This window comes from Rhizobium sp. AN5, assembly GCF_900215255.1.
GTDB lineage: Bacteria > Pseudomonadota > Alphaproteobacteria > Rhizobiales > Rhizobiaceae > Agrobacterium > Agrobacterium tumefaciens.
The window spans coordinates 2,616,939-2,707,500 of sequence record NZ_OCMJ01000004.1; the positions used below are offsets into that span (position 1 = coordinate 2,616,939).

At 58.0% G+C, this 90,562-nt stretch carries 83 protein-coding genes and 1 riboswitch (2 of these 84 only partly in view); of the genes, 32 read left to right on the top strand and 51 right to left on the bottom strand.

The window, feature by feature from the left end:
- The 3 genes in view from cobN to CRP02_RS25405 are tightly spaced (at most 5 nt apart) and all read right to left on the bottom strand, a layout consistent with a single transcriptional unit that may run on beyond the window.
- Positions 1-1,248: the 5' portion of a cobaltochelatase subunit CobN gene (gene cobN, locus CRP02_RS25395; protein ID WP_097172621.1), read on the bottom strand. The gene continues 2,103 nt to the left of window position 1, outside the view; the window shows 1,248 of its 3,351 coding nt (coding positions 1-1,248); its start codon is at positions 1,246-1,248; the stop codon falls past the left edge of the window.
- A gap of 5 nt (positions 1,249-1,253) precedes the next feature.
- Positions 1,254-2,291 carry a cobalamin biosynthesis protein CobW gene (cobW, locus tag CRP02_RS25400; protein WP_097172622.1) on the bottom strand — a complete coding sequence of 346 codons (1,038 nt, stop codon included), beginning with the start codon at positions 2,289-2,291 and terminating at the stop codon, positions 1,254-1,256.
- A complete protein-coding gene (locus CRP02_RS25405; RefSeq protein ID WP_179784129.1) occupies positions 2,288-2,674 on the bottom strand; it encodes a DUF1636 family protein in 387 nt (128 codons plus the stop codon). Before CRP02_RS25405 ends, cobW begins: the two co-directional genes overlap by 4 nt.
- 154 nt (positions 2,675-2,828) lie before the next feature.
- Positions 2,829-3,044, bottom strand: a riboswitch (cobalamin riboswitch).
- 127 nt (positions 3,045-3,171) lie between these two features.
- Here CRP02_RS25405 and cobO point away from each other — a divergent pair.
- Complete coding sequence (gene cobO, locus CRP02_RS25410) at positions 3,172-3,789, top strand: cob(I)yrinic acid a,c-diamide adenosyltransferase (RefSeq protein ID WP_097172928.1); 618 nt, start codon at positions 3,172-3,174, stop codon at positions 3,787-3,789.
- Between the two features lies 1 nt (position 3,790).
- A complete protein-coding gene (locus CRP02_RS25415) occupies positions 3,791-5,248 on the top strand; it encodes a cobyric acid synthase (RefSeq protein WP_097172624.1) in 1,458 nt (485 codons plus the stop codon).
- Here CRP02_RS25415 and cbiB read toward each other — a convergent pair.
- Positions 5,235-6,200 (bottom strand): adenosylcobinamide-phosphate synthase CbiB, encoded by a 966-nt coding sequence (gene cbiB / locus CRP02_RS25420; RefSeq protein ID WP_097172625.1) that lies wholly within the window; start codon positions 6,198-6,200, stop codon positions 5,235-5,237. The two genes, CRP02_RS25415 and cbiB, sit on opposite strands and share 14 nt — an antisense overlap.
- On the opposite strand from cbiB, the gene cobD reads away from it, so the two are divergent.
- A complete protein-coding gene (gene cobD, locus CRP02_RS25425; RefSeq protein ID WP_097172626.1) occupies positions 6,199-7,245 on the top strand; it encodes a threonine-phosphate decarboxylase CobD in 1,047 nt (348 codons plus the stop codon). The two genes, cbiB and cobD, sit on opposite strands and share 2 nt — an antisense overlap.
- Here cobD and CRP02_RS25430 read toward each other — a convergent pair.
- The 9 genes from CRP02_RS25430 to CRP02_RS25470 all read right to left on the bottom strand — a co-directional run bounded on the left by CRP02_RS25430 (position 7,227) and on the right by CRP02_RS25470 (position 16,598).
- The gene (locus CRP02_RS25430; RefSeq protein ID WP_003516405.1) at positions 7,227-8,504 is read right to left on the bottom strand and encodes an L-fuconate dehydratase; all 1,278 of its coding nucleotides are present in this window, start codon (positions 8,502-8,504) and stop codon (positions 7,227-7,229) included. The two genes, cobD and CRP02_RS25430, sit on opposite strands and share 19 nt — an antisense overlap.
- 36 nt (positions 8,505-8,540) lie before the next feature.
- Positions 8,541-8,870, bottom strand: a complete 330-nt coding sequence (locus tag CRP02_RS25435) for an L-rhamnose mutarotase (protein ID WP_003516404.1) — start codon at positions 8,868-8,870, stop codon at positions 8,541-8,543.
- An 11-nt stretch (positions 8,871-8,881) separates the two neighbouring features.
- On the bottom strand, positions 8,882-10,015 hold the full coding sequence (locus CRP02_RS25440; protein WP_097172627.1) for a mannitol dehydrogenase family protein: 1,134 nt from the start codon (positions 10,013-10,015) through the stop codon (positions 8,882-8,884).
- Positions 10,012-11,022: a zinc-binding alcohol dehydrogenase family protein gene (locus tag CRP02_RS25445; RefSeq protein WP_097172628.1), complete on the bottom strand. Its 1,011-nt coding sequence runs from the start codon at positions 11,020-11,022 to the stop codon at positions 10,012-10,014. The genes CRP02_RS25440 and CRP02_RS25445 overlap by 4 nt, the downstream gene beginning before the upstream one ends.
- Positions 11,023-11,025: 3 nt before the next feature.
- On the bottom strand, positions 11,026-11,847 hold the full coding sequence (locus tag CRP02_RS25450; protein ID WP_097172629.1) for an amidohydrolase family protein: 822 nt from the start codon (positions 11,845-11,847) through the stop codon (positions 11,026-11,028).
- A gap of 4 nt (positions 11,848-11,851) precedes the next feature.
- Positions 11,852-12,865 (bottom strand): aldo/keto reductase, encoded by a 1,014-nt coding sequence (locus CRP02_RS25455; protein ID WP_097172630.1) that lies wholly within the window; start codon positions 12,863-12,865, stop codon positions 11,852-11,854.
- A 120-nt stretch (positions 12,866-12,985) separates the two neighbouring features.
- A complete protein-coding gene (locus tag CRP02_RS25460) occupies positions 12,986-13,927 on the bottom strand; it encodes an ABC transporter substrate-binding protein (protein ID WP_097101026.1) in 942 nt (313 codons plus the stop codon).
- A gap of 74 nt (positions 13,928-14,001) precedes the next feature.
- The gene (locus CRP02_RS25465) at positions 14,002-15,024 is read right to left on the bottom strand and encodes an ABC transporter permease (RefSeq protein WP_003516396.1); all 1,023 of its coding nucleotides are present in this window, start codon (positions 15,022-15,024) and stop codon (positions 14,002-14,004) included.
- A gap of 8 nt (positions 15,025-15,032) precedes the next feature.
- Entirely contained in the window at positions 15,033-16,598 is a 1,566-nt protein-coding gene (locus CRP02_RS25470) for a sugar ABC transporter ATP-binding protein (protein WP_013637002.1), read from the bottom strand.
- A 255-nt stretch (positions 16,599-16,853) separates the two neighbouring features.
- Between CRP02_RS25470 and CRP02_RS25475 the strand changes: the two genes are divergently transcribed.
- Both CRP02_RS25475 and CRP02_RS25480 read left to right on the top strand, forming a co-directional pair.
- Positions 16,854-17,546 carry a FadR/GntR family transcriptional regulator gene (locus CRP02_RS25475; RefSeq protein WP_097101027.1) on the top strand — a complete coding sequence of 231 codons (693 nt, stop codon included), beginning with the start codon at positions 16,854-16,856 and terminating at the stop codon, positions 17,544-17,546.
- 43 nt (positions 17,547-17,589) lie between these two features.
- Positions 17,590-19,122 (top strand): UxaA family hydrolase, encoded by a 1,533-nt coding sequence (locus tag CRP02_RS25480; RefSeq protein ID WP_097172631.1) that lies wholly within the window; start codon positions 17,590-17,592, stop codon positions 19,120-19,122.
- 94 nt (positions 19,123-19,216) lie between these two features.
- Here CRP02_RS25480 and purH read toward each other — a convergent pair whose 3' ends face one another.
- From purH to htpX, 4 genes are all read right to left on the bottom strand, one after another.
- Positions 19,217-20,833, bottom strand: coding sequence for a bifunctional phosphoribosylaminoimidazolecarboxamide formyltransferase/IMP cyclohydrolase (gene purH / locus CRP02_RS25485; protein WP_097172632.1), 1,617 nt, complete (start codon positions 20,831-20,833; stop codon positions 19,217-19,219).
- Between the two features lie 153 nt (positions 20,834-20,986).
- A complete protein-coding gene (locus tag CRP02_RS25490; RefSeq protein ID WP_097172929.1) occupies positions 20,987-22,627 on the bottom strand; it encodes a heparinase II/III domain-containing protein in 1,641 nt (546 codons plus the stop codon).
- A gap of 151 nt (positions 22,628-22,778) precedes the next feature.
- Complete coding sequence (locus CRP02_RS25495; RefSeq protein WP_097172633.1) at positions 22,779-24,164, bottom strand: RsmB/NOP family class I SAM-dependent RNA methyltransferase; 1,386 nt, start codon at positions 24,162-24,164, stop codon at positions 22,779-22,781.
- Positions 24,161-25,126, bottom strand: a complete 966-nt coding sequence (gene htpX, locus CRP02_RS25500; RefSeq protein WP_097101030.1) for a zinc metalloprotease HtpX — start codon at positions 25,124-25,126, stop codon at positions 24,161-24,163. Before htpX ends, CRP02_RS25495 begins: the two co-directional genes overlap by 4 nt.
- Before the next feature lie 119 nt (positions 25,127-25,245).
- Between htpX and CRP02_RS25505 the strand changes: the two genes are divergently transcribed.
- The gene (locus CRP02_RS25505; RefSeq protein ID WP_097172634.1) at positions 25,246-25,446 is read left to right on the top strand and encodes a DUF1674 domain-containing protein; all 201 of its coding nucleotides are present in this window, start codon (positions 25,246-25,248) and stop codon (positions 25,444-25,446) included.
- A 62-nt stretch (positions 25,447-25,508) separates the two neighbouring features.
- Here the strand turns inward: CRP02_RS25505 and CRP02_RS25510 are convergent, their stop codons facing one another.
- From CRP02_RS25510 to hemE, 8 genes are all read right to left on the bottom strand, one after another.
- Positions 25,509-26,390, bottom strand: a complete 882-nt coding sequence (locus CRP02_RS25510; protein WP_097101031.1) for a ParB/RepB/Spo0J family partition protein — start codon at positions 26,388-26,390, stop codon at positions 25,509-25,511.
- A gap of 31 nt (positions 26,391-26,421) precedes the next feature.
- Complete coding sequence (locus CRP02_RS25515) at positions 26,422-27,216, bottom strand: ParA family protein (RefSeq protein WP_097172635.1); 795 nt, start codon at positions 27,214-27,216, stop codon at positions 26,422-26,424.
- A gap of 19 nt (positions 27,217-27,235) precedes the next feature.
- On the bottom strand, positions 27,236-27,853 hold the full coding sequence (gene rsmG, locus CRP02_RS25520; RefSeq protein WP_097172636.1) for a 16S rRNA (guanine(527)-N(7))-methyltransferase RsmG: 618 nt from the start codon (positions 27,851-27,853) through the stop codon (positions 27,236-27,238).
- Between the two features lie 11 nt (positions 27,854-27,864).
- Positions 27,865-29,748 (bottom strand): tRNA uridine-5-carboxymethylaminomethyl(34) synthesis enzyme MnmG, encoded by a 1,884-nt coding sequence (gene mnmG, locus CRP02_RS25525; RefSeq protein WP_097172637.1) that lies wholly within the window; start codon positions 29,746-29,748, stop codon positions 27,865-27,867.
- 62 nt (positions 29,749-29,810) lie between these two features.
- The gene (gene mnmE, locus CRP02_RS25530) at positions 29,811-31,142 is read right to left on the bottom strand and encodes a tRNA uridine-5-carboxymethylaminomethyl(34) synthesis GTPase MnmE (RefSeq protein WP_179784131.1); all 1,332 of its coding nucleotides are present in this window, start codon (positions 31,140-31,142) and stop codon (positions 29,811-29,813) included.
- An 85-nt stretch (positions 31,143-31,227) separates the two neighbouring features.
- On the bottom strand, positions 31,228-32,493 hold the full coding sequence (rho, locus tag CRP02_RS25535) for a transcription termination factor Rho (RefSeq protein WP_013637014.1): 1,266 nt from the start codon (positions 32,491-32,493) through the stop codon (positions 31,228-31,230).
- 185 nt (positions 32,494-32,678) lie between these two features.
- Positions 32,679-33,224, bottom strand: coding sequence for a protoporphyrinogen oxidase HemJ (gene hemJ / locus CRP02_RS25540; protein ID WP_097172639.1), 546 nt, complete (start codon positions 33,222-33,224; stop codon positions 32,679-32,681).
- Positions 33,221-34,255 carry a uroporphyrinogen decarboxylase gene (gene hemE, locus CRP02_RS25545; RefSeq protein ID WP_097172640.1) on the bottom strand — a complete coding sequence of 345 codons (1,035 nt, stop codon included), beginning with the start codon at positions 34,253-34,255 and terminating at the stop codon, positions 33,221-33,223. Before hemE ends, hemJ begins: the two co-directional genes overlap by 4 nt.
- A 407-nt stretch (positions 34,256-34,662) precedes the next feature.
- Here hemE and CRP02_RS25550 point away from each other — a divergent pair, with 407 nt between their 5' ends.
- From CRP02_RS25550 to dnaQ, 5 genes are read left to right on the top strand one after another with little or no spacing between them, the layout of a single operon-like run.
- Positions 34,663-35,484, top strand: coding sequence for a pyruvate, water dikinase regulatory protein (locus CRP02_RS25550; protein WP_097172641.1), 822 nt, complete (start codon positions 34,663-34,665; stop codon positions 35,482-35,484).
- A 31-nt stretch (positions 35,485-35,515) separates the two neighbouring features.
- Positions 35,516-36,115, top strand: coding sequence for a Maf-like protein (locus tag CRP02_RS25555; RefSeq protein WP_097172642.1), 600 nt, complete (start codon positions 35,516-35,518; stop codon positions 36,113-36,115).
- The gene (locus tag CRP02_RS25560) at positions 36,108-36,968 is read left to right on the top strand and encodes a shikimate dehydrogenase (protein ID WP_097172643.1); all 861 of its coding nucleotides are present in this window, start codon (positions 36,108-36,110) and stop codon (positions 36,966-36,968) included. The genes CRP02_RS25555 and CRP02_RS25560 overlap by 8 nt, the downstream gene beginning before the upstream one ends.
- A complete protein-coding gene (gene coaE, locus CRP02_RS25565; protein WP_097172644.1) occupies positions 36,968-37,576 on the top strand; it encodes a dephospho-CoA kinase in 609 nt (202 codons plus the stop codon). Before CRP02_RS25560 ends, coaE begins: the two co-directional genes overlap by 1 nt.
- Positions 37,569-38,270 (top strand): DNA polymerase III subunit epsilon, encoded by a 702-nt coding sequence (gene dnaQ, locus CRP02_RS25570; RefSeq protein ID WP_097172645.1) that lies wholly within the window; start codon positions 37,569-37,571, stop codon positions 38,268-38,270. Before coaE ends, dnaQ begins: the two co-directional genes overlap by 8 nt.
- 122 nt (positions 38,271-38,392) lie before the next feature.
- Here dnaQ and secB read toward each other — a convergent pair whose 3' ends face one another.
- Both secB and CRP02_RS25580 read right to left on the bottom strand, forming a co-directional pair.
- Complete coding sequence (gene secB, locus CRP02_RS25575) at positions 38,393-38,875, bottom strand: protein-export chaperone SecB (RefSeq protein WP_003516359.1); 483 nt, start codon at positions 38,873-38,875, stop codon at positions 38,393-38,395.
- 100 nt (positions 38,876-38,975) lie between these two features.
- Positions 38,976-39,533 (bottom strand): FxsA family protein, encoded by a 558-nt coding sequence (locus CRP02_RS25580; RefSeq protein WP_097172646.1) that lies wholly within the window; start codon positions 39,531-39,533, stop codon positions 38,976-38,978.
- 141 nt (positions 39,534-39,674) lie between these two features.
- Here CRP02_RS25580 and CRP02_RS25585 point away from each other — a divergent pair, with 141 nt between their 5' ends.
- The 5 genes from CRP02_RS25585 to gyrB all read left to right on the top strand — a co-directional run bounded on the left by CRP02_RS25585 (position 39,675) and on the right by gyrB (position 45,001).
- Positions 39,675-40,373 carry a Tim44/TimA family putative adaptor protein gene (locus tag CRP02_RS25585; protein ID WP_143539338.1) on the top strand — a complete coding sequence of 233 codons (699 nt, stop codon included), beginning with the start codon at positions 39,675-39,677 and terminating at the stop codon, positions 40,371-40,373.
- Positions 40,370-41,482: a murein transglycosylase A gene (locus CRP02_RS25590; RefSeq protein ID WP_097172647.1), complete on the top strand. Its 1,113-nt coding sequence runs from the start codon at positions 40,370-40,372 to the stop codon at positions 41,480-41,482. Before CRP02_RS25585 ends, CRP02_RS25590 begins: the two co-directional genes overlap by 4 nt.
- Positions 41,479-42,048 carry a Smr/MutS family protein gene (locus CRP02_RS25595; RefSeq protein ID WP_097101044.1) on the top strand — a complete coding sequence of 190 codons (570 nt, stop codon included), beginning with the start codon at positions 41,479-41,481 and terminating at the stop codon, positions 42,046-42,048. The genes CRP02_RS25590 and CRP02_RS25595 overlap by 4 nt, the downstream gene beginning before the upstream one ends.
- On the top strand, positions 42,045-42,410 hold the full coding sequence (locus CRP02_RS25600; protein WP_097101045.1) for a helix-turn-helix domain-containing protein: 366 nt from the start codon (positions 42,045-42,047) through the stop codon (positions 42,408-42,410). The genes CRP02_RS25595 and CRP02_RS25600 overlap by 4 nt, the downstream gene beginning before the upstream one ends.
- 155 nt (positions 42,411-42,565) lie before the next feature.
- Positions 42,566-45,001: a DNA topoisomerase (ATP-hydrolyzing) subunit B gene (gyrB, locus tag CRP02_RS25605; protein ID WP_097172648.1), complete on the top strand. Its 2,436-nt coding sequence runs from the start codon at positions 42,566-42,568 to the stop codon at positions 44,999-45,001.
- A gap of 103 nt (positions 45,002-45,104) precedes the next feature.
- On the opposite strand, the gene CRP02_RS25610 is transcribed toward gyrB, so the two are convergent.
- Positions 45,105-45,707: a nitroreductase family protein gene (locus CRP02_RS25610; RefSeq protein WP_097172931.1), complete on the bottom strand. Its 603-nt coding sequence runs from the start codon at positions 45,705-45,707 to the stop codon at positions 45,105-45,107.
- Between the two features lie 127 nt (positions 45,708-45,834).
- Between CRP02_RS25610 and CRP02_RS25615 the strand changes: the two genes are divergently transcribed.
- The 8 genes from CRP02_RS25615 to CRP02_RS25650 all read left to right on the top strand — a co-directional run bounded on the left by CRP02_RS25615 (position 45,835) and on the right by CRP02_RS25650 (position 54,088).
- Positions 45,835-46,677 (top strand): fumarylacetoacetate hydrolase family protein, encoded by an 843-nt coding sequence (locus CRP02_RS25615; RefSeq protein WP_097172649.1) that lies wholly within the window; start codon positions 45,835-45,837, stop codon positions 46,675-46,677.
- A gap of 125 nt (positions 46,678-46,802) precedes the next feature.
- A complete protein-coding gene (locus tag CRP02_RS25620; protein WP_097172650.1) occupies positions 46,803-48,035 on the top strand; it encodes a polyhydroxyalkanoate depolymerase in 1,233 nt (410 codons plus the stop codon).
- 68 nt (positions 48,036-48,103) lie between these two features.
- Complete coding sequence (locus CRP02_RS25625; protein ID WP_097172651.1) at positions 48,104-48,871, top strand: M48 family metallopeptidase; 768 nt, start codon at positions 48,104-48,106, stop codon at positions 48,869-48,871.
- 102 nt (positions 48,872-48,973) lie between these two features.
- Positions 48,974-49,636, top strand: coding sequence for a phosphoribosylanthranilate isomerase (locus CRP02_RS25630; RefSeq protein WP_097172652.1), 663 nt, complete (start codon positions 48,974-48,976; stop codon positions 49,634-49,636).
- A 1-nt stretch (position 49,637) separates the two neighbouring features.
- Positions 49,638-50,858 carry a tryptophan synthase subunit beta gene (trpB, locus tag CRP02_RS25635; protein WP_038489230.1) on the top strand — a complete coding sequence of 407 codons (1,221 nt, stop codon included), beginning with the start codon at positions 49,638-49,640 and terminating at the stop codon, positions 50,856-50,858.
- A 4-nt stretch (positions 50,859-50,862) separates the two neighbouring features.
- Positions 50,863-51,702, top strand: a complete 840-nt coding sequence (gene trpA, locus CRP02_RS25640; protein ID WP_003516338.1) for a tryptophan synthase subunit alpha — start codon at positions 50,863-50,865, stop codon at positions 51,700-51,702.
- Positions 51,703-51,729: 27 nt separating this feature from the next.
- On the top strand, positions 51,730-52,623 hold the full coding sequence (accD, locus tag CRP02_RS25645) for an acetyl-CoA carboxylase, carboxyltransferase subunit beta (RefSeq protein ID WP_013635186.1): 894 nt from the start codon (positions 51,730-51,732) through the stop codon (positions 52,621-52,623).
- A gap of 85 nt (positions 52,624-52,708) precedes the next feature.
- The gene (locus CRP02_RS25650) at positions 52,709-54,088 is read left to right on the top strand and encodes a bifunctional folylpolyglutamate synthase/dihydrofolate synthase (RefSeq protein WP_179784132.1); all 1,380 of its coding nucleotides are present in this window, start codon (positions 52,709-52,711) and stop codon (positions 54,086-54,088) included.
- A gap of 49 nt (positions 54,089-54,137) precedes the next feature.
- On the opposite strand, the gene trxA is transcribed toward CRP02_RS25650, so the two are convergent.
- The 12 genes from trxA to chvI all read right to left on the bottom strand — a co-directional run bounded on the left by trxA (position 54,138) and on the right by chvI (position 71,687).
- A complete protein-coding gene (gene trxA / locus CRP02_RS25655; RefSeq protein ID WP_003516334.1) occupies positions 54,138-54,458 on the bottom strand; it encodes a thioredoxin in 321 nt (106 codons plus the stop codon).
- Positions 54,459-54,535: 77 nt separating this feature from the next.
- Positions 54,536-58,093 (bottom strand): double-strand break repair helicase AddA, encoded by a 3,558-nt coding sequence (gene addA / locus CRP02_RS25660; protein WP_097172653.1) that lies wholly within the window; start codon positions 58,091-58,093, stop codon positions 54,536-54,538.
- The gene (addB, locus tag CRP02_RS25665; protein WP_097172654.1) at positions 58,083-61,268 is read right to left on the bottom strand and encodes a double-strand break repair protein AddB; all 3,186 of its coding nucleotides are present in this window, start codon (positions 61,266-61,268) and stop codon (positions 58,083-58,085) included. Before addB ends, addA begins: the two co-directional genes overlap by 11 nt.
- The gene (locus CRP02_RS25670) at positions 61,265-62,002 is read right to left on the bottom strand and encodes a nucleotidyltransferase family protein (RefSeq protein WP_097172655.1); all 738 of its coding nucleotides are present in this window, start codon (positions 62,000-62,002) and stop codon (positions 61,265-61,267) included. Before CRP02_RS25670 ends, addB begins: the two co-directional genes overlap by 4 nt.
- 23 nt (positions 62,003-62,025) lie before the next feature.
- Positions 62,026-63,531: a tRNA (adenosine(37)-N6)-threonylcarbamoyltransferase complex ATPase subunit type 1 TsaE gene (tsaE, locus tag CRP02_RS25675; RefSeq protein WP_097172656.1), complete on the bottom strand. Its 1,506-nt coding sequence runs from the start codon at positions 63,529-63,531 to the stop codon at positions 62,026-62,028.
- On the bottom strand, positions 63,528-66,110 hold the full coding sequence (locus CRP02_RS25680) for a sensor histidine kinase (RefSeq protein WP_097172657.1): 2,583 nt from the start codon (positions 66,108-66,110) through the stop codon (positions 63,528-63,530). Before CRP02_RS25680 ends, tsaE begins: the two co-directional genes overlap by 4 nt.
- Before the next feature lie 208 nt (positions 66,111-66,318).
- Positions 66,319-67,719, bottom strand: coding sequence for an adenosylhomocysteinase (ahcY, locus tag CRP02_RS25690; RefSeq protein WP_003516323.1), 1,401 nt, complete (start codon positions 67,717-67,719; stop codon positions 66,319-66,321).
- A 128-nt stretch (positions 67,720-67,847) separates the two neighbouring features.
- A complete protein-coding gene (locus CRP02_RS25695) occupies positions 67,848-68,123 on the bottom strand; it encodes an HPr family phosphocarrier protein (RefSeq protein WP_003516321.1) in 276 nt (91 codons plus the stop codon).
- An 11-nt stretch (positions 68,124-68,134) separates the two neighbouring features.
- Positions 68,135-68,536 carry a PTS sugar transporter subunit IIA gene (locus CRP02_RS25700; RefSeq protein WP_003516318.1) on the bottom strand — a complete coding sequence of 134 codons (402 nt, stop codon included), beginning with the start codon at positions 68,534-68,536 and terminating at the stop codon, positions 68,135-68,137.
- A 125-nt stretch (positions 68,537-68,661) separates the two neighbouring features.
- Positions 68,662-69,126 carry an HPr kinase/phosphorylase gene (locus tag CRP02_RS25705; protein WP_097172658.1) on the bottom strand — a complete coding sequence of 155 codons (465 nt, stop codon included), beginning with the start codon at positions 69,124-69,126 and terminating at the stop codon, positions 68,662-68,664.
- A complete protein-coding gene (gene chvG, locus CRP02_RS25710) occupies positions 69,116-70,906 on the bottom strand; it encodes a two-component system sensor histidine kinase ChvG (protein ID WP_013635194.1) in 1,791 nt (596 codons plus the stop codon). The genes CRP02_RS25705 and chvG overlap by 11 nt, the downstream gene beginning before the upstream one ends.
- 52 nt (positions 70,907-70,958) lie before the next feature.
- A complete protein-coding gene (gene chvI, locus CRP02_RS25715) occupies positions 70,959-71,687 on the bottom strand; it encodes a two-component system response regulator ChvI (protein ID WP_097172933.1) in 729 nt (242 codons plus the stop codon).
- A 339-nt stretch (positions 71,688-72,026) separates the two neighbouring features.
- Here chvI and CRP02_RS25720 point away from each other — a divergent pair, with 339 nt between their 5' ends.
- From CRP02_RS25720 to lysM, 3 genes are all read left to right on the top strand, one after another.
- Positions 72,027-73,637, top strand: coding sequence for a phosphoenolpyruvate carboxykinase (locus CRP02_RS25720; RefSeq protein WP_097172659.1), 1,611 nt, complete (start codon positions 72,027-72,029; stop codon positions 73,635-73,637).
- Positions 73,638-73,749: 112 nt separating this feature from the next.
- On the top strand, positions 73,750-74,184 hold the full coding sequence (arfB, locus tag CRP02_RS25725; protein WP_097172660.1) for an alternative ribosome rescue aminoacyl-tRNA hydrolase ArfB: 435 nt from the start codon (positions 73,750-73,752) through the stop codon (positions 74,182-74,184).
- A gap of 86 nt (positions 74,185-74,270) precedes the next feature.
- A complete protein-coding gene (gene lysM / locus CRP02_RS25730) occupies positions 74,271-74,720 on the top strand; it encodes a peptidoglycan-binding protein LysM (protein WP_003516300.1) in 450 nt (149 codons plus the stop codon).
- Between the two features lie 48 nt (positions 74,721-74,768).
- On the opposite strand, the gene coaA is transcribed toward lysM, so the two are convergent.
- Genes coaA through hisB form a run of 7 tightly spaced genes read right to left on the bottom strand, consistent with a single transcriptional unit; the run spans position 74,769 to position 79,391 of the window.
- Positions 74,769-75,770 carry a type I pantothenate kinase gene (coaA, locus tag CRP02_RS25735; protein ID WP_019565929.1) on the bottom strand — a complete coding sequence of 334 codons (1,002 nt, stop codon included), beginning with the start codon at positions 75,768-75,770 and terminating at the stop codon, positions 74,769-74,771.
- Entirely contained in the window at positions 75,767-76,090 is a 324-nt protein-coding gene (locus tag CRP02_RS25740; RefSeq protein WP_003516295.1) for a phosphoribosyl-ATP diphosphatase, read from the bottom strand. Before CRP02_RS25740 ends, coaA begins: the two co-directional genes overlap by 4 nt.
- A gap of 16 nt (positions 76,091-76,106) precedes the next feature.
- A complete protein-coding gene (gene hisF, locus CRP02_RS25745; RefSeq protein ID WP_003516294.1) occupies positions 76,107-76,883 on the bottom strand; it encodes an imidazole glycerol phosphate synthase subunit HisF in 777 nt (258 codons plus the stop codon).
- Positions 76,880-77,623, bottom strand: coding sequence for a 1-(5-phosphoribosyl)-5-[(5-phosphoribosylamino)methylideneamino]imidazole-4-carboxamide isomerase (gene hisA / locus CRP02_RS25750; protein ID WP_097172661.1), 744 nt, complete (start codon positions 77,621-77,623; stop codon positions 76,880-76,882). The genes hisF and hisA overlap by 4 nt, the downstream gene beginning before the upstream one ends.
- 1 nt (position 77,624) lies before the next feature.
- Positions 77,625-78,275 carry an imidazole glycerol phosphate synthase subunit HisH gene (gene hisH / locus CRP02_RS25755; RefSeq protein ID WP_003516289.1) on the bottom strand — a complete coding sequence of 217 codons (651 nt, stop codon included), beginning with the start codon at positions 78,273-78,275 and terminating at the stop codon, positions 77,625-77,627.
- Position 78,276: 1 nt separating this feature from the next.
- Complete coding sequence (locus CRP02_RS25760) at positions 78,277-78,771, bottom strand: DUF2628 domain-containing protein (RefSeq protein WP_097172662.1); 495 nt, start codon at positions 78,769-78,771, stop codon at positions 78,277-78,279.
- A gap of 23 nt (positions 78,772-78,794) precedes the next feature.
- The gene (gene hisB / locus CRP02_RS25765; protein ID WP_003516285.1) at positions 78,795-79,391 is read right to left on the bottom strand and encodes an imidazoleglycerol-phosphate dehydratase HisB; all 597 of its coding nucleotides are present in this window, start codon (positions 79,389-79,391) and stop codon (positions 78,795-78,797) included.
- A gap of 203 nt (positions 79,392-79,594) precedes the next feature.
- On the opposite strand from hisB, the gene hslV reads away from it, so the two are divergent.
- The 4 genes from hslV to CRP02_RS25785 all read left to right on the top strand — a co-directional run bounded on the left by hslV (position 79,595) and on the right by CRP02_RS25785 (position 84,958).
- Positions 79,595-80,119 (top strand): ATP-dependent protease subunit HslV, encoded by a 525-nt coding sequence (gene hslV / locus CRP02_RS25770; protein ID WP_003516283.1) that lies wholly within the window; start codon positions 79,595-79,597, stop codon positions 80,117-80,119.
- A gap of 87 nt (positions 80,120-80,206) precedes the next feature.
- The gene (gene hslU, locus CRP02_RS25775; protein ID WP_003516274.1) at positions 80,207-81,514 is read left to right on the top strand and encodes an ATP-dependent protease ATPase subunit HslU; all 1,308 of its coding nucleotides are present in this window, start codon (positions 80,207-80,209) and stop codon (positions 81,512-81,514) included.
- 188 nt (positions 81,515-81,702) lie between these two features.
- On the top strand, positions 81,703-82,668 hold the full coding sequence (locus CRP02_RS25780) for a DUF1402 family protein (protein WP_003516272.1): 966 nt from the start codon (positions 81,703-81,705) through the stop codon (positions 82,666-82,668).
- 121 nt (positions 82,669-82,789) lie between these two features.
- Positions 82,790-84,958 (top strand): malate synthase G, encoded by a 2,169-nt coding sequence (locus CRP02_RS25785; protein ID WP_097172663.1) that lies wholly within the window; start codon positions 82,790-82,792, stop codon positions 84,956-84,958.
- 153 nt (positions 84,959-85,111) lie between these two features.
- Here the strand turns inward: CRP02_RS25785 and CRP02_RS25790 are convergent, their stop codons facing one another.
- Complete coding sequence (locus CRP02_RS25790; RefSeq protein WP_003516268.1) at positions 85,112-85,813, bottom strand: L,D-transpeptidase; 702 nt, start codon at positions 85,811-85,813, stop codon at positions 85,112-85,114.
- A 183-nt stretch (positions 85,814-85,996) separates the two neighbouring features.
- Here CRP02_RS25790 and CRP02_RS25795 point away from each other — a divergent pair, with 183 nt between their 5' ends.
- On the top strand, positions 85,997-86,482 hold the full coding sequence (locus CRP02_RS25795) for an MmcB family DNA repair protein (protein ID WP_097172664.1): 486 nt from the start codon (positions 85,997-85,999) through the stop codon (positions 86,480-86,482).
- Positions 86,483-86,541: 59 nt separating this feature from the next.
- Here CRP02_RS25795 and CRP02_RS25800 read toward each other — a convergent pair whose 3' ends face one another.
- The 3 genes from CRP02_RS25800 to hrpB form a co-directional block, all read right to left on the bottom strand.
- Positions 86,542-87,126 carry an ActR/PrrA/RegA family redox response regulator transcription factor gene (locus CRP02_RS25800; protein ID WP_003516258.1) on the bottom strand — a complete coding sequence of 195 codons (585 nt, stop codon included), beginning with the start codon at positions 87,124-87,126 and terminating at the stop codon, positions 86,542-86,544.
- A gap of 67 nt (positions 87,127-87,193) precedes the next feature.
- On the bottom strand, positions 87,194-88,501 hold the full coding sequence (locus CRP02_RS25805; RefSeq protein WP_075807707.1) for an ActS/PrrB/RegB family redox-sensitive histidine kinase: 1,308 nt from the start codon (positions 88,499-88,501) through the stop codon (positions 87,194-87,196).
- A gap of 29 nt (positions 88,502-88,530) precedes the next feature.
- Positions 88,531-90,562 carry the 3' portion of an ATP-dependent helicase HrpB gene (hrpB, locus tag CRP02_RS25810; protein WP_097172665.1) on the bottom strand. Its footprint extends 455 nt past the window's final position, so 2,032 of the gene's 2,487 nt are visible here — the last part of the coding sequence; its start codon lies beyond the right edge, outside the window; the stop codon is at positions 88,531-88,533.

Sequence of the window (90,562 nt, forward strand, 5' to 3'; positions counted from 1 at the left end):
ATATCCTGCCGCGGCCAGATCGCGCAGCATTTCAAGCACGCTTTGCGGCACATCGAGACCAACGGCATAACCCGTGCGCCCCGGCGCAGCACCGGGATAGTCCGGCATCAGAATGACGATCCGCCGTTCCTGTGGCGTGGACTGTTTCGACCGCAGAAAGGCAGCGATGCGGTTTGCCACCTGCTCGACGCGATCAGCCTCCGGTACATTGATGAGGCTGATACCGCCATCAGTCCGCACCTGCTTGAATGAGATCGCGCCAGCAAGAATCCGGCCATCGAGTTCCGGCAGGACCACATGCATGGCAAGATCGGAAGGGTTGAGACCGCGCGCATTTTCCGCCCAGCCGTCCCGTCGCGTCGTCGCCATAACCACCTGAAACACCGGCACGCCTAGGCGGTCAAACAGGGTTTTACCGCTGTCGTCCATCTGACTGGCAAAAGCCGTGGCGGCAACGATGGCGGCGGGCTGGAGTTCGGGCAGTACGGTTTCGAGAAAGCAGATCGCCTCCCCATCCTTGAGGCCGCTGACGAAAATCGGCAACGGCGCAAAACCGCGCTGAGAGAGCGCGTGAAAAAGCGCATCCACGGGCGCCGCATCGGCCGCAAGAAGCATGGAGCGGTAAAAGAAAATGGGAAGGACAGCTGCATCGGCGGGAAAACCGGCGCAGGCTTCTGCCTGATCCACGACGCCTTTACCGGGCCGGTAAAAGCCGGCTTTCGGCAGCGGCTGAGCCTGGATATCTGGCCATGCGCCACCACTTACAAAGGCAGCAAGACCAGTGGCAAGCCGGTCCATATTTTCCCGCCCACCCTCGCGGAAGAAGGCGAGGACCGACGCCAACGTCTGGCGATCAACGGTCGAGGCCGCTTCGAGCTTTTCGTCTCTCTCACTGCATTCACCCGGCAGGAGCATAAGTTTTATGCCACGTCGCCGCGCCATAGTACTGAGCTGATCGACGCCATAGCGCCAGCGCTCCGCGCCGCCGAGAATCCGGATAAGGATGACACGGGCATGTTCGGCCGTCTTTTCGATCCACAGATCGACCGACATCGGATGCCGAAGCTCGGAGAGGTTGGCGGCAGAAAGGGACGGAAGTGCGCGCCCTGCCTGCCGCCATGCCTGTTCCAGCCCGGCAAGATCGCTTGCCGAAAAAGACAGCATCACCACATCCGATCGCGGTTGGTTGAGATCAACCGGCTCGATCAGGTCGTCCAGAGACGAGGATGTGGTGGCGAGAATGTGCATGTCTATCAGGCGGCCAGCATCTGTTCGATCTTTTCGCGGTTGAGGCCCTTTTCGCCTATGACGACGAGGCGGCTGCGGCGCTCTTCACCGGCCGCCCAGGGACGGTCGTAATAATGGTTGACGCGGCTACCGACTGCCTGCACCTGCAGGCGCATCGGCTTGGTGGATACTTCGACGAAACCTTTGATGCGCAGAACATTTTCTGCAGCCGCCGTCTCGGCGATACGAGCCGCCAACGCTTCCGGATCGGTCACGGCCGGGAGGTCGATGACGAAGCTGTCGAAATCGTCATGTTCATGGTCGAGTTCACCATCGTGATGGGTGCGGCGGTTTTCGATATCCTCTTCAACCGCAAGACCAAGGCCGATCAGCACGGCCGGATCGATGGCGCCATTCGAGGCGACGACGATCTTTGCGGCTCGCGGCAAATGCTCGAGAATATGAGCCTTCGCCTTGTCCAGACCGGCGCTATCGAGCAGATCCGCCTTGGTCAGCACGATAAGATCGGCACAGGCGATCTGGTCCTCGAAAACCTCTTCGACCGGATCGTCGTGATCGAGCGCTTCGTCATTTGCGCGCTGGGCGGCAAGTGCTTCCATGTCATGCGCCACCTGACCCTCGGCAAGGGCAGCGCCATCCACGACAGCTACCACAGCGTCAACCGTCACGCGGCTCTTGATGGCCGGCCATTGAAATGCCTGCACCAGCGGCTTGGGCAGGGCAAGGCCGGAGGTCTCGATGAGGATATGCTCCACCTTCGGCTGGCGGCTCAGAATCTGTTCGATTGCTGGCTGGAAATCATCCGCCACCGTGCAGCAGATGCAGCCATTGGCCAGCTCAACGATGTTTTCCTCTGGGCAGCTTTCAATGCCGCATCCCTTGAGGATATCGCCATCGATGCCGATATCACCGAATTCGTTGACGATGATGGCAAGCCGCTTGCCATCAAGCTTTTCGAGGAGACCGCGCAGCAGCGTGGTTTTTCCAGCCCCCAGAAAGCCGGTGACGATGGTGCAGGGAACGCGGTCCAGAAGGGTGCTCATGATCTCTCCTCGGTAAAATCGAATGGGGGAATGCGCGCCACCATGCCGCGCTTCAATGTGTCGGGGCGGCCGCGCCAGGGCATCAGGCCATCTGAGGAGGCGGCCAGCATTTGCGCGCCCTCGAGCAGGTCTTCCGCATCGTTGGGCGTCAGCCCGCCGAATACATAGGACCAGCCATCGGCACCGCGCAGCACGGCACTGAGGCCGCGTTTGCAATTGGCAAGGCAATTGACGGAGCGAACATCGATGCCGGAGTCACGCGCTTTTGCTATGGCAGCTTCCGCAAGGATGGTGCCGGGGCGCGGCTCCGCATTGGGATCGGTGTCGTCGCGACAGCTTCGGCAGACAAAAACGACCACGCCGGAAGCTGTGTTGACTTCCATTGTCCCGTCCGCACAAGAAGATGTTGTGGTAATATCCAAACCGTTCCGCTTTCCGCGCCTTTAAACTCATCGGGGTGCGGATGTCGAAAACAGCGCACTGAAAAGCGCGGCTGCAAATCAATTCGACCGGCTGACCGGAGCACCCCGCCCGGCAGACGTTTTTTCCTGAAACGGCAGGTCTCCTGGCTTGCGGCTTTAAAACACCCTGCACCACCTTCCCGGACCAATTTTATGGTCCAGTGGCTTCACAGCGCGGGCTTACCGCTTACAGTTGCGGGGGCAGCCACGGAATGACCCGGTATGGGGTGGAACCGTGTTCCCTCTTAGCTTTTCCCGTTGCCGGGAAAAGACCGTCAGTGCCTTACCCTTAGGCTGAACGGGCGTGACGGTCAATGCTGCCGGCTTGTCGATTGCCGGGTGCGGCAAATTGAGTATAGTCGCCGCTCCGAATGGCGGGGGCATACGGTCCCGCGCCGCTGGACGAGAAGGAAAACGCGATGACACGCGATATCAGCGACAGCGAAGCCGAACGCCACCGGCAGAAAATGGTCAACCGCAAGACGGTTCAGGATGCCGAAGTCGCGGAAAAGATCATCGAAAAAGGTCTGCTGATGATCAATACCGGCCCCGGCAAAGGCAAATCCACGGCCGCTTTCGGTCTTGCTTTACGCATGCTCGGCACAGGGCGGCGGGTCGGCGTCGTCCAATTCATCAAGGGCGCATGGTCGACGGGTGAACAGCAGGCCCTGACTTTGTTCGGCGACAGGGTGGAATGGCGCACCATGGGCGAGGGATTTACCTGGGACACGCAGGACCTGAAGCGCGATGTCGCGGCAGCTAAAAAGGCCTGGGACGAAGCGAAAGCACTGATGGCTGATGAGACGATCGGATTGCTGGTTCTCGACGAACTGAACATTGCGCTCCGCTACGATTACCTGCCGCTGGAAGAGGTCGTCGAAACGCTTTCCAACCGTAGATCCGATCTCCATATCATCGTCACCGGCCGCAACGCCAAACAACCGTTGATCGACGCTGCCGACATGGTGACGGAAATGACCCTCGTCAAACATCACTTCAAGGCAGGTGTGAAGGCGCAGGCCGGGATAGAATACTGACATGACTGCACGTGTGCTGATGTTTCAGGGAACCGGCTCGGATGTCGGCAAATCGCTGATGGTGGCTGGCCTTGCCCGCGCCTTCGTCAGGCGTGGCCTGTCCGTCATGCCGTTCAAGCCGCAGAACATGTCAAACAATGCGGCGGTCACCGCCGATGGCGGCGAGATCGGTCGCGCGCAGGCGCTGCAGGCGCGGGCAGCAGGCGTTCCGCTGTCGGTTCACATGAACCCTGTGCTTTTAAAGCCGCAGAGCGAAACCGGCGCACAGGTCGTCGTACAGGGCAAAATTGTCGGCAATGCCAAGGCTGCCGACTATCAGCACATGAAAGCCGGGCTGATGCCGCGTGTGCTGGAAAGCTTCGAGCACCTGAAACAACAGGCCGATCTGGTGCTGGTGGAAGGGGCGGGAAGCGCTTCTGAAATCAACCTACGCGCCAACGACATCGCCAATATGGGTTTTGCCCGCGCCGCAGATGTTCCCGTGATCCTGATCGGCGATATCGACCGGGGCGGGGTCATCGCCAGCCTCGTGGGCACAAAAACCGTTCTCGAACGCGATGATGCCGCGATGATAGAGGGCTTCATCGTCAACCGCTTTCGCGGTGACCCTGCGCTGTTTTCAGACGGCATGCGGATGATCGCGGAAAAGACCGGCTGGGCGTCCATCGGGCTATTGCCGCATTTTTCCGATGCTGCGAAATTGCCGGCGGAGGACGCCCTTGGGCTTACCGGCCCGGCGCAACAAAAGCCCGGCGCGAAAATCCGCATTGCCGTGCCGATCCTGCCGCATATCTCCAATTTCGACGATCTAGATCCGCTCGAGATGGAGCCGGATGTGGAGCTGATCCGGGTGCGGCCGGGCGAGACCATTCCCGCCGATTGCCGGCTGGTTCTGCTCTGCGGTTCGAAATCCACCATAGCTGATCTCGCCGTGCTGAAAAATGCAGGCCTCGACATCGACATCAAGGCACATGTGCGCCGCGGCGGTTATGTTCTCGGTCTCTGCGGCGGATACCAGATGCTTGGAAAAACCGTTGCCGACCCTGACGGCATCGAAGGACCACCAATGACAGTCGATGGGTTGGGCCTGCTGGATGTGACGACGGTTTTGACCGGCGACAAGAGGCTCGTTTCCGTGCAGGGACAGAGTTTCGACGGAATTCCCTTATCCGGCTATGAAATGCATGTTGGCGAAACGACGGGTGCTGCGGGCAACCTGCCATTTTCGACTATTGACGGACATGCCGATGGCGCAATTTCGCCCGATGGCCGCATCCTAGGCACCTATATCCACGGCCTGTTCGCGGATGACCGCCAACGCGGGGCGTGGCTTGAGCGCCTTGGTGGGCAGGGCACGCAACTGAACTATGATGCGCAGGTGGATGCCGTTCTTGATCGCCTGGCGGCCCATATGGAGAACCACCTCGATCTCGACAGACTGCTTTCTATAGCGCGATAAGTATCGCCAGCAATCCGAACAGCGCGATCAGCAAGAAGTCTGCGATCCTCGCCAGCCTGAGCGCCGTGCGAATATCGCCAGCAACCAGTGTCGCTCTTCCGCCTTCACCCATGAAACGAGCCTCGATCATCTGCCCGCCATAGGAGCGCGGCCCGGCCAGCGCAAAGCCCAGTGCCCCGGCCAATGCCGCCTCCGGCCAGCCGGCATTGGGAGAGCGGTGATGCCGCGCATCGCGGCGTATCGCGGCAATAGCCCCTTTCGGTGATGCACCCTTCACGAAAAACGCGGCGACCACGAAAAGACCGCCGCTCAGTCTCGATGCCGGCAAATTGACTAGATCGTCCAGCCGGGCTGACGCCCAACCAAAGGCCTCATGGCGTGGCGAGCGATGACCGATCATGCTGTCGGCCGTGTTGATTGCCTTATAACCCGCACCGCCTGGCAGGCCCAGAATACCAAGCCAGAGGGAAGGGGCGACAATGCCGTCAGAGAAATTTTCAGCCAGACTTTCAATCGCCGCCCGGCAGATCGCCGCCTCATCCAGCGCCTGCGGATCGCGCCCGACGATCATGGAGACAGCTTTGCGCCCGCCGTCCACCCCCTCGCGTTCCAGCGCAATGGCGACGGCCTCCACATGCTGTTCCAGACTTTTTTGGGCGGGAAGTGACGCCCCAAGCACCGCAACAAGCAACAGACCAAGGGGCAATAAAAGCAGAACCGATTGCACTAACCATGCGACAAGCACCGCCAGCGCCAGAAAAACGGAAAGCGCCGTGACGCCTGCCGCCTTGCGCTGCGAAAATGAAGCACTCTCCCGGTTCCATTTTTTGTCCAGCAGCGCGATAAGCGAACCGATCCAGGTGACGGGATGACCGATGCGTTTGAACAGCCAGTCCGGATATCCAGTCAGGCGTTCGATCAAGAGCGACAGAAAAGCGAGAGCGAAGAACATGGGCGATAAGGTACCGGAAAAGGCGCAGGCTGCGATCCGTCACGGCGGCAATCTCGGCAAGGCGCGTCTGATGTTTCCTGAAGCGCCGAAACCGTGGATCGACCTGTCGACCGGGATCAATCCGCACTCCTACCCGCATTCTCCCGTTCCCGCCAGCGCATTTGCCCGCCTGCCGGAACCCGACGCGGCCGAAGAATTGAAAAGGCTCACCGTCGCCTCTTTCGGCGCACCATCCGCGGGGCATGTGGCACTGTCCCCCGGCACCCAGATGCTGATGCCATTGCTGGCTCACCTGGCACTCGAACGCGGAGCGAAAAGCGGAGCCGTGCTCTCCCCCGCTTATGCCGAACATGCCCGCACCGCGCGCATGGCCGGACTGACAGTGACCGAGGTAGACCATATCAGTGATCTGTCAGCTTACGACTATGCGGTGGTGGTCAATCCCAACAACCCCGATGGTCGCGTCACGGATCGAGAAGCTTTGTTGTCGCTGGCCGAGGCGATGCGCCGCAAAGGCGGCCTGCTTGTCGTAGACGAGGCCTTTATCGAGACAGGACATACGGAAAGTCTTGCAAATGCCGCAGGGCGCGACGCGCTGGTGGTGCTGCGATCCTTCGGCAAGTTCTACGGCATGGCAGGGGTCCGGCTCGGTTTTGCGCTTGCGCATCCCGACATCGCTGCGGAACTGGAGGCAAGGCTTGGCCCCTGGGCAGTATCCGGGCCGGCACTCAACATCGCGACGCAGGCTTTGGCGGACAGGGAATGGCAATCATTCATGCGCCTGCGGCTTGCGGCAGAAGCACAGCGTATGAGTGAATTGCTGGAAAAAGTGGGCCTGAAGATTGCCGGCGGTACGTCCCTGTTTACCCTGGTGCGGGACCACCGGGCCAAAGAACTGTTCGATCACCTTGGCCAGCACGGCATTCTGGTGCGCATTTTTGATGAAAGGCCGAACGACATGCGTTTCGGCCTTCCCGGCAGCGAAGAGGAGTGGCAGCGCCTCACGGAAGCGCTGTTATCCTTCAATCATCCCTTGAACGTGTAGGTCGCGATAGAATCCGGCTTCATTTCAATGGAGAAACCGGGCAGCTTCGGCGGCATGTACGCGGCATTGCGAATATCGCAGGGTTCGATGAAATGCTCGTGCAGATGGTCGACATATTCGATCACGCGGCCTTCCTTGGTGCCGGAAACCACGAGATAGTCGATCATCGACAGATGCTGCACATATTCGCAAAGGCCGACGCCACCGGCATGCGGCCAGACCGGCAAATTGTATTTGGCAGCAATTAACAGAACGGCCAGCACCTCGTTGAGACCACCCATGCGGCAGCTGTCGATCTGCACCACGTCGATTGCACCTTCGGCGATGAACTGCTTGAACATGATACGGTTCTGGCACATTTCGCCGGTTGCCACCTTCACGGAGCCGATGGCTGCACGGATCTTGCGATGGCCGGCGACATCGTCCGGGCTGGTCGGCTCTTCGATGAAGAAGGGCTTGGCGAAGGCAAGTTGCTTGACCCATTCAATCGCCTGATCCACTTCCCACACCTGGTTGGCGTCGATCATCAGATAACGGTCAGGGCCGATCACCTCGCGGGCGATGGTGAGGCGGCGGATATCGTCTTCGAGATCACGGCCAACCTTCATCTTTACATGGTTGAAACCGGCATCGATCGCTTCCTGGCAAAGACGGCGCAGCTTGGCGTCGTCATAACCGAGCCAGCCGGCTGATGTGGTGTAGCAGGCGTAGCCTTCGTTCTTCAGCGTCTCGATACGTTCCTTTTTGCCGCTTTCGGCTTTTTTGAGGATCGCAAGCGCATCGTCCTTCGTCAGCACGTCAGTTAGATAGCGGTAATCGACGATATCGGCGATTTCTTCAGGGCTCATATCGGCAACAAGCTGCCAGACCGGCTTACCCGCCTTTTTGGCCAGCAAATCCCAGACAGCATTGACGACAGCGCCGGTGGCGAGATGCATCGCGCCCTTGTCCGGGCCGATCCAGCGCAGCTGGCTATCACCAGTCAGGTGGCGCCAGTATTTGCCGGGGTTCTCGGTGACCGTCGCTAGATCGGTTCCCACCACCAGATGGCGCATCGCCTTGATGGCCATGCAGCAAATCTCATTACCGCGCCCAATGGTGAAGGTCAGCCCGTGACCTTTCAGTTCAGGCTCGTCGGTGTCGAGAATGACGTAAGCCGCCGAATAATCCGGGTCGGGGTTCATCGCATCCGAACCATCAAGGCTCTGGGAGGTCGGAAAACGCAGGTCGAAAACTCGCAGATCAGTAATTTTGGTCATGGCCGTTCACTCGCGGTCAGTGTCAAAGGAAATCGTTCAGTCGTGGTGGAAGGTTTCTTCCATCATTGCCCACCACTCGCCTTCCTTGCGGCTTTCGAGTGGTTGCTGGCAGGGAATGGTGAAAGACCACCATTCCTGGTTCTTTGGGCTTGCCGCCATCTTCGCCATATCGGCGCTGAAATCGGTGCCGTGATATTCCCAATATCCGAACAGCAGATTTTCCGGTTCGCGCAGGAAGATCGTGTAGTTGCGGATGTTGCAATCGCTGATGAGCGCCAGAATTTCGGGCCAGACGGCGGCGTGCAGTCTTCTATATTCCGCAATCATGTCCGGTTTGACGCCGATGACCATTCCCATGCGCTGCATACAAAACTCCGTTATTGCTTGATGGTGGCGAGCGCCGCACGCAGTTTCTGCTGCGGCACGTTTAACCCCAGACGTTCCGCCGCAGCGATGACCGGGACAAAACGACGGCGTTTCTTTTCATCGTGATTGCCTGAAATGTCCGCGAGCCGGTGGGCGAGAAAGGGGTTCAAGAAACGCTCCCGCACCGCACGGATATAGGCTTGCGCTTCTTCCCCCATGCCTTCTGCGGCAAAGACCGGCAGAACCTCGTCCCGCCAGAGCGTTTCCAGATCTCCCGAGAGCGCATCGTCGGCCATTGCCTGCCGCACCGTTTCGTCTTTCGCACGGGCATCCCGCAACCATCGTTCCGCCAGATAGGAATGGCCAAGATTGAGCAGGAACAGCTTCAGCTTTTCGTAGTGGTCGAGATCATCAGTCAGCACCACCGCAGGGTGGGTGCAGGGCAGAACAAGGCCCTCCTGCTGCTCGATTGCCCAAAGCGCATAGGGCTCGGCAACTGCGCCAACCGGATCGATCGGCTCGGAAACGATTCGGTCCACAAGGCTGTTGGCAAAACGGCATTTCTCACTCAGGTAGAAGCCGAAACCCGCCGGCAGCTGCCATTCGTCGGCAAGCTGGCGAACAACCTCTTTCAACCGGTCGCCGTTGCGCGGAACAAGCTCGCAAGGAAAGATCGATACAGGGGCTTCCGGATTGGTCTGAAAACGTTCCAGCAGCAACAGGCAGAGCTTTGCCGGAAAACTCTTTGGCACCAGCGTGAAGTCGTCGGCAAGACCCGGTCCGTCGAACGAATCCAGCTCATAACCGCGGTCACCCGTATTGGACAAAATGACCTCAGCCCCGCAGGCGATGCGCCGCACCTCGGCCCAGTCGGCCGCCGCCGTCAGCGCGCGCGCGACAGCCTTGCCTGGAATTTCCTCATCCACCTCTTGCCCGTCGCGAATACCGCGAATGCGCACCGGATAGGGCATGCCATCGTTCAACGCTGCCACACGCTTCAGGCTCTCCGCATTGCCCGTCGTCTGGACGATTGCGATGCGCCCGAGGGCCTCGCCTTTTTCCAGCGCCTGCGAAATGAACAAATCCGCATGCGCCAGAAGAAAGCGGCTGGTACCGAATTGCAGGATGGGTGTGTCGGTCGTCATGCGACCTCCACCATGCCCTTGATGACTCCGGCTTTCGGATCGGTCAGCCCGGCGAATTTGGAAGGCACATCGGCAAGTGTCATGCGGTGAGTGATGAGTGCGTCCGGCACCTTGCCTTCCCGCAGCGCCTGCAACACCCGCTCGAAATCCTCCGGCGTGGCATTGCGGCTGCCGAGCAGCGTGGTTTCGCGCTTGTGAAACTCCGGATCGTTGAAGGAGATATCGCTGGCAACGATGGAAACCAGCACATAGGAACCACCGTGGCCGACGAAGGAAAAGCCACGCTCCATGGCTTTAGGATTACCGGTCGCATCAAAAACGGCATCGAAGAAATCGCCGTCGGTGATATCCGACAGGCGATCCTTGTCGCCCTCGCCAAGCGTCACCGTATGGGCAACGCCGAGATGGCCCTTGCAGAAATCCAGCCGGTCGATGCGCCCGTCAATCATCGTCACCTCACCGCCATCGAGAACGGCGAAAACCGCAACCGCCATGCCGATCGGACCGGCACCGACGATCAGGACCTTCTGACCCTTTTCCACCGACCCACGACGCACGGCATGCGCGCCAATCGCCAGAAATTCGGTCATTGCCGCCTGATCGAGGCTCAAGCCCTCCGCCTTCAGCACGAATTGCTGCGGAACGCTCAGATATTCGACCATGCCGCCATCGCGATGAACGCCGAGCACGCCGATGTTGCGGCAGCAATTGCTCTTTCCTTTACGGCAGGCGCTGCACTCACCACAGGAAATATAGGGTATGACGGTAACCACATCGCCCGCCGAAAGATGGCTGCCTTCCGGCGCCTCTTCCACCGTGCCGGAAAGCTCGTGGCCCATGATGCGCGGATAGGAGAGATAGGGCTGATTACCGGTAAAAATATGCAGGTCCGTGCCGCAGACACCAATGCGACGAATACGCACCAGCACTTCACCTTCACCACGGGCGGGCTTTGGTAGTTCCTTGGGGACAAGTTGACCGGGGGTCTCGCAGAAAATCGCCAGCATGCATCACCTGTTGGGAAGGGAATAAAAACGAACGGCGTTGCCGCCAAAGACGGCCGCATGGTTGTGCTCAGGCACGATTTCGCGGCAGAAGTCCAGCCATCCCTGATAGTCGCCAGCCAGCCGCAATACCGGCCAGTCGCTGCCGAAGATCACGCGTTCGCCACCGAACAGTTCCAGAATGGTTTCGGCGTAGGGCCTGACGGCTTCCGGTCTCTGCTCGCCACGCTCGGTCAACAGGCCGGACAGCTTGCAATGGAGGTTGGGAAGGGCCGCCAAAGCTGCCATGTCCCTGCGCCAGTCGCCATATTGGCCCGTGGCGATAAGCGGCTTCGCCCCGTGATCGATGACGACAGGCAATTGCGGATGGCGGCGCGCGAAGGCGAGAAGATGCGACAGATGCGGCGGCAGGACCAGCGCATCGAACACCAGTGCATGTTTCACCAGCGCATCCACGGCGGCATCGAGCGCGGGATCGTCGATCCAGGTCACATCGTCCATGCCTTGCAGCATCGGCCGTACGCCCTTGAAGGCCGAATGTTTTGCCCGCCGGGCGATTTCCGCCGCAGCATCCGCGGACTTCATGTCCACCCAGCCGACCACGCCCTTGATGAAATCGGTGCTGCCAGCCAGATCGAGCATGAAATCCGTATCGGCCGCACTTTCCATCGTCTGCACTAGCACCGTGCCGGAAACTCCGGCCTTTGCCAGCAGAGGGGACAGATCCTGCGGAAGAAAATCCCGGTAGATGGCAGCCAGAGACGGTGGCGGCCATTGCCCGGCACGATCCTTCATCAGCCAGAAATGCTGGTGGGCATCGATGATCATCGCTTCAGGCCTTTGTACCAGGCACAGGTGCGCCTTCGGAAATCAGGCCACGCTTTTGCAGCTCCGACCAGAATTCGTCCGGAACAGCCTGTTCGAACCATTCGATGTTTGCGGCAAGTTGCTGCGCATTGCGCGCGCCGGATACGACCGTGACCGAAGCCGGATGCCCGAGCGGAAACTGCAGCGCAGCCGCCTGCAATGAAACACCAACGTCGTCACAAACGCCCTGAAGCGCATCTACCCGCGTGATGATGTCGGCAGGCGCATCGGCATAGTTGAATTTGCGGTTGCCTGCCAGAATACCTGAATTGAAAGCACCGGCGACCACGATCGCAACGCCGGTTTCCGCGCAGCGGTTCATGAAGGCAAGGCTCTGCTGCTCCAGAAGCGTGTAACGGCCGGCAAGCATGGCAACGTCGATGTCGAAAACATCCATGGCGTCGCCGACAATTTCCCACTCGTTGACGCCGAGACCGATAGCGCCCGTCGACCCTTCCTCGCGCAGCTTGCCGAGTGCCCGGAAGCCGCCGCCGGTGGTCAGCTGCTCCCAGTAGTGCTGGTGCTTTTCGCCATGCGTGAAAGAGCCGATATCGTGCACATAGAGAATATCCGGCTTCAGAACGCCGAGCCGCTGCTGGCTCGCTTCGAAGGAGCGCAGGATACCGTCATAGGAATAATCATAGACCGGGCGGAAAGGCAGCGGCGCAATGTAGGCGTCCTCTTCCGGGCCCACAGTTTCATCGGGAACCATGACGCGACCGACCTTGGTGGAGAGGGTGTATTCGCTTCGGTCATGCTCCGTCACCATGGTTCCAAGACGACGCTCCGAACGCGTGTAACCGTAAAAAGGTGCGGTATCGAAATAACGAATGCCGCTTTCCCATGCCTTGTCGAACGCGCCTTTGGATTCCTCGTAGGGCGTGATGCGGTAGAGATTACCCATCTGGGCGCAACCAAGGCCCATGACCGTGACTTCAACGGCGCGGCGCGGCAATTTACGTGTATCGGAGACTTTCATCGCAAGGGCGTCCTGAATTTTTCGGTAGAGCGGATGGTGAAAACCGTATGCGGTATTGACTGAAATCCCGCTTCTAAAATTTGTGAGGCGCGCCGCTTAGAAAGCGGCGCGCCTCATGCATTAATAAAGAACGTTCTTGGCTTCCGGCTTCTCGATATTGTCCTTGGTGACAACAACAACGCCGGTGTCGACGAACTTCTCGACCTTTTCCTTGCCGATGAGCTTGGAAACGGTCTGGATGCCCTTTTCGCCCATCTGATACGAACCCTGAACGACGATCCCGGCCAGCGTGCCGTCCTTGACGAAGCCCTGAAGGTCCTGGTTACCGTCAAAGCCGATGCCGACAACCTTGCCAGCCTTGCCAGTCTGGGCAAGTGCGCGGCCTACACCAATTGCGGTGGGTTCGTTGGCGCCGAAGATGCCCTTGAGATCGGAATTAGCGGCCAGGACGTCGGTTGTCTGGTTCAGCGCCGTCGCCATCTGCGACTGCGAATAGAACGGACCTACGATCTTAAGGTTGGAATGCATTTGGATATAGTCGGTGAAACCACCGACGCGGCCGATTTCCGAGCCGGCACCGGCGACGTAGGACATCACGGCGATCTTGCCTTCCTTGCCAACCTTGTCGATCAGCGCCTGAGCAGCCAGTTCGCCGGCTTTCTTGTTATCGGTCGCCAGGAAGGACTGGTAATATTGCTCGGAACCCTTGGCGAGCTGCGAGTCGATCAGAACCACGGGAATGCGGGCTTCCCAGGCTTTCTTGACAGCCGGAACCAGCGCATCAGGATCGGAAGGAGCAAGAACGATACCCGAAACCTTACGGTTTACGGCGTTTTCAACCATGTTGACCTGATCGGCGATGGCCGATTCAGAAGCCGGACCCTGGAAGGTCATGGTGTTGCCGGCAGAGTCCTTCATCGCCGCGTCGGCACCCTTCTGAACGTTCTGCCAGAAGGTGGAGTTGACGGTCTTGACGATGACGGCGATTTCGCCGGCCTGCACGGTGGAGACGCTCCACAGCGCGATTGCGGATGTCAGAAGGGCGGTCGTAAGCTTGTTCATTTCTTCCTCCGTGATGTCGGCATACCGGGCCTCCCGTGCCGATCTTGTTTGCGGATAGGGTCCGCAGCCCTGTATCAGCGGCGGTTGCGCAGCTGGTCGATCCAGACGGTGACCAGAATGACAAGGCCGATGATGATCTGTTGCGTGAAGGCGGAGACGCCATTCATATTGAGACCGTTGCGCAGGATGCCGATGACGAAGGCGCCGATGGCCGTGCCCGAAATCGTACCCACGCCGCCGATGAGCGATGTGCCGCCGATAACGGCGCTGGCAATGGCATCCAGCTCATACATCACGCCCTCATTCGGCTGGGCTGTAACGAGGCGCGACATCAGCACGCAACCCGTCAACCCGGCGAGTGTACCGGACAGGATATAGGTGAAATTGGTGACGCGTGCGACGTTCACGCCGGACAGACGCGCAGCATCCGCATTCGAACCGACGGCGTAGATGTGACGGCCGAGGATGGAGCGGTTGAGCATGAAGGAAACCGCAAGCGCAATCACCACCATCAGGATGACGGGGTAGGGAATGCCCGGAAACACCACGTTCGGAAAACCGTCATCACCGATATTGACGATGCGGAAGAGGGCGCCGTTGCCGAGTTCACCGAAGGATTCGCCGAGGCCGGAAACCGCCCGCGCGCCGGTGATCTGCAGCGCCACACCACGGGCGATCAACATCATGCCGAGCGTGGCGATGAAGGGCGGCAGCTTGAAGCGCGTGACCATGAGGCCATTGATAAGACCGCAAAGCGACCCCGTCAGAATGCCGAGCAGCATGCCGACCGGCACCGGCATACCCAACTCCTTCACCGCAAGCGCAGCAACGACACCGGCCAGAGCAAGCACCGAACCAACTGAAAGATCGATGCCGCCGGTGATGATGACGCAGGTCGCACCAATGCCGAGAAGGGCGATGGAGGTCACCTGAAGCGCAATGGTCATGGCATTGTTGACGGAGAAGAAGGCGCTGCTTGTGGCGGAAAACACCATAACCAGCACAACGAGACTGCCAAGAGCCGCAAACTTCTGGATTATGTCCTTCTGGCGGTCGCTGAAAGCGAAGCTCTTCTTGGGTTCTGCAATATTAGCCATGTCGTTCCTCACTGCGCGGCCCGGCCGTAACCGGACGCGTACCGCATGATTTCTTCCTGATTGGTCTTGGCGGTCTCAAGCACGCCCGTGATCCGGCCCTGGTGGAAAACGGCGATACGATCCGTCAATCCCAGAATTTCCGGCAGTTCCGAACTGATGAGAATGACGCCGATGCCCTGTGCAGCCAGCTCGTCCATGATCTTGTAGATCGCGAATTTTGCGCCGACATCGATGCCGCGCGTCGGCTCGTCGAAAAACAGCACGCGCGACTGCCGGAACAGCCATTTGCCAATGATGATTTTCTGCTGATTGCCGCCTGAAAGCAGCCGCACCGTCTGTTCGATCGAAGGGGTACGGATGTTCAGGAGATCGACGTAACGTCTGGCGACATCGTCGTGCTTCTTGAAGTCAATCAGCCCGAAGCGGTTGGAGACCTCGCCGATATTGGCAAGCGTCGTATTGGCCGCAACCGACATCTTGATGGCAAGACCATCGCTTTTGCGGTCTTCGGAGAGATAAGCGATACCCTCTTCGATGGCATCGCGCGGGGAACTGATCGAAAGCTCACGCCCGTTGAAAACGACCTTGCCAGCATCCAGAGGATCGGCTCCGAAGATCGCCCGTGCGACTTCCGTGCGACCCGCACCCATCAGTCCGGCAAAGCCGAGAATCTCACCGCGCCGCAGCGAAAAACCGACATCGTGGAACACACCCTTGCGCGTCAGCCCTTCCACCGAGAAAATAACGTCGTCCGTAGGGCGCGACGTGCGTTCCGGGAACTTCTCCTCCAGCGAACGCCCGACCATGCGCGTGACGATATCGTCAACGGTGATCGACGCAAAATCGTCGGTCGAAATATAGCGTCCGTCCCGCAGAACCGTAACGCGGTCGACGATTTCGGCCATTTCATCGAGCCGGTGGGAAATATAGACGATACCGACGCCAGAAGCCTTGAGATCGCGGATCACCTTGAACAACAGCCGCGTTTCCTGCTCGGTCAGCGAGGAGGTCGGCTCGTCCATGATGAGGACTTCAGCATCCAGGGAAAGCGCCTTGGCAATTTCCACCATCTGACATTGAGCGACCGAGAGGCCGCGGACAATCTGGTCAGGGTCGATATCGACGCCGAGCCGATCGAGACAGCGCTTTGCATCAAGCCGCAGCTTCTTGCGGTCGACGAGGAAACCACGGCGCGGCTCGCGGGCGAGATAGATGTTCTCGGCAACGGAAAGATGCGGAACGAGGTTGAGTTCCTGATGGATGATGGCGATGCCGGCGGCTTCGGATTCCAGCGGCGATGCATATTGCACTTTGACGCCCTTGTGCAAGATGGTTCCGTCGCTTGGCTGGTAAACGCCGCTGATGATTTTCATCAGGGTGGATTTTCCGGCACCGTTCTCGCCGCAGACAGCGTGAACCTCGCCGCTGCGCAAGTCGAAATGCACATTCGACAACGCTTTGACGCCCGGAAATTCCTTGCTGATGTTTTCGAGACGCAGGAGGCCTGAACCAAGGCCGCGCGCCGTCTCCTCAGGCGAAAAATCGCCTCGAATTGTCGATGCGCCCTGCGACATCAAGAAACCTCCACCCGCGCTCCCCGCTCCACCGGGGGGCAATAATGAGCCAAATGGTTAGGCCGGTTTTTTAAAATGGTCAAGCCAATTAGCCCAAAATTTGAGTCCCGCTTCTGATACATGCAAAATCATCTCGAAAAACTTATTGAAATAATATTGTAAATTCATGTATTTAAGTAATTTCTTGCGTATTGATGCGCTTGCCGCTACGGTAAGGCCAAATTCAGATAACAGACAAGGTTCGTCAGAAAACACATGAATGGTCAGGCCAAAATAGCGGAACCACGCAGGCTTTATCAGCAGATTGCGGACCAGATACGCGAGCTGATCGATCTGGGAGAGTTTCTGCCCGGAACGCGACTTCCCGCCGAACGGGAACTGGCACAGAAGCTTGGGGTTTCGAGACCGTCACTGCGCGAGGCACTGATTGCGCTTGAAATCGACAACACCGTCGAAATCCGCATGGGTTCCGGTGTCTATGTCTCCGCCGAGGCCCTTCAGACAACCCACAACACCAAATCCTTGGGCGACAGCCCGTCCGAACTGATGCAGGCGCGCGCAGCGCTGGAAGGCGCGACAATCGTACTGGCGGCGAGCCGCATGACCGATGAAACGATTGCAAGCCTTCGCCAGATTCTCAATACGATGCAGCAGGAAATCGAGGCCGCGCGCAAACCTCTCGATCAGGACCGGCTTTTCCACGTCACCATTGCCGAACAATCCGGCAACAGTGTTCTGGCCCGGCTGGTGGCAAACCTCTTCGATGAGCGCCACAGCCCGATTTCGGCACAATTGCGCGTGAAATTTGAGGATCGCGATACCTGGACCCACGCCCTTCAGGAGCACGAAGCAATTCTGGCGGCCCTTGAGTTGAAAGATCCGCTGCTGGCGCAGGCGGCCATGCATACCCATCTGGAAGGTTCCAAGAGACGCTGGGTAGACGGCTGAATTCAAAACATAGCAGGCAATGTACCGGGGAGGAGAAAAACCCGTGAGTGAGAATTCCGAGGCAACCATTTTGCTGAACGCCAACGACAATGTCGCGGTGGCACGCCGGTCGATACCCGCCGGTGGTGCGACGGGCAGAGGCGATCTGACAGCCCGCGAGCTGATCGGACGCGGCCACAAGGTGGCCCTGACGTTTATCAGATCCGGAGACGAGGTCCTGAAATACGGTCAGGTGATCGGCATCGCGACACAGGATATCGAGCCTGGCCGGCACGTGCATCTGCACAATCTCGCCATGGTGCCTTCCGAACACACGCATCAGTTCAGTGTCGATATCGAGGAAAAAGGCATGCTGCCCGAGGGCGAGCGCCGGACCTTCATGGGTTTTGACCGGGGTCTCGGTGGCGTTGGCACACGCAACTATATTGGCGTCATCGCATCCGTGAACTGTTCCGCCACCGTGTCGCGTTACATCGCCGATTATTTCAACAAGCAGGGCGGCCTTGAAGGGTTCGACAATGTCGACGGCGTTGTGGCACTGACCCATGGCGGCGGCTGCGCGCTCAATACGAAATCGGAAGGTTATCGTCTTCTGATCCGCACCATTCAGGGTTATGCCCGCCACCCGAATTTCGGCGGTATTCTGCTGATCGGCCTCGGCTGTGAAACCAACCAGATCGCCCCCATCCTCGAACACTACAAGATGGAGGAGGGCGAACGGCTGCGCACCATGACGATCCAGCAGCACGGCGGCACACGCAAAACGATCGATGCCGCCATTGCCGAGATCAAGGCGATGCTGCCGATGGTCAATGCTGCCCAGCGCACTGAACAGCCGCTTTCGAAACTGAAAGTCGCGCTGGAATGCGGCGGTTCGGATGGTTACTCAGGAATATCGGCAAACCCGGCGCTGGGATATGCATCCGACCTCATCGTGCGCAACGGCGGCACAACGGTTCTTGCCGAAACGCCGGAGATTTACGGCGCTGAACACCTGCTGACGAAGCGAGCCGTCACGCCTGCGGTTGCCGAAAAGCTGTTGCAGCGCATCGACTGGTGGCGGGATTATACCGCTCGCAACGGCGATGAGCTGAACAACAACCCATCCCACGGCAACAAGCTAGGTGGACTGACCACCATTCTGGAAAAATCGCTGGGCGCAGTGGCCAAAGGCGGCTCCATGCCACTTAAGGCGGTCTACGAATTTGCGGAAACCGTTACCGAACAGGGCTTCGTCTTCATGGATACGCCCGGCTACGATCCTGTTGCCGTCACCGGCCAGGTCGCCGGCGGCTGTAACGTCATCTGTTTCACCACCGGCCGCGGCTCTGTATCGGGGTTCAAGCCGGCACCCTGCATCAAGATCGCCACCAATTCCGAAATGTACGAGCACATGAAGGAAGACATGGACCTCAACTGCGGCGAGATCGTTACCGGCGCGGAAACCATCGAGGAATCCGGCAAACGAATTTTCGAACACATTCTCGCGGTCGCTTCGGGAGACAAGACCGTCAGCGAGATTTACGACTACGGCGACAATGAATTTGTGCCGTGGCAGGTGGGCGCGGTTACCTGACCCTCTTCCAATAAGTGCATCAGACTGTCCCACGTGAAACAAAAGGCCCGGAAATCACTTTCCGGGCCTTTTAAATTCTCTGCGCCGTTTCTGCTTAATGGCGGAAGTGACGCATGCCGGTAAAGACCATCGCCACATTGTGCGCATTGGCCGCATCGATCACGTCCTGATCGCGCATGGAACCGCCAGGCTGAATGACTGCGGTGGCACCTGCTGCAATAGCTGCAAGCAAACCATCGGCGAAGGGATAAAACGCTTCAGAAGCCACGGCAGAGCCGCGCGTCAGCGGCTCAACAAGGCCGAGCGCCTTGGCCGCATCTTCCGCCTTCTGGGCGGCGATACGGGCGGAATCCACCCGGCTCATCTGTCCGGCGCCGATACCTGCCGTCTGGCCGTCCTTGGCATAGATCACCGCATTGGACTTCACGTGCTTGGCAATCTTGAAGGCGAACTTCATGTCTTCAAGTTCCTGAGGTGTCGGCACACGCTTGGTGACCACCTTCAGTTCCAGATCCTCGACCATGCCGTTGTCACGGCTCTGAACCAGAAGACCGCCGGAAACCGTCTTGGCCGTAATGCCGGCCGCGCGCGGATCTGGCAGGCCACCGGCTGCCAGCAGGCGCAGATTGGGCTTGCGGGCGATAATGGACTTTGCCTCTTCCGTCACATCAGGTGCAATGATGACTTCGGTGAAGAGCTTGACGATCTCTTCTGCCGTTTCCGCATCGAGCGTGCGGTTCAAGGCGATGACGCCGCCGAAGGCTGAAACGGAATCGCATGCCAGCGCGCGCCGGTAGGCTTCTGCAAGTGTGGGACCCGTCGCAACACCACAGGGGTTGGCGTGTTTGATGATCGCTACAGCCGGCGCATTTTCCGGCAGGAATTCCGCTACCAGCTCGTAGGCTGCATCCGTATCATTGATGTTGTTATAGGAAAGCTGCTTGCCCTGAAGAAGCGTCGCCGTGGAAACACCGGGGCGCTTTTCGCCAGTCAGGTAAAAACCGGCGCTCTGGTGCGGGTTCTCGCCGTAACGCATCTTTTCCTTCAGCGCACCGCCGATGGCACGATAATCCGGCGTCTCGATCGCCAGCGCCTCAGCAAACCAGTTGGAAATCACCGCATCATAAGCGGAGGTGCGGGCATATGCCTTGGCGGCGAAGGTCTGGCGCAGCGCGTAGGAGGTCTGACCGTCATCGGCCTGCAGGGCTTCCACGAGCGCAGGGTAGTCGGACGGATCGGTGACAACAGTGACATAAGCATGGTTCTTGGCCGAAGCGCGGATCATTGCCGGGCCGCCAATATCGATATTCTCGACCGTCGTGGGGTAGTCGCCACCCTTGGCGCGAACTTCCTCGAAGGGATAGAGATTGATGACGGAGAGATCGATCGCCTCGATACCGTGAGCCTTCATTGCCTCGACGTGATCAGCATCATCCCGGATAGCCAGAAGTCCACCATGCACGTTGGGATGCAGGGTCTTGACGCGACCATCCATGATTTCCGGGAAATTCGTCACATCGGAAACATCCGTTACCGGCAATCCCGCGTCAGCGATGGCCTTTGCCGTGCCGCCCGTCGACAGCAGCTTGACGCCAAGCTTGGACAGGACAGTTGCCAGCTCGATAATGTCCGTCTTGTCAGAAACGGAAAGAAGGGCTGTACGGATTTTGACTTTATTGGGAGCGGGGATTTTTTTGGAAACGACAGCCATCGGGCATACTCCGTTTAACGGGGAGGACAGGCTGGACTGGGATTGATCCAGCAATTGCCGCCGCGTTAACACAGCTTGCCATATTAATAAACAGCGGGGACGCGGAACGGCGAAAACTATGGCGGTTTTTGCCTGAAACTCGCCAGGAATCCTCTACGCCTTGCGTTCGATGATCCAGCGGATTTCCCGAGTGTTCGCCAGATTGAACGGCAGCTCGATCTGCTGCGAAGGCCGCATGCCGGATGCATCCGCCATAAAAACATCCTCGGTCACGAAAAGCTCCAGTCCCGGCGCAGAAAACAGCCAGTTGGTTCCATCCGCTGCCTCCAGATAAACCGACTCCTCGTCCTGTTGGTAAAGCTGGATGTGGGGATGGATATGGAACCGCGATACCGCCGATATGGATTGCAATTGCGCCTTCACCACATTCTCGTCCGCCCGAAGCAGATCACGGCCCTTTATCTTCGTACCGGCAACATTCAGCTCAATTTCCCGATCGTGATAGCAACCGAAATTCTGCAAATAACCGTCATGCGACGCCCAAAGGACATCATTGCCATTTGCATCCGTTCCGCGGCGGCTCTCCACCTGACTGACACCGGAAACCATGATCGGCCCGAGCAGTCTCGAGCGGGATAGTCTGCAAGACGACGTGTCGGCGAGCGTGACTGTCGAATGGGCCGCCGTTGAGCGGCTCGCCCGCTGATATTCGGGTGCTGCGTTTTTCGGGAAGCCCGAATTGACGATGAACCGGCTCTTGCCACAGGACATCTCAAAGGACAGGCAGCCCGAATGGGCGTTACGCGAAAGCTCCGCCGAGCCTGGATGACCAGTATCCACGATGATGACCGTCTCATCGGTTGCAAGACGATGATAATTGACATCCGGCAGCATTTTGGACGGCCGGCCGGCTGTCTCATCATAACGAAGTACCGACACAAGTTCATTGGCAAGCGTGGCGGTGGCACCATTGAACAGCGCCAGATCGCCGCCCTGATGGCGGAAAAACCGGATGGCCGGAAACATCCTGTCAATCGCCGGCACCAGCCCCGAGGGCAGATCGTGACCGAGATTGATGTAGCTTTGCCTAAGCGGCAAAAGATCGAGCAGCAAATCCAGCATGACCCGCGGATTGCGGGAAACATGCCCGCCATCTGGAAGAATCTGGCGTTCCATTTCCTGCGCCAGCTTCATTCCGTGTCGAGTAATATGGGACAGGCGGGTCGGCATGGCGATGGACGCGACGGCCAGCGCAATCCTGATCCGCAGCCTCGCTTCGCCATCCGGCGCATGTTTGACGATCCTGTCGAGATAACGCACATGAAACGCAAGACTTTTGAGGAAACGGCGATAAAAACCCGCGTCGGCCTCATGTAAAACGACGGGAGAATGGGACAGCCAGGCAATCAGCCTCTGTGCCGCGATCTCCGGAGACCAGGCGATCCCCGCAATCCGCTTGCCATGAATAGTCATCCATTCGGCGACGATACGGCGCGCCCGCTTGCTGGCCTCACTCGATCTGTCGGAACGGATATGCCGCAGCCAGCCGAATGCATGCAGCCGCTCTTCAAAAACCAGCGAGGGATAGTCCACCTGAAATGGCGATAGACCGCCAGTTTCGACGACGCGGCCGGCGAGCGCAATCCGGCCCCGCAGCAATTCCTCGGCGAAATACGGATCGATTGCCCTCAGATCAGTCGGCGCCGCCACGAGACCATCGGGAACGCGATTGGCAAACCGGGATATGCCCAGGCGCAAAGGAGCAAGGCCCACACACAGATGACGATACGCCATCCGCGAGAGAAGACCGGCGGCATTGATGCTGCCTGCAAAGGACCCTGACAAGCTGTGTTTCCCGTTTCACATGTTTTGTTTTTATGAGTGAACCGTGATGATCGGAACGTATCGGCAATTATCCAATGATTCGCGGAAGCTTGGCTTTTTTCTACTTCTTACGCAAGACACTGCTAAAAAACCCGTCGATGCCGCCGAACATATCCGGCGTTGTACGAAGATCGCCTTCGGCAGTGACGGCCGCTTCCATTCCCGGCCAATCTTCCTTGCGAACGGCAACACGCTCAAAGTCCGGGCTTTCCGCCAGGACCTGCGCAATCATCGCTTCGCCTTCAGAGGGATCGAGCGAGCAATTGGAAAACACCACAATGCCACCGGCCCCCACCAGCGTGAGCGCGTGTCGCAACATCTGCCCCTGAAGAGCGGCAAGCTTGGCAATATCATTCTCGTCCTTCGTCCAGCAGACATCGGGATGTTTACGCAACGTGCCGGTAGACGAGCAGGGGGCATCCAGAAGAACGGCGTCGAAAAGCTGTTCCGGCTGGTACTTCAGCATATTGGCTTCAACGGTTTCGGCGTGAAGACCAAGCCGGTCGAGATTTTCCCTGAGGCGTCGAAGACGATTGCCGGACTGGTCCAGGGCAGTCACCTTCGCGCCGGCAAGCGCGAGCTGGGCGGTCTTGCCGCCCGGAGCTGCACAAAGATCTGCAACACGTTTGCCGGAAATATCGCCCATCAGCTTCACAGGCATGCTGGCCGCGAGATCCTGAACCCACCAGGCACCCTCGGTAAAGCCTTCAAGCGAGGGAATCTGGCCTTCGAATTCACCGAGACGGACACTGCCATTCGGCAAAACCGTACCGCCAAGCTTTTCCGCCCAGACAGCGGGATCAGTCTTCACCGTGAGATCGATGGAAGCTGGCGTCAGCTGCGCTTCGGAAATCCGTTTGGCAACCTCATCTCCGTAAGCCGAAACAAGCCGAGCGTAGAACCAGTCCGGCAGCACGGGCACATCCGCGATCGCCTTTTCGATTTCTGCTTTTTCCCGGCCCAATCGCCTGAGAACGGCATTCACCAGCTTGGCAAAACGCCTGTTACGCGGGTCGCGATGGGCCTGTTCCACGGCAAGATCGACCGCAGAATGATCGGGGACATCGAGATGAAGCACTTGCGCTGCGCCAACGACAAGGACGTGATGAAGCGACCGGGCGCCCTGCGGCAACGGTCCGTCAAGCAGCATCGACAAAGCCGCTTCGATACGCGGAAGGTGGCGAAGCGCGCTGTTGACGATCGCTCTCACCAGCGCCCGGTCCGCAAGGGATAGCGCGCGATAGACGGGATTGCCGTTTTCGCTGTCCAGCATACCGTCCAGCGATGTTTTCTTTTCCAGAACGGCGGCCAGAATGCGGGTTGCGGCAACGCGTGCAGAAAGGCCGGGTTTATCCTGGAAAGACGAAGGGCCGTCTTCGCGGCCCCTTGCATGGTCCTGTCCCGGTTTTTTAGACCGCGACGGCTTATTTTGAGTATCGGATGTCAAGACCACGGTCCCTTGCGCTCGTTTTCTTTGCCTCGTCCCCAGCCCGTATTGGGAACGGAGCCTGATTTGCGCTGAGGTCTATCACTCGATGGCGCTGGCGTCGATCCTCGCGGGGAAAACTCCTGTGCCATGGCGTGAAGTGCGGCCACCCGGTTTTCCGTATTCGGATGCGTGGAAAACAGGTTGTCCATGCGCTCACCGGACAGGGGATTGATGATGAACATATGCGCCGTCGCTGGGTTACGCTCCGCATCCTCATTATGAATGCTCTGTGCCATGCCTGAAATTTTCTGCAGTGCCGAAGCGAGCCAGAGCGGATTGCCGCAAATTTCCGCGCCCCGCCGGTCGGCAGAATATTCCCGGGTACGGCTGATGGCCATCTGCACCAGCATCGCGGCAAGCGGCGCCACGATCATCGCAACCAGTACGCCGATAAAGCCCAGCGGATTATTGTTGTTTTCACGATTGCCACCAAAGAAAAACGCGAAGTTGCCAAGCATGGAGATGGCGCCTGCCAGCGTCGCGGTCACAGTCATCGTCAGCGTATCGCGGTTCTGCACATGGGCCAGCTCATGCGCCATGACACCAGCCACTTCTTCAGGGGTGAGGCGCTCCAGCAGGCCGGTCGAGGCGGCGACAGCGGCATTCTGCGGATTTCTTCCCGTCGCGAAGGCGTTTGGCTGCGGGCTGTCATAAATATAAACCTTGGGCATCGGAAGATCGGCATTATGCGAGAGATCGCGGATCATGTGGAAAAATTCAGGCGCATTCGCCTCATCGATCTCGCGTGCACGATAGGCCGAGAGGACCATCTTGTCCGAATTCCAGTAGGAGAAAAGATTCATACCAGCGGCAATAAGCAAGGCAATCATCATGCCGCCCTTACCGCCGATCAGAAAACCGACACCCATGAACAATGCCGTCATGAAGGCCAGAAGCATTGCCGTGCGCATCATGTTCATATGTCAAATTCTCCTTGTCACCATTCAGGGAATATTCCGGGGTTTATAAAGCCCATCTGTTTATATAATCTGGTGAACGGCAAACATATTTCAATATCCCGTCATAGGGAGGATTACTCATGCAGGATGCGGTTAATGACAACGGCGCGGAAATGCTCAAGCGGCTTTCGCCGGCGGCGGAACGTGCGTTGAAGGAAGCGGAAGAACGGCGCAAACAACAGGCGGATCTTCAATTGCCGCAGGAAACCGGCGGTCGCGGCGGTGCTGAACCCGTTCGTTTCGGTGACTACGAAATAAACGGCCGCGCCATCGACTTTTGAGAACCACGGCATAAAAATACCCGCCAAACGCGGGTATTTTATCAATTAAAACAGATACTTGCTTATTTTTGCTCCAGAAGCCGGCACACGGCTTCCAGCTGCTCAAGCGTGCGGTATCCGATGCGGATCTGTCCCGATCCGCCTTTGTGGCTGATCTTCACGTCCAGACCGAGAGCATCCGACAGGCTGCGTTCAAGCGCAACCGTATCGGAATCCTTCTCAGCCGAAGGCCGCTTCTCCAAGACGTCACCCTGCGACTTGATGTCGTTTTGCGCCAGGCGCTCGGCATCACGCACCGAAAGACCCTTGGAAACGATAGTTCGAGCCAGACCTGACGGATCGGAAGTGGAAACAAGCGCGCGCGCATGGCCAGCGGAAAGCGAACCATCCGCCAACATGTCCCGAACCGGATCGGGTAGTTTCAGAAGACGAAGGCTGTTTGCAACATGGCTTCGGCTCTTGCCGATGATTTCACCGAGGTCGTTCTGGGTGTAGCCATGTTCGGCGATCAACTGCTCATAGCCCATGGCTTCTTCAAGCGGATTGAGATCGGAACGCTGCACGTTTTCGACAATAGCCAGCTCCAGAGCCGTGCGGTCGTCCACATCCCGAACGATGACAGGAACGTCCGTGAAACCGGCCAGCTGTGCCGCGCGCCAGCGCCGTTCACCAGCGATTATCTCGTAACGGTTGACGCCAATCGTCCGCACGACCACAGGCTGAACAATCCCGTGCTGACGAATGGATGCGGCGAGATCCTGCAACTCATTCTCGTCAAAGTGACGACGTGGGTTTCTCTGGCTGCGAGCGATGAACTCGATCGGGATGGCGCGATCCGCACTAACGGCGCGTTGCGGTTCACCCACCGGCACAGGCTGATCCATTTCGCCGATCAACGCCGCAAGACCGCGTCCGAGTCGACGCTTGGAAAGATCATCACTCATAAGATATTACTCCATATAGTCCGGCAAAACGTCAGGCAGCTTTGCGCAGACGCTCTCTCTGGATCACTTCGGAAGCCAATTGCAAATAAGCCTGGCTGCCGGCGCATTTCAGATCATAAAGAATTGCCGGTTTACCATAAGACGGCGCTTCGGAAACCCGAACATTGCGGGGAATGAGAGTGTGGTAAACCTTTTCTCCCAGATGCGTCCGCACATCGGAAACCACCTGCTGCGCAAGATTGTTGCGCGCATCGAACATCGTCAAAACGATACCCTGAATATCAAGCTGCGGATTTACGGAGCTGCGTATCTGACTGACCGTATCCAGCAACTGGCTAAGACCTTCCAGCGCAAAGAACTCGCACTGCAACGGTACCAGCACCGAATGGGCGGCGGTCATGGCATTCATGGTCAAAAGATTGAAAGAGGGCGGGCAATCGACCAGAATGTACGAATAATCTCTGGCTTCCTGCGTCTCCATGGCGGCACGCAAAAGAAAGACGCGGTTGGCAACATTCGCAACCTGCATCTCAAAGCCCAGAAGATCCATCGTCGACGGCACGATATCGAGGTTCGGAACCGCTGTCGGAACCGCAACTTCGGCAACGGTATAATCACCCACCAGAAGATCATAGGAAGAAAGCTTGCGCTCTTTGCGGTCGATTCCCAACCCTGTGCTGGCATTACCCTGCGGATCGAGATCAATGATCAGCACACGCTCACCAATAGCCGCCAACGCGGTAGCCAGATTGATGGCAGTCGTTGTTTTGCCAACGCCACCCTTCTGGTTTGCGACTGCGATAATCCGGTTTTTTTCAGAAGTCATACCGCACCTGACCAGCTCGTCAGTGCCTCTTAGTGAGGTTACTGATTTCAAGAACAACAGAATCTGCCTCAATGGCACTCTGGTGTTTTATCAGATCAAACTGCCAGCGGCCATGCGCTTTCTGCAGTTCGGATTCATAATCCCTGCCTTTATTGAAATACGCCCTAAGATTTGGATTATTCTGCGCCCACGGGTGAACATATTCGAGAAGTAAATCCATCTCAGCGAGGGCTCTTGCAGAAACCACATCACAATTTTTGACGGTTTCAGGCGCTTTTTCAATTCTGACTGGATGAACAGCGCCTCTTGCACCGGTTTCCTTCAGCGCAATTCGCAAAAACGCAGCCTTTTTATTGTTGCTCTCCACCAGATCGACCCAACCATCACCCAGTTCCGCGAGAAAAATCGCTGTAATGACGCCCGGAAAACCGCCGCCGCTTCCCAGATCAATCCATTTTTGCGGTTGAGGAGCGAGCTGAAATATCTGTGCACTGTCGGCCACATGCCGGCTCCAGAGCTCAGTGAGAGTCGAAGGCGCCACCAGATTTGTGGTTTTGTTCCACTTCTTGAAAAGCTCGACGAAATGCTCGAGCCTCTCCTGTGTTTCACGTGAAACACTCTGGCCGTTTATCTTCATGGTCCGACTCGCTATTGGTGCATGCGCAATTTTTCACTTCCTGGTGCGGAGCCTTTCCGCAGAAGTGCGAGAAGCAGCGATATCGCAGCTGGTGTCATACCGTCAACACGGGCAGCTTGGGCAATGTTCTCTGGACGCGCCTTTTCCAGCTTCTGTTTCAGTTCGTTGGAGAGACCGGACAAAGACTGAAAATCGAAATCATTGGGGATTTTTCTGTCTTCATCTCGCTTGATATCGACAATATCCGCGCTTTGGCGCTGCATATAGACAGCGTAACTCGCTTCGATTTCCAAAACCTCAGCGACCTTGGTATTAAGCGCCCGTAGTTCCGGCCAATGAGCGGTAAGAGTTTCCATCGTGATATCGGGGTAGGCGAGCATTTCATAAACCGAACGACGCTGACCGTCCTGGTTGAGTTTCAATCCCTGTTTGGCAGCCTGGGAGGGACTGATGGAAATGCTCTTCATCAGCTCGCGACCCCGATCCAGATCGGAGATAAAATCTGCGAAGCGTTTTTGGCGGTCATGATCGACAATGCCAGCCATCTGACCAATAGGTGTAAGTCGCAGATCAGCGTTGTCAACGCGCAGCGAAAGCCGATATTCGGCTCTCGACGTAAACATGCGATAGGGTTCGCTGACACCCTTCGAGGTGAGATCGTCGATCATCACGCCGATATAGGATTCGGTACGACTGAAATGAATTGGGTCTGCGTTGCCTGCATATAACGACGCATTCAACCCGGCGACCAGACCCTGGGCGCCTGCCTCTTCATAACCCGTCGTGCCATTGATCTGTCCTGCCAGGAACAATCCCGGAATTTTCCGGCATTCCAGAGAAGGCTTCAGCTCACGCGGATCGACATAGTCGTATTCAATTGCGTAGCCGGGCTGAATGATGGTGACTTGCTCAAGGCCGGGAATGGTGCGGATAAACTGCTCCTGAACTGAGGCAGGAAGCGACGTCGAAATTCCATTTGGATAAATTGTGTGGTCATCAAGGCCTTCTGGTTCCAGAAATATCTGGTGACCGTCCCGTTCACCGAAGCGTGTAATCTTGTCTTCAATCGACGGACAATAGCGCGGGCCAACACCTTCAATCTGTCCCGAATACATCGCTGACAGATGAATATTATCCTGAATGATCTTGTGTCCGGCCGGCGTCGTTCGGGTTACGCCGCATTCGATCTGTGGATTGAGAATGCGATCCGTCATAAAGGAGAACGGAACGGGATCTTCATCGGCAGCTTGCCGATCCACAGCGTTCCAATCGATCGTGCGACCATCAAGCCGGGCAGGGGTGCCAGTCTTCAATCGCCCCATGGCAAGGCCGAGGCGGGCAAGTGTTTCGGAAAGACCGAGAGACGGCTTTTCACCAACCCGGCCTGCAGGAATCTTTTCGGAGCCGATATGAATAAGGCCGCGTAGAAAAGTGCCGCTCGTCAACACAACAGCACCACAAGGAATCCGGCTACCGTTCGCCATGATAACGGCAGATACCCGATCATTGGTCATGTCAATATCGAACGCATCGCCTTCAATAATGCTCAGGTTTTCAATCGTGTCGATTTCACGCTGCATGGCCTCGCGATAAAGCCGTCGATCGGCCTGCGTACGCGGTCCGCGCACAGCAGGTCCCTTCTTGCGATTAAGCATGCGGAACTGAATTCCGGCAGCATCGGCCACGCGACCCATCAAACCGTCCAGCGCATCAATTTCGCGAACCAGATGCCCTTTTCCCAGACCGCCAATCGCCGGATTGCAGGACATCACCCCGATCGTGTCTCGTTTGTGAGTAACGAGGGCGGTTCTTGCGCCATGGCGTGCGGCAGCAGCGGCAGCTTCACTGCCGGCATGTCCACCACCGATAACAATGACATCAAATGACTGGTGCATATCGCTGCGCCTTATCCTAAATCATCAGCACTACCGCCACGGCTGCCAATGTTTCACGTGAATCATTTTCCTATGCAGAATTCCGAGAAGATCACGCCCAGCAAATCTTCCACATCGACGCGACCGGTAATACGTCCAAGCGATGTTGCTGCGAGTCTCAAATATTCCGACCTTATCGCAAGGTCCATGGTCTCGGAATTGAGCGCATCACTAACATAGTTCAGCGTCTCTTCAAGTCGTTTTTTGTGACGGGCGCGGGCAGGGACCAATGTCTGTGCTGCACCAACCCTGCTTTCAATCTCTCGCTTGATCGATAGACGCAATTCGTCGAGACCGACGCCTTCCCTGGCGGAGATGGCAAGATCAAATACACCGTCAACTGTAGAAGAGGAAATCGCGGTTTTTGTCCGTAAATGCAAATGGCAAGCATTTTCCAGCGAAACGACCGATTGTTTCGGAGTCGAATCATTATCTTGCAATATCAGAATAAGATCTGCGGTTTCCGCGGTTAGAACGGCCCGCCTTACACCTTCCTTTTCGACCACATCCTGCGTCTCGCGAATTCCGGCCGTATCGAATATGCGGACCAGGTAACCGTCGAGATTAATATCAACGCTCAGCACGTCTCTGGTCGTGCCAGCGATGTCAGTGACGATAGCAACGTCACGGCCGCTGAGAGCATTAAGAAGTGTGGACTTGCCAGCGTTAGGCTCTCCCACCAGCGCCACCTTGAACCCGTCACGAATGATCTCGCTGCTTCCGCCCTTCTGGAGATGGCTGGTGATTTCACTCTGAAGTTGCGTCATCGCGTCCCACACCTGCGCGGCAACCGAATCCGGCACGTCTTCTTCGTCGGCGAAATCCAGCTCTGCCTCGATCAGGGCGCGAGCACGCGTCAACCGGCCTGCCCAGCCATCGTAGAGCGCTGACAGCTTACCAGTGCTCTGCTCAACCGCCAGCCGCCGCTGCATCTCCGTTTCAGCCTGCAACAGATCCGCCAGACCTTCGATTTCGAGAAGATCCATCTTGCCGTTTTCAAACGCGCGACGGGAGAACTCGCCGGCATCCGCAGGCCGAAATCCTTCGATCAGTTCGAGCTCGGCAAAAATTGATGCGACAACCGCACGGCTGCCGTGGCTGTGGATTTCGATGCAGTTCTCACCTGTAAAGGAATTGGGTGCAGGGAAAACGATCATCAGTGCCTGGTCGATGATCTCTTTGTTTCGGTTTCGAATCGAACATAAAGCCACCTGCCGCGGTGCGGGAAGGTCACGACCGGTCAACGTCACAAAGGCTTCGAATGCGCCAGGTCCACTGATCCTGATAATAGCGACTCCGGCCGGCAATGCTCCACTGGAGAGCGCATAAATGGTATCGGCGGAAGCTGGCATCATTCACCTCGGTTAAAACAGTCAAGCCGCATCCGAATGAACGGATGCGGCTTTAAAGCTTTGTCGATGGGCCCGGTAAAACTCCGGATCAGGTATTCATGGATTCGAAGAAATCCGAATTGGTCTTGGTCTGCTTCAACTTGTCGATCAGGAATTCGATGGCATCCATCGTTCCCATCGGCGCGAGAATGCGGCGAAGCACGAAAATCTTCTGGAGATCCTGACGCGGCACCAGCAAGTCTTCCTTACGTGTACCGGACTTGAGAATATCGAGCGCCGGGAAGATACGCTTGTCAGCGACCTTACGGTCAAGCACGATTTCCGAGTTACCCGTACCCTTGAATTCTTCAAAGATGACTTCGTCCATGCGACTACCGGTGTCGATCAGCGCGGTCGCGATAATCGTCAGCGAACCACCTTCTTCGATGTTACGTGCGGCACCGAAGAAACGCTTCGGCCGCTGCAGCGCGTTGGCATCCACACCACCGGTCAGGACCTTGCCGGAAGACGGAACGACCGTGTTATAGGCTCGGCCGAGGCGGGTGATGGAATCGAGCAGGATAACGACGTCGCGGCCATGTTCGACAAGGCGCTTCGCCTTTTCGATGACCATTTCGGCGACCTGGACGTGGCGTACAGCGGGTTCGTCGAAGGTTGACGACACCACCTCACCCTTGACCGAGCGCTGCATGTCGGTGACTTCTTCCGGACGTTCGTCGATCAGAAGAACGATCAGGTAACATTCCGGATGGTTAGCCGTGATGGAATGCGCGATGTTCTGCAAAAGAACAGTTTTACCGGTACGCGGCGGCGCGACGATCAATCCACGCTGGCCCTTGCCAAGTGGCGCGACCAGATCGATCACACGCGACGACAGATCCTTCGATGTCGGAAGCTCCAGCTCCATCTTGAACCGCTCATTCGGATAGAGCGGCGTCAGGTTATCGAAGTGAACCTTGTGACGGATCTTTTCAGGATCGTCAAAATTGATCGTGTTGACCTTGAGAAGCGCGAAATAACGTTCGCCTTCCTTGGGTCCACGGATCGGCCCTTCGACAGTATCGCCGGTCTTCAGAGAGAAACGGCGAATTTGCGAGGGCGAAATGTAGATATCGTCCGGACCGGGCAGATAATTTGCATTTGCGGACCGTAGAAAGCCGAAACCGTCCTGAAGGACTTCAACGACGCCTTCGCCGATAATTTCGATGTCCTGGCTCGCGAGAACCTTGAGGATTGCGAACATAAGCTCCTGCTTGCGCATGGTGCTCGCATTTTCAACTTCCAGGGATTCAGCAAAAGTTAGCAAGTCGGTAGGCGATTTGCTCTTAAGTTCCTGAAGCTTCATTTCAGCCATGAAGGAAAGACCGTTTGATAATGTAATGTCGGGGGAGGGCGTGTTCGCGAATCAGATGCTGAGGGAGAAGCCGCAGATGACTGAATAATTCACATGCCACGAGATGAGTGTTCCGAAAATAGCGATTGAATAGGGCTACTGCAAGAGGAAAGCACGAATTCCGCGAAATTTATCGTTGCGACCTCTTAACCGAAGGGTTTCACAACCACAAGTATGACTATGAGGATCATCAGTACCGTCGGAACCTCGTTCATCAACCGCCAGTGACGGGCAGACCTGATATTTTCATCCCCGGCGAACCGTTTGGCGCTGCGGGTGAAATAGACATGGGCGATGGTCAGAAGCACCACCAGCGCGATTTTCGCATGTAGCCAGCCGCCGGAAAAACCATAAACCGACCATGCGAGATAAAGCCCCAATATCCAGCTTATCATCATCGCCGGGTTCATGATGACCTTGATCAACCGCTGTTCCATCACCTTGAAGGTTTCGGATTGCTGCGAACCGGTGGGTGCATCGGTGTGGTAAATGAACAGCCGCGGCAGATAAAAAATCGCCGCCATCCAGGAAATCACCGCGATGATATGAAGCGCCTTGATCCAGAGATAGAGATCTGCAGGATCGGCGTAAAATAACAGCGCGACAAAAGCGGCAAAGACACCGAGCGCCATACCTGCGCGAAGGGCAGCCCTGTTTCCTGAGCGGGCGGAGGTCTGCTTCTCGCCGCTCATGCCCCGGCTCCGCTGGCACGCACCCGCTGCACCAGCCTTGCAACGTTTTCCGGATCGGCCTGCGGCGTGATGCCATGGCCGAGATTGAAGATCAGCGGGCCCTGTCCAAGAGCCTGCAGCACAGCGTCGATACCGTCCTCCAGAGCCTTGCCACCCGCCACCATCAGCATGGGGTCCAGATTGCCCTGTACCGGGCCTTCCTTCTGCAAGTCCCTTGCAAAACCGAGTGGCACCGACCAGTCGAGCCCGATGGCGTCTGCGCCCGTTTTGCGGCGATAATCCTTTAAAAGATAACCGGCCCCCTTGGCAAAGGCGATGATCTTCGCGGAGGGGCGACGAGCGCGCACCGAGGCGATGATGCGGGCGACGGGTTTTACCGCATATTCCTCGAATTCCTTCTCGCCGAGCACCCCGGCCCAGGAATCGAAAATCTGCACCGCATCGGCGCCGGCATCAATCTGCGCCACTAGGTAATCGGCGGAAACCTCAGCCAGCAAGGCAAGAAGCTTCTCCATGGCTGCCGGCTCCCGATAACCGAACAACCGCGCCGGCGCCTGATCAGGCGTTCCGTGGCCGGCAATCATGTAGGTTGCAACCGTCCAGGGCGCACCGCAAAAACCAAGAAGCGTCGTCTCATCCGGCAAGGTCTGGCGCAAACGGGAGACGGTTTCGAAAACGGGCGAAAGATGCGCAATGACATTGCTCGCATCCAGCCTGTCGATGCCATCCACATCGATCGGATCCATGGCCGGACCCTTTCCCTCGCTGAAGGAAACATTGCGATCAAGCCCATCCGGTATCACCAGAATATCGGAAAAGAGGATAGCTGCATCAAGACCGAACCGGCGAATGGGCTGAAGGGTCACTTCGGTTGCCAGTTCGGGATTATAACAGAGATCGAGGAAACTGCCGGCGTTCTTTCGCGTTTCCCTGTACTCCGGAAGGTAACGCCCTGCCTGCCGCATCAGCCATATGGGCGGAGGTGTGACCGTCTGCCCGTTCAACACCTTTAAAACCTTACGCTCTCTCATGCCACCCAACTTCTAAAAAATAAAATCTAAGAGATTTAAAAGATTTTCTATTTCTTAGAGTCGGTGAGTAGCAAGGATTAAAATCTTTCCAGTCGATATGCCGCAGTCGGGTGTTAGCGCCAAGACCTGGAAAAGGCATTTCGTCGCTTCATGGCGATAAATGGGATAATAGATATTTATATAATATTTTCAGTGGTTTAAGTTCTATCCTCTGAAGCCGTTGCCTGTGGATCATCTGTGGACAGATTTGAACAAGTTCAGAGTTTCCAGACAATTCACAGGCATGCCTGATAGCAAGGACGCCACTTGCGGATTGTGGAAAAAACCCACTTTATCCACGAGGCGGCTCGGCCCGCGGAACAATTCGGAAGTTTGTCCCGGTTTATCAACAGCGAGAGAAAAACAGCGTGGAGAACAAAAAAAGTTTCTTCCATTTGCACCTGATTTCGGACTCAACCGGAGAGACTCTCATGTCGGCCGGTCGTGCCGTCTCGGCGCAGTTCCACGCTTCGATGCCGGTGGAACATGTTTATCCGATGATCAGGAACCAGAAGCAGCTCGCCCAGGTGTTGGATCTGATCGATAAGGAACCGGGCATCGTTCTTTATACGATCGTGGATCAGCAGCTGGCCGAGTTCCTGGATTTGCGCTGTCACGCGATCGGGGTGCCGTGCGTCAACGTCCTCGAACCGATCATCGGCATTTTCCAGACCTATCTCGGCGCACCTTCGAGACGGCGGGTCGGGGCGCAGCACGCGCTGAACGCGGATTATTTCGCGCGGATCGAAGCGCTCAATTTTGCGATGGACCATGATGACGGGCAAATGCCGGAAAGCTATGACGAAGCCGATATCGTCATCATCGGGATCAGTCGGACGTCGAAAACACCGACAAGCATCTATCTCGCCAACAGAGGCATAAAGACTGCCAATATACCGGTCGTTCCAAACGTGCCGTTGCCGGAAAGCCTTTATGCCGCCACCCGTCCTTTGATCGTCGGTCTTGTCGCGACCTCGGACCGCATATCGCAGGTGCGTGAAAACCGGGAACTCGGCACGACCGGTGGATTTGACAGCGGGCGCTACACGGATCGCGCCACCATCATGGAAGAGTTGAAATATGCGCGTGCGCTCTGTGCCCGTAACAATTGGCCGCTGATCGATGTTACACGCCGCTCCATAGAGGAAACGGCCGCGGCAATCCTTGCCCTTCGTCCGAGGACACGATAATCCGGATCGCACCATTCGGAGCAGACAGTCGATGAAACAAGAGTTGATCCTCGCCTCGTCCAGCGCATCCCGTCAGATGTTGATGCGCAATGCGGGGCTGACATTTTCGGCGATCCCGGCGGATATTGACGAGCGCGCGCTCGATGAGCAGCTGGAAAAAAATGGCGCAAAGCCGGAAGAGGTTGCGCTGGAATTGGCCAAGGCCAAGGCGCTCGCGGTAAGCGCCCTGCATCCGCAAGCGCTCGTTCTTGGATGCGACCAGACGATGGCGCTCGGTGCCCGTGTATACCACAAGCCAAAAACTATGGCCGAAGCTGAAGCGCATCTGCTCTCATTATCCGGCAAGGTTCATCGCCTGAACAGTGCAGCCGTTCTTGCCCGCGGCGGTGATGTCGTATGGCAGACGATTTCCAGTGCCGAGCTTTCGGTGCGAAATTTGAGCGCCGAATTCGTCTCCCGCCACCTGCAACGCGTGGGTGAGAAGGCCTTGAGCAGTGTCGGTGCCTATCAGCTCGAGGGCGAAGGAATCCAGCTATTTACTTCGATAGAGGGGGATTATTTCACCATTCTCGGCCTGCCGCTTCTGCCTCTCTTAATGAAACTGCGCGACATGGATGTCATCGATGGCTGATTCACGTGAAACATTAACTATAAATGCCTTCGTTGTCGGTTATCCGATCAAGCACTCCCGGTCGCCTATCATCCATTCCTACTGGCTGAAGAAATTCGGGATACCCGGCTCCTATAAGGCCATTGAGGTTGCCCCCGATGACTTCCCCGATTTCATCACGGCACTGAAGGAACAGGGACCTGGTGCAGCGGTGGGTGGCAATGTCACAATTCCGCACAAGGAAGTGGCCTACAAGTTGGCGGATAGTCCCGACGAACTGGCGGAGGAACTGGGTGCAGCCAATACCGTCTGGATGGAAGAGGGCAGGCTGCATGCCACCAATACTGATGGCTATGGCTTCGTTTCCAATCTCGATGAACGCCATCCCGGCTGGGAGAAAACCGACCGGGCGGTGGTGTTCGGAGCCGGCGGTGCAAGCAGGGCCGTCGTTCAGTCGCTGCGGGACCGCGGCATTGCCGAAATCCATGTCCTTAACCGCACGGTCGAACGTGCCCGTGAAATGGCCGACCGTTTCGGTGCACGGGTTTTTTCCCATCCTCAGGGCGCGCTTCATGAAGTCATGCAGGACGCCGGGTTGTTTGTGAACACGACATCGCTTGGTATGGACGGAACGGAAGCGCCCGAGATTGATTTTTCGCCGCTCGCCGCAAGTGCTGTTGTAACCGATATCGTCTATGTGCCGTTGAGAACCCCCATCCTCCAGATGGCGCAGACGCAGGGTATTGCGACGGTCGATGGGCTTGGCATGCTCCTTCATCAGGCAAAACCCGGCTTTAAAAAATGGTTCGGCGAAACGCCGGAAGTTGATGACACCCTTCGTTCCCTCATCATCGAGGATATGGAGAAACATTGATGATCGTCATCGGTCTCACCGGCTCGATCGGAATGGGAAAAACGACCACGGCGAAACTGTTTGCCTCGGAAGGGATACCGATTCTCGATTCTGATGCGGTTGTGCACGACCTCTATTCAGCCGAAGCCGTGCCGATGATCGAAGCCGCCTTTCCGGGCACGACCATTTCCGGCACGGTCGACCGTCTTGAACTGGGTAACATCCTCAGGGAGAATCCGGCTAATTTTAGCAAGCTAGAAGCAATCGTCCATCCGCTTGTTCGTGAAAGACAGGAGGCTTTTCTCCGTAAGGCGAGAGAGGAAAATCAAAATTTCGCCGTTCTCGATATCCCGCTGCTGTTTGAAACCGGCGCGGAAACGAGGGTCGATAAAATAGTCGTTGTTAGTTGCGCGCAGGAAATACAGCGCCAGCGAGTTTTGTCCCGTCCCGGCATGACGGAAGAGAAATTCGAAATGATATTGGCCCGGCAGATGCCCGATGCCGAAAAGCGCCGGCGCGCCGATTTTATCATCGATAGCGGAAGTGGTGTCGAAGCGGCACGGGATCAGGTAAGAGAAATTCTGCAGAGACTAAGTGACGGTTCGGGCAACGGAGAGAAAAATGCGTGAGATCATTTTCGATACGGAAACCACAGGCCTTGAATCGAAGCTGGACCGCGTGATCGAAATCGGCGGCATCGAGCTCAACAACCATTTTCCGACCGGCCGCACATTGCATATTTATATCAACCCGGAAGATCGCAAGGTTCACCCGGACGCGCTTGCGGTGCATGGCATTACCGACGACTTCTTGAAAGACAAACCGAAATTCGCCGATGTCGTTGACGAGATCCGCGAGTTTTTTGAAGGTGCCCGCTGGGTGGCGCATAATGCGACATTCGACATGGGTTTCATTAATGCGGAATTTGCCCGCCTCGGCATTGCGCCGGTCTCATCTGAATTGGTGACGGATACGCTTTCGCTTGCACGCCGCAAGCACCCTATGGGTCCGAATTCCCTGGATGCACTTTGCCGGCGTTACGGGATCGACAACTCCCACCGCACCAAGCACGGCGCGCTTCTCGACTCCGAACTGCTCGCCGAAGTCTACATAGAAATGATTGGTGGGCGCCAGACAGCGCTCGGTTTCGGTTCCGGCTCTAAACAGCAAGCGGTCACGATCGAGGATGATGATGTCCCGAATGAGCCGTTGCAAAGGCCGCATCCTCTACCATCAAGACTGGATGCGGAGACCATCGCGGCGCACGGCAAGCTTGTTCTCGGTATGGGCGACAAGGCGATCTGGAACCGTTACCAGAATTAAGTGCGCCTGGCGTTGGGATGCGCCGTTGAAAAATGACGAGCACCGTCAAATAAAAAAAACCCGGGCGATGAACCCGGGTTTTGTTTTGTCTGAACTCTAAAAAGAGCGGCGTCGCGTGCCATTCAGTTCGGTACGGCCTGAACCTTGGCTCTGGCCTGTTCCTCGGCAACGCGCTGCGAAAACATCTGCGCGAAATCGATCGGATCGATCATTAGCGGCGGGAAGCCGCCATTGCGGGTGACATCGGCGATGATCTGGCGTGCGAAGGGGAACAGCAGGCGAGGGCACTCGATGAACAGCACCGGCAGCATATGTTCCTGCGGGAAACCGGCAATGCGGAACACGCCGCCATAAACCAGCTCGGCTGCAAACAGAACCTTGTCGCCATCCTTGGCTTCGGCATTCAGCGTCAGCACAACGTCGAAATCCGAACCCGAAATCGGATTTGCGTTGACATTGACATTGATGTTGATCGACGGCGCATTGTCACGAGCCTGAAGCGAACGAGGAGCACCCGGATTTTCGAAAGAAAGATCCTTGATGTACTGGGTAAGAATGTTGAGGGAAGGACTAACTGCGCCCTGTGCGCCATTTTCAGCGGTCATTACGTTTCCTCGCGGCGTGATTTCGTGGAAGGCGGTCTATCATTTTGACTTGAGCCTTACAACCCTCGTGCTCTCGCCTCTCTAACCCTTCGCCGTGCCTTCAGGGTTTGGGCAGGTTGCGATCATCCGGCTTTTGGGACCACGGAGAATCCTTTGGCCCTTCGCGGTGAAACTCCTCTTCGTCGAGGTCCACGACCTTGGAGCTACCCTTATTTCCCTGACCATTGCTGAACCCGGAAAAGTCACCGGTTTGCGGGCCAGTCTGGTCGCCGGGTTGACCCGACTGGCGAAAAGAACCGGCCACGACGACACGGGGTCCGAGGATCTTCCAGAAAAAACGTCTTACCGTTTTCGACAGAAGCAGGAGACCGAGGATATCGGTGATGAAACCCGGGATGAACAGCAGGATGCCCGCCACGACGCGCATGGCGCCATTGACCAGCTCATCGGCAGGCTGGGCGCCGGTGCGCCCTGCGGCCTGAAGATTTCTCACCATGCCGATGCCGCCGAGCCGCAGGATCAGCAACCCCAGAAACGACGTGAACAGGACGAGCGCCAATGTCAGCCACAGACCGATTGTCTTGCCGACGATGATGAAACCGGCAATTTCCAGTATTGGCATCATCAGGATGACGATGGGGAGAAAGGAAAAACGCATCTTCTAGCCTTGCGTGTGCATCTCTGGCAGATTGCCGGTTCCCGAGAACACCGATGATTGAATCTGCACATTTGAATGATGATAAGATGCAGACTATATGATGTTCAGGTTTTTGAATTTAAATGGCGGTTTTGGTAAAAGATGGGCTTTAGCGACTTTATCACATTGTTTTTTCTCGTTGCAGCGGTGCTGATCTTTCTTCAGCTGCGCAGCGTTCTTGGTCGCCGAACCGGCAATGAGAAGCCGCCATTCGACCCTTACACCCCGCGCGATGTCGCGAAAGGCCCCGTCACGGACGATAACAAGGTCGTGACCCTGCCCAAACGCTCTGAGGCGGAGGACGAAAACCGCTTTGCCGAGGCGGATGCTCTGGCACCCGTCGATACTGCCTTGAATACATCCCTGCGCGAGCTGATGACCAAGGACCCGACCTTCCGCCCCAAGGAATTCCTGAACGGCGCCCGTATGGCCTATGAGATGATCGTCATGGGTTTTGCCGATGGTGACCGCAAGACGTTGAAGAACCTTCTGTCGAAGGAAGTTTTCGACGGGTTCGAGGCGGCCATTTCCGAGCGGGAAAGTCGCGGCGAGGTGGTTAAGTCCACTTTCGTGGGAATAGAGAAGGCCGATATCACCCAGGCCGGTATCCGCGATTCCGAAGAGCAGATCACGCTCAGAATAGTCAGCCAGCTGATTTCGGCCACCTATGACAAGGATGGCCAGCTGGTGGACGGCGATCCCGATGCGGTTGCGGAAGTGGACGACATCTGGACCTTCTCGCGTGATGTCCGCTCGCGCGATCCCAACTGGAAGCTGATCGCCACTGAATCCGAGCAATGAATACGCCCTTTTCATTCGAAGAAGTTTCTTTCGGTGATCTGCCGGGATGGCAGGAGGACGATCCGCGTAAGCTGTTTCCGGCGATGCGGACGATCCTGTCACATCTTCGGAACTCAAAACCCTACAGGACCGGCGCGCTGGGTCTCACCGCCGGCGAACTGGCCTCGCTTCTGGAACTGGCGGATGAGGAACAAGCGGATAGTCCGCAGCAGGCCCGCCGGTTTTTCGAGACGAATTGTGTACCTTTCAAAATTTCACCACCCGGCGGAAAACGCGGTTTTGTAACTGCCTTTTATGAACCGGAGCTTGAGGTATCGTCAGTCCGCGACGATGTCTGGAAGTATCCGGTCTACCGCCGCCCACCGGAACTGGTGGATATCGATGACGAAAATCGCCCGAGCGGTTTTGATCCGTCCTATGCTTTTGGCAGAGAGGGCGATGACGGCATTTCCTATTTTCCTGATCGCCGCGCGATCGACGAAGGATATCTGCAGGGCAGGGGGCTTGAGATTGCCTGGGCGAGATCGAAGGTCGATCTGTTTTTCGTCCACGTTCAGGGTGCTGCCCGTCTTCTGCTTCCTGATGGAGAGGTGAAACGCATCACCTATGCCGCCAAGGCCGGGCATCCGTTCTCGCCGATCGGCCGGTTGCTTCTGGATCGTGGGGAACTGGATCCGAAAACGATCTCGATGCAGACAATTCGCAAATGGCTCGCCGACAATCCGGATGAGGTGGATGGGGTGCTATGGCATAATCGCTCCTATATTTTTTTCCGGGAGGCTGATGTTGCCGGCCTGGATATGGGACCGATCGCCGCCGCCAAGGTGCCGCTGGTCGCCGGGCGGGCGCTTGCGGTGGACAGGCTCATCCACACCTTCGGTTTTCCTTTTTTCATCCATGCGCCGTCATTGACCCACCTGGGTAATGGCAAGCCCTTCGCGCGGTTGATGCTGGCGCTCGATACCGGCTCGGCCATCGTTGGCCCGGCACGCGGCGACATTTTCACCGGCTCGGGTTTCGAAGCCGGGGAACTTGCAGGCACGGTGCGCAACGACGCGGATTTCTATATGCTGCTCCCGCATGTTGCTGCGAAAAGGTATCGGCGATGAAGGGCAGTCGAAAGCTCGGCAAGGAAGAACGCATTCTGTGGGGTAAGGTCGCAAGAACAGCCCGACCCATCTCCGGCAGGCTGGAGGATTTGCTGGCTTTCGACGATATCGAGGAAACCGCGGCGGAACCTGTCGTCCCGCAAACGGCAAACGCCGTCTTCCCAAGGATGCTCGCGGAGCCGGTGGACGTTTCGCCCTTTACGCCGGACAAGAAGCCAAAAATTCATCAACCGATGGAAAAGCCGGTTAAGCGCAAGTTGACGCGCGGGCGGTTGCCGCTGGAAGGCCGTATCGATCTGCATGGCATGTTTCAGAGCGAAGCTCATGCGGTTCTGCTCGATTTTCTCTTGCGGGCGCACGAACGGGGCCTTCGGCACGTGCTCGTCATCACCGGCAAGGGTCGCTCCATCGGCAGCGATGGTGCTCTGAAAAGGGCCGTGCCCATGTGGTTCGCCAAACCGGAATATCGTTATTTGATTTCATCCTATGAGGACGCATCCGCCAATCACGGCGGCGATGGCGCTCTCTATGTCCGGTTGGCGCGCCGCAAGGGTGAAAAATCATGACGCCCTTTGCAGAAGCCGTGCGGCTGCTTCGTGAGCGCAAGGGCGTGACACAGAGGGAGATGGCAGCGGCAATCGGCGTTTCCCCCGCTTATCTCTCGGCACTGGAGCACGGCAAACGCGGCAAACCGAGCTTCGATCTCCTCCAGCGCATCGCCGGATATTTCAACATCATCTGGGATGAGGCGGAGGAATTGTTCTTTCTCGCCGGCTCTTCCGACCCCAAGGTGGCGATCGACACGGTCGGTCTGCCGCCGCAATATACGGCTTTTGCCAATCGGCTGGCGCGGGATATTCGCAAGCTGCCGCTGAGTGTGATAGAGGAACTGTCAGCGGTGCTACAAAAAAGCCGTTCTTGCGATTGAAACCCCTCTATCCCCTGCTTTATGCAGCGTTCTGAGGCATGTGGCCTTTGGGATTGAGTGTAGAATTTCTATAGTCGTATGTCGGATTTGAGTGATTCGCGGGCTTCAGGCCTTCTCACTGAAAACTTGGCCAGGAAATTTTGGAAAGAGTACTTATGACCGAAACATCGTCAAGCGAAGTCGGCGCCAACACTGAATACGGAGCCGATTCGATCAAGGTCCTCAAGGGTCTTGATGCTGTGCGCAAACGGCCCGGCATGTATATCGGCGATACCGATGACGGCTCCGGTCTGCATCACATGGTCTACGAGGTGGTCGACAATGCCATCGACGAGGCGCTCGCGGGTCATGCCGATCTGGTGACGGTGACGCTGAACGCCGACGGTTCGGTGACGGTAACGGACAACGGACGCGGCATTCCGACTGATATCCATTCTTCCGAAGGCGTTTCCGCCGCGGAAGTCATTATGACCCAGCTTCATGCGGGCGGAAAATTCGACCAGAACTCCTACAAGGTTTCCGGCGGTCTGCATGGCGTCGGCGTTTCGGTCGTAAATGCGCTCTCGGTTTGGCTGAAGCTCAGAATCCGCCGCAATGGCAAGCTGCACGAAATCGGCTTCACCCATGGGGTTGCCGATGCTCCGCTCTCGGTCATTGGCGAATATGAAGGCCGCTCCGGCACGGAAGTCACCTTCCTGGCGAGCCCCGACACCTTCACCATGACGGATTATGATTTTGGTACGCTGGAGCATCGCCTGCGCGAATTGGCGTTTCTGAACTCCGGCGTGCGTATCGTGCTCACCGACAAGCGTCATTCTGATATCAAGCAGGAAGAGTTGCTCTACGATGGCGGTCTTGAAGCCTTCGTGCGTTATCTCGACCGCGCCAAGAAACCGCTGGTGGACAAGCCGGTCGCCATTCATGGCGAAAAGGACGGCATCACGGTTGAGGTCGCGCTCTGGTGGAACGACAGCTACCATGAAAATGTGCTCTGCTTCACCAACAATATTCCCCAGCGCGACGGCGGCACCCATATGGCCGGCTTCCGCGCGGCGCTCACGCGTCAGATGACATCCTATGCCGAGACTTCCGGCATCATGAAAAGGGAAAAGGTCAGCTTGCAGGGTGAGGACTGCCGCGAAGGACTGACGGCAATTCTTTCCGTCAAGGTTCCCGACCCCAAGTTTTCTTCGCAGACGAAGGACAAGCTCGTTTCGTCCGAAGTGCGCCCTGTCGTGGAAAGTCTCGTCAATGAGGCCCTGTCCACCTGGCTCGAGGAACATCCGTCCGACGCCAAGATCCTTGTCGGCAAGGTGGTGGAAGCGGCCATTGCCCGTGAAGCCGCCCGCAAGGCGCGCGAACTGACGCGCCGCAAGGGTGCGCTCGATATCGCCTCTCTGCCCGGCAAGCTTGCCGATTGTTCCGAACGCGATCCGGCGAAATCCGAACTCTTCCTGGTCGAGGGTGATTCCGCAGGCGGTTCGGCCAAGCAGGGCCGCTCCCGCGAAACGCAGGCCATCCTGCCGCTACGCGGTAAGATCCTGAACGTTGAGCGCGCCCGTTTCGACAAGATGCTGTCCAGCCAGGAAATCGGCACGCTGATCACCGCGCTCGGCACCTCGATCGGCAAGGACGAATTCAACGCGGACAAGCTGCGCTACCACAAGATCATCATCATGACGGATGCTGACGTCGACGGCGCCCACATTCGTACCCTGCTGTTGACCTTCTTCTTCCGCCAGATGCCGGAACTGATCGAGCGTGGCCATCTCTATATCGCCCAGCCGCCGCTTTATAAGGTGACGCGCGGCAAATCCGTGCAGTACCTCAAGGATGAGAAGGCGCTGGAAGAATATCTGATCTCGATGGGCATCGAGGATACGTCGCTGACGCTCGGCTCCGGCGAAGTACGCATCGGCGCTGACCTTCGTGAAGTCATTCTCGATGCGGTGCGCATGCGCACGCTGATCGACGGTCTGCATTCCCGCTACAGCCGCTCCATCGTGGAACAGGCCGCCATTGCCGGCGCCCTGAACCCCGAGCTTTCGGCCGATGCTGCCCGAGCCCAGGAAACCGTTGCCGAAGTGGCCCGGCGTCTGGACATGATCGCGGAAGAAACCGAACGCGGCTGGTCCGGCACGGTGCTGGAAGATGGCGGCTTGCGCTTCGAGCGCATGGTACGCGGTGTCAAGGAAATCTCGACGCTCGATATGGGCCTGATCGGTTCGGCCGATGCCCGTCATATCGATCAACTCGCGGCCCGCACGCGCGATATTTACGTCACTCCACCGGTTCTGCAACGCAAGGACGGCACTATGGAACTGGCTGGACCGCGTGCGCTTCTGGATGCTATTTTTGCCGCCGGCCGCAAGGGTCTTTCCATGCAGCGTTACAAGGGTCTCGGTGAAATGAACGCCGAGCAGCTGTGGGAAACGACGCTCGACGCCAATGTCCGTTCGCTGCTGCAGGTCAAGGTCAACGATGCGACGGATGCCGACGGTCTGTTTTCGCGCCTGATGGGCGATGAGGTGGAACCGCGCCGCGACTTCATTCAGGAAAATGCGCTCAGCGTTGCTAACCTCGACATTTAATCCTGTGGGACGTCTCGCGTGACGATTCACGTGAAACGAAACTTTAACGAAAGGCCCGGCGGTCAATCTCCGCCGGGCCTTTTGTCATCTGTGTTGTCGGATATCAATCGGCCTTGCCGGTGAACCGCCCCTTGAAAGCCACCTCCGAAAGGGGGAGGCGCTTGCTGGGCACTTCCCGTTCTGCCAGATCGTCAGGGAGAACAGCCTTGTCGGTCAATGTGCCGATGGCAACTGCGGCCTCCACCTTATATCCATCCGGAACATCAAGCTTTTCCACGATCTGGTCTTTAAATATGCCGGCCATGCCATGGGCGTGGTAACCGAGCAGATGCGACTGCATGGCGAGTGAAAACCATGCCGCACCGGCGTCGAAGGAATGGGTCGCTGAAGGTTTTTTCTCACCCTCTCGTGAAATATTGTGGTCGCGGGAAAGGACGAAGAGCAGCACCGAGGCATTTTTTGCCCAGCGCTGGTTTCCTTCCATCAGCAGTTCCACGAAGAGCGGCCAATCCTCGCTATCCTTGTGCGCGTAGACAAATCGCCACGGTTGCTGATTTGAAGCGGAGGGTGCCCAATGCGCAGCATCTAGAATGGTCAGCAGATGCTCGTTCGGCATCGCATCTCCATCGAATGCGCGCGGAGACCAGCGATCGAGGAAGAGTGGATCGACGGGATATTCGGATTGCCGGGAATTGCTGTTCGTCACGGGCGTGTCCTTTTGATTGTCGGGAGGGAAAAGGTATTTTTCGAAAGTCGCAGCAGTCAAGGGGTGACAAGTATGAATGTATCGTTCATATATGCATCACCTTGTCTGACAACCGGGAGAGAGTTCCATGAAATTGATGCGCGTTGGCCAGCCTGGCCAGGAAAAACCTGCGATCCTCGACGCGGAAGGAAAAGTCCGCGATCTGTCCGCTTATGTCAAAGACATCGGCGGTGAAGCCATTTCTCCGGAAGGCCTGAAGAAGATTGCCGCCATCGACCTCGGCACTCTTCCCGTGATCTCCGAAGAGCGCATCGGCGCTTGCGTTGCCGGAACCGGAAAATTCATCTGCATCGGCCTCAATTTCTCCGACCACGCCGCTGAAACCGGTGCGACCGTACCGCCGGAACCGGTCATTTTCATGAAGGCGACTTCGGCGATCGTCGGTCCTAACGACGATGTTGTCATTCCGCGCGGTTCTGAGAAGACCGACTGGGAAGTCGAACTCGGCGTCGTCATCGGCAAGACCGCGAAATATGTATCTGAGGCCGACGCTCTCGACTACGTCGCCGGTTATTGCGTTTCGCACGATGTTTCTGAGCGCGCGTTCCAGACGGAGCGTGCCGGACAGTGGACCAAGGGTAAATCCTGCGACACCTTCGGTCCGATCGGCCCCTGGCTGGTCACGAAGGACGAAATCACCGATCCGCAGAACCTCGGAATGTGGCTGAAGGTCAACGGCCAGACGATGCAGGACGGCTCCAGCAAGACCATGGTTTACGGCGTCGCGCATGTAGTTTCCTATCTCAGCCAGTTCATGTCTCTGCATCCGGGCGACGTCATTTCCACCGGCACGCCTCCGGGCGTCGGCATGGGCCAGAAGCCTCCGCGTTACCTCAAGACCGGCGATGTCGTTGAACTCGGCATTGAAGGCCTCGGTTCCCAGAAACAGACCTTCGTCGCCGACATCTGATTATCGACAAACGTTCAACTGAAATTGAGGCGCCGGAGGGAAACCACCGGCGCCTTCGATTTTGTGCAGTTGCGAAAAGCTGCTATGGTCAAAAAAAGAGCTTGATCCGCGAGGAGGCGTAATCAGTGTTCTACCACCTCTATGAAATGAACCATGCGGCGATGGCGCCACTGCGCGCCGGTGCCGATATGATGCGCCAGGCCTGCAGCAATCCTTTAAACCCGCTTTCCAGCACCGCCTTCGGGCGAAGCCTCGATGCAGGCTTTGAGGTATTCGAGCGCCTGACGCGCCGTTACATCAAGCCGGAGTTCGGTCTGGCGACTACCACCGTCGATGACCGGACCGTTGCCGTCACTGAAGAGATCGTCTGGTCGCGTCCCTTCTGCAATCTCGTTCATTTCAAAAAAGAACTCGATACGGCCCGCAAACCAGATCCAAAGGTGCTGCTGGTGGCGCCTATGTCAGGCCACTACGCCACATTGCTGCGGGGAACGGTCGAGGCGCTGCTGCCATCGGCGGATATCTATATCACCGATTGGATCGATGCCCGCATGGTGCCAGTCACCGAAGGGACATTCGATCTCGACGATTACATCAGCTACGTCATCGATATGCTGCGCGAGATCGGGCCCGGCGCCCATGTGGTCGCCGTTTGTCAGCCCTCGGTTCCGGTTCTGGCCGCAGTGTCCCTGATGGAAGCCGATGGTGATGGTTTCGCGCCTGCATCCATGACGCTGATGGGCGGTCCGATCGATACGCGCATCAATCCCACAGCCGTCAACGGTCTGGCCACGGCCAAGCCAATCGAATGGTTCCGCGACAATGTCGTCATGCAGGTACCGTGGCCGCAGCCGGCTTTCGGTCGGAATGTCTATCCCGGCTTCCTGCAATTATCCGGCTTCATGTCCATGAACCTCGACAAGCACATGACTGCGCACAAGGATTTCTACCTGAACCTCGTCAAGAACGACGGCGATTCCGCTGAGAAGCATCGCGATTTTTACGATGAATATCTGGCCGTGATGGATTTGACGGCGGAGTTCTACCTGCAGACGGTGGAAACCGTTTTTATCGAGCACGCGCTTCCCAAGGGAAACATGCAGCATCGGGGCAGGGCGGTCGATCCCGCTGCCATTCGTAACGTTGCGCTGTTCACTGTGGAAGGCGAAAACGACGATATTTCCGGTGTGGGCCAGACCAAAGCCGCGCACGATCTTTGCCGGAACATCCCCGATGAAAAGCGCGCCCATTACATGCAGCCCGACGTCGGTCACTACGGCGTCTTCAACGGGTCGCGTTTCCGCAAGGAAATCGTGCCGCGCATGGTGGAATTCTTCCGCAAGAACCAGACTGTCTAGCGCTGGAAGCCAGGCGATGCCGCGCATTTGCGTGGCCAAGGCGGTGTCGAATCGGTTATGAACCATTCATGTTTTCGTTCCTCAGAAAATCCGTGAAGTCGCCGGCGCCGAAAAAGGTAGCGCCCAGCCAGCGCACCGTCGAGGTGGCTGGCCGTCATGTGCCCATTACGGTAAAGGAAAATCCGCGCGCCACCCGCATCACCTTGCGCATCGAGCCCGGCGGCCGGGCCCTGAAGCTGACGATCCCGATGGGGCTTCACCATGGCCAGGTGGATGATTTTCTCGAAAGGCATCAGGGCTGGATTGAAGGCAAGCTTTCGAAAATCAGCCCAGATGACGGTTTGCGTCATGGTGCGTCGGTTGATATTCGCGGCGTATCCCATCGTATCCATCACACCGGTAGCCTGCGTGGCCTGACTCATATCTCCAGAGACGAGGACGGCACGGCGGTATTGAAAGTCAGCGGAGCGCCCGAACACCTGCGCAGACGGGTGGCCACCTTTCTGAAAAAGGAAGCGAAGGCTGATCTGGAGAGGCTGGTTGCGGTTCATGCGAGCGCGGCCGGAAAGCCCGTGCGATCCATCAGCATGAAGGATACCCGCAGCCGCTGGGGTTCGTGTTCCCATGATGGAAATCTGAGTTTCTCGTGGCGTATCGTCATGGCGCCGGAGAAGGTCATCGATTATCTCGCAGCCCACGAGGTTGCGCATCTGCGGGAAATGAACCACGGCCCGAAATTCTGGGCCCTGTGCGAAAAACTCTGCCCGCATACGCAGGAAGCCAAGGAATGGCTGAAACGTCACGGCTCTAAACTCCACGCCATCGATTTTGATTGAAAGTGGAGGCGTGGATCGCCATCTGGATTCACGTGAAACATTCCATGGAAAACGGGTGCGATTTGGCTCGACTCTTGTCGCATTTCGTGTCAGGTCGCGGGTATGAAACCGGATATCAAGATTTGCGGATTGAAGACACCGGAAGCGCTGGAGCGTGCCGTCAGGCGCGGCGCCTCCCATGTCGGCTTTATTTTCTTTGAAAAAAGCCCTCGCAACATCGAGCCCGATATCGCCGGCAGGCTGGCGGAAGCTGCCCGTGGCGCCGCCAAGGTGGTCGCCGTTACCGTCGACGCCGACAATGATGATCTGGACGAGATCGTTGATCTGCTGAGACCGGATATTCTGCAATTGCACGGCAGTGAAAGCCCGGAGAGAGTGCTGAACATCAAAGCACTCTACGGCCTACCGGTAATGAAGGCGCTTTCCGTTCGCGACGCCGCTGATCTTGCCAAGATTGATCCCTATATAGGCATAGCCGACCGTTTCCTGCTGGATGCCAAGGCGCCTGCGGGTTCCGAGTTGCCGGGCGGCAACGGAGTATCCTTCGACTGGACCATCTTGCGCTCTCTTGACGGAAGTATCGATTACATGCTTTCCGGGGGATTGAACAAGGACAATGTCGCGGAGGCTCTGGCCGAAACCGGAGCTGGCGGACTGGATTTGTCGTCTGGTGTGGAGAGCGCGCCGGGCGTCAAGGATCTTGCGATGATCGACGCATTCTTCGATGTGGTGAATGATTGGTCGAAAGGCCCAAAGGGAGCTTGAAGTGAACGACGCGCCAACACCCAATTCTTTCCGCGCCGGTCCCGATGAGGACGGCCGTTTTGGCATTTACGGAGGCCGCTTCGTTGCCGAAACGCTGATGCCGCTCATTCTGGATTTGCAGGCGGAGTGGGACAAGGCAAAGACCGATCCCGAATTTCAGGCAGAACTCAAATATCTCGGCGCTCATTACACCGGCCGCCCGAGCCCGCTTTATTTCGCGGAACGCCTGACGGCCGAACTGGGCGGCGCCAAGATCTATTTCAAGCGCGAAGAGTTGAACCACACCGGCTCGCACAAGATCAACAATTGCCTTGGCCAGATCCTGCTTGCCAAGCGCATGGGCAAGACCCGTATCATTGCCGAAACCGGTGCCGGCCAGCACGGCGTTGCCTCGGCGACGGTCGCCGCACGCTTCGGCCTGCCTTGCGTCGTTTATATGGGCGCGACGGATGTTGCCCGTCAGGCGCCGAATGTTTTCCGCATGAAGCTTCTGGGCGCTGAGGTAAAGCCGGTAACGGCTGGTCACGGCACTCTGAAAGATGCCATGAACGAGGCGCTGCGCGACTGGGTCACCAATGTCGACGACACCTATTACCTGATCGGCACAGCTGCCGGCCCGCATCCCTATCCGGAAATGGTTCGCGATTTCCAGGCCGTCATCGGTGAGGAAGCAAAGGCACAGATGCTGGAGGCGGAGGGCCGTCTGCCGGATATGGTCATTGCGGCTGTTGGCGGTGGCTCGAATGCCATCGGCATCTTCCATCCTTTCCTTGATGACAAGAGTGTCCGTATTGTCGGCGTCGAGGCTGGCGGCAGGGGTCTTTCAGGTGAGGAGCATTGCGCTTCGATCACGGCCGGTTCGCCGGGCGTTCTGCACGGCAACCGCACCTACCTGCTTCAGGACGCGGATGGCCAGATCAAGGAAGGCCATTCCATCTCCGCAGGTCTCGATTATCCCGGCATCGGCCCTGAGCATTCCTGGCTGAACGATATCGGCCGCGTGGAATATGTGCCTATCATGGACCATGAGGCGCTGGACGCCTTCCAGATGCTGACCCGCCTCGAAGGCATTATTCCCGCTCTGGAGCCAAGCCACGCGCTGGCGGAAGTCATCAAGCGCGCACCGAAGATGGGCAAGGATGAGATCATCCTGATGAATCTTTCGGGTCGTGGGGACAAGGATGTCCACACCGTCAGCAAGTTCCTCGGAATGGAAATGTAAGACCATGACTGCACGTATGGACAAGCGCTTTGCCGATCTGCGCGCTGAAAACCGCCCGGCTCTGATTACCTATTTCATGGGCGGCGACCCGGATTTCGAAACCTCGCTCGGCATCATGAAGGCCCTGCCGGAAGCAGGCGCCGACGTTATCGAGCTCGGCATGCCGTTTTCCGACCCGATGGCGGATGGCCCGGCGATCCAGCTCGCGGGACAACGCGCGCTGAAAGGCGGTCAGACGCTGAAAACCACGCTCGATCTCGCCCGCGAGTTCCGCAAGGAAGACGACGCGACCCCGATCGTGATGATGGGATATTACAATCCGATCTACATCTACGGCGTCGACAAATTTCTGGACGATGCGTTGGCGGCTGGCGTCGATGGTCTGATCGTGGTCGATCTGCCGCCGGAAATGGATGATGAGCTCTGCGTGCCCGCCTTGGCGCGCGGCGTGAATTTCATCCGTCTCGCCACGCCGACGACGGATGGCAAGCGCCTGCCGACCGTTCTTAAAAATACCTCAGGTTTCGTTTATTACGTATCGATGAACGGTATTACCGGTTCCGCACTGCCCGATCCCTCGTTGATCTCTGGCGCGGTCGGTCGTATCAAGGCGCATACGGAACTGCCGGTTTGCGTCGGTTTTGGTGTCAAGACGGCCGATCATGCCAAAGCGATCGGTGCCGTGGCGGATGGCGTGGTGGTCGGTTCGGCCATCGTCAACCAGATTGCCGGCAGTCTGACGAAGGACGGGCAGGCAACCGCCGATACCGTGCCATCCGTCACGACGCTGGTAAAAGGACTTTCAACGGGCGTGCGTGCGTCGCGCCTTGCCGCTGCGGAATAAGCGCGCGGCCCAGTCAGGAGTAGTCAGTTGAACTGGATCACCAATTACGTACGGCCCCGGATCAATTCCATGCTTGGCCGCCGCCCGGAGGTTCCTGAGAACCTGTGGATCAAGTGCCCGGAAACGGGCGAGATGGTCTTCCACAAGGATCTGGAAGATAACAAGTGGGTCATTCCGGCTTCCGGTTACCACATGAAGATGCCGGCAAAGGCGCGTCTCGTCGATCTTTTCGATGGTGGCGTCTATGAGGCCTTGCCGCAGCCGAAGGTAGCGCAGGATCCGCTGAAGTTCCGCGATTCCAAGAAATACACCGACCGTCTGCGCGACAGCCGCACGAAGACCGAGCAGGAAGATACGATCCTTGCCGGCGTTGGCCTCCTGAAAGGCCTGAAGATCGTTGCCGTCGTGCATGAATTCCAGTTCATGGGCGGTTCTCTCGGCATCGCGGCCGGCGAAGCCATCGTCAAGGCGTTCGAGCGCGCCATTTCCGAGCGTTGCCCGCTGGTCATGTTCCCGGCCTCCGGTGGCGCCCGCATGCAGGAAGGCATTCTGTCGCTGATGCAGCTGCCGCGCACCACGGTTGCTGTCAACATGCTGAAAGAAGCAGGCATGCCCTACATCGTGGTTCTGACGAACCCGACGACGGGTGGTGTCACGGCCTCCTATGCCATGCTGGGTGACGTGCATATCGCCGAGCCGGGCGCCGAGATTTGCTTTGCGGGCAAGCGTGTGATCGAGCAGACCATTCGCGAAAAGCTCCCGGAAGGCTTCCAGACATCCGAATACCTGCTGGAGCACGGCATGGTGGACATGGTGATCGATCGCCGCGAGATTCCCGATACGCTGGCAAGCCTTCTCAAGATCATGACGAAGGCTCCGGCAGAAGCAAACGCGGTCATTCCGCTTGCGGCTTCGGCCTGACGGAAAAATATGTCGCCCGGAGGCGGGAAGCGCCTTCGGGATGACGTTATACGTTGCATGATCTCATCTCGGGTGCGGCGGACAAATGGCCAAGACAACGCCTGAAAGGCGAACAGAAGATATGACGAAGCCCGCAATCGGCGAGGCCGAAAAGATCATCGAAGAGCTGATGCAGCTCCACCCCAAGGGTTTTGATCTTTCACTGGACAGAATTTCCCGTCTTCTGGAAAAACTCGGTGATCCCCAAAAGAGGATGCCGCCCGTTATCCACGTGGCGGGCACAAACGGTAAGGGGTCTGTCAGCGCCTTCTGCCGGGCATTGCTGGAGGCGGCTGGACTGGCCGTGCACGTCCATACCAAACCGCACCTCGTCAACTGGCACGAACGCTATCGTCTTGGTGTGACGGGTGAGAGAGGTCGCTTCGTTGAGGATGCCGTCTTTGCTGATGCCCTGCGTCGCATCGAAGTGGCCAACGAAGGGCAAAAGATTACCGTTTTCGAAATTTTGACTGCGGTCATGTTTCTTCTTTTTTCGGAACATCCGGCAGACGCGGCCATCGTTGAGGTAGGTCTTGGCGGACGTTTTGACGCGACCAACGTGATCAACCATCCGGCCGTTTCCGTTATCATGCCGATATCGCTCGATCATGAGGCCTATCTCGGCGACCGGGTGGAGCTGATTGCCGCTGAAAAGGCCGGCATCATGAAGTCGGGTTCCCCCGTCGTCATTGGTCATCAGCAGTATGATGCGGCGCTGGATACCCTCGTTTCCACGGCTGAGCGTCTTGGTTGCCCGGCATCAGTCTATGGGCAGGATTTTTCCGCCCATGAAGAATTCGGCCGTATGGTCTACCAGGATGAATTCGGCCTGACCGATGCGCCGCTGCCGCGTCTTCCCGGTCGCCACCAGCTTGCCAATGCCGCTGCCGCGATCCGGGCCATCAAGGCTGCCGGTTTTGAGGTGACGGAGCGGATGATCGAAAAGGCCATGACAACAGTGGAATGGCCCGGCCGTCTTCAGCGTGTCCTAACCGGAAAAATCGCTGAAATCGCTCCGAAGGATGCGGAAATCTGGATCGATGGTGGTCACAACCCCGGCGCGGGCGAAGTCATTGCCGAGGCAATGGCGGGGTTTGAAGAAAAGACACCGCGCCCGCTCTTCATCATTGCCGGCATGATCAACACCAAGGATCCGGTGGGCTATTTCAAGGCTTTCGCGGATATCGCGGAGTATGTCTTCACGGTTCCAATCGGCGGTACTGATGCCGCGATCGATCCCGTCGTGCTTGCCCATGCGGCCTTTGATGCCGGTCTGGTTGCGGCACCCACATCTTCGCTGACCGAGGCACTGGACGAGCTATCGCGTCGCTTCGATCCCGAAGGGCCGCCGCCGCGCATCCTGATCGGCGGCTCGCTTTATCTTGCCGGAAATGCGCTTGCATTGAACGGTACGGTTCCCGAATAAAAAAGCCCGGCATCGCTGCCGGGCTTTTCTTTATTCCATGGAAAATCGCTTACGCGGCGCCGGAAATCCAGGCCGAAAGCGCTGTCTTGGGCGCAGCGCCGACCTTGATGTCAGCCACTTCGCCGCTCTTGAAGATGGCAAGAGTCGGGATGGAGCGAACGCCGAACTGGGCAGCCAGTTCCGGGTTTTCATCGATGTTGAGCTTTGCGACCTTAACCTTGCCGGCAAGCTCGGACGAAATTTCTTCAAGGCTCGGCGCGATCATCTTGCACGGGCCGCACCATTCGGCCCAGAAATCCACCACGACTGGTTCGGAGGATTCGAGGACTTCGGACTGGAAGTTGGCGGCGTCGACTTTTACGGTAGCCATATCTGGCTCTCCTTTCAGTGAATCTTTTCCACTATCGATGTGATGCGGGCGCGTCGAAATTTCAATGCCCCGGTATCTCACTTTGTCTTTATTGCGGCAAGTGCTTGCATCATGGCATCGTCACCAACCGTCATAAAAGCGGCATTTTCCGTATAAATCAGCGCGCAGACAAATTCCTTGCCGGGATAAAGCGGTGACAGAATTTCGCGATAGATGGCAAGCTGTGCCGTGTGGGAGAAGGGTATCTCGTGCGCGTCGCGCGGCGGCACGCGGTTCGTCTTGTAATCGACCAGAATGACGCGGTCGCCATCCACTGCCAGCCGGTCGATACGGCCGGAAACCGCGTAATGCTGCCTGCCGATCGTCATGGTCCCCATAATGGAAACTTCTGCGCGGCTATTGGGCGAAAATGCCGGCTGCACCGCTGGTTCGGACATGACCCGCAAAACCGCCCGTATCAGATGTTCGCGCTCGGCAGACGGCCAGAACCGTGCGGCCCGTTCGGCATAGCGGCGGGCTGCCTCTTCCCGATCACTCTCGGCAAAATCCGGCAGGGCCTGCAGCATGCGATGCACCAGCCGACCGCGTTGCAGCGCCAGCGAGGAGACATCGGCTTTTTCGCCGAAAAGCGGCGAACGCACGGCAAGATCGTCCGCACCGTCATCAATGATGGTGCCCGCGCCGGAAGGGCTGAGTGGCCTCGGCAATGATGGCAGGGCGGGCAAGGGGGTAAGAAGCCCCGCCGGGAGAGCATATTCTTCTTGCGTCTGTGGTTCAGGCAGCCTTTGCGGAGCGGGGGTCGAACGAGCATCGGACTTGCGCCAGACAAGCCCCTGCCACTCTTCACCATCGGCCATAAACTGTTGCGGCTGGCAGTGCTTTTCATTGTCGGCAAGTGCTGCCTTGACGATGGCGTGCCAGCATTCGGGATTTTCCTTCTGGCCGCGATAACCGCAAACGACCAGATGATCGGCGGCACGTGTCATCGCCACATAAAGCAGCCGGCGATATTCGTCTTCCGCGGCCGTCTTCAGGCGTTCCTCATCGGCGCGAATGAGATGATTGGAAAAACCGCTGCCAGGCAGCCAGACGGGGAAGGCATCCCCGTCTGCTTCAACGAAGCGCAGTTTCGGGACATGACTGTGGTTGAAGGCTTTCGAACCACCATCGACCACAAAAACGACAGGCGCTTCAAGACCCTTGGAGGCGTGCACGGTCATGATCCGCACTTCACCGCGATCCTTGTCCTGTTCGCGTTTCACCTCCGGCGAATCCGTTTCCAGAACGGATAGGAAGGCTTGCAGGCCGGGCAAGCCGGTCCTTTCATGGTCAAGCGCAAAGGACAGGAACTCGTCCAGAACGTCGCTGGCCTCGTTGCCGAGACGACCCAGGAACTTTTTGCGCCCGTCATGCAGGGTCAGAACCGCCGCGAAGAAATCATGCACCGTTGCTGTTTTCGAAAGCGCGATGAAGTTTTTGAGCTTGTTGGCGACTGCGGAGAAGCGGCTGTTATCGTCTTGCGAAAGCGTCTGCAATCTTTGCCACACGCTCTCCGTATCGGATCGCGTGGCAGCGACGTCGAAAACATCGTCTTCGGAGAGATTGAAAAGCGGGCTTTTCAACAGCGCGGCCAGAGAAAGGTCATCCTCAGGCAGCACGACAAAACGGCCAAGCGCCAGAAGGTCCTGCACGGCGATGTGATCAGTCAGGCGAAGACGGTCGGCACCGGCGACGGGAATGTTCTTGCGCCGTTTCAGCTCACGGGTCAGCGCATTGACGAAAGCATGGCGTTTTCTGACCAGGACGAGAATGTCGCCAGGCTCGACAGCGCGTTCCACGCCCTTTTCGATGATTGTCTGGTTCCCGATCATGCCGGCAATGCGCGCGGCGATCCGGCGGGCAACGATGGTCGCCGGCGCGCTTTCCCGAAGTGCATCGAAAGGTGCCGTCCAGTCTTCTTCGTCCTCGGCGGTTTCCGGCGCCACCATATCCCAAACTTCCACGGTGCCGGGGTGGCCGGCGCGATTGGAGCGGTGTTCGACTGGCTCGTTATCGGCGCTGAGGCCGCTGGCATTTTTAGGGTCCGAAAAGACCTGATCGACGGCGGCCAGCACATCTTCCGTGGAACGGAAGGACAGCGGCAGGCGGATGCGGTGAAATGCCTGCTCCACCGAATCGACACGCCTTTTGGTCTCGTCGCGCTCCTGCGAAAACCGTTCCGGCCGCGCGCCCTGGAACGAATAGATCGACTGTTTTTCATCGCCCACGGCAAAAAGCGTGCGCCGACCCATGCGGGCGCTCTCGCCGCTGAAGAAATCCGCCGCCAGCGACTGAATGATCGACCATTGCACAGGGCTGGTATCCTGCGCCTCATCGACGAGAATATGGTCGATACCCTGATCTAGCTTGTAATGCACCCAGGCGCCCGCCGTATCGCGGTTGAGGAGATTGGCGGCGCGCTCGATCAGATCCTCAAAATCGAGCTGGCTTCGCTGCTTTTTCAGATCCTCGAAATCGCCGATCAGTCTCTCAGCCAGAACAAGCGCGCATTTCGTCGCCTCCAGCATTCGCACCAGACGATAGCGGTTGCGACAGGCAACGACATGGTCCCGCGCAAGCGTCAGCGCGTCGACGAGATCGGGTGCGGATTTCTGCATGCCCTTGTTGATGACATAGGCATCGGATTTTTTTTCGCCCTTGGCTGTCAACAGCGCAGCTTCGATGAATTCCATGCGTCGCACAGAATCCGTCTGCCGTTTCGCTTCCCGCAGGGCATAAGCGACATCTATGACGCGCGATCCGCCCACTTCGTCAGCAAGCGTCAGATAGGTATCGAGGGAAAGCCCAGAGAGACCGGGCAAGGGCCAGAATGCCGCCGCTGCCGTTTCTTCGGTTTCACCCGCTTCTATCTGCATCGCATGCCGCAATTGGGCATCGATGCCATCAGCCTGTTTTGCATCGATCAAAAAGGCGCGAAGGGCGCTGCGATTGGCGATGATGGCGGTGAGTAGTGATTCGAGCCCACTTTCGTCCGCCAAATCAAGCACATAGGCGAGAGACTGCGCGAGATCGGTGTCTCCCTCCGTCGAAACCGCCGTTAAAAGCGACCGACGTGCCTCGGCCAGCAGGGTTGTTGCGGCGCGGTCATCAAGAACGGAGAAGTGGCCGGCGACATTGGCCTCCAGCGGGAACTGATGCAACAAGGCTTCGCAGAAGGCGTGGATCGTCTGGATCTTCAGCCCACCGGGCGTTTCCAGCGCCTTGGCGAACAGCCGCCGCGCTTCGGCCAGCTTGATGCGATCCGGCATCTTTCCTTCGATGGCAGCGACGCGATCCCCAAGATCGTTATCCGGCAACGTAGCCCATTCCGCCAGGCGGTCGAAAACGCGGCTCGACATTTCGGACGCCGCAGCCTTGGTATAGGTGAGGCACAGAATTGCGGAGGGTCGGCACCCTGCCAGAAGCAGGCGGATGACGCGCTGGGTCAGAACATGGGTCTTGCCGGAACCGGCATTGGCCGAAACCCAGGCAGAACTTGCCGGATCGGAGGCGAGCCGCTGCCGGTCGCTCGTCCAGTCGATCCAGCTCTGCGGGCTATCAGTGGCGGGCCCGTGATCGATAGGGTCAATCATCATCGCCGTCTCCCGGTTCTGCCGTCGACCATTCCGAAACCCGGGCGAGGTGGTCATATTCCCCACCGTAGGATTGCTGCTCCTCCGGCACCAGCCGCGAGGCAAAACCGTTCTCGTTATCACGCAGCGAACGCACGAACTTGGCCAGCTGATCGATGGATTCGGTTGCCAGCTCGATTGCCGATTTCGGTGCTTTTTTGCCACCCCGGTTGGAGTGTTCGTTGTTCACCTGTTCGGGAAAGAAACGGTCACCCGGCCGCAGGCGCACATAGATAAGGTTTTCCGGTGTCTGCGAACCCGCCTCGCGGAAAGCGCCCCGCATCAGTGCTGCCGCTTCCAGCGCGAGCTGCGGGTCGAGCAGCGCGCGCGCCTGATTGACTGAAGGCGCAAGCCCCGTTTTGTAGTCGATAATATCCGCCTGACCGCCGGTCTTGATATCTATGCGGTCGGCGATGCCGGTCAGCCTTATGCCTGCCTCGGGGATTTCCTGTCCGGCACGCGCCTCGAAAAAGCTGCTGCGGATGGATGGATGTCGTTCCTTCTCCCAGTCGATAAAGGCGCGTGCCACCGCCTCGAATCGCGGGCGCCAGATGACATCGACATGTGCAGGAAGATCTTCCGCGTCGAAACTTTCATCCAGAATACGCTGCATGGCCTCGAGGGATGCCGGCGTGCCGGGAATATGCCCCTCGCGGGAATAGCGCTCGATGATTGCATGATAGAGCGTGCCACGGTCGGCGGCATTGGGATCGCGGTTGAAGCCATCAAGCGGGTTGAGCTTCAGGATACGCCGCGCGTAGATCGAATAGGGGTCGCGGCGCAGTCTGCCCACTTCGCTGAAGGAATAGCTCTTCGGCTGCAAGTCGGCCGGCGGTTTGGGGGCAGGGCGCTTTGCTGCTTCCTGATCGATGCTCGCATCCATCAAAGCCGCCCAGTGGCGATAGGTCTCGCCGCGCTTCTTCAGTTGGTCGGCAAAATCCTCGCCGCCGAGTGCCAGCAATCGCTGCAGCCAGCGCGATGCGACTGCGGGTGTCGAGCCCTGTCTGAGCGCGCGGCTGTAGAAAATCTGCCGTGTCCCGTTCGCCATCTCGAAATCGTGCGCCAGCTGGCCGATGCGCCGCTCCGGCGGTTCCAGACCGATGGCTGTCTTCATGTTGCGGGACAGAAACGGATTGTTTGCCGTCTGTCCCGGCCAAAGCCCTTCATTGAGGCCGCCGATTACGACAGTGTCGACGCTTTGCAGTCGTGCCTCGAGCGCACCGAAAATGAAAATGCGCGGATGGCGCATGGATCGCGGCTTGATCGATTCGCCAGCCACCAGTGCCGCGAAGATATCAGCCCATTGCGGACCATCCGCATCAAGGATTTCGCCGCTTTCCATCAATTCGCCAAACAGGCCGGAAAGCTTGTCGCCTGCCTCGCCGGACCAGAGAGGGGCAAGATCGTTGTTGTCATCCGCGCAGATAGCTTCGATCACCCGGCCCGTCCGCTCGGCCCAATCGGAAAGCGGCAATTTGTCCGTGAAAGACCGGCCTGAGCGGTCGCGACGCACGAATGCGCTGCCAAGCGGCTCTGTCGAAACGGCGATCCGGCGTGCCAGATCGCGCGCGGCGTCTACGCTTCCCTCGGGCAGTGCCAGCCTCCAGGCAGGCGGATGCCGGTCATCGCGTTGCGCTGCCAGTTGCGCATCGAGAACCGCCTCCAGATTGCCGATTTCGGTTTCGACGCGGCCGCCTCTAAGTGCGATCAATTCCAGCGCCTTTGATGCTTTTGTAAAAGCCTCCAGCGAAAGCCCGAAACGGCTGAGCGGATGTTTCAGAAGGGAAATGACCGGCACCGGATCTCCGGGCCTGAGGATCGCTTCCAGTGCGAGTTGCGTCAGTCCGGCCTGCGGCGTGGCGGAAAGCGGCGTACCGGCGGAATCGTCGGCTTCGATACCGAAGCGCTGCAATTCCGTCGCCACACGCCTGGCCAGTCCGCGATCGGGCGTGATCAGCGCGGCCTGAGACGGGCGGCCAGCGCCCGGCGCTTCAAGCGCCAGCCGCAGCGCCACCGCAATTGCGGTTGCCTCTTCGCGCTCGTTGGCAGCTTCTATCAGGGTCGCTGCCGCAAAAGCATCGTCGAAAAATCCGGGTTGCTTGTCCTCACGCCAGCGGTTCCAACCGCTGGTGGATTTGGCAGGAGCAAGTGCTGCCGAAAAAACCGCCGCGCGTTTTTCAAGATCGCTATCGATGGCGCCGATCTGAACGACATCGTCTCGCATGATGTCGAGCTTCTGCAACAGCATGTAGAGCCCGTATTGCGAATGGGTGCGGCTTGAAGGATCGGTGGGGTCCTCGGCAATGGCCTCCCATTGTTCCTCCAGCATCGTAAGATCAAGGCCCGGAAGCACGACGACGCCCTGGGGCAGGGAGGCGACGGAGGCGATAAGGTCTGCTGCTGCCGGAATTGAGCCCGTGGAGCCCGCAACGATGATCGGTCCGGTGTCCGGCAGGTTGGCAAGCCGGTTCGCCTCCGCCCTCAGGATACCGTTGCGATGCCGGCCTGCGGAGCTTCGGTTGAGTTCGGCAAGACGGGCAGGCCAGAACACGCTGGCGATTTTCAGGAAATCCGCCGTCAGCTGCCACCATTGGGCGTGATCGCCGGTATCGAGATGCGCGAGCGCCTCCCATTCCTTTTCTTCCGTATCCATCGCATCGATCACTTCGCCAAGCGCGCGTGCCAGCCATATGGCGTCGGCAGGGCTGGCGGGGGCGACGAGTGGTGAGTCCGAATGGATGGCCCTGATGGCGTCCGGCAGGCTGTTGCGCCACGCCAGAATGAGTCGCGCCAGCTCGATCTGCCGGCCGGTGCCGGAAATCGGCGGCGCCAGATCCATGATCTCAGGATTTTCGATCTCGAAGAAGCCGCTGTCGTTATCGGTTTCGCCAAGCGGCCGTATCAGTGGCAAAATGGCGGAACGGCCGCCCAGAAGATCGACAAACTCTGAGCGCAGCACGCGGGCGGAGCGCCGGGTCGGAACATAGATCGTCACCTTGGCAAGCGAAAGCGGATCCGCAGGGTCGTATTTATAGCCGGCTGTCAGTGTCCCGTCACACAGCGTTTCCGCGAGCGTTTTGAGGAACGGTGTTCCCGCAGCGATCGTCAGGACGCGCTTTGCGTGGTGGGTCAAAGTCATGCAGAGCGCTTTTCCCTGTATTGCCGGATGATACTTTCGGCATCGTCTATCGCATCGGGAGTGCCGACGGTGATCCAGTGGCCATCCAGTGAAAGCCCGAAAAGCCGGTCTTTCTCGATGGCGCTGTCGAAATAGATATTCAGGTTGAAAGCATCCCCCGGCGCATCATTCAGCAGGTGCGACTCCATGGCAATGGCCCCGGCATAAACCACCGGGTTCGGATCACCGTCGAGATATCGCGCCAGTCTACCACCGGAAGAAAGGTTGAAATCCCTCTTGCCGTTATGACCGGTGGTACGGTCCATATCGACGCAGAGCATCGCCATATCCATGCGCGTGGCATCGAAGAATTGCGCAAGCTTTCGCAGGTTGCTGACGGCATTCAGCTGTTCGCCAATCCAGAAAAGATCGGCATTCATGACGAAGACGGGACCTGGCTCCAGAAGTTTCAGGCCCTTGGCAAGCCCGCCACCGGAATTCATCAGCTGCGACCGCTCGTCGGAAATCAGGATTTCAGCGTCGGTACGGGTTTCAAGATGGGCGATCATCTGATCGGCATGGTGATGGACGTTGACGACGATCTTCTCGGCGCCGGCCTCGACAAGGGCGTCGAGCGCGTAGTCGATCATCGGTTTGCCGGCGATCTTGACGAGCGGTTTCGGGATCGTATCCGTGATCGGGCGCATCCGGGTGCCGAGCCCGGCGGCCAGCACCATCGCGTTCTTGATCGTCATCGTGGTCAACCGTCTTTCAGTCTTTAAAATTCCATGCCCATATGGACGCACCAGTCTTTGAGCGGTGCCAGTTCGGGATGCGAAAGTGCTGCGGAAAGATAGCGAAACGTCCTTGGCATATGTTTCATATAACCGGGTTTTCCATCGCGTTCCAACAGCCTTACCCAAATGCCGGCCAGCTTGCAGTTGCGCTGCGCCGACATGATGGCGAAAGCCTTGAGAAAGGACGCCTCATCGAAGGACGGCTCGTCTCGTCTAATGTCGAGATAGTGCGAAAGCAGGCGTTCCTGCAGTTCGGGCGAAATGGTAACCCGCGCATCCTGCACGATGGAGGCGAGATCGTAGGCCGTCGGGCCGATCATCGCGTCCTGAAAATCGATCAGTCCGACTTGCCGGATGCCGCTATTCTGTTGTTGCCAGATAATATTCGGCGAATGGAAATCGCGCAGCAGCAGCCCCGTTTCGCAATCGGCGAGCGTATCAATCAGCCTGTCCCATAGGGCGTAATAGTCGCTCTTTTCGCTATCGGTAAGCGGCTTGCCACGCTTATGGGGCAGATACCATTCTACCAGCAACGAAACTTCGATCTTCATCGCCTGCCGGTCGAAGGGCGGAACCTCATAGGTACTGCTGTCACCCACTGGCAGCAGATCGGGCCGCGGTGCCTGATGAAGGCCTGCAAGGCAGGCGACGCTTTGCAGATAACGTTCCTCTATCGGCGTTCCGTCAGGCGCAAGCACCCCATCCCGCCCGAGGTCCTCCAGGAGGAGAATGCCCTGATCGGTATCCGCCGCCAGTATTTCAGGCGCGCGAAAGCCGCTATTTCGCAGATAATTGCCGATCGCCACGAAGGAACGGGCATCCTGGGCAAGATGGGCGATTTCCGCATAGGTCTTGCCGTCAGCAACGATCGCACCTCTTAGAGGGCGTCGCCAGTCCATCAGGATAAGGTCTGGACCATCGGTGGAAATGGTCTCATAGGCGCGTGTGGAAGCATCTCCGCTTAGAAAATGGCGGGTCGCATCGCCCTTGCCATTTTTCGCAAGAAAATCGCGAATGGCAAAAACGCGCTCAAGCCGTGCTTTCTGTTTCGCGGGAGCATCGATTACAGCCCGACGCCCGTCACCGGAGTGTTCCAGCCGCAGGCTGATGGTCTGGTTTGGCGGTAGGATTTCGGCGGCAATATCAGGCCACTCGATCAGGCAGATACCGTCTTCCAGCATCTCGTCGATGCCGAGTTCGTCCAGTTCCGAGACGTCAGACAGTCGGTACAGATCAAGATGGGCAACGGGAATACGTGTTGGATAGGTCTGGATGATCGTGAATGTGGGGCTTGGAACTTCAAGATCAGGTGCATCCGCCATCGCCCGGATGAAGGCGCGGGCGAGGGTGGATTTGCCCGCGCCAAGATCTCCGATCAGCGCGAGGCAATCGCCAGCTCCCAAAGCCAGCGCCAGATCTTCGCCTAACCGGATGGTGTCCTTTTCCCCATTGAGGGAAAGGGTGATCGGCAGGATATCGTCACTCATTCTGCGGCGATTGAATGCGGGTGCACGCCCGAAGGAATGCGGCAGGTGACGATGGTGCCGTTGCCGGGCCGGCTGTCGATGCTGACAGTGCCGTGATGCAGGCTGACGAAGCTTTCCACGATAGAAAGGCCAAGGCCAGCGCCGGTCCGCCGCCCGCCGTTGCCGCGCGTCTCGAAGCGGTCAAACACGGCCTTGAGCATATCTTCGGGGATGCCCGGTCCCTTGTCCGCCACCGAGAACAGGAAGTCACCCTCGCTGCGCTGGCATGAAAGCTGAACGGAAGACCCTTCCGGCGCAAAATTGATTGCGTTGGTGAGGAGCTTGATGAGGATCTGCTTCAGGCGCTGGTGATCCGCCACCAGACTGCCGAGATGCGCGGGTGCGACGATCTCGAGCGAAATACCGCTTTCCTGTAGCCGGTCGGCAATCTGCACCGAAACGTCATCTAGCAATTCGTTGAGATCGTTTTCCGAGTAGTTCAACTGCATGATGCCGGCGTCGACGGTCGCGAGATCGAGGATGTCGTTGACGATGGTCAGAAGAACCGAGGACGAGGTGGAAATATGGTCGAGATATTCCGCCTGCCGGTCCGTCAATTCTCCAATTCCCGGGGTCTTCAGGAGATCGGTGAAGCCAATGATATTGGTCAGCGGCGAGCGCAACTCATAAGAGACGTGCTGCACGAAATCGTTCTTCAGCTCGTCGGCCTTGAGCAGTGCGTCGTTCTTTTCCTTGAGCGCCCGCTCGGCCCGCACGCTGTCGGTCATGTTGACGAATGTCAGCATGGTCTGCGCATCCGGCAGCGGAATAATGGCGTAGTCGAGCACCAGGCCGGAGAGTAGCTCCAGCGTTCCCTGTCTCGACGGGCGTTCATCGTCAAAGCTGGTGATGAACTGGCTGAAAGAGCGCCAGCCATCCGGCTTGTCGTAGGATTGCGTGCAGGCGGTCTCCACGGCGCGGATATGGGTTCCAGTTTCCGCCTGCTCGGCGGTAACGCCCCATAGGGCCCTGAATGCCGGGTTGGAAAGGCGAATACGTCCGTCCGCACCAAACACGGCGACACCTTCGGCCAGATGGTCGATGGTTTCGCCCTGCACCTTCACCAAGGTGTTGTAACGCATCTGCAGATCGACCTGTTCGGTCAGGTTCTCGAAAACCCATGTCGCGCCACCCTGCGGGTGGGCGGTCGCGATAACCCGCAACGTCTGGCCGTTGGGCAGGTGCCACAGATCGGTCTTGGTATCGAGAGAGCGGTAAACGGAGAGTGCCGTCTCTTTCCAGTTTTTCCAGTTCAGCTGCTCGGGCAATTTGCCGGCGGTGCGCAGCCTGTCGAGAAGCTCGGAATTATCGGGGCCGGATTCCAGGAAAACCAGATCGAATCCCCACAGGCTGGCAAAGGCCTGATTGTAGAATTGCAGCCGCTGCCGGCCGTCGAAAATGGCGACGGGCGTTGCGAGATGATCCAGCGTTTCGGCGTGGCTTTTCAGAACCCGTTTCATTTCCTCCCGGGTGGTTTCCGCTTCGGTAGCATCGATGGCGATGCCTGCAGAACCGCCCGCCGTCTTGATATCGACAACGTCGAAGAAGGTACGGTTCCCGGAAACCACCGTCGAAATGCGATCGTGGTAGGGGGAACTCGGCGTAGCGGCCGCACGTATCTTCTGCCGGGTAACGGTGTTCAGAAGCTCGCGTTTCTCCTGAATGGTCTGTTCGGCATCGCGCGCATCCACAGCGTGCGCATAGGCGTGGTTCACCCATATGAGTTCGCCTTCGCCATTGCGCCGCCAGACGGGCTGTTCGATCGAATCGAGAAGTTCCTGAAAGGTGGAGACCGAGGCGATCAGGCGCTCGCGCTCCACCTGCAATTCGGCCAGTTCGGCGCGCAGGTTGTTGAGGGCGACGAAACGCGCGAAGGCATTGCCGCCGGAAACCCGGCCTTGAACTTCAATGACTTCGCCGCGCTGCGTCTCGATGGTCAGATCGAAACTCTGTGCGTGGCTGCGAAGTTTTTCGAGGGATTTTTCAAGCTGGCTCGCGGATGATGGCTTCAGCCAGCGCCCGAAGGCCAGAAAATCGTGATCCGCCTGCGGTGCGCCCGTCTCTACGGGCAGTTGCCCCAGGAATTCGGGGCGCTTGTCCACGCCGTCCCAGATGACGATGCGCCGGCTCTTGTCGGAGATAAGCGCCTCGTATTTCGCGATCTTGTGGTGGGATTCTGCCAGCGCCTTGCGGTATTCACCGCTCTCCGCCTCGATATTACCGCGCTGGCGCACCAGCCAGACGACGGAAAACAGCGTTGCCGAAATCATGCCGACAAAAAGCGAATAGGTGATGGTTTCTCCGGATGAAAACAGCCGCGCGCCGGTCTTTGCGACAAGACCGTCCTGCGCCAGCGCCACATTTGCAGAGCCGGCGAGAACCGTGCCGGACATCAGGACGGGAAGCCGCGAAAAGCCTGTGCGCACAGCACTGATCGCCAGCCGGCAACGCGCCATGGCCGCGCCCAATGCCACGCCAGCATGCGTGTTTTCAACGCGTTGAACTGTCTGCTCGCGCAGATCCGAATTGTGAACCGTCATCCCCGGTCTGTCTCCGTCCTATGTGCCGCATCTTCGACAAGACATCCCATTTCGTCCCCGCCGCCCTTTGGCGTGTCCGAATCAAGTTCGATGACAATACCGTCTTCATAAATCTGCGGAAAGGGAGCGCGCAAAAAAGATGCCGCGCGCTTTGTCAAGCGCACGGCATCTACATATTGTGTAATTTCAGTGGATATTAACTATGAAATTAATATCTGTAGTGTTCTGCCTTGAACGGACCCTGCTTCGAGATGCCGATATAATCAGCCTGAAGGTCGGAAAGTTCGGTCAGGCGCACGCCAAGCTTCTCGAGATGAAGGCGTGCAACCTTTTCGTCGAGGTGCTTCGGCAGCACGTAGACTTCGTTCTTGTATTCACCCGGCTTGGTGAAAAGCTCGATCTGTCCCAGCACCTGGTTGGTGAACGACGCCGACATGACGAAGGAAGGGTGACCTGTGGCATTGCCAAGGTTCAGCAGGCGGCCTTCGGACAGCAGGATGATGCGGTTGCCCTTCGGGAACTCGATCATGTCGACCTGTGGCTTGATGTTTGTCCACTTCAGGTTACGCAGCGAAGCGACCTGAATTTCATTGTCGAAGTGGCCGATATTACCGACGATGGCCATGTCCTTCATCTCGCGCATGTGCTCGATGCGGATAACGTCCTTGTTGCCGGTGGTGGTGATGAAGATGTCAGCGGAAGACACAACGTCTTCTAGGCGAACGACCTCGAAACCGTCCATGGCGGCCTGAAGCGCGCAGATCGGGTCGATTTCCGTGACCTTCACGCGGGCGCCAGCGCCCTGCAGCGAGGCGGCAGAACCCTTGCCGACATCGCCGTAACCGCAGACCACGGCAACCTTGCCGGCCATCATCACGTCGGTTGCGCGGCGAATGCCGTCTACCAGCGATTCCTTGCAGCCGTATTTGTTGTCGAACTTGGACTTGGTGACGCTGTCGTTGACGTTGATGGCCGGGAAGGGAAGGAGGCCCTTCTTGGCGAGATCGTAAAGACGATGAACGCCTGTCGTCGTTTCTTCCGTCACGCCCTTCAGCGCGTCACGCTGCTTGGTGAACCAGCCGGGGGAAGCCTTGAGGCGCTTGTTGATCTGCGCGAAAAGAATTTCCTCTTCTTCCGAACCGGGGTTGGAAAGAACGTCCTCACCGGCTTCGGCGCGCGCGCCGAGCAGAATGTACATGGTGGCATCGCCGCCATCGTCGAGGATCATGTTGGAGAGGCCGCCATCGGTCCACTGGAAGATCTTGTCGGTATATTCCCAATATTCCGTCAGGCTCTCACCCTTGACCGCGAAAACAGGAATGCCAGCCGCTGCAATGGCTGCTGCCGCATGGTCCTGCGTCGAGAAAATGTTGCAGGACGCCCAGCGGATGTCCGCGCCCAGTTCCTTCAGCGTCTCGATGAGGACACCGGTCTGGATCGTCATGTGAAGAGAACCGGTGATACGCGCGCCCTTCAGCGGCTTGCTCTCGCCGAATTCCTTGCGGCAGGACATAAGGCCAGGCATTTCGGTTTCGGCGATGTCCAGTTCCTTGCGGCCGAATGCGGCAAGGTTGATATCGGCGATGATGTAGTCCTTCTCAAGGCTCATGAAGTTCTCCAGATCAGAAATGCCATGCCTATTGGCCCGGCTTTTAAACGTAGCAGGGGTTTAGCAGGCCAAAAACGATCTGGCAATAACGATATAAAGAAGTCTTTATGTCTTTATATGGGGTGGGGTCAGGCTTCTTCGCCGAAGCGGTCGGCAACAAGTGCCTCAAGTGCGGCGAGCGCCTCTTCCGCCTGATTGCCGCTCGCCTCGACATAGACACTGCATCCGGGGCTGGCCGCCAGCATCATGAGGCCCATGATCGAGGTGCCGCCAACGGTCATTCCGTCCTTCGACACCGTAATCGTCGCGTCGAAACCCTCGACCATCTGCACGAATTTTGCAGATGCCCGGGCGTGGAGACCGCGCTTGTTGATGATCGGCAATTCCCGGGAGTGAGGCGACATGGGCTGACTTCTTATTTGCCGCTTAAAACGCGGCTGGCGACGTTGATGTATTTGCGACCGGCGTCGGATGCGTCCTGGAGCGCCTTGTCCATGTTGTCTTCGCTGCGAACGCCGGCGAGTTTTATCAGCATGGGAAGGTTGACCCCGGCGATGACTTCGACATTGCCGTTGTTCATGACGGAGATGGCGAGATTGGACGGTGTGCCACCGAACATATCCGTCAGAATAATGACGCCATTTCCATCATTGACGCGCGTAACGGCGTCGATGATATCCTGCCGGCGCTGATCCATGTCGTCTTCGGGACCGATACAAACCGTCTCGATCAATTTCTGGGGACCGACGACATGCTCCAACGCATGGCGAAACTCCTCAGCCAGCTTGCCATGGGTGACAAGCACTAGTCCGATCATGAAATGCTCCCTTGCACACGCACTCTCATTGCCGACTATCGCAACGCGGCAATCCTGTCCATCGGTGGGATTTCATCTTGATGAGGAAAATGCGAATCGCAAGCCTAAAATCGCCTGAATCATGGTCACGTCACGTTCGTTTTAAAAAGATTTTGAGCAAGTGCAGCAAATTTTCCATAGGGCGTAAGACTGGAAAGCGGAATACGCAGAAGCGGAAGATGCCCGCCGCAGGGCAGCAACAACACCTCGTCATCTTCCGGAAGTCTTGGATTTTCCGGTGAAAGAACTGTCGTAACGGCGAAATTTAGTCCGGCGCTCGGGACGCTGTTTACGTTAACAATGCCGCTGCCGCGCAATTCCAGTAGTCCGGCTATTGCTTCCGGCCGCTCGCCGATGATGTTTTCGCCGTCGCGATACACGAAAATCTGATCATCCGCGATCAGTGCCGCCGGCAATCCGCACCGTTGCGCCTCCGTCAGAAAGCTGAAAGCAAGCTCGCTTTTGCCGCTGCCGGACGGTCCGGTGAAGAGAATGCCGGTGTTGTCGACGACAATGGCGGTTGCGTGCAGGTTGAAGCGTTCAGCGTTCATGGGTTTCGGCCGCCGGCAGCGACAGGGTGAAGCGCGCGCCTGATATCACGCCGTATTTGTCGACGACATTTTCCGCCCTGAGGCTGCCGCCATGGGCTTCGGCGATCTGGCGGCTGATGGAAAGGCCAAGGCCGGAATTCTGGCCGAAACCTTCGCTTGCCGGTCGGTCGGTGTAGAAGCGCTCGAAAATCCGGTCGATATCCTCGGCCTGAATGCCGGGGCCATTGTCTTCCACCTGCACGATGCAGCGGTCCTTGTGACGGGAAAGGCGCACGGTGATGCGGCCGCTTTCCTCGGAAACAAAAGAGCGCGCATTCTCGATCAGGTTGGTGACGATCTGCCCGATGCGAAGATCGTGGCCGTTCACGACGAAGGAGGTTTTGGCTCCCGCCTTCCGGTCGGCCACATAGTCGATCGCCACGCTCTTTTTCTTTGTGCTGATCTGGCGGGAGATATCCACCAGACCCTTCATAAGAACGTCGAGATCCAGCGGCGATGCATCGACGCGCGCCAGTTCGGCATCGAGCCGTGAGGCATCCGAAATATCGCTGATCAGGCGGTCGAGGCGGCGGACATCGTGGAAGATGATTTCGGTCAGCCGCTGTTTGGACTCTTCCGTCTTGGCACGCGGCAGGGTTTCCACGGCGCTGCGCAGCGAAGTCAGCGGGTTCTTGAGCTCGTGGCTGACATCGGCGGCGAAACTTTCGATCGCGTCGATACGGTCGTAAAGCGCCGTCGTCATTTCACGAAGCGCTATGGAAAGGTTGCCGATTTCATCCTGACGCGCCGAAAAGTCCGGTATCTCCTCGCGGGTTCTCGCTCCGCGGCGCACGCGGATCGCAGCCGCCGAAAGCCGCCGGAGCGGCGTGGCAATGGTGGAGGATAACAACAGGGAAAGTACGATGTTGACCAGCGTGGCGATGCCGAACACGCGCATGATGGCAAGGCGCTCCGCATGCACGATCTTGTCGATATCGCCGGCCTGCGTGGACAGGAGCAGAACCCCGAGCACGGCCCGGAAGCGCTGCACCGGCACGGCGACCGAAACGATCAGCTCACCCTTTTCGGTAACGCGAACGACTGCGCCGCGCACGCCGGTCAGCGCATTCATCACCTCCGGATAGATCGAGCCGTCGCCACCCGGCGCTTCCTTGTATTGCGGCAGGCTGCTCGGTTGCAGCATGCGGTTGAACATGCTGGTGAACCATTCACCCCAGGTCTGGGTTTCCGGCGTCACCGGCGGCAGATCGAAGCGCAAGACCTGGCCGCGTGAATAGAGATGGCGGGAATCGAGAAGCAGGTTGGCATCGGCATCGAAAAGTCGCGCACGGGTCCGTGTCGGCGAAATCAGCCGGCGCAGCACCGGCGCCACCCGTTCCGGATTGATCGGGAAACTCAAGTCCTCGTCATTGGGGGCGGGCGTGATGCTTTGCCCCGCCTGCAATTCCAGCAGCTTTTCCGGATTGATGGTGATGGAGTTGGTATCCACCGAGGCGGAGGCCGAGATTGCGCCGGCGATGATCTCGCCCTGCGTCAAAAGGCTTTCCACACGCGCATCGATCAGCCCCTCGCGGAACTGGTTGAGGTAGAGAATGCCGCCGACCAGAACGACCGTCGCGGCCACGTTGAAGAAGAGGATGCGGCGCGTGAGGCTGGAAAACACCGCATTGCCAAAAATGCGTCGGACGATCGTCAGCGGATGGATACGATGGCGGCGTTCGCTGCCGCGATCTTCGGCATCGTCACTGTCCGAGACGGTTTCCGGCGTTTTCTTCAACAAGTCTATGTCCTCGCCACCACAATTCCGGTGGTCTCTCCCGATTGCGGCTCGTTCAAGCCGCTTCGCGGAAGCGATATCCTACGCCATAAAGCGTTTCAATCATATCGAAGTCACCATCGACCAGTTTGAACTTCTTGCGAAGGCGCTTGATGTGGCTGTCGATCGTGCGGTCGTCAACATAGACCTGTTCGTCGTAGGCCGCATCCATCAACGCGTCGCGGCTTTTCACCACGCCCGGCCGCTGTGCAAGTGAATGCAGGATAAGGAATTCGGTAACGGTCAGCGTCACCGGCTCGCCCTTCCAGGTGCAGGTGTGACGCTCCTGATCCATGGCCAGTTGGCCGCGTTCGAGCGTGCGCGCCTGTTGATCAGCCGTCGGCTTCAGCGTGCTGCTGCCGGTCGTAGCGGAAGCCTCGCGGCTGCTGGCGCGGCGCAGGATGGCCTTGACGCGTTCCACCAGAAGGCGCTGCGAGAAGGGTTTTGTGATGAAATCGTCAGCACCCATCTTCAGGCCGAACAATTCGTCGATCTCTTCATCCTTGGAGGTCAGGAAGATAACCGGAATATCCGACTTCTGGCGAAGACGCCGCAAAAGTTCCATGCCGTCCATGCGCGGCATCTTGATGTCGAAAATGGCGAGCTGCGGCGGACGGGCAATCAGTCCGTCAAGCGCGGAGGCGCCGTCCGTATACGTTTCGACCCGGTAGCCTTCGGCTTCGAGCGCGATCGATACCGAAGTGAGAATATTCCGGTCGTCGTCGACAAGCGCGATCGTCTGCATGTAGTTGGTCTCCATCGTCATTTTCTCATAACTCCCGACATCCACCCAGCCAAGGTTGCGCGCCGCGAGCCACTCTCATGAGTATAAAGGTGGAACAAATTGTGGCAAAGGAAAACTCACAACCAAATCGCCTGGTGTGACTAGGCCAATTCCGGGAAAACGCCGCAGTTGGATTCTAATGCGTCTTCAACCGATTTAAAAAGAAATAAAATCTTTTAAATCGATTAATATATTGAAATCACTAAGTTATTTAAAGTTTCACTCTTGCGTTTCTAAAAGCCGCCACGTATTTTCCGTGAAAATTTCAACGGCCTTATCGTCATTTACAAGGAACGCGTCATGAACGAGCTTGGGGTTCATAATCCTGCCAATGGAGTTGCGGAACTCGGACTGGGCGAGGCCTCCCGCGTCTTTTATAACCTCAACGAAAGCGAATTGTACGAAGAGGCGATCCGCAACGGTGAGGCCGAGCTGACGGCGGATGGTGCGTTGCGCGCCGTTACCGGTCAGCATACGGGCCGTTCTCCGAAGGACAAATTCGTCGTCCGCGATGCTTCCACCGAAGACACTATCTGGTGGGACAACAACAAGCCGCTGTCGCCGGAAAACTTCGAGCTGCTGCGTCAGGACATGCTTGCGCACGCCGCCGGCAAGACGCTCTATGTTCAGGATCTGATCGGCGGTGCCGATGAGGACAACGCCCTGTCGACCCGTGTCGTCACTGAGCTTGCCTGGCATTCGCTGTTCATCCGCAACCTGCTCATCCGCCCGAAGCGGGAGAAACTGGCAGGCTTCAAACAGAAGCTGACCATCATCAATCTGCCGAGCTTCAAGGCTGATCCGGCGCGTCACGGCGTCCGTTCGGAAACCGTCATCGCCTGCGATCTCACCAATGGTCTCGTCCTCATCGGCGGTACCTCCTATGCCGGTGAAAACAAGAAGTCGGTCTTCACGGTGCTGAACTACCTGCTTCCGGCCAAGGGCGTCATGCCGATGCATTGCTCGGCCAATGTCGGTCCCGAGGGTGATTCCGCCGTGTTCTTCGGACTGTCCGGCACCGGCAAGACCACGCTGTCGGCTGATCCGTCGCGTACGCTGATCGGCGACGATGAGCATGGCTGGGGCGAACACGGCATCTTCAATTTCGAAGGCGGCTGCTACGCCAAGGCGATCAAGCTGTCGGCCGAAGCCGAGCCGGAAATCTATGCCGCGACCCGCCGTTTCGGCACCGTTCTCGAAAACGTCGTGCTGGATGAAAACCGTGTTCCCGATTTCAACGATAACTCGCTGACGGAAAACACCCGCAGTGCCTATCCGCTGCACTTCATTCCGAATGCATCGGAAACGGGCATTGCCGGTCATCCGAAGACCATCATCATGCTGACGGCGGATGCCTTCGGCGTGCTGCCGCCGATTGCCCGGCTGACGCCTGAACAGGCCATGTACCACTTCCTTTCCGGTTACACGGCAAAGGTCGCAGGCACGGAAAAAGGCGTGACTGAGCCGGAAGCGACATTCTCCACCTGCTTCGGCGCCCCCTTCATGCCGCGCCACCCGGCGGAATACGGCAACCTGCTGCGCGAGCTGATCGGCAAGCATGGCGTCGACTGCTGGCTGGTCAACACCGGCTGGACCGGCGGTGCTTACGGCATCGGCAAGCGTATGCCCATCAAGGCGACCCGCGCGCTTCTGACGGCAGCCCTCACCGGCGAGCTGAAGGGTGCCGAATTCCGCACCGATGCGAATTTCGGTTTCGCCGTGCCTCTGTCGCTGGAAGGCGTCGATGCCGCAATCCTCGACCCGCGTTCGACCTGGGCCGACGGCGCAGCTTATGACGCGCAGGCGAAGAAGCTTGTGTCGATGTTCGTTACGAACTTCACCAAGTTCGAAGATCACGTCGACAGCAAGGTGCGCGATGCGGCACCGGGTCTGCTGCTCGCGGCAGAATGAATAAGCCTCGTTTATGAGGAGGAGGAGAACCCGGCCTTGTGCCGGGTTCTTTCGTTTCGTCCCTTGTTTTCATTTTTCGCGATCTGTGGCATCACCGGCGCGGAGAAAAAACATGGCCAGCGCCCCGCTTTACATCAGCAACCGAATTACCATCGCCGGCTGGGAGCTGACGGAGCAATTCGTGCTGGCCGGCGGGCCGGGTGGCCAGAATGTCAACAAGGTCTCGACGGCGGTTCAGCTGTTTTTCGACATCGCCAGTTCTCCCTCCCTGCCGGAGCGTGTGAAGGCGAATGCCCTGCGTCTGGGCGGGCGGCGTGTTTCGAAAGAAGGCGTGGTCATGATCGAGGCGAGCCGGTTTCGAAGCCAGGAGCGCAATCGCGAAGACGCGCGTGAACGGCTGAAGGAACTGATCCTTGAAGCGGCAGCGCCGCCGCCGCCGGCGCGCAAGGCCACCAAGCCGACCAAGGGTTCCGTCGAGCGCCGCCTCAAGGAGAAATCCGGCCGGTCGGATGTCAAGAAAATGCGTGGCAAGCCATCAGGCGACTAGGTCGCAGCTGGATGGCAAAATGTTTCGCACTTGTCATAGAGCTTCAGATATCGTCTGGTAGACCTCCTACAACCAAGGAGGGTGCTATGGGTCTGTTCAATTTCATCAAGGAAGCGGGAAAGAAGCTTGGTATCGGTGGTGATGATGCCCCCGATGTCGAAGCCGTCAAAAAAGAACTCGCTTCCCACGATCTCGGCACCGACAAGGTTCAGGTCGAGGTGGTGAACGATAAGGTCGTTCTGAAGGGCGAAGTGGCCGACCAGTCGATTTTCGAAAAGGCTGTCATCGCCGTTGGCAATACGCTCGGCATTTCCAAGGTCGAGGCCGGCGAGCTGACGGTGGCAGAAGCGCCGGCGAAGGAACCCGTTTTCTACACGGTCAAGAAGGGCGACAATCTCTGGAAGATCGCTGAAGCCCAGTACGGCAAGGCAAATGGCGGCAAGAACAACATCATCTTCGAAGCCAACAAGCCGATGCTGACCCATCCGGATAAAATCTATCCCGGTCAGGTTCTGCGTATTCCAGACCTTGCGTAATAACGGATTTTAACCGCTGCGATGGAGATGCCGCTTTTGCGGCATCTTTCACAACTTGCGAAGCGCCACCGTGTCGATCAGGTGGTTTTTGCCCTTGCGCAGGATAAGATCGGCGCGTGGACGCGTGGGCACGATGTTCTGGCGCAGGTTCTTCAGGTTGATGTTCTGCCAGAGGCCCTCGGCAATGCTGAGCGCCGCCTCTTCGCTGATCGACGCATAGCGATTGAAGAATGAATTCGGATCCCGGAAGGCGGTTTGCCGCAGATTCATGAACCGGTTCACATACCAGTTGTGAATGAAGTCCTCATCCGCATCGATGTAGATCGAGAAATCGAAGAAGTCGGAAACGATCGGCACGATCCGCCCGCCCGCCGGCAGGTCGCGTGATTGCAGCACGTTAATGCCTTCGAAGATCAGGATATCCGGCTGGTCGATGACAGTGAATTCGTTGGGCAGCACGTCATAGGTCAGGTGCGAGTAGCGTGGCGCCTTCACATTCGGCTGGCCCGCCTTGATCGCCGAGAGGAAACGCAGCAGCGCACCGATGTCGTAGCTTTCCGGAAAGCCCTTGCGCTCCATCAGGTTTTCGCGCCGCAGCACCTCGTTCGGGTAAAGAAACCCGTCGGTAGTGATGAGATCGACCTTCGGGCTGGAAGGCCAGCGGGCCAGAAGCTCCTTCAGGATACGCGCCGTTGTCGATTTTCCAACGGCTACCGACCCGGCAATGCCGATGACGAAGGGCGTCTTGTTGACATCCGCCATGTTCAGGAAGCGGTTGCGCTGTTCGAACAGCAGCTGCGATGCTTCCACATGCGATGACAGGAGGCGTGACAGCGACAGATAGATACGCCGCACTTCGTCCAGATCGATCGGGTCGTCCAGCGAACGCAGTCTTTTGACCTCGTCGGCGGAAAGGGTGAGTGGTGTGTCGGCGCGAAACTTTGCCCATTCTTCCGAGCTGAAGAAGTGATAAGGCGAATATTCATCCGGGCGGAAATGATCGAGTGTGCTCGGCATGCCTCTCTCCCCGCTGCCTGCCTTGACATTCATGATGTCGGCCTCGCTGCCTTTTCCGCAAGTCCGGTCTGTCCGGTCCGGCGCTCCAGCTCGGCAAAGACGTCGGCAAGGGGAATGTCGGCGATCTTCAGCACCACCAGCAGGTGATAAAGCAGATCGGCGGCCTCGTTTTTCAGCCCGTCGCGGTCTTTTGCGATGGCGGCGATGACGGCCTCAACCGCCTCTTCGCCCAGTTTTTTCGCCGCACGTTCCTGGCCCGCCGCAACAAGTTTGGCCGTCCAGGATTCATCGGGAGAGGCGGCGGCGCGTGTCGCGACGATGCGTTCCAGATCGGAAAGGGAAAATGCGCTCATGGAAAGGTTCCTGCAATCAGTCGAGACGCATGGCGATGCCATGCTCGGCCATGTAGCTCTTGGCTTGTCCGATCGAATAGGTGCCGAAGTGGAAGATGGAAGCGGCAAGCACTGCGGTCGCATGGCCATCGCGAACGCCGGCTACCAGATCATCCAGCGTTCCGACGCCACCCGAGGCGATGACGGGCACGCGAACCTGATCGGCAATGCTGCGTGTCAGGCCGATATCGTATCCGCTTTTGGTGCCATCGCGGTCCATCGAGGTGACGAGCAGTTCGCCGGCACCGCGTTCGACCATCTTGATGGCAAATTCCACGGCGTCGATCCCGGTCGGCTGACGTCCGCCATGAGTGAAGATTTCCCAGCGCCCGTCTTCCCCGTCCTTCGAAACCCGCTTGGCGTCGATGGAGACGACGATACACTGGTTGCCGAATTTGTCGGCAGCCTGCGCGACGAAATCAGGATCCTTCACCGCTGCTGAATTGATGGAGACCTTGTCTGCACCGCAGAGAAGCAGCTTGCGGATGTCAGCCACGGCGCGAACGCCGCCGCCGACGGTCAGCGGCATGAAGCAATGGTCGGCCGTGCGCGATACCACGTCGAAAATCGTGTCGCGATTGTCGGACGAGGCAGTGATGTCGAGAAAGCAGAGTTCGTCCGCTCCCGCCGCATCATAGGCCTTTGCCGCCTCGACTGGGTCGCCGGCGTCGATAAGATCGACGAAGTTCACGCCCTTGACGACTCGGCCATCTTTCACATCGAGGCAGGGAATAACGCGGGCTTTGAGGGTCATGCGCTTACCTCCTTGGCAGCCTTGATGAGGGCGAGCGCCTCGGCAGGATCGATGCGCCCGTCATAAAGCGCGCGGCCTGAAATTGCGCCCTCTAGCTTTGCGGCATCCGGCTGCAACATGCGCTTGATGTCGTCGATGGAGGCAAGGCCGCCGGAGGCGATGACCGGGATCGACACGGCATCTGCCAGTTCGAGCGTCGAGGCCCAGTTGATGCCGGCCAGAATGCCGTCGCGATCGATATCGGTGTAGATGATGGCGGCAACGCCGGCACCTTCGAAACGTTTGGCAAGTTCGATGACACCGAGTTCTGAGGCTTCCGCCCAGCCTTCCACGGCAACCTTGCCGCCCTTGGCGTCGATGCCGACGGCAACCTGACCGGGGAAACGCTTGCAGGCTTCGATAACCAGAACGGGATCGCGCACCGCCACGGTGCCGAGAATGACGCGGGCAAGCCCACGGCTCAGCCACGCCTCAATATGATCGAGAGTGCGGATGCCGCCGCCAAGCTGCACCGGGTTTGTCGTGGCCTTGAGAATGGCATCGACCGCTTCGCCATTCACCGTCTGGCCCGCGAAGGCGCCGTTGAGATCGACGGCATGCAGCCACTCGAAGCCTTGGTCCTCGAAGGACTTCGCCTGTGCGCCGGGGTCGGTATTGTAAACGGTTGCCTGCTCCATATCGCCGAGTTTCAGGCGAACGCACTGGCCGTCTTTAAGATCGATTGCGGGAAAAAGAATCATGTCAGGGCTTCCAGCGCAGAAAATTTGAAATCAGGGCGAGGCCGAGCGTCTGGCTTTTTTCCGGGTGGAACTGCGCGCCAGCCATATTGTCGCGACCAACGAAAGCCGTCATCGCGCCACCGTAATTGGTGGTGGCGATGACATCCGCCGGATGTTTCGCCGCCAGATGATAGGAATGCACGAAATAGGCATGCAAGCCGTCAGCGCCGGTCCTGATACCGTCGAACAGGGGATGCTGATGCCGGATTTCCAGCGTATTCCAGCCAATCTGCGGGATTTTAAGCGTCGGATCGGAGGGCGTCATTTCAATGACATCGCCTTCGATCCAGCCAAGCCCCGTGCTGACAGTCTTTTCGAGACCGCGCGAAGACATCAGCTGCATTCCGACGCAGATGCCGAGGAAGGGATGGGCTTTTTTCTCGACCGCTTCGATGAGCGCCTCATGCATGCCGGGCACAGCTTCGAGACCGGCGCGGCAATCGGCATAGGCGCCGACGCCTGGCAGGACGATGCGGTCCGCAGATGCGACGTGATCCGGCTTATCGGTCAGGTCGATGGTTGCATTGATGCCGGCTTCGCGGGCGGCGCGCTCGAACGCCTTGGTGGCCGAACGCAGGTTGCCAGAACCGTAGTCGATAATCGCGACGCGCATGTCAGCGCCTTCCATTCAAGTCGAAAAGAAACGATCCGGAGGGATCGTTGACGAAGTTTTTGTCACCGCTCTTCTGCGGCGAGGGGGTCCATACCGGCTGCGACAGCTGTCCCGACGGCTCGGTATTTTCGGAAAGATCGGAGAAATATATCTCTTCGGCACTCGAAAGATCAGGGGCGGAAATGACCGAGGTCATCTGCCAGCCCTTGCCGATCAGGTGCCGGACGAGAAAATCGCGCCCCTCCAGTGCAGTGATGAGGGCAATGGCGAGGCCGCACAAAATTCCCACCGGTTCGAATCCGGGTAACATTGATGCCCAACCGGCCAGAACAAGCACTGCAAATACGACGATCGCGGCCAGCCACATCCGGTTTACGGCCAGCCACAGCCAGGGCGCAATAAGTGCCAGCCAGACGAAACGGTCTGCTATGAAGCGGGTCGTCTTGTGGTCTCTGTCCGGCCCGTTGGGGGCTTCCAGAACGAGATAGCTTGTCATGGGCTTCCTGACAGCTTTGGCGGTCAGGCCAGCATGCCCTTTGTCGAGGGAACGCGGCCTGCCTGCCGGGGGTCGATCTCGGTTGCCGCGCGAAGAACGCGGGCAACGGCCTTGAAGCATGTTTCGGCGATATGATGGTTGTTGGCGCCGTAATGGTTCAGGATATGCAGCGTGATGCCGGCATTCTGGGCCAGCGCCTGAAAGAATTCACGCACAAGCTCGGTGTCGAATGTGCCGATCTTCGGCGCGGAGAAGTTGACATTCCACACGAGGAAGGGACGGCCGGAAATATCCACGGCAGCCTTGGTCATCGTCTCATCCATGGCAAGATCGAGCGAGGCGTAGCGGGTAATGCCGCGCCTGTCACCCAACGCCTTCGCGATGGCCTGGCCGATGGCGATGCCGGTATCTTCCACCGTATGGTGATCATCGATATGCAGGTCACCTTGAACCTCGATATCCATGTCGATCAGCGAATGGCGGCTCAGCTGGTCCAGCATATGATCGAAAAATCCCACGCCAGTGGAAATTGTCGACTTGCCGGTGCCGTCGATATCCACGCGCACCGAAACCGAGGTTTCGTTGGTCTTGCGGATGATCTCGCCTTTACGTTCTGCCATCTGTGGCCGCTCCGTGAAAATGTCGCCGTTCCTTATCAGCACGAGACACAAATATCCAGTTGTTCCATCGTCTTGCATGATCTGCGCAAAACAGTGCAGTGCGGGCAGGATTTGCAATCGTGAAAAGCAAACTTACATAGATGCCGAGAAGGGCCGGATGCCGGCCCGTTAACCGCAGGCCCGGCAGGGCAGACAGGTGTTTGATGACAACGATTATTACAGTCAGGAAGGGCGGCAAGGTCGTCATGGCTGGCGATGGTCAGGTAAGTCTTGGCCAGACCGTCATGAAGGGCAACGCCCGCAAGGTTCGACGCATTGGCAAGGGTGAAGTGATTGCCGGTTTTGCCGGCGCAACGGCGGATGCCTTCACGCTGCTCGACCGTCTCGAAAAGAAACTCGAGCAATATCCCGGTCAGCTCATGCGCGCGGCCGTAGAGCTTGCAAAGGACTGGCGCACGGATAAATATCTGCGCAACCTCGAAGCCATGATGCTGGTGGCCGACAAATCCACGACACTCGCCATCACCGGTAATGGTGACGTGCTGGAGCCTGAACATGGCGCGATCGCCATCGGCTCCGGCGGCAACTACGCCTTTGCCGCTGCCCGCGCCATGATGGATACGGACAAGTCGGCAGAGGAGGTGGCGCGCAAGTCGCTCGATATCGCCGCCGATATCTGTGTTTACACCAACCATAACCTCGTCATCGAAACCCTCGACGCCGAGTAAGCATATTTCTCACCCCCATTTCTCACCCAAGGGTCCTGTGGGCCGGGCCAGAATGGCCGGCCGGAACAGGAAAGCCGAGAGGACAGAATGACCACTTTTTCTCCCCGGGAAATTGTCTCGGAACTGGATCGCCACATCATCGGCCAGCATGATGCGAAACGTGCGGTCGCGATTGCGCTGCGCAACCGTTGGCGTCGCCAGCAGCTTGATGAGAGCCTGCGCGACGAAGTCATGCCGAAAAACATCCTGATGATCGGACCGACCGGTGTCGGCAAGACGGAGATTTCCCGCCGTCTCGCCAAGCTTGCCGGCGCGCCCTTCATCAAGGTCGAAGCGACCAAATTTACCGAAGTCGGTTATGTCGGTCGCGATGTCGAGCAGATCATCCGCGATCTGGTCGAGATCGGCATTGGCCTCGTGCGTGAAAAGAAGCGCGCGGAAGTACAGGCCAAGGCGCATCAGAGCGCCGAAGAGCGGGTGCTCGACGCACTGGTCGGATCGACCGCCTCACCCGCGACACGTGAGAGCTTCCGCAAGAAGCTGCGCGACGGCGAGCTGGACGACAAGGAAATCGACATCGAAGTGGCCGACAGCGGTTCGGGCATGCCCGGTTTTGAAATCCCCGGCATGCCGGGCGCCAATATCGGCGTTCTCAACCTGTCGGAAATGTTCGGCAAGGCGATGGGCGGACGTACCAAGAAGGTGCGCACCACGGTTTCGAAATCCTATACCGATCTCGTTCGCGACGAATCCGACAAGCTGCTCGACAATGACATGATCCAGCGCGAAGCGGTAAAGTCGGTGGAAAATGACGGCATCGTCTTTCTCGATGAGATCGACAAGATCGCCGCCCGCGATGGCGGCATGGGTGCCGGCGTCTCGCGTGAAGGCGTGCAGCGCGATCTTCTGCCGCTCGTTGAAGGCACGACCGTCTCGACCAAATACGGGCCGGTGAAAACCGACCACGTTCTGTTCATCGCATCCGGCGCGTTCCATGTGGCAAAGCCGTCCGACCTTCTGCCGGAGCTTCAGGGCCGCCTGCCTATCCGTGTCGAGCTGAAGCCGCTGACGAAGGAGGATTTCCGCCGTATCCTGACAGAGACGGAAGCAAGCCTCATCCGCCAGTACAAGGCGCTGATGGCGACGGAAGAACTCGATCTCGACTTCACGGACGATGCGATCGACGCTCTGGCCGACGTGGCCGTTCATCTCAACTCGTCGGTCGAGAATATCGGTGCGCGCCGCCTGCAGACGGTGATGGAGCGTGTTCTCGACGAGATTTCCTTCAATGCACCCGATCGTGGTGGCTCTGCCGTCAAGATCGATCAGGAATATGTCAAAAAGCACGTCGGCGATCTTGCCGCCGATACGGATTTGTCCCGCTATATTCTCTGAGTATCTTGGAGAGCAAAGACACGAGAGTGCGGCCACATTTGCCGCACTCTTTTATTTTATGGCCTTGTCTCGCATTCAGCCCCCTTTTTGTTTATGGGAAAGGCTGCATTCCGGTTGGAACCGCTTTATGGAATGGTCCGGTTTTCTCTTGGTTCGGGAGAGGTCGGCTTGAGAAAAGGCATTCGCTCGTGCGCAAAACTCTTCTGGCATTTGCCGCCGCTCTGACGTTCACCGTCGTCTCGTCTTCTTATGCCGAGGCCGCGACGGTCGTCCCGCCTGGCAATCGCAATGCCGAGCAGCCGGGCATTCCCGGGGCGTCCGCACGTCGAACCAAGGGTTCCAATACGTCTTTCGAGCGTAAATACCAGAAGGTGATCGACCTCCTGTCTTCCGACAAGGCACTGATCGGCAAGATCAAGTCTACCGCCGGGCGCTACGGTATCGATCCGATCCACATGATCGGGGCGATTGTCGGCGAGCATACCTATAACGTCGACGCCTATGACCGCCTGCAATCCTATTATGTCAAGGCTGCCTCCTATGCCGGCAGCAGCTTCCGTTTCGGCTACAAGGACGAAACCATCGCGCAGTTTCTGACGCATTCGCAATTTGCCAGGTGCCAGTCGAAAAAGGATTCCTATAGCCTTTGGAACTGTCGGGAAGACGTCTGGGACGACAGCTTCCGCGGCAAGACGGTAGATGGCGTTGCCTATCCGAACAATCGTTTCAGCGCCGTATTTTTCCAGCCCTTTTATGCCGGACAGACCTTCGGTCTCGGCCAGATCAATCCGCTGACGGCATTGATGTTGTCCGACATGGTGTCGAAAACCTCAGGTTATGAAAAGCTCGACGAAAACGATGCGACCGCCGTTTATACCGCGATCATGGACCCGGATCGCTCGCTCGCCTTTATGGCAGCCTCCATCCGCAAATCGATCGACGACTACAGGTCGATTGCCGACATGGATGTTTCCAAAAATCCTGGTGTAACATCCACGCTTTATAATGTCGGCGGATCCGCGCAGCGCGCTGCCGCGCTCGCCCAGAAGAATCGTCAGCGCGCCGCAGGTGGGGAACAGCCGCTTTTGCCCGAAGAAAACTATTACGGCTGGCTGGTGAACGACCGCATCAAGGATTTGCAGGCGCTTTTGTAGAAAAAGACGATTATCGTCGGCATTCTTTCCAAAACGGAAATAATATTTGGTTGCCTCTCGCAATTGACGAGCGCCTGCCTCAGCGTCCAATCTGCGCCCTTAAGATAAAGAGGAGGCGCATGTGAGCCGCACCAATAAATTCGGTCTTTCCATTGATGACAGGCTTTATGCTTTTTTGACGGATGACGTTCTGCCGGGCACGGGTCTTGATGCAGAAATCTTCTTCGAAGGCTTTTCGGCCATTGTCCACGAGCTTTCCCCGAAAAATCGTGAATTGCTCGCAAAGCGCGACGCCTTGCAGGAAAAACTGGATGGCTGGTACCGGCAGAATGGCGCCCCGACGGATTTTGATGTCTATGAGGGCTTCCTGAAGGAAATTGGCTATCTGCTGCCGGAAGGACCCGGCTTCAAGGTCGAAACCAGCAACGTCGATTCGGAAATTGCCGCTGTCGCAGGCCCGCAGCTTGTCGTGCCGGTCATGAATGCCCGTTATGCGCTGAACGCCGCCAATGCCCGCTGGGGTTCGCTTTACGATGCGCTTTACGGCACGGATGCCATTTCTGATGCCGACGGTGCGGAAAAGGGCAAGGGCTATAATCCGAAACGCGGCGAAAAGGTCATTGCCTGGGCGCGGAACTTCCTCAACGAATCAGCTCCGCTCGAAACGGCAGGCTGGTCGGATGTGACCGGCTTCAAGATCGTTGACGGCCTCTTGCAGCTTGCAATCGGTGACAGCAAAACGGGCCTGAAAGATGCCGAGCAATTCAAGGGCTTTACCGGCGATGCGGAAAAGCCGGCAACGATCCTGCTTGGCAAAAATGGTCTGCACACCGAGATCGTCATCGATCCCTCGACGGAAATCGGCAAGGGTGACAAGGCGGGCATCTCGGATGTCATTCTCGAATCGGCGCTGACAACCATCATGGACTGCGAGGATTCCGTTGCTGCTGTTGATGCCGAGGACAAGGTGCTGGTTTATGGCAACTGGCTTGGCCTGATGCGTGGCGACCTGACGGAGAAGGTTTCCAAGGGCGGTAACACCTTCACCCGTAGTCTCAACCCGGATCGTTATTACACCGCCCCCGATGGCGGAGCACTTACTCTGCCAGGGCGCTCCCTGATGCTGGTGCGCAATGTCGGTCACCTCATGACCAATCCGGCGATCCTCGACAAGGATGGCCGCGAGGTTCCGGAAGGCATCATGGACGCCGTCGTCACAGCGCTGATTGCGCTCTACGATGTCGGCCCCTCCGGCCGTCGCCAGAATTCCCGCGCCGGATCCATGTATGTCGTCAAGCCGAAGATGCATGGGCCGGAGGAAGTCGCCTTTGCCAACGAGATTTTCACGCGGGCCGAAAAGCTTGTCGGCATGGCGCCGAACACCATGAAAATGGGCATCATGGACGAGGAACGCCGCACCACGGTCAACCTCAAGGAAAGCATTCGCGCGGCGAAAGACCGCGTCGTCTTTATCAATACCGGCTTCCTCGACCGCACGGGCGACGAAATTCATACCTCGATGGAAGCGGGTCCGATGATCCGCAAGGGCGATATGAAACAGGCGGCCTGGATTGCGGCTTACGAGAACTGGAACGTCGATATCGGTCTGGAATGCGGCCTTTCCGGCCATGCGCAGATCGGTAAGGGCATGTGGGCCATGCCTGACCTGATGGCCGCCATGCTGGAGCAGAAGATCGCGCATCCGAAGGCAGGCGCCAACACCGCCTGGGTACCTTCACCCACGGCTGCGACGCTGCATGCCACGCACTATCACAAGGTCGATGTCTCAGCCGTTCAGGACGACCTGAAAAGCCGGGGCCGGGCAAAACTCTCCGATATTCTATCGGTGCCGGTCGTGCCGCGTCCCAATTGGACGCCCGAGGAAATCCAGCGCGAACTCGACAACAACGCGCAGGGCATTCTGGGTTATGTCGTGCGCTGGGTCGATCAGGGCGTCGGCTGCTCCAAGGTGCCTGACATCAACAATGTCGGACTGATGGAGGACCGCGCCACGCTACGCATCTCCGCGCAGCATATGGCAAACTGGCTACGCCATGGTGTGGTCACGCAAGAGCAGATCGTTGAGACCATGAAACGCATGGCCGCCGTGGTTGATAGCCAAAATGCCGGAGATCCGGCCTATCTGCCGATGGCGTCCAACTTTGAAGGATCGGTTGCTTTTCAGGCCGCCGTCGAACTTGTGCTGAAAGGCCGGGAGCAGCCTAACGGTTATACGGAACCGGTTCTGCACCGCCGTCGCCTCGAACTGAAGGCGAAGCAGGCGGCTTGAGGCCGACAGGCACTCCAGAGCACGTCTTGTCTGAACGGAATGTTCGACGTGCTCTACCTTAAAACCGCTATGCACTTTTACTGGGAATGCTCCAGAAACAAAAAAGCCGCCGGGAATTCCACGGCGGCTTTTTTCTTTGTCTGGTATCTGATCTTACTGGATCACGACAACCTTGGTGCTGCGGCCGGGACGGACGCGGCTGTAAAGGTCGATGACGTCCTGGTTGATCATGCGGATGCAGCCGGAAGAGGCGGCGGTGCCGATCGATGCCCATTCAGGCGAACCGTGGATACGGAATAGCGTGTCCTGTCCCTTTTCGTTGAAGAGATACATGGCGCGCGCGCCGAGCGGGTTGGAAAGACCCGGACCCATGCCTGCCTCGACATACTTGGCGACTTCCGGCTTACGGTCGGCCATTTCCTTCGGCGGATGCCACATCGGCCATTCCTGCTTCCAGGCGACATAGGCTTCACCGGCCCAGGCAAAACCAGCCTTGCCAACGCCGATGCCGTAACGAACTGCGCGGTTGCCGGGCAGGATATAATAAAGGAAACGCTCACGCGTATTGACGATGATCGTGCCCGGCCGTTCGTTATTCTGGAATTCGACGATCTGACGACGGAACTTCTCGTTCACACGATTGATCGGGATAGCGGGAAGCGCATAGCCCGCGTCGGTCACAGGGCCGTAAACATCGTTGAAGATCTGGACGGTTTCGACCTTTGCCGGAACCGGGTTAGCGACCGGCACTGACGCCGCTACCTGGCCGGATGATTGGGATGTGGTTTCGGCGCAGCCGGCCAGAGCCAGTGCTGCCGTCAGACCGAGTGCAGTCAATGAGGTACGGATGCGCATATCGTTCTCGCGGAAAATTCGCCAAATTGTGCGAAGGAGTAGGCTTAATTGGATAAATCGGTTATTTTCCATTAAGCCGTTCTTGGCAAGCCGATACGCTGCTGCAGGACGAATGTGACTTTAAAATTGCCGGTTGATTGCCTTTTTGCAACAATAGGCCAAACGCCTCAGCAGCCTTTATCCATGACTATTCTTTCGCTTACCAACAATAATCCGTTAATCGACGGTCGCCAGTCGGACAAGGCGATGCTGGTGCGCCGTGGCGTTCAGGTGCTTTTGCACGAGATGCGACATTCGGTTTTGCCGGAACTGCCGCTTGCAAGCGGACGAAGGGTCGATCTCATCAGCCTTTCGGCAAAGGGTGAAATCTGGATTATCGAAATCAAATCCTCGATCGAGGACTTCCGTGTCGATCGCAAATGGCCGGAATACCGCCTGCATTGCGACCGGCTGTTTTTCGCCACCCATCCGGAAGTGCCGGTCGAAATCTTTCCGGAAGAATGTGGGCTTATCCTGTCGGATGGCTATGGCGCCCATATGCTTCGCGATGCGCCGGAGCATAAATTACCGCCCGCAACCCGCAAATCGGTGATGCTGGATTTCTCGAGAACCGCTGCAACCCGGCTGATGCTGGCGGAGTGGACGACCGGGCGCAGCTTCGGAGAGTGATGCCCGGTTTCAGCCTATTTCCAGATGTAAAACCGCTTCGCACTTCTACTGTAAATGCTCTACTTCGGCGCGCGTTTCGCCAGAATGCGCTGCAGCGTTCTCCGGTGCATGTTAAGCCGGCGGGCGGTTTCCGAGACGTTGCGCTCGCACATTTCATAAACGCGCTGAATATGCTCCCAACGCACCCGGTCTGCGGACATCGGGTTTTCGGGCACTTCAGTCTTTTCACCCTTGCGCTGCGTCAGCGCATTGAAGACATCGTCCGCATCGGCCGGTTTGGCAAGATAATCCAGCGCCCCAAGCTTCACGGCGGTAACGGCGGTTGCGATATTGCCGTAGCCGGTCAGGACGACAATCTGCGTATCGTCCCGGTACTGCCGAATGGCTTCGATGACCTCGAGACCATTGCCATCTGTAAGCCGCAAATCAACGACCGCATATTTGGGCGGCGCAGCCTTGGAACGGGCAATGCCTTCGCTGACCGTCTCGGCGGTATCGACTATAAATCCGCGTGTTTCCATGGCCCGGGCAAGCCGGCGCAGGAAGGGACCGTCGTCATCGACGATCAGCAGCGATCTGTCAGCTCCGATCGGGTCGTCGTCATCCGTTGTCGCGCTGATGGGGGTCTGGTCTTCTGTCGTCATGTCTCAGGCCTTTCGGCAACTTAGTCGGCTTTTTCTTCTTATCGCCGCTTCCACGTGGATGGTAAAGTCAACGGTCTCTTTTATCGTCCATAAGCGCTCGAGGCCAGACGATTGTGACCCGCGCTCCGGTTCCGCTCAAACCGCGATTTTCGAAGGTAACCGTGGCGCCGGAGCGTTCCAGCAATGTCTTTGCAATGAACAGCCCGAGTCCCAGCCCTCCCGCCCGCGTGTCGTTGTGACGTTCGGTCACATAGGGTTCACCAATGCGGGCAAGCACGTCATGGGCATAACCCGGTCCATCATCCTCAATGGTGACGGCGACATTCTGCGAATCGTAGTCCACGGTCACGGTCACTTTTTCCCGCGCATAGTCCACGCCGTTTTCGATGAGATTGCCCAGCCCGTAAATAACGCCGGCATTCCGGATGCCAACCGGCTCGTCGATCCGGTTGTTCTTTTCGACGAGGTCGAGACGGATGCCGAATTCCCGGTGCGGCGCCATCACCTCCTCAATCAGCGAGGAAAGCGGCAGGCGGCGCATATGTTCTTCATCATCGGTGGAAAGTGATGTAAGGCGGCGCAGAATATCACGGCATCTTTCGCTCTGGCTGCGCAGCAGCGCTATGTCTTCGCCAAACCTTTCATCATTTCCGAGTTCCCGTTCCATTTCCTTGGCGACGACGCTGATTGTCGCCAGCGGCGTGCCCAGCTCGTGTGCTGCAGCGGCGGCCAGACCGTCTAGCTGCGAGAGATGTTTTTCCCGCTCCAGCACCAGTTCGGTCGCAGCCAGCGCATCGGCCAGCTGATTGGCCTCGTGCGAAACGCGATAGGCATAAAAGGCCGCGAAAGAGGTCGTGGCAATGATCGCGACCCAGGTGCCCACATGCAGCAGAAGCTGGATCGGCAGCACCTCACCGGGATACCAAGGAACCGGAAACGGCGAAAAAGCGATTGCCGTCGAGCAGATGACGGCAAAGGCGAGCAGAATAAGCGAGTGCCGAAGCGGCTGCGACGCGAAGGCGATGATGACCTGCACGCAGATCAGCGGTGCGAAAGGATTGGAAAGACCGCCGGTGATGTAGATGAGCGCCGTCAATTGCAGCAGGTCGAATGCCAGCAGCAATGTCGCTTCCCAGGGCTCCAGACGATAGGTGGAGGGAAAACGCGCAGTGAGAAACAGGTTGGCAAGCGCCAGTGCACCGATCAAAAGGCTGCAAGCCAGAAGTGGCAGGGGGAAGTTCAAGCCGAAAGCAACAAGCAGGATCGTCGCACTTTGCCCGGCCACCGCTAGCCAGCGCAACCATACGATGGTTTGCAGCCTTATCCTGCGGCTGGCGCGGCCAAGCCTTGTTGTTTCGATCGGATGGCCAGCCACCTTCATCTCCTTTGTGCTTTTCATCGTCATCACGTTCCGCGCGGTTTTGCGCGGCTGGTCGGCAATGCCGATGCCGGGTCCTCAGGCCATGGATGGCGCGGATACCTCCCGCGCATGTCCGCCCGCACATCTTTCCACGATCCTGCCCAGAAACCGGGAAGATCGCGTGTCGTCTGTATCGGCCTGTGCGCCGGCGAGGTCAATTCCAGCAGCAGCGGCAACCGCCCCTGCGCGATGGCGGGATGAGCTGTCAGCCCGAAAAGCTCCTGCACACGAATGGAAAGCGTCGGTTCGCTGGCATCGTAACGAATAGGATGTCGCTGGCCCGTCGGCGCTTCGAAATGCGTCGGCGCAAGCCTGCCCAGATCGCGTGCGACCTCATAAGGCACCAGGGCTAAAAGTCCTTCGGAAAGGCTGCCGGGTCGGATATCCTGAAGGCTGCGGGCGCCGTGCTGGAAGGGCACGAACCATTCATCCAGCCGTAAAAGCAATGCAGCATCGCTGACATCCGGCCAGGGGTCGCCGATGCTGGCATTCAGAAAGCCTATTCTGTCGCGCAACTGCTGGGTTTCTTTTGTGAACGGAAGAATTCCTACACCAAATTCCCTAACGCCGTTGGCAAGTGCCTGCGCCGCCTGTTCGCCCTCCGGGCGGGGCAGGGGCGTTTCGTCGAGGATGATGGCGCCTAGGCGCGTGACGCGGCGTGCACGCGCCTGACCGCTTGCCTTGTCAAACAGCAGCTGATCCTGCTGCACGATAAGATGCGGCATCCGCTCTTCTATATCGGTACGCTCGATGCTTGCTGCGGAAAGGATGCGCGGCTGTGCCGCACGCCCGGTAATATCGGCAACCACCAGCATCCTGCTTGCCGCCAGCCGTTCGGTTTCGGCAAGTTCTGCACCCCGGCCGTTCGCCATCACATAACGACCGCGCGCTCCTCGCTGAAGCGCAATCCGGTCCGGATAGGCGTGCAGCAGCAAGGGGCCGGCCTCGCTTGGCTGTTCATTCATAGTCTGCGCATCGCCGATCGCATCTAGAAGTCTCGAAGCCAGCTTGCGTGCCGCTTGCGCCCTTTCGCTTCTCTCGGAAAGAAAGCGGCGCAATCTTTCATCGAGATCAATGTCGGTTCCGCCCAGTCCCTGTTCGGTCAGCATGACAGCGAGCATCGCCGCCTTTTTTCCCGCACCTTCGCTCCCCGCTGCAATTACCATTGCCGCAAGCCGTGGCGGTAGTGAGAGGCTGCGCATCAGGTGGCCGCGTCGCGTCAGCGCGCCGCTTTCATCGAGTGCGCCCAGGTTTTTGAGAAGCGCGATCGATTCCTTCAATGCCGCTTCGGGAGGGGCATCCAGAAATGAAAGCGCGGAAGGATCATGAACGCCCCAATGGGCGAGATCGAGTGCAAGGCCGGAAAGATCGCTCGCCAGAATTTGCGGTGGCGTGAAGGCGTTGAGCGCCGCCGTCTGTCCCGGATGCCACAGGCGGATCGCAACGCCGGGTTCCGTTCGTCCGGCTCGGCCCGCCCGCTGATCGGCGGAGGCGCGGGAAACCCGCACTGTCTCCAGTCTCGTGATTCCCGTTGCCGGTTCGAAAACCGGTAGTCGCTGCAACCCGCTGTCAATCACCACACGCACGCCGTCTATGGTGATCGATGTTTCTGCGATCGATGTGGCCAGCACGATCTTGCGCCGTCCGGCCGGTGCCGGCTTGATCGCCGCATCCTGCTCCTTTTGCGAAAGATTGCCGTAAAGCGGGATGATGTCTGTATCGTCGGAAAAACGCCCCTCCAGCCGGTTGGCCGTGCGGGTAATTTCCGCCTGTCCCGGAAGGAAGGCAAGAATGGAGCCTGTTTCCGATGCATGGGCTTCGGTAATCGCCTTTGTGACTTTCTCTTCGACCGGCACACCCTGCCAGCGGTCCTCGTAGCTGATGTCGATTGGATATGTGCGGCCGAGGCTCTGAATGACAGGGGCATCGCCCATCAGCGCACTGATGCGTTCCACATCAAGGGTGGCGGACATCACGAGGATGCGCAGATCGTCTCGCAGTCCCTCCTGAACGTCG

Coding starts and splice junctions, on each gene's coding strand:
- CRP02_RS25760 (WP_097172662.1), bottom strand. CDS start 78,771: ATGACAAGCTATCTCGTTCTGGAAGCCCCCAACGGGCCGGACAGAGAC.
- CRP02_RS25435 (WP_003516404.1), bottom strand. CDS start 8,870: ATGCAGCGCATGGGAATGGTCATCGGCGTCAAACCGGACATGATTGCG.
- cobW (WP_097172622.1), bottom strand. CDS start 2,291: ATGAGCACCCTTCTGGACCGCGTTCCCTGCACCATCGTCACCGGCTTT.
- CRP02_RS25650 (WP_179784132.1), top strand. CDS start 52,709: ATGGCCAAGACAACGCCTGAAAGGCGAACAGAAGATATGACGAAGCCC.
- hslU (WP_003516274.1), top strand. CDS start 80,207: ATGACCACTTTTTCTCCCCGGGAAATTGTCTCGGAACTGGATCGCCAC.
- CRP02_RS25595 (WP_097101044.1), top strand. CDS start 41,479: ATGAAGGGCAGTCGAAAGCTCGGCAAGGAAGAACGCATTCTGTGGGGT.
- CRP02_RS25490 (WP_097172929.1), bottom strand. CDS start 22,627: ATGGCGTATCGTCATCTGTGTGTGGGCCTTGCTCCTTTGCGCCTGGGC.
- CRP02_RS25555 (WP_097172642.1), top strand. CDS start 35,516: ATGAAACAAGAGTTGATCCTCGCCTCGTCCAGCGCATCCCGTCAGATG.
- CRP02_RS25625 (WP_097172651.1), top strand. CDS start 48,104: ATGTTTTCGTTCCTCAGAAAATCCGTGAAGTCGCCGGCGCCGAAAAAG.
- hisA (WP_097172661.1), bottom strand. CDS start 77,623: ATGATTCTTTTTCCCGCAATCGATCTTAAAGACGGCCAGTGCGTTCGC.
- tsaE (WP_097172656.1), bottom strand. CDS start 63,531: ATGAGTGACGATATCCTGCCGATCACCCTTTCCCTCAATGGGGAAAAG.
- CRP02_RS25475 (WP_097101027.1), top strand. CDS start 16,854: ATGAATGGTCAGGCCAAAATAGCGGAACCACGCAGGCTTTATCAGCAG.
- gyrB (WP_097172648.1), top strand. CDS start 42,566: ATGACCGAAACATCGTCAAGCGAAGTCGGCGCCAACACTGAATACGGA.
- rsmG (WP_097172636.1), bottom strand. CDS start 27,853: ATGAAGATAAACGGCCAGAGTGTTTCACGTGAAACACAGGAGAGGCTC.
- CRP02_RS25680 (WP_097172657.1), bottom strand. CDS start 66,110: ATGACGGTTCACAATTCGGATCTGCGCGAGCAGACAGTTCAACGCGTT.
- CRP02_RS25790 (WP_003516268.1), bottom strand. CDS start 85,813: ATGCGCATCCGTACCTCATTGACTGCACTCGGTCTGACGGCAGCACTG.
- CRP02_RS25405 (WP_179784129.1), bottom strand. CDS start 2,674: ATGGAAGTCAACACAGCTTCCGGCGTGGTCGTTTTTGTCTGCCGAAGC.
- cbiB (WP_097172625.1), bottom strand. CDS start 6,200: ATGTTCTTCGCTCTCGCTTTTCTGTCGCTCTTGATCGAACGCCTGACT.
- addA (WP_097172653.1), bottom strand. CDS start 58,093: ATGATGATTGACCCTATCGATCACGGGCCCGCCACTGATAGCCCGCAG.
- coaE (WP_097172644.1), top strand. CDS start 36,968: ATGATCGTCATCGGTCTCACCGGCTCGATCGGAATGGGAAAAACGACC.
- arfB (WP_097172660.1), top strand. CDS start 73,750: ATGGCCAGCGCCCCGCTTTACATCAGCAACCGAATTACCATCGCCGGC.
- CRP02_RS25445 (WP_097172628.1), bottom strand. CDS start 11,022: ATGCTGGCGATTTTCTGCGAGACCCCCGGTCAACTTGTCCCCAAGGAA.
- coaA (WP_019565929.1), bottom strand. CDS start 75,770: ATGAATGTCAAGGCAGGCAGCGGGGAGAGAGGCATGCCGAGCACACTC.
- hslV (WP_003516283.1), top strand. CDS start 79,595: ATGACAACGATTATTACAGTCAGGAAGGGCGGCAAGGTCGTCATGGCT.
- CRP02_RS25695 (WP_003516321.1), bottom strand. CDS start 68,123: ATGTCGCCTCACTCCCGGGAATTGCCGATCATCAACAAGCGCGGTCTC.
- mnmG (WP_097172637.1), bottom strand. CDS start 29,748: ATGCACCAGTCATTTGATGTCATTGTTATCGGTGGTGGACATGCCGGC.
- CRP02_RS25450 (WP_097172629.1), bottom strand. CDS start 11,847: ATGATCATCGATGCCCACCAGCATTTCTGGCTGATGAAGGATCGTGCC.
- CRP02_RS25515 (WP_097172635.1), bottom strand. CDS start 27,216: ATGACTTCTGAAAAAAACCGGATTATCGCAGTCGCAAACCAGAAGGGT.
- ahcY (WP_003516323.1), bottom strand. CDS start 67,719: ATGAGCCTTGAGAAGGACTACATCATCGCCGATATCAACCTTGCCGCA.
- CRP02_RS25585 (WP_143539338.1), top strand. CDS start 39,675: ATGGGCTTTAGCGACTTTATCACATTGTTTTTTCTCGTTGCAGCGGTG.
- CRP02_RS25455 (WP_097172630.1), bottom strand. CDS start 12,865: ATGAAAGTCTCCGATACACGTAAATTGCCGCGCCGCGCCGTTGAAGTC.
- CRP02_RS25440 (WP_097172627.1), bottom strand. CDS start 10,015: ATGACGACCGACACACCCATCCTGCAATTCGGTACCAGCCGCTTTCTT.
- CRP02_RS25795 (WP_097172664.1), top strand. CDS start 85,997: ATGACTATTCTTTCGCTTACCAACAATAATCCGTTAATCGACGGTCGC.
- CRP02_RS25580 (WP_097172646.1), bottom strand. CDS start 39,533: ATGCGTTTTTCCTTTCTCCCCATCGTCATCCTGATGATGCCAATACTG.
- CRP02_RS25460 (WP_097101026.1), bottom strand. CDS start 13,927: ATGAACAAGCTTACGACCGCCCTTCTGACATCCGCAATCGCGCTGTGG.
- cobO (WP_097172928.1), top strand. CDS start 3,172: ATGACACGCGATATCAGCGACAGCGAAGCCGAACGCCACCGGCAGAAA.
- CRP02_RS25505 (WP_097172634.1), top strand. CDS start 25,246: ATGCAGGATGCGGTTAATGACAACGGCGCGGAAATGCTCAAGCGGCTT.
- purH (WP_097172632.1), bottom strand. CDS start 20,833: ATGGCTGTCGTTTCCAAAAAAATCCCCGCTCCCAATAAAGTCAAAATC.
- CRP02_RS25705 (WP_097172658.1), bottom strand. CDS start 69,126: ATGAACGCTGAACGCTTCAACCTGCACGCAACCGCCATTGTCGTCGAC.
- htpX (WP_097101030.1), bottom strand. CDS start 25,126: ATGAACATGATGCGCACGGCAATGCTTCTGGCCTTCATGACGGCATTG.
- CRP02_RS25470 (WP_013637002.1), bottom strand. CDS start 16,598: ATGTCGCAGGGCGCATCGACAATTCGAGGCGATTTTTCGCCTGAGGAG.
- CRP02_RS25430 (WP_003516405.1), bottom strand. CDS start 8,504: ATGACCAAAATTACTGATCTGCGAGTTTTCGACCTGCGTTTTCCGACC.
- hemJ (WP_097172639.1), bottom strand. CDS start 33,224: ATGAGCGGCGAGAAGCAGACCTCCGCCCGCTCAGGAAACAGGGCTGCC.
- CRP02_RS25615 (WP_097172649.1), top strand. CDS start 45,835: ATGAAATTGATGCGCGTTGGCCAGCCTGGCCAGGAAAAACCTGCGATC.
- CRP02_RS25510 (WP_097101031.1), bottom strand. CDS start 26,390: ATGAGTGATGATCTTTCCAAGCGTCGACTCGGACGCGGTCTTGCGGCG.
- CRP02_RS25600 (WP_097101045.1), top strand. CDS start 42,045: ATGACGCCCTTTGCAGAAGCCGTGCGGCTGCTTCGTGAGCGCAAGGGC.
- secB (WP_003516359.1), bottom strand. CDS start 38,875: ATGACCGCTGAAAATGGCGCACAGGGCGCAGTTAGTCCTTCCCTCAAC.
- CRP02_RS25630 (WP_097172652.1), top strand. CDS start 48,974: ATGAAACCGGATATCAAGATTTGCGGATTGAAGACACCGGAAGCGCTG.
- CRP02_RS25590 (WP_097172647.1), top strand. CDS start 40,370: ATGAATACGCCCTTTTCATTCGAAGAAGTTTCTTTCGGTGATCTGCCG.
- addB (WP_097172654.1), bottom strand. CDS start 61,268: ATGACTTTGACCCACCACGCAAAGCGCGTCCTGACGATCGCTGCGGGA.
- rho (WP_013637014.1), bottom strand. CDS start 32,493: ATGGCTGAAATGAAGCTTCAGGAACTTAAGAGCAAATCGCCTACCGAC.
- CRP02_RS25740 (WP_003516295.1), bottom strand. CDS start 76,090: ATGAGCGCATTTTCCCTTTCCGATCTGGAACGCATCGTCGCGACACGC.
- CRP02_RS25720 (WP_097172659.1), top strand. CDS start 72,027: ATGAACGAGCTTGGGGTTCATAATCCTGCCAATGGAGTTGCGGAACTC.
- CRP02_RS25465 (WP_003516396.1), bottom strand. CDS start 15,024: ATGGCTAATATTGCAGAACCCAAGAAGAGCTTCGCTTTCAGCGACCGC.
- CRP02_RS25700 (WP_003516318.1), bottom strand. CDS start 68,536: ATGATCGGACTAGTGCTTGTCACCCATGGCAAGCTGGCTGAGGAGTTT.
- trxA (WP_003516334.1), bottom strand. CDS start 54,458: ATGGCTACCGTAAAAGTCGACGCCGCCAACTTCCAGTCCGAAGTCCTC.
- hisH (WP_003516289.1), bottom strand. CDS start 78,275: ATGCGCGTCGCGATTATCGACTACGGTTCTGGCAACCTGCGTTCGGCC.
- hisB (WP_003516285.1), bottom strand. CDS start 79,391: ATGGCAGAACGTAAAGGCGAGATCATCCGCAAGACCAACGAAACCTCG.
- cobD (WP_097172626.1), top strand. CDS start 6,199: ATGGGCGATAAGGTACCGGAAAAGGCGCAGGCTGCGATCCGTCACGGC.
- chvI (WP_097172933.1), bottom strand. CDS start 71,687: ATGCAGACGATCGCGCTTGTCGACGACGACCGGAATATTCTCACTTCG.
- CRP02_RS25560 (WP_097172643.1), top strand. CDS start 36,108: ATGGCTGATTCACGTGAAACATTAACTATAAATGCCTTCGTTGTCGGT.
- CRP02_RS25670 (WP_097172655.1), bottom strand. CDS start 62,002: ATGACGATCAAGAACGCGATGGTGCTGGCCGCCGGGCTCGGCACCCGG.
- lysM (WP_003516300.1), top strand. CDS start 74,271: ATGGGTCTGTTCAATTTCATCAAGGAAGCGGGAAAGAAGCTTGGTATC.
- dnaQ (WP_097172645.1), top strand. CDS start 37,569: ATGCGTGAGATCATTTTCGATACGGAAACCACAGGCCTTGAATCGAAG.
- hisF (WP_003516294.1), bottom strand. CDS start 76,883: ATGACCCTCAAAGCCCGCGTTATTCCCTGCCTCGATGTGAAAGATGGC.
- hemE (WP_097172640.1), bottom strand. CDS start 34,255: ATGAGAGAGCGTAAGGTTTTAAAGGTGTTGAACGGGCAGACGGTCACA.
- trpA (WP_003516338.1), top strand. CDS start 50,863: ATGACTGCACGTATGGACAAGCGCTTTGCCGATCTGCGCGCTGAAAAC.
- mnmE (WP_179784131.1), bottom strand. CDS start 31,142: ATGATGCCAGCTTCCGCCGATACCATTTATGCGCTCTCCAGTGGAGCA.
- CRP02_RS25800 (WP_003516258.1), bottom strand. CDS start 87,126: ATGACGACAGAAGACCAGACCCCCATCAGCGCGACAACGGATGACGAC.
- CRP02_RS25415 (WP_097172624.1), top strand. CDS start 3,791: ATGACTGCACGTGTGCTGATGTTTCAGGGAACCGGCTCGGATGTCGGC.